A 106943-nucleotide genomic window follows, 5' to 3' on the forward strand; every position below is an offset into this window, starting at 1 on the left:
CCTCACGATTATTCTATCTATATTATACTATATTCACCTGAATAATCGGATTAATAGCTACAAAAAAAGGCTATTGATAAGACTTTCTCAACAGCCTGAGGATATCTAATCCTTTTTTCTGTTTTTGTAATACGGCATCTGTTAAGTCTAATAGCTTACGATCAACTTCTTGGACTATTTTATAAATTTTCGTTCGTCCTCTTCTGTTAAATCCCCGGCGCTCTTCTAAACTCAATCCAAACTGAACAGCATCTTCCATGAATTCTTTAACAAGTTGCTTATATTTCCTTAACTCATCAACAGTTCGCGTTTCCGAAAGGACTTTCCCCTGATCATCAATTTTACTCATTAATTGCGAAAGTCGTTCATACGTTTTTCCGTCGCGGTGTTTCCCCATTACTTCTTGAAACGACACCTTCGCCTCGTGAGTTACTTGAAGATTGTTGATTGTGTGTTCAAGACGATTTTGTATTGCACCGAGTGTTGAACGCTGACCTCATCATAAATCTACTTTTATTATCGGTTTCATCTGAGAATTTCTTTACTGTTATTGCTTTTCTTCTTTTTTCCAACCTCTCTGGACAATCCCTTCACCAAACCGTTCTCGCAATTGGTTAATTGTCTCATTAATTTCTTCCTTTTTTATTTCCTCTGCGTAAGTAAATAAGTCGAGCTGCTTATATGCATATTTTTTTTCAAGCAAATCATAGGTACTTACCCCTAATAGACGGATGGCATTGCCATTCCAAGCTTTCTCCACAAGTGCTTTTGCCTCAGTGAATAGCTCTTCTTCAGATTGGATAGGGTTTAGGAGTTTATGGCTTCTTGTAATCATTTTCCAATCGTAATAGCGAATTGTAATTTGTACTCCTCTTGCAAACATGTCTTTCTTTCGTAATCTTAGATGAACACGCCTTGCAAGATCTTCTAAAGTCGCTCTAATTATTTGGTCGTTTTTGGTATCTTTACGTAGTGTAGTTGAATGGCCAATTGATTTGTATTCAGAATAAGCATGAGGGTTAACAGGCCTGTTATCATTTCCATTTGCTCTTTCTTTTAACTCTAATCCACGCTCACCGAACTTTTTCAAAAGGAGTTTTCCATCCGCAGCAGCTAAATCTCCTATAGTGAAAATGTCCATATTTCTCCACTTACCAACTGTTCTTTTCCCGATACCGTGCATTTCTTCTATTGGTAGTGGCCATAATTTCTGCTCTATTTCACGCTTTCGTAGTATAGTGATCCCATTTGGTTTTTTCATGTCACTTGCCATCTTAGCTAGAAATTTATTTGGGGCAATTCCAATACTACAAGGGAGGTTTAGTTCACGTAACACACGCTTCTGAATGTTTTCAGCTAGTTTTACGGGATCTTCTTCATGTAAATAAGACGTTAAATCAAGATACCCTTCATCTATGGATACTTGCTGGACAAGAGGAGTATAGGTAAAAAGAAGTTCAAAAAGAGCTTTCGAAGCGGCACGATACCGATCCCCATTAGGTCTAAGGATGATTAGATTCGGGCATAGTTTCTTTGCTTGCCAAATAGGCATCGTTGTTTTTACCCCTTTAGCTCTTGCTTCATAACTGCTTGTTACAATAATCCCTCGACGTTCTTCCGGATTTCCTGCAATCGCAACCGGTTTCCCTACTAAAGAGCGGTCATGAGCTATTTCGACCGAAGCAAAAAAACTATTCATATCTAAATGAAATATCAAACGTGCACGATTCATCCTACAGACCTCCTTACTCTTATTATACGAAAATGCGTTCGTTTTTCCAAAGAAGTCAGTTGCAGTACAAACCGTAGTACGTTAAGGTGTTAACAAAGAAACTTTTTAAATGTAATAATTAAGAAAAGAGCAATCCATTTTAAGATTGCTCTTTTCTTAATTATTTTTATTTTATTGATACTTCTTTAACAACTGCCACTACTGCTTCTGAAAGCTTAACAAGTTCAGAAATCGGCATGCGTTCATTTTTTGTATGAATTTCCTCATAGCCTACCGCTAAATTTACAGTTGGTACACCATGTCCAGCAAAAATGTTCGCATCACTGCCTCCCCCACTTTGAAGTAGCTCTGGGGTACGGCCAATTTGTGACATTGCCTTCTTTGCTACCTCTACAACTTCATCACCATCACCTAACTTAAATCCTGGATACATAATTTCAACTTCTACCTCAGCTGATGTCCCCATCTCTTTAGCTGTAGATTCAAAGGCCTCTTTCATCTTTGCTACTTGTGCTTCCATTTTCTCAGCAATTAAAGATCGCGCTTCCGCCAAAATCGCTACGTGATCACACACAATATTCGTTTGTGTCCCACCTTCAAAACGTCCAATGTTTGCAGTCGTCTCTTCATCAATACGTCCAAGAGGCATTTTAGAAATTGCTTTTGCAGCGACAGTGATGGCGGAAATACCCTTCTCCGGAGCCACACCTGCATGAGCAGTTTTACCGAGAACCGTTGCCTTCACCTTTGCTTGAGTTGGAGCAGCAACAATAATATTTCCAACAGGTCCATCACTATCTAAAGCAAATCCAAATTTCGCTTTTAACAGATCTGGATCGAGAACTTTGGCTCCGTTCAAGCCCGATTCTTCGCCAACTGTAATAATAAATTGGATCGTACCATGCTCTAACCTTCCCTCTTTTAAAACACGAACAGCCTCAAGCATAGCTGCAATACCAGCTTTATCATCCGCACCTAAAATTGTTGTTCCATCTGTCACGACATAGCCGTCTTGAATCGAGGGTTTGACTCCTTTTCCAGGGACAACAGTATCCATATGTGAAGTGAAGTAAATCGTATCTACCCCTTCTTTTGTTCCTTCAAGAGTACAGATTAAATTTCCCGCTGCATGCTCTGTTTTACTAGCTGCATCATCTTCTACTACAGTCATGCCTAAGTCTTCAAATTTCTTTTTAAGTATAGGGGCTATGATGTCCTCATGCTTTGTCTCAGAGTCAATTTGCACAAGTTCCAGAAACTCATCTACTAAACGTTGTTCATTTACCATATGTATGTTCCTCCAAATTCATTCTATGTATGAGCGTTTGTCAATTGTAGGCTCAATCCACCTACTTGCTCGCTTATAATCATCGTTAAAAAGGCTGCACCTATTTACGACCTAAATTAAATGTTACCGTTCTCGATCATAAAGCGCAAGTTCCTAGCAAAAACAACTAACTTACTTACTTTTCTCACAAAATTCATATAACACGCCATGAGTTGATTTCGGATGCAGGAAGGCCACTTTTGCTCCGCCGGCACCGTCAATCGGTACATCATGGATCATGTTAATACCATTATTCTTAATTTCTTCTATTCGTCCACTAATATCAGTCACACCAAGAGCAACATGATGAATGCCCTCTCCACGTTTTTCGATAAATTTGGCAATTGGACTATCTGAAGATAAAGGTTCAAGTAATTCAATTTTCGATTGACCAATAGCTAAAAAAGCAACTTTTACATTTTGAGACGCAACTTCTTCTATCCCAAGTAATGGTAATTGTAAATGATCCTGATAAAATGGCAGTACTACCTCAATTGAACGAACAGCGATTCCAATATGATCAATTTTCTCTGGCCTACTTACTGTCAATCGTATCAGCTCCTCACATTCTTTAAAATTTATTCTTTATACAACTCTAGATTCCTTCTTTTATCTGGTATTTCTAGATTCCACTTGTCCAAAATCGTATAAGAAGATAAAATAGAAAAAGGTATTGAAGAGGAGGGTTTCACATGCCACGTAAATTTCAAAAAGCTATTATCTATTTAATGATTGTAACAATGGTTCTTGGTACCCTTTTAATGGGTGTATCTTTTTTCTAAACAAACTACAAAGCAAGCTCATTATATGTGAAAGGAAAACACCTGGTATCTTCTACCAGGTGTTTTCCTTTATGGCTCCAAACTTTTTCGCTATTTCTATAAACGGATCTTCTGTATCCGTTATATAGATTGTTGTTCCAATCGGGATCTCTTCAAATAGCTCTTCGACAATGGTGTTAGGTAACCGAATACACCCTGCCGTCACAGAATAACCAATGGAGCCAGGACGATTCGTTCCATGAATACCGAACGTTCTTCCGTCTGTATCATTTGCATTAAAACCAATCCACCTTGAACCAAGAGGGTTGGTTGGATCACCACCTGGTATATCTTTCTTTCGATAATAAGGGTCTTTTGCCTTCACAATAATTGTAAATGTTCCAAGAGGCGTTTCATCACCCGATTTACCAGTTGCCACTTTATACACCTCTTTGATTTCACCCTCATTAACATAGGCAAGTTCGTTCTTTTTAACATTTACAATAAGAAATGGGTCTCCAACCATTGGGTTATCTCCAATTGGCCAAATAGGGGAAGCAATTAAGATAACTAACATTGAAAGAAGTGAGAGTTTCATTAGAATCCTCCCTTTACTTTAAGCAAAGGATGCTTAAACAATCATCTTTTTGATTAGTTTCTCTCTACAGTTTCTTTTTATCCGCTTGATTCCATAATCGATCCTTTATATGCAAGTATTCCTCAAGCTCATGCAAGATATAAACAAGTGAAGACCTAACTTCAAATTCCTCTCTCGTCTTCGGAAGTGGCATCTCTTCAAATCCAGCTCTCATCGAACGGATCCTTTCCAAGAAATAAGGAACTCTATTTGCAGGGCTCACGGAATTACTAAGCTCCTCCATAAAATCAGCTACCGTCTCACTTTGAGAAACTGTTTTATGAATTTGCGATACATATGGCATTAATCGTTCTAAGATTTCGAATTGCTTCTCACGCATCTTAAAGTAATAATAGTATTGATCATCATACCGCAGAATGTGATTATGAATATTTTTCAATGCAAGATTCTTTGCTTGTTGTAATAGATCCACCGTCTCTGGAATTTCCTTTCCATCCCATTCACTTTCCCCATATCGTAAATAAACTGATAATTCATGAAGAATGGTCTTGAAGTGCTCTTCTATTTCTTTATGATACATTCTTAACGCTTGATCACTATTTGGCATATAAAGGTTCATTAACAAGGCAATTCCCACTCCAATAATAATAATCAACAGTTCATTAAATATAAGAGCTAAAGACATATTACCAACTGTGTAAAGATGTAGAATAATGACCGAGCTAGTAGCAATTCCTTCATTCATTTTCAACTTTACAACAATTGGAATGAATAGAATCATGATTAAGGCTAGTGTCCATGGTTGATAGCCAATTACCTCAAACAACACTCCGCTGATCATCATTCCGATAATGCATGAAACAACACGAGCCCAAGAAACCTTAAGCGAATCTCTCCTCGTTACAGAAATGCATAGAATCGTTATAATGGCAGCTGATCCATAAAAATCCAAATTAAGTCCCTGAGCAATTGCTACAGCAAGTCCAGCTCCTACTGCTGTTTTTAATGTCCGATAGCCAATTCTAAATGACATGAGCTCCCTCTCTTATGTAAAACTTATTTTACGTAATCTTACCATATTTTTGTACAAATATAAGTTGTCCTTCTTAAAAAGAAAGAAGGAGCTATCCGAAAAGGTCTGATTTTGACCATTTAGGATAGCCCCCAAGCAATAAGCGAAGTTGCTACATTTTTTAAAAGCTATGGGCGGAGTGATTCTCTTCTCTCATAGCTATTGCGAACGAAGCCATTGCCACCTCTCTTACCTGGTTTGTGACAAACTCCTTCGCCTATAAAACTTTCTCCAAAAACTCTCTAGCTCGATCAGACCGCGGAGCATTGAAAAATTCACTTGGAGGAGCATCTTCCATTAAAATGCCTTGATCTAAGAAAAGAACACGGTCAGCTACTTCCTTAGCAAAACCCATCTCATGAGTAACAATCGCCATTGTCATACCAGACGTCGCTAAATCTTTCATTACTTCTAGTACTTCTTTAACCATTTCTGGATCCAAAGCAGATGTTGGTTCATCAAACAACATAACTTCCGGCTCCATTGCCAATGCACGTGCGATAGCTACCCTTTGTTTTTGCCCACCTGAGAGGCGACTTGGGTATTCATCACGCTTATTTAATAACCCTACTTTGTTAAGTAACGTTTCTGCTCTTTCAGTTGCTTCCTGCTTAGATAGACCTTTTACAGTCATCGGAGCATATGTTAAGTTACCTAAGACGGTCATATGTGGAAACAAATGAAAATGTTGAAATACCATACCAATCTGTTGTCTAACACGCAAGACATTGGTTTTTGGATTCGTTAATTCCTCACCACCAACGTAAATCTTACCTGATGTGGGATGCTCAAGTAAATTCATACATCTAAGAAACGTTGACTTTCCTGAACCAGAAGGTCCAATTATTGCGACAACATCTCCCTTTTTAATATCTGTAGTGATACCTTTTAAAACTTCGACTTTTCCAAAGGATTTATACAAATCGTTTACTTTAATCACTGCGCTGCAATCTCCTTTCAATAAGTCGACCTATGATGGTCAATACCATAACAAGTAAATAGTAAATCAAACCAACAAATAGCAGTGCCTCAAAATATCGATAAATTTGTGCGTTTAATACTTGAGCACGGCGCATGAGATCCATAACACCAATGATTGACACAATTGCTGACTCTTTTGTTAAGTTAATAAATTCATTGAAAAGCGCAGGCAATATATTACGGAAAGCTTGAGGTAAAATAATTCTTAACATCGTAGGACGATAAGGAATACCTAGTGCTTCAGCAGCTTCCTTTTGGCCCTTGTCTACTGCTTGAATACCTGCACGAATAATTTCAGAAACATAGGCTGCTGAGTTTAATCCAAAAGCTAGTACTCCAGCTACATACGCTGAAATATCCATCCCGAATTGCGGGATTCCAAAATAAATAATTGATAATTGTAAAATCAATGGTGTTCCACGGAATACTGACGTGTAAGCATCTGCAAACCAACGGAGCACTCGGAATCGACCAATTTTAAAAATGGACAAAATGATTCCTAACACGAGACCTAATACTAGTGCTGCTGATACAAATTGTAACGTGACCCCGATCCCTTGTAGTAAAAAAGGGATATGGGGCACGATTTGGCTAAAATCCAAATTCATGCCCAATTATCCTTCCTATTAACATTCTTGTAATAACACAACACATCCCGCGGCAAAGTTTGCGCGCGGGTGTGATTTCATAGACTTTTATTGTTACTGTGCTAAATGACCTTCAGCAACAGTATCCTCCATTAGGACAGCATCGATACGTCCAGCTTGTAACTCTTGCATAATTTCAGGAATACGATTTAATTTCACTACTTCAAATCCATATTCTTCAGCTAGTTCATCTGCTTCTTCCTCTTGAATTGAACCCAATTGAACTCCGACTTTTAATCCCTCTAAATCTTCAAGGGACGAAAGATTAGCACTTTCTTTTGAAACGATAAGGTTTGTTGCCTCATAATAGACATCAGAAAAATCCACATTTTCTTTACGTTCTTCTGTAGGTGTCATACCAGCTAGAACAAAATCAACTCGCCCTGATTCCATTGCAGGAATTAACGCATTAAAATCCATATCTTCAATTTGTAAACCATAGCCTAATTCTTCAGTGATGTACTTGGCTATATCAATATCAAAACCGATAATTTCTCCTGTCGCAAGGTCAACAGATTCGTATGGAGGATAATCAGCTGATGTTCCCATGACTAATGTAGTTTCTGCATCTGTCGGCTCAGTTTCTTCTGTAGCTGCATCCGTTTCTTCAACTTCACCAGCAAACCATTTTAATACTAGTTCATCCATCTCTTCACTTTCAATTAACTCATTTAACGTTTGATTGAACGGTTCAACAAGCTCACTGCCTTTTGGAAAAGCAATAGCAGACCCTAACTCTCCTTCAGTTGGAATCTCAAAGCTCACTAATTGATCCGCATCATCGCCGCCACAACCAACTAGTAATCCAACAGACAAAATGGCTGACACTCCTAACATCCACCAACTTTTTTTCATAGTAAAATAACCCCCTGTATCTTTTATTAATATAATATTTATTCTCGTAAATGCATATTAACACATACTTAAGTACTTGAAAATAACTTTTTTCCCAAAATCACCAACAGTGTTATTGCCAGAAAATTCATTTGTTTTAAATTATTTAAGGCAAATTACTTACCTATATAATTTGCTTTTCCTCAATATTTTATCGATTGTTCGTTCCAACCTAAAGAGCGACCAGCTTCCTGGTCGCTCTTAGTAAAAGTTTTCATGTTATTCAATAAGTTTATTCTGAAGCTTCAGCATCATCTTCTGCAGGCTCATCAATTGTTGCTGGATCATCCACTGGTGTATTCTCATCCACTGGCTCTCCACAAGCTGCTAACACACTAATAGAAAGTGCCCCTGCTAATACCGTATAAAGTAGTTTCTTGCTCATCGCAAATTCCTCCTTTGTCGTTGAGTTGGAATTATGATGCGCTTCCAACTGTTCCCATCATACTAAACTACCCCTGCCGTTAGAAGTACATTACCTTTTTTTACAAATTTTCACAAACTTATTTGATATTCTCCCAATCTATGTTCTTATTTTTTTAGAATTTCAGAGTCTTTACATAAATCTAAATTACCTATGTCTTCCTCTTCGAAATTCAGTATACTTACAATAAGAAAAACGCATAAGAAAGAGCGCGATTGAAATGCCTTATCGACTTGCTCCTATGAATACGGAATAGCATTCGAAATAGATGAGGAGCAAAGGACGTCTTTATTGAATGAATTAAAAAAATTTGCTAAAGAAGTGAAATAATTTAGATTTTCTATCATAGTTTATTGTTGTAAAAAAACCGAATGCTACAGAGGTAACATTTCGGTTTTTTTACTTTCTATTTGGGCAGGCAAGATAATTTCCATTTTCGTCCCTTTTCCTTCTTCACTATAAATATTTAACACTCCATTATGATGCTCAATGATCTTGTAACAAACCATCAAACCTAATCCTGTTCCCTTTTCCTTTGTCGAATAAAATGGCTCACCTAAACGCTCGATTCGTTCTTTAGGTATTCCACATCCATTATCTTCGACCTGTATGCATATTTGATTATCAGGGTGATTTAGTATACGGATTGTAATTGTCCCATTATCGGCAACTGCTTCTATAGAATTTCTAATTAAATTAATAAACACTTGCTTTAACTGTTTTTCCAACCCAATAATAAATGGAACTTGTTCATATTCAAGCTCTAAAGTGACATTATTCATATTCGATTGTGTTTTTGTTAAAGTTAAAATTTGATTGACAAGGTTTAAAATATCCAATTTTTCAAAGTGATTGTCAAAATTAGGCTTAGCTAAAGTAAGGTACTCATAAATGATTGCTTCTACTCGCTCTAACTCTTCCATAACCAAATTTATATAAAACGAGTTGTATTGCTTTTCTTTTTGAAACAGTTGCAAGAAACCTTTCACCGTTGTTAATGGGTTCCTTATTTCATGGGCGACTCCCGCAGCAAGTTGTGCAACAACTGATAATTTATCCGATTTTCTAATAATATCATCGACTTTTTTTCTTTCTGAAATATCCTTTAATATCGTTCGAAACGCAGGCTTCCCGCGAAATCTAATGACCGTTGTCGTTGCTTCTACTTCAATAGTCTTTCCTTGTTCCAGCTGAAAACAATAAATTGTATTGGCAACTGATATTTTCCCTAGAAGTAATAGGCGACTGTCCTCTCTCGCTCTTGCTCGATCGTGCTTAGATAAAAGGTTATTAAATTTTAAACCAATTAATTTCTGAGGATGAATAAAGTTAAAGAGCTTCTCCCCTGCTGGATTCACATAAATAAGTTTCACTCCATCATGTACCATAATCGTTTCCGGTGTATTTTCCACCAAGCTTCGATAGTTCTCTTCTTTTATCCGAAGTTCTTTTTCCATTTTTTTACGTTCTGTAATATTAATAAAATACATCGTTACTTGTTCATCCGAACGATACGCTCTTACATCAAACCATTGTTCTTGTTTTTCATGAAAATATTCAACTTGTGTGTATTCCTCACCAACAAGCAATTGATAAAATTTCTTTACTAACGTTTCTTTCTTGTCTTGTTTAATACTTGCCCAAAAATCACTTTTTTGTAATTCTTTCCACCCCATGTCTAGCATTCGTTCAGCTTCTTCGTTAACGTAGAGAAATTGTCCATCAAGTCTAATCGTAATAATGGCATCTTTTATTCCATCGAGAATTTTCTTCGGTAAACGAACTTCATCACGATTTCGCAGGCTTGTTTTGAGCAACGAACTTTCCCTTTCTTTTCCAATTACCATTAATCGATCTAGTTGCAAATGGAAACAGACATCACCTTCTATAGAAACATCTGTAACTGTAAATACTGTCGTTTGAAGGTATCCTTTTCCATGTATTATTAACTTTTCAATTTGAAAGTTCTTTCGTCCCTTTTTCAACAATGGTTCTTTTATATTTTGTCGCTCTAGATTGTCTTCATAAATAAAAAAAGACTCTATAGTTAATAACTGAATTTCCTCTTTTGTATAACCAAACTGCTCGCAAAATGCTGTATTAACGAACAGAAATTCTCCTCTCTCGTTCACAATGGCTTGTCCTTGCAGCGACGCCTCTAAACACGAAGAAACAATTGAACCATTCATATTCCATTCTCCTAACTTAGGCAAACTATTCCTCTCGATAAGATTCGCCGTTATCCCTATAAATCCTGTTTTTTTCCACAGTTTTCTTGCTTCATTTGAATGAGAAATACAACTAATATATTAGATTGTTAAAGAAAAAAATCAACTAAAGGTTACTCATAACGAAAGAAGGCAGGTACTTCCCTGCCCTCTACAAAACGTTATCGTTCTATTAAAGAACATCAAGGTTAACAAGTAACGCGAGGAGAATTTGTAACAATAATTGAATGTTCACACCAATTTGCGTATCTGTTGTTGTGACATCAACATTTCTTGAGTTTTCAATTACTGTTTTCTGGAACGTAATTTGCTTTGTTTTTGTACTTTGTAACAACTCTTGTGTGATTTGTTCAGCTTGTTCACTGCTAGCTATAGAGATACTAATAACTAACGCAATTGCTGCTTGCAATGAAGCTTGTAATGAAACTGCAGCTTTCGTATCTGTTGAACTCACATTTACATCACAAGAATCTTTAATGATAATATACTCCTCAGACTGTTGGAATGTTTTATCTACTTGACCAGCACTTTGTTTAACATCGGAATCATCCATTGGATGACAAGCTTCCGAGTCAAGTGCAGACCACCTTGGTGTGTCTTCTTTTTTTGATGAATAGTATACATCTTGATTCATTTTCAATTCCTCCTTTCCTTTTCTAATTTACACTATGTCTTTATCTTGATTTTGCTTGGTCATTTGCCTTGGTTTATCTGTCTAATTTCAAATTTTCTTAAAGATAAGGGTGGCTATTATAATTTTTTTCATAACAGCCACCCTTTTTATACTTAATTGTTCCCAGTAGTCTCTGGCTATGCTGCCCCTCTAAAGAACATCTAAATTTACAAGTAACGCGAGGAGAATTTGTAACAACAATTGAATGTTAACCCCTATTTGCGTATCTGTAGTTGTTACATTTACATTTTTGGAGTTTTCAACGACTGTTTTCTGGAATGTCATTTGTTTTGTCTTAGTGCTTTGAATTAATTCTTGAGTGATGCTCTCTGCATCCTCACTACTTGCTACAGATATGCTGACAATTAAAGCGATTGCTGCTTGAAGTGAAGCTTGTAACGAAACAGCTGCTTTCGTATCTGTTGAACTGACTGTAATATCACAAGAATTACTAATCAGAATATACTCCTCGGATTGTTGAAAAGTCTTTTCTACTTGACCAGCAACTTGGCTTACATCTTGACTCATACTTACTTCCTCCTTCCCTTCTCTAATTTACACTATTGCCTTCTAACAAAATTTGCTTGGTTATTTGTCTCAATAAAAGCGCCTATTTTTGTTGGGTGAAATAATTAAGAAGGAGAGTCTAAAATCATATCGACTTAAACCCTCCTTTTCTCTTTAATGCTTATTAAAAAAAGTTTTAACTTTCGATAAGTCATTGTTGGTTTTTATCATCTTTTTCAACGACTCTTCAATGACTGGATTCGGTTGAGTTTTTTCCTCTACGTTTTGTGGCGTAGTATTATCCTCAAAGTCCTCTTCACTTACACTTTTGTATTGATTCTCAAGAAACTTCTCTACTTCTGATTGAATTTCCCCAACAACTTTCTTTACTTTCTCTTTTTCCTCATCTGATAAATCAGATACTGGTTTCACATTATGCTTGCTCAGAACTTTTTTCACCATTATATCCATAAGCTCTTGCTGATAATTGCTCATTATGATGCTCCTCTCTTTCTTTCGTTTATAGCCGAATGGCATTATTAGAATATGATACAAGCGGATACAACGTGTTAGACTGTAGCGGAGTTCATTTAGAATTGATCACAGTACTGATGGGATTTAAATTTTAAAAAAGGTGTTATCCAAAAAGTATAACCTTTTGAACAACACCTCATTTTTATTTCTTCTATTTTATTTCTTCTATTTATTTCTTGTTATCTTGTTCAATATCTAACTCTTCTTTTAGATCTTCTTTTATCTCTTCTTTCATCCCATCTAACATTTCTTCTTTCATTTCTTCGATAACTTCATCTTTTATTTCCTCGTACATCTCTTCCTTCATTTCTTCCATAACCTCTTCTTTCATTTCCTCATACATTTCTTCACGAATTTCTTCTTTTATTTCTTTTCTGTTTTTCTTACGACGCTTTCTGCCTTCCAGTTTATAATCTCTTCCTAGCATGATTAGTACCGAGATGATCATTATTGTCATAATGATAGCAAAAGGAAGTGCTGCAATAATTGATGCTGTTTGCAATGCGCTTAGGCCACCCCCACCACTGATTAAGAGTACGGCAGCTGTCCCTGCAATTAAGACTCCCCAAAGCATTTTGGAAAATAGACTAGGATTTAAACTCCCATGAGAGGTCATGGCTCCCAAAACATACGAAGCCGAATCAGCAGATGTTATAAAAAATATAAGAATAAGAATTACTGCGATGAAGCTTGTGATTGTGCTTAAAGGCAATTCACCAAGTGTAGCAAAAAGTGCTAATTCCACATTATTCATTACAAGTTCCCCAATCGGAGCGGCACCAGCAATTTCTAAACTTAATGCCGTTCCACCGAAAGCCGTAAACCAAATAATGGCTAAAATAGATGGTACAACTAGTACACCTGCCATGAATTCACGGATTGTACGGCCACGGGAAATTCGAGCGATAAAAATCCCCATAAATGGAGCCCAAGCAATATGCCACGCCCAAAAGAAGATTGTATTCGTTCCAAGCCACGCACTTTCAATAAAAGGGGTCATTGTTAAACTCATTGAGGCAACATTTGTAATGTAACCACCTAATGTTGTCACAAAGCTCTCTGCAATAAATAACGTTGGCCCGACTATGATGACAAAAAGCAATAGGATAGCCGCAACAGCTAAGTTAATATTACTTAACCTTTTAATCCCTTTATCTACTCCTTTGGCCGCAGAAAACATAAAAAGAAACGTAACAATAGCAATAATTATAACTTGAGTTGCCACCGTATTTGGCACAGGAGAAATATAGGAAAGCCCCCCCGTGATTTGCAGGGCACTTAAACCAAATGTTGTAGCAACACCTGTACAAGTTGCAATGACAGCTAATATATCAATCGACTTTCCTAACCACCCATGAACTCTTTCACCAATAATTGGATAAAAGGCAGAACTAATTAATGCAGGACGATCTTTTCGAAACTGAACATATGCTAATGTTAATCCAACAATAGAAAAGATTGCCCACGGATGCAGGGCCCAGTGAAAAACTGCATATCTTAGTCCAGCAACTGCAGCCTCTGGAGTTTCAGGTGTAAATCCACTAGGTGTATCAAAGTAGTAAAGAACTGGTTCTGCTACCCCCCAAAAGACAAACCCTACACCAATCCCCGCGGCAAAAAGCATTCCTATCCACGAGTACCATGAATACTGCGGCTTCTCACCTGGTTTTCCTAACCGCATACTCCCAAGTGGACTGATGGCTAAAACAATAACAAATAAAACAAAAAAGGCAGTGACTAACATATAGAACCAACCAAAATTATCTAGCATCCAACTGAGACCTTGGCCCGCCGCTCGGTCGAGTGAACTTGGTGATAACGCTCCCCACAGAACAAATAATCCGACTAATATAGCTGATATGATAAGAACAATACCTACTCTTTTCGTTTCATTAACTTGATCCATAGTAACCTCCTATACAAAAACTCCAAAATTTCAAGTATATAGCTAACAAAATATATTACCCAAATTACATAACACGTTAAACCTGTTTTTTAATTACTCTTTGTTATATTCACATATACTATTCTTTATGTTTTTAAAGCAATAACCAATAATTGTAAATCCAATTTGCCGGTTAGAATGTTTTTCTATAGATATACTAAAAAAATATTACATTTAACTTATACAAGGTTTATGCTTCCTTAACGTGTTTACTTTTACTTGCTATAGCAAGAATCGTCATAGTAGAGGGGTCGTTGCTAATGGATAAAGAAAAAAGATCGGAGATTATATTCTGGAGTATTGCCTTTCCTGGATTTGGTCAATTCCTTAACCAAAAATATGCAAAAGGATTTTTATTTGTCATATTAGAGTTTATCGTTAACGTTCAAGCAAGATTAAATTTAGCAATCATCCCCAGTTTTCACGGATTAGGAGAAGCTGCTAATGCCTCTGTTAATTATCAATGGATTATGTTCTATCCTTGTTTATATTTATTTTCAATGTATGATGCATACCGCGATGCTGGTGGGGTACATATACGTTATGCCTTTATCCCGTTTGTAGTTTCTGCTTATGCCGGAACAATTGGTGTTGTCTTCTCCTCTACAATGGAAATTTTCGGAAAGATCGCTGGCGTTATTTGGCTCCCTATCCTCTTTCATTTAGGTGGATATGTTATTGGGTTAATCATAAGGGCAATCGTATTAAAAACTGTTAGAGTTAACCCCCAAACATAAACTCTAATTATTTTCTTACGGTCTAATTAGTTGCTATAATAATAATAAAGGAGGGGAATTAGTTGGAGCACATGACTGAAAAAGCAACGTTCGCTGGCGGCTGTTTTTGGTGTATGGTAAAACCTTTTGATCAGTATGAAGGAATAGAATCAGTTATTTCAGGTTATACGGGAGGTTATACTGAACACCCTACATACGAGGAAGTTTGCTCTGAAACTACGGGGCACTTTGAAGCAGTCCAAATTGTATATGATCCGACTGTTTTCACATATGAGAAGTTATTGGAAATTTTTTGGCTGCAGATTGACCCAACTGATCCTGGAGGACAGTTTTTTGACCGCGGAGATTCTTATCGAACAGCGATTTTTTACCACTCAGACGAACAAAGAAAACTTGCGGAAGAATCAAAGAAGTTATTAGAAAAAAGTCGAAAATTCCCCACTTCAATTGCAACACAAATATTACCAGCAAAATCGTTTTATCCTGCTGAGGAATATCACCAAGATTACTACAAGAAAAACCCACTTCACTATGCAAGATATCGTAAAGGATCGGGTAGGGAATCATTTATTAATTTACATTGGGGGCAAAATGATGAGTAAAGAAACAAAAGAACAATTAAAAAAACGCCTAACACCGATGCAATATGCTGTCACGCAAGAGAATGGGACAGAGCCGCCTTTCCGAAATGAATTTTACAATCACGAAGAAGACGGTATATATGTCGATATTGTATCAGGTAAACCTCTATTTTGTTCTTTAGATAAATATGATGCTGGGTGTGGTTGGCCTAGCTTTACCAAACCAATCGTTGATGAAGAAATAATTGAAAAAGAAGATTATAGTCATGGGATGATTCGAACAGAAGTCCGTAGTAAAGAAGCAGATTCACATCTCGGACATGTCTTTAATGATGGTCCAGGTCCAAATGGACTACGCTACTGCATAAATTCAGCAGCATTACGTTTTATTCCAAAATCTAAATTAGAAAAAGAAGGATACGGCTTGTATCAAAACTTATTTAAATAAATAACGAGAGAGGTTGTCTCATAGGATCTGTCCCAACCATAAGGTAAGTATATCTTTTCATTTGAGTACACATATCTTGTCTGACCTAGTGGGCTGAAACTTGATATTAACACAACCTCTCTTACTTATTTACTACAAACCTCCCTAAATTCATATTCCTAAAAATGATCCTCTTAAATTATTTACACTATTTCGTCGTACGTATATCGGACTACATATTTGTCTGTTCGCAATTTCTTTATTTCTACAAGTGGGCCGATTTCATAGCCATTCATCCAATTGTCTTCAATTTTTGCTTTCACACAACCAGCTTGAAATTTAGATCGGAATACTTGTTTATAGTAAATCCATCTTGGAATCTTGGACATTCTTACTCATACCTTTCTCAACTTTTCTATATAGTACAAAATATTAAAGAACTATACAATTTGTTCGAACTGTAAGTTTTTATTATCTTTAACATTTTTTAGGTGAATGCTCCTTAATATTATCTCCATTAATGAACCCAACTATTACTGAATCCCTTAGCATAGCATTCTGACCTATCATTAGGTAAAATAAAAAAAGGAATTCTCAGGAAGAGGAGTTGAGTCATTTGAGCAGAAGATCTTTAGAAGGCAACATAACAGAAACAAGCATTAAAAGCGAAGAGTTGCAGGAGGAAATATCATTACTCATTTATACTCCACCTAACTTTACACCATTACAAACATATGATGTACTAATATGTCAAGATGGCAACGACTATTTTCAGCTTGGGCGACTCCCAAGACAAATTGAACATTTAATAAACGAAGGTGAAATAAGGGAAACGATTATTGTTGGGATTCCTTATCCATCAGTAAGCGAACGGAGAAAACGCTACCATCCGAATGGAGAAAAAGTTGAATCTTATATACGTTTTTTAGCAAATGAGGTGATACCATTCCTTGATAAAACGTATCCTACTCATCAACTTGCCTCATCTCGAACGTTAGCTGGAGATTCTCTTGCTGCAACAGTATCTCTTTTAACATCTTTAAAATACCCTAGCCTATTCGGTCAAGTAATGATGCACTCTCCGTATGTTAACGAGTTAGTTATGCATAACGTATCTACTTATAACAAGATAGAGAACATTGCGATTTATCATGTGATTGGATTGAAAGAGACAGCTGTAAAAACAACGGATGGACAAACGCTAGATTTCCTAACTCCAAATCGGCAGTTACAAGCTATGTTAAGAGAGAAGCCATTTGCCTATACTTATGAAGAATTTGATGGGGATCATACATGGACATATTGGCAAAAAGATTTACCAAGAGGGTTAACCACGTTATTATCATAACAAACGATCACAGAAGGAGGATGTAATTATGAATTATGGAATTGCTTTGTTTCCATCTAAAGAGCTTCAAGATCATGCTAACTCTTATCGCATGCGCTATGACAGTCATTATTCACTAATCCCGCCACATATCACTTTAAAAGAAACATTTGAGGTGCAGGAAGAAGAGCTTTCTTTAATCGTCTCTACTTTAAGAGAAATTGCCAATAATGCAGAACCTGCTTTTATTGATATATATAAAGTAGATACCTTTTACCCGCAGTCGAATACAATCTTCTTTAAGATTCGTGAACATGAATCGTTATCATCCTTGTATAAAGCTTTACATGAGAATCCCTTTTCTTCAAATGAGAAATATGGATTCATCCCTCACGTAACTATCGGGCAAGACCTCTCAAGTCAGGAGCACTCCGATATTGTTGGGCAATTAAAAATGAAAAAAATTGAACATCAGGAAACGATTAATCGAATGCAGTTGCTTTATCAATTAGAAAATGGTTCATGGACCGTATATGAAACATTCCATCTTGGAAAGGAAGTATAAATTAATAATGGAAGTCGTTAAAGTTACAACAAAAGATCAGCTAGAAGATGCATATAACATTCGCACAGAGGTGTTTGTAGACGAACAAAAAGTACCAATAGAAGAAGAAATTGACCAACATGAAGAAGAAGCAATTCACTTTGTTGTATATAGTGATTCTAACAAACCAATTGGTGCCGGTCGGCTTAGGTTTGTTGATGGCTACGGTAAAGTTGAACGAATATGTATCGCCAAAGATGCTCGTGGTACTGGAGCAGGACGGGAACTAATGAAAAAGATTGAGGAAACCGCTCAATTAAATGGGATTGGCAAAGCAAAGCTAAATGCACAAATTCAAGCACAAGAATTCTACTGTAAACTAGGCTATGAGACGATTTCAGGAGAATTCCTAGACGCTGGTATCCCTCATGTGACCATGACTAAATCATTAAGTTAACGAAAAAAAGAAGCGACTGAAAATGGTGATCATCCCAATTTCAGTCGCTTCTTTTACAGTTGTAATGGTTAATTTCTTATTCTTTATGATGTACAGGTTCTATTTCTGTCTCAGTTTGACTCAAGTGAGCTTGGACCGCTGCCACCTTCCTAGCCATGGTTGACTCCTTATCACGACGGTCATCAATTCGGATATTCGTTGCTACTCTCTGTAAACCATGTTTAAATGGTACTTCGTGTATCGCTTGAATGACATCAAATAAAACAGGAAGTTCTCCTTCAATTAACGTACTCATCGGTGTTAGTTGGTACGTTATTTTGCCTTCGTATGAATGTAATAACTCCTGTATTTCCGCAACGTACTTGCTTACACTTGGAGTTTCTGTTCCAATTGGAATTACGGTTACATCAACAATTGCCATATGCCTTTCCTCCTTCTTTCGTTTTGGACGTATAACAGTTAATCTCTCAGGAAATTCTTGTGCTGCAAGCTTACGATATGATTCAATCGAAGCTATCATATGTGAACGCTCTGGCTCCATTGTTGTCACATGAACTTGCAGCCAATACGAAGTCGAAAGAACTACCTTTTTTATCATTCCAAATCCTTTTATATCCATTACTCTTTGTACGATAGGAACTAACAAGAGACTACTATAGGATGCAATCTCGATCGCCCAAAATACTTTGCCAGTCATTCCTGCTAGAAGCATTGAAAGGAGTAAAACACTTAAAAAATAAATGACAACAACATTTGTTGAGCAATAACGATTTGTGATGCTAGCCCTTCCTATTTGGAATATTCGAGCCCTTCGAATTACACCCTTATCACTAAATACTTTATGTTCGGCCCCATGATATTTTCTAAGCTGCCTTGGAAATAGAAAATGAGTACCAAACATGTAATAAAACAAAAAATAATACGGTAGTCCTTCCCAAATTGTAGGGTACCAAATGGCTAGTAGTTTTGGAACAAAAACCAAACCTATATAAAAAAGTGTTAATGCTTTAAACCATAAAGGCATAGCCCAAACAATTTGCTTCATTATAACGACCATTGTAGCTGTATTTACTGGTTTAAGCCAACTTTTTAACTGTCCATTCTCATGATACGCGCATGCGACATGTTGTTTCCCTATATAGAAAACACCATTTTGATAGGAGAGCCCTCTGATCTTCACGCACATACCTTCCTTCTGTATGTTACTCTTCCTTTTGACTAATTCTCAAACCCCAATGAGGAACATTGGCTGCTCCTGTGAAGGTTGGTGATGACAATAATGCATCTGTCTTTTCAAGCGGCGCATGCTCTGTCCACGTATGAAGAAAGGTTAAGACTACATCTTCACTTTCTATTTCCTCTCCTGTAACATTTACTCGTAAACGGCCTACATTCCCATAACTTTCATGTTCTACTAATTTATTTGAAAAAGGAAAAATAATCCCGTTCTCTACGACGGTTCCTTCCGACTGTTCAATAGTTCGATCAGCATACAACAGTTCAAGCAATGCTTTTTCTACCTCAATATCAGTACGTGGTGTCATCGTCTCTCTCTCCATAATGACAATTCCAATATAATCTTCTCCGTATAAACCTTCAGCAGGCATAACAGTCCAATCCCAATTCGCTGCTATTTCTACCCCTTGCTCTGTCTTTGTTGTCTCCAATTCCAATTCAATAACATCTTGCAATTCTTCATTCGTGATGGCTTCAGATCCTTGGAGAAACTGATATCCTCCAAACAGCATGACAACCGCTAAAATAGCTGGCAAAATTAATACTGGTTTATTTCCACGAAACATAAACTCTTTCTTCCTTCCTATGTGTAAACAAATCAATTAAAGGTACTACTCATTATACTAAACGATCCATCTGCTTGAGTAAATGGATATGCAGATAAAAAAGGGTAACTCAAAGGTTCCTTTTATCCTTGAGTTAACCCCTAGTTTTAATTCGATTTATACCTAAATGCTGCATGATTTGTCGGTCCAATTCCGCCACCAATATTTAATGAATTGGAGATTGCAGCAGTGATAAAGGCTTTTGCTGTCTCTGTTGCTTCTTTTATTTGTGCTCCCTTTGCTAATTCTGCAGCAATGGCTGCAGCAAATGTACAACCGGTACCGTGAGTATGTTTCGTATCAATGCGTTGTACTTTAAGCTCATGAATACATCTTCCATCAAATAATAAATCAACAGCAGGTCCATCAGTTAAATGGCCTCCTTTTAATACCACAAAGCTAGGTCCAAGCTTATGAAGATCAATTGCTGCCTGCTTCATTTCTTCAAGTGACCTCATTTCTGCTCTTCCTAGCAATTTAGCTGCCTCTGGTAAATTCGGAGTAATAACCGTTGCAATCGGTAGTAATTTACTTGTAAGTGCCTTAACTGCTTCTTCCTGCAGAAGAGAAGCCCCTCCTTTTGCGATCATTACTGGATCTACTACAATATTTTTCACGTCATACTCTTTCAACTTATTAGCAACAAGGGTAATAATGTCCGCAGAGAATAACATTCCCGTCTTAACTGCATCTGTACCAATATCAGATAATACGGCCTCCAGCTGTGCTTCAATTGCTTCTAGCGACTGAGGAAACACACCATGAACTCCAAGTGTATTTTGAGCTGTTAAAGCTGTAATTACACTCATACCGAATGTGTGCAATTCTTGAAATGTTTTAATATCTGCTTGGATTCCAGCCCCACCACCACTATCTGACCCTGCTATCGTTAACGTTTTTGCTAAAGTCATAGAAAGACCTCCTTTCTAAATCTATTTGTCCTATTCAACTAATACGTAAATCGTTCAGGCTTACAAGAGGCAAGCGGTGTATATGCTTCCTTTTCATCTAATAAGTCTGCAACCGCTACAGCTGTAATTGGGCTTAATAATATTCCATTTCGATAGTGTCCTGTTGCAAAGACAACATGTGGTGCTGCCTCAAGTTTCCCTATAAGTGGAAACCCATCCTGAGTCGCAGGACGTAATCCTGCCCATGTATGGAAAGGTGTCATTTCACCTAAGAAAGGAAAAACGTGCTTATTCCAATTTGTTAGCCTCTGTATGCCTTTTTCTGTAACATCCGTTTTGAAACCTGCTATATCTTCAGAAGCTCCGTTAACTAACGTTCCATTTCCCTTTGGAACAAGATAGCCCTGACTTGTATAAACAATATGCTTCACATGATTTACAGGTACATCATACGCGCAAATTTGCCCGCGAATTGGATAGACTGGAATACGAACTCCAAACACTTCTTCTAACTCACTAGACCAAGCACCTGAACATACAATTAAACGGTCTCCTGTAAATTGACGGCCATCTATTGCTCGCAATGTAACCGATCGCTCCCAATCAACAACTGTCACTTGTTCAAGTTGGTCTACTACATTTACACCGTTCAGGCGGCAGGCAGCTTCAAGTGCCTTTACATAGTCAGGTGCAAACACGTGACTTTCTTCTGGATAATACATTGCCGCTTTTATATCTTTTGAAAGTGTCGGTTCCATCTCCCATAGTCGACTTCCAGATATCAATTCAGTTTCTGCTCCCCATTCACGTTGCCAAGACTGCCTTGTTTCAAGTGCGAGAACATCCGCATCATGATAAACCGCATGAAGACTTCCGCTCTCCGAATATTCAAAGTCCATTTTTGAAACATTCTTTACATCGCTTTGCCATTGTTTATACACCCTTAAACTATCTAAACATAATCTAAAAAAGTCGTCTGGATCTTCACCAATTTCTGAATAAGGAGCAAGCATCCCGGCTGCAGCACCAGATGCTTGTCCTCCACAATTCGTTTTTTCTAATACTGTTACATCATAGTTACGTCTGCTAAGCTCAAATGCAGTTGCAAGACCTATGACGCCCCCTCCAAGAACCATTACTTTCTCTTGCACATGTCTCCCCCCTGCTCTTACTACTTTGAAACGAATGCTTGAAATCCACTACTTGCTGTAGCATACTTTTTCTTCGGGATTCTCCCTGCTTCGTAGGAAAGTCTCCCTGCTTCAATTGCGTATTTCATCGCTCGAGCCATCTTAACTGGGTCCTTAGCCTTTGCTACAGGGGTATTCATTAATACACCATCTGCACCTAATTCCATTGCTTGTGCAACATCCATCGCAGAACCAAGACCTGCGTCGACAATAATAGGAACATTTGCTTGTTCAATAATGAGCTCTAAATTATATGGATTTAGTATGCCTAATCCCGTTCCAATCGGAGCACCTCCTGGCATGACTGCTGCAGCCCCAGCTTCCTCTAATCGTTTACAAAGAACTGGATCATCAGAAGTATATGGTAAAACGACAAATCCCTCTTTTGCCAGGACTTCTGTTGCTTTTAGTGTTTCAATCGGATCAGGAAGCAACGTTTTCTCGTCTACACTGATTTCTACCTTAATCCAATCACTCAAGCCTGAAGCCTTTGCCAATCTTGCAATTCGAATTGCCTCTTCTGCTGTTTTCGCGCCCGAAGTGTTGGGCAAATAGGTAAAAGACATACCTTCTAAATGTTGTAAAATAGCATCCTCATTCGGAGCTCCTAGATTGACTCGTCTAATAGCAAAGGTCAACACCTCAGCTTCGGATGCCTTGATTGCTTCATTTTGGACAAATGGATTTGGATACCTACCCGTCCCAAGGAAGAAACGCGAAGATAATTCTTTACCTGCAATCGTTAATTTTTTTTGTTTCATCTCAGCCACCTCCAACGAATTGAACAAGTTCAATTCTCATGCCTTCTTTTAGTTCAGTCCCTGACCAATTGGTACGTTCAATAATATTTCCATCTACCTCAGTTACAACAAGATGTGGTTCGAGTTCAAAATGTGACACCACTTCTTCAAGGCTAGAAACGTCTACGTGATGTTCTTCCCCATTTATAATTAAACGCATCTACTATTCACCCTTTTTCCGCTAATATTTTTGTAAATTGCTGACAAACACCTTTTACATCTTTTGCACCAACAATTTCAGATATCATACAAATTCTAGTTGCACCTGCATCTAATACCTGATCTACATTGTGCAGCTTAATTCCGCCGATCGCCACAAACGGAATATTGATCTCTGCAATAACTTGCTTAATATACTCAGTTGTAACAGGATCGACGACATCTACTTTACTATTGGTATGAAAAATCGGCCCAACCCCAATGTAATCAGCTCCACCCGCTTCAGCCTCGCGAGCTTCCTCAATTTTGTGAGTGGAAAGTCCGATTATTTTATCTTGTCCCATAATCTTCCTTGCTTCAGCAAGAGGCAAATCATCTTGGCCAATGTGTATGCCATCTGCATCAACTGCAAGAGCAACATCAATGTGGTCATTTACAATAAACAACACATCATGCTTTCTTGTTAATTCACGTAGTGACTTTGCTTTGTTTAGCACATCTCTTTTGCTACTCGTTTTATCTCGTAACTGGATAATATCAACACCACCCAAAATTGCTTCTTCCATTACTTCTACAAGGTCTCTGCCTTGATGAAATTCTTCACCTGTAATCGCGTATAACTTAAACTCTCTCATGAGTAACCCACCTTTTTATACATAAAATCGAAAAAAAGCCGCATCCGAACATACGGAATACGGCTCAGATGACTTCCCTACGCTGGCGTGATCCAGATCAGGTATGAGGGTAAAAGGATAACCTTTTTCTCAGTCCACTTATGTGGACACCCCTAGTCTATAATACATACTAGTTATACAGTTATTATGACATACTGACTAAAAAAAGCAAGAGGCCAAGTTAACATCTTATTCTTCTATAAGAGGAATAGACGTCCCTTCAGACAAGTCCATAACCATCTCGAAGCGATCTCCAAATAGCAAGAAAGATCCTTCAGGTGAAACATGAATAGGAACATGCCTTTCTAATACAGTCAGCTTTTCTTCAGCATCTCTTTGAATATCATAAGCAACCAACTCAAAACCATCAGTGTAACTAAAGAAATCACTGCTATATTGTGGTCTTAAGTAGTAAAAAATTCCATGTACATCATCATAAGAGTAATAAGGGATCCACCATTGTTCCGAATATGTGTTAAGAATGGGCATGTCAATATGCCTAAAAGCATTTTGCTCATCATAAAATGTGTATGTGGAATACAGGTCATATACAGATTCCACTGTTACAGAGAGCGAGAGACCATCCGGGAAACTCATATATGCAATTACAGCATCCTGCCATTTTTTCACCTCCCCACTATTTACATTGACTTCATATAGAGGTGCTTGAAAATTAGGTTCGAGTTCTTCCCATTTTAAATACCCGACATCAGTAGCCGAAATCCATTGTACATAGGACTGTTCCAAATCGATACTTCTCACTTTCGTTTCAGCTACATCAACTACATACGTTTCAAATTCCCAATCTGGTAAAAAAGCAATCAAAATAAACGTATCAAGTTTATATGGATTCCAGTATGCAGTATATTCTTCGCCGTAATCTTTGATCGTCTGCCTTATCTCACCATTCCGGTCAATAATAACTAAGTGAGCCTCATTATCTACCGTTATATGCGAAATAGCAAATAAAGAGTAATCGGCATTAGCACGGACCTCTGTAATCCACCCGCCCACCTCAACAAAACTTGATGAATGTCCTGTAGAAAGGTGATGTTTATAAAGACTTGAACGCTCTTCTTGTTCTTGCAAATACAAAAGCGTATCATCGTCAAACCAACCTATAATTTCCGTTACAACATGTTCGTTTTGTATAGGTGTAATATCAGCCCCTGTAAAGAAAGAGGTTGATACATCTCGCTTAATTGGTTGATATTCGAAACTTCTTGGTAAGGGTTGACTCTCTAACGGAGCTTGGGTACAGGCTGAAACCATAAAAAGAATCCCAATAATATATACAATTCGCTTCATCTTTCCCCTCCCTCTCATTTAAGCACTTTCGTCTATAGTATTAGACGAAAATAACCCCTTAGACGTTTCAATTTTTTCACACAAAAAAGAAAGATACCTCACACCTTCCGGCCCACTAAATTACTACATTATAGCAGAAAGAGAGATATTTGTACTATGTTTTAGTAAAATAAAAATAGGCACTTATAAAGGTGATTTTACCTTTTAAGTGCCTTCTATACATAAGTCAATGAATCTTACATTTCACCATCTATAAACCTCGAACCAGCAATTCCAGGATTCGTCATTTCCTTTGGATCAAGAATTTCATTCAATTCCTCTTCCGACAAAATTCCTCTTTCAAGACAAATTTCCCGAACTGGCCGATTTGATTGAATTGCTTCTTTCGCCACCCTAGAAGCTACCTCATAACCAACATGAGGATTAATCGCTGTTACAATTCCAACACTTCTTTCAACCATCTGACGGCAATGTTCTACATTAGCAGTCATTCCCTCAATTGCATATTTCCTAAAGACACTTATTCCATTTTGCAAAATTGAAAAGGACTGCAATAAATTAAACACCAAGACGGGCTCCATAACATTTAGCTCTAATTGACCAGCCTCAGAAGCCAAACTTATCGTATGATCATTTCCAATGACTTGAAATGAAATTTGATTTACAACTTCGCACATAACAGGATTTACTTTCCCAGGCATAATGGAAGAACCCGGTTGTCTTGGTGGAAGATTAATTTCGTTAATCCCTGTACGTGGTCCAGAACTCATTAAGCGTAAGTCATTGGCCATCTTCGATAAATTAATAGCCATAATTTTTAGAGCACTTGATACTTCTGTATAAGCATCTGTATTTTGAGTTGCATCTACTAAATCCTCTGCAGTTTCAAATGGGTAACCTGTAATATCTGCTAAGTAATCTGCTATTTTTTTAATATACTCGGGTTTTGCATTTAGCCCTGTACCAACTGCTGTTGCCCCCATATTCACTTCATATAAATGCCCAACAGATCTCTCAATTCGACCTAGATCCCGACTGAGCACACGCTGATAAGCGCCAAATTCTTGTCCAAGTCTAATTGGTACCGCATCTTGCAAATGCGTGCGACCCATTTTTAAAACATCATCAAACTCTTTTTCTTTAAGCTTTAATGCTTGAATCAATTCATCTAGTTCTTTTCTCAACCCATCAGCTAATCGGAGAGCAGCAATATGAATCGCTGTTGGAAAGGCATCATTTGTTGATTGTGCCATATTCACATGAGTGTTAGGACTAACTCGCATATATTCGCCTTTTTTGCCACCGAGTATTTCAATTGCTCGGTTAGCAATAACTTCATTTGCATTCATATTAAATGAAGTTCCTGCTCCTCCTTGAATTGAATCAACAATAAACTGATCTAGAAATTTACCATTTATGATTTCATCCGCCGCTGTAATAATTGCGTCTGCAATATTTACTGTAAGAACTCCAACATCACGGTTTGCCATCGCAGCCGCCTTTTTTACATACCCAAACGCACGAACTAACTCAGGGTGTGGCGGGTAGCCTGTAATGGGGAAATTCTCCCTTGCACGCATTGTTTGAATTCCATAATAAGCTTCCTTCGGTACTTGCTTCTCTCCGATTAGGTCGCGTTCCGTCCGATATTCTGACATTCACATCTGTCTCCTTTTTCGATGTTTACTTCAAATAACTAATACGATTGTCCTTTTTTATCCTATGTAATCAGCCTTTGAATGTGAACGCTTCAACAGATACCTCCTTCTTAAAGTATTCTTTGGGAGTTAATTGCAATACATTTCACTAACTACAATTACTCCCTATCTAATAAGGTTCGTTGCTTATTTCAGTAACCTAATTTCATTTCGCAAGATAAGAAGTCCTTGCTGAAACGTTTCTGTATCAATCATCTTCCATTCATACAGCTCTCGTAATTCATCTTCCATTAAAGCAAGATCTATAGAGCGATCACGTGTATAGACGATGGATCCATGTTTTTTTAGCAACTGTCTTACATCATACATCGTTTTCAAAACATTCACCTCAAAAACCATTATAACAGCTTTAGAACCGCTACGAAAAGAAGCCACACAAGCGGTGTAAATGAGATAAACGAATGACGCCAAAATACTTGACGTATTTGCGTTTGAACAAATACACCTAACCCTAATGCAGCAGTAAACAAAAATGAAGCTGCAATAGTAAAAAACGTTCTAAATTCAAGTAAGCCCCATTCCATTCCCATTAAGAAGAATAGCAATGCTAAAACTAAAATTAAAACTTTATCTTCTGGGTGAAAAAAACCAAGTGTAGGATGAAAACGACTAAAACAAGCCACAATAAACAAAAGAGATAAAATCGATAATAGGATTTCAATAAATCGTACACCAATCCATCCTGATATCAATATTCCAGTTATCATACCAATGTAACATAAAAACAAGAAAAATAAAGAAAATAATAAGAGCTGAATTGGTCTTATCGGATCACGAGGTGCAGTTAATAGACCTCCTATTGTCAGCCCGATTGTAAAAACAAAAATCATAATAACGATTATAAACCACATGCAAAACACCATCCTTTTTGAAAGCCACTGGAAAGGTATGTTTAAACCTACTCAGTACCTCGAATTAAGTAATGTCCCTTTTGGGAGCAGTTCCTAATTGACAATTTTCGTACAGCTAGTTACTACATTATTTTGAAATTCATTCTTATGCTATGATATGTATACAAAACAAAAATAAGAAGGACAAGATAAAACTTGTTCAAGTAGAAATTGAAATGAGGAGTGGAAGATGGACCAGAAAGTAAAAGATATCATTGATCGAGCACTCTTCGGAACCCCGGAGATTAAACCAGAAGAGAGAAATTTGTTTTTATCGACCATTGTAGAAAGAGTTCATATAGCCTTAACAAAAAAGCAAGTTATTCACAAAGGAATGTATCCGGAAGTCATTCAATTAATGAAAGAAAAAAGGAATCTGCACTTGTTTTTAAATGGGAAATTAAGTTACAGCAACTACTCAAATTATATTCAGGAAGCGAGCAAGGCAGGTATTCGTTTTACAATTGTAACACCGCAAAAGGAAACACCTTTTGGTCTCGTATTAGCAGATGAATCAACAGCAATTGATAGCAACGATATTTTTGTAAAAGATGATTTATATGAGTTAGATATGAATGAGTCGATCAATCTTTAAATTAACTAAAAACGATAAGATGACTACAATTTTTTTGAGGGGTGTCTCAAAGGTCTTTTCTGACCCTTTTGAGACACCCCTCTTTTGTGGTCTTATATTATCTATCCGGATCATTTGGGTGGACTACGGTAGGGCGCTGTTTTTTTAACGGCATAGCTGTGCGGAATAATACATCTTTTAACGCAGAGCCATTAAATGGTAAAAAAGGCCACATATAAGGGGTACCTAATGACCTTAAGTGGACAAGCATTAATAACCAAACCGTAATTCCTACAACAAATCCTGCCACTCCAAAGAGCGCACATGCAATTAATAAGCCAACCCTAATTAATCGATTTGCCAAACTCATTTCATAACTTGGCGTGGCAAACGTACCTACAGCTGCTACCGCTAAATAGAGTACAACTTCAGGAGAAAAGACACCTACATTAATAGCAACTTCCCCAATTAAAAGCGCAGCGACCAAACCTAGTGCTGTGGCTAAAGCATTTGGGGTATGTATGGCGGCCATCCTCAGCATTTCGATCCCTATCTCAGCAATTAGAAACTGAGCATACAAAGGAACGGTACCTTCTTCCTGCTCTCCAATAAAGTTTAATGCAGCAGGAGCAAGCCCATCATTTGTAGCAAGTAAATACCAAAGAGGCAATAAAAATAATGAAGCCCAGACAGCGGCATAACGAACTACTCTTAAACTAGTCCCGACAATTGGCTTTTGGCGATATTCTTCTGCGTGCTGCATATGATGCCAAAAGGTCGTTGGAGCAATCATTACACTTGGAGAGCCATCTACCATAATTATGACATGCCCTTCAAACAAGTGACTGGATGCAACATCAGGTCGTTCCGTGTAACGAACCATTGGATATGGGTTATAATGATGCCCAAATATAAATTCCTCTATCGTTTTATCCCCCATAGACAGCCCATCTGTATCAATTTTCTCTAAAGATTCTTTTATGCTTTGCACATATTCTTGGTCAGCAATATCAGCAATGTACGTAATAGCTAGATCTGATTTAGATCGACGTCCAACTGAAACATATTCAACTCTCATCGTTTTGTCGCGAATTCGTCTTCGTATTAATGCAGCATTCATAACAAGCGTTTCGACGAATCCGTCTTTTGAGCCACGAATGACTTTTTCTGTATCGGGCTCTTCTGGACCTCTAACAGGGTACTCCCTCGTATCAATCAGAATGACCTTGTCTATCCCTTCCACTACGAGTGCAGCAGGACCTGCTAGAATTTGATCAACCACTTCATCTAAATCATCTGTCGCCTCTATTTCTGCATAAGGAATATGATGTTTAATTAATCGGTCTAATGGTCTTTCAGCTAAATCGGAGTCTCTAATTCGAATTAGCTCACGTTGAATTTGAGTAATGGCCTGATCTTTGCCAAAACCATCTACAAGAAAGAGCGACATTTCTCTCTCTCCATGTTCTAATTCAAGATACACTAAATCAAAACTCGCATCGACCGCTAACTCCTTTTTTAAAAACTCAACATTGTCGTTGTAAATAATTGTGACAGGATTTTTCACTTTATTTGTACTCACGTGTCATCACCTCCCATTCCCTTAACATTATTTGCTTCTATATCTATTTCCATTCATGACACATGCATAAGAACGAATGCATTCACATATAGATGAGACAAACTGTTTGTCCAATGGAGGCAGAACGATGAATAAATGGAAATTTGCAATAGTCATGCTAATCACATCTTTTTGTGTAGGACTTTTTCTTGTTTTTACAATTAAACCTGAGCCATTAAACGATGCTCTAATATTTTTCCCACTTGATCCGACAGCCACATTTGATGAAGCAACATCACACATTGATTTTCTAGCGATAGAAGATGAGGATGAGTACATTTTAGATTGGAGTGTCACTTCGGTATTAAATCAATCAGCATATTTAAGGCAAGACGTTTCTCTTTTGTTTGAGGATGGTTATTTAAAAGATACGTTATCATCATGGCGTGAGAACACGGACACTATTGAGATGGAAAAAGATGTGAAGTCAGATGACAGCGGTCATTATCGTGTAGTTACATTTCATCATGCTGAGCTACACTACCCAAATGATGAAATTAAAAGTGCCCAAAAACTAAGTTTTGATCAACTTTATGTGATTGACTCACCTTTAAGTCCATTACATGCTTTTAGAACTCCACAAACCGAAGAAGAAAAAGAAAGCAAACGAATATTGGATTATATCTTGCAACAACAACAAGACTATGATTGGGATGCATTATTTGAATATTACAACCTTCCAAAAGATCGATATTTACGGATTCCTCTTACTGACTTAGTTCTTTACGAAAATGAGCCTATCCCAGGATTAACAAAAGAAAAAACCGCGCAATTTCTCGGCGGCCTTTGGGAAGGGTTATATAAAAACTATGTGCTTGGCATTACGAAAAAAGATGGGTCAACGGTTAGCCCAATCGGAAGTACAGTTCCCGTAATTCTCGTTCCTGATACAGCTGATCATTTCTTCGTTCTTTTTCGAACCGCAGATGGCGAACCCGTTCAACTTTTACAAACAATTAATAACTAATCAGCCTTTTTCAGTACTCAGCTTAAGATGGTGCCACACTCAACCTGTCTAGCAAATCGAGGTAAGTATCGTCTGGGTAGATCTCCACTGCTCGATTAAGTGCAGCACGTGCTTCCTCGATCTCGCCTAGTTCTATATAAATAAGGGACAAATTGTAATGGGCTTCATGAAACTCTTCTCTTTTTTCTATCGTAACTAAAAGAAGATCTTTCGCAACTTCATAATTTTCAAACATCGCTTCTACATAAGCTAGTAAAAAGTACGCTTCAGGCATCTCTGCCCCTTCTTCCACAGCTCTTTTTAAAAATGGATACGCAGAATCTATATCCTCTTTTTGCAAATATTCTTGACCAATTTGCAACTCCAAAATAGGAGAGCGAACTTTTTCTTCATTATTCATTCCAAACCAAAACAGTCCAACTAAAGAAAGGGACGCGACAACGAAAAAGAGGATCTGTCTAAATGACTTTTTATGTTTTGGTAAATGGACAATAGCAGAAGCAAGAAACCCTCCAACCAAACCTCCAATATGAGCACCGTTATCTACCATTGGAACAGCAAAACCAAAAACTAAATTAATCGCTAAAATTGTTAATAGGCTTTTCCCCATCGTTCGAAAAAATAATTTTCTATAAATAGTTCCAAAATAAAGAAGCGCACCAAAACATCCAAATATAGCACCTGAAGCTCCAGCTGCTACTTGTTCGTTAAAAGCAAAACTTGCAATAGAGCCCGTTAAACCTGCTATAAAATAAATAAAAAGAAAACGCCCCGTTCCATACATCCTCTCAACTGCACTACCAAGATAAAATAGAGCTAACGAGTTCATAAATAGGTGGAGGAAACCTATATGTAAAAACATAGCAGAAAATAAGCGCCACCATTCCCCTTCCAATATGAGTGGATTGTACTTTGCTCCGTATTCAATTAAGGTCAAAACAGAGGTACTGCTTCCCTCTTGTTCTAACAAATAAAACATAAACGCAATGCTCCCTAAAAGGGCAATCGTTGCAAGAGGCCTCCCTTGAAAAAACAAAGACTTTTCTTTTTTTTCCCGCTCCTTTGTTGCTTGTCGGATTTGTTGTTGAAGATGCAGGATTGTTATCTCAACATCTTCAACTGTTTCTAAATGAGGAGCATCTGGCAGTTCTGTCTGATCAGTGTTTATTTTATCAATAATCGAAGAATAAACAGTCGTTCGCTTCTTTTCACTCTCAAAATAAGGTTTTTTTACATCTTCCCAATCATCAACAGGTGGATATAAACTTATATAGATGTTTTCCCCTATCATTTTACGCAGTCGTAAATGACGTCTAATTCGCTCAAACTGCTTTACGGAGTTAGTCACATCCCTTCTTAGCCAACTTGCAAAATCTATATCCACCCTCACGATTCGAAGAATACGCTTTGGTTTTGAATCTTCATCTTCTAACCAGAATTCCTTCGAACTTTTATCAAGAACTCTAAATCCTTTTTCAAAAATATAAAAATGGACTAATCTCCAGAAAAAATAGTCTTGTTGTAAACGATCCATAAGTTCCTCCTTTCACCATTATTCTTATTAAACAGTATAGCAACAATTTCCTTTAATAGAAGAGAACAAGCGAAAAAACAGATAAAGGGTCTGTCCTTAGATACGAAATCTTAAAAGACAGACCCTTATATCATCTTAAAAATTTTCTTGTGGCCGGTTTGATTGAAAAACCGAACCGAGTACTTTATCGCGGATAAACGGAATTTGCATAGCAAACATAACGGCTACCTTTCGAAGCATTCGACGACTCAAAAAGGCATTGATCACACGATAACGATACTTATAAGCAAAATACATTGAAAAAACTAACGATAGAATTGAAATGAGACGTTGAAACATAATCATCCCTCCTCTACCTTAATGTGGCTGTGAAACGAATCTTTTATCCACGTTTAAATAAAAAGTATCCATTAAAGCTCTATACAATATCATAAACTGGCTTCATGGCTTCTTTTAAAACAGAAGCAGAATGATGTAATTGCTTTTGTTCCTCTTCACTTAAATTTAGTTCTAACACTTCGCGAATTCCTTGACGATTAACGATAGCTGGAACACCAATATAAACGTCATCAAGACCATACTGTCCTCGGAGAAGAGTCGAGATTGTTAAGACGGAATTTTCATTTCTTAAGATTGCCTTAGTAAGGCGAACAAGCCCCATCGCTATCCCATAGTACGTTGCGCCTTTTCTGTCGATAATATGATAAGCAGCATCACGAACATTAGTAAAAATCGTATCAAGTTCATTCATGTTGACATGATTATCCTCGTCCACATACGTTAAAATAGGCTTACCACCAATATCAGCATGACTCCATACTGGTAGCTCGGTATCTCCATGCTCTCCCATGATATAGGCATGTACATTTCTTGAGTCTACATCAAAATATTGGCCTAGCAAAAAGCGAAAACGAGCTGTATCTAAAATTGTTCCAGAACCAATGACCTTTTCCATTGGCAAGCCAGAAAATTTCCACGTAGCATAAGAGAGGATATCTACAGGATTAGTGGCAACAAGAAAAATACCATTAAATCCGCTATCCATGACAGATCCAACAATGGTTTTAAAGATCTTTGCATTCTTTTCTATAAGATCAAGTCTTGTTTCTCCAGGACCTTGATTAGCTCCTGCAGTAATAACAACGAGGTCAGCTTCTGAACAATCTTGGTATGTCCCCGCCCAAATTCTCATTGGTGAACCAAACGGCATCCCATGATTTAAATCCATTGCATCGCCTTCAGCCTTCTCTTTATTTAAGTCTACCAAGACCATTTCATCTACAACGCCTTGATTAAGTAGTGCATAAGCATAACTAGAACCAACAAAACCCGTTCCAATAATAACTACTCTCGTTCCTTTTCCTTTTGCCTTCATCCAAACAGCACCTTTCTAGAGAATACACTTCCTTACTTAAACCACAAAACATCTTTTAAAAGCCTACCCTCCAATATATTTACTATACAGAGTTTTTGCTCTTGAGATGTCTTCCGTTCCTTGTACTAGCACTCGTCCATCTGGAAACAAAACAAGCCTTTCACCCTCTTGAAGCTGAACCCGAAGTAAAAAAGGAGTTTTTTTAACTTCTGCAACCGGTTCAAGTTTTTTTGCCCATACTTCTAAATTGATTGGCTCATTACGCTGAATTTGAACTGTTTCTCTCCCGCATAGTGTTGTAACATGATCCTCTTCTTCAAATAATGAGGGATACTCTTTTTTTTGACAGGTAGGGCATTCCTTTTTTGAGTTCTCCATTTTTAAGTCAAATTGGTGATTTTTCCATAGATCAAAGCTTCGCAGTGTTCCTCTAAGTGCCTGTTCATCGTTGACTAAATACTTTAGTACTTCCACTACTTGATAGGAAGCTACGATATCCACAACTGGACTAATAACTCCTATGGTGTCGCAAGTTTGTCCCGTTCCTTCTCCAGGATTGATAAAACAACGCAGACAAGGCGTTTTTCCAGGGATGAATAGAGCTGACATTCCTCTAGCACTAACTGCTCCGCCATAGGCAAATGGCAACCCTAATTTAAAACACATATCATTTAAAAGAAACCTAGTTCGAAAGTTGTCAGTTCCATCTAAGACAAGGTCAATACCTTCTAACAATTGTGGTAAATTTTCAGCTGTCACATCAGTAACGATTCCCTCAATCTTCACACTAGAATTAATTGCTTTTAATTTATTCTCAGCAGCAACTGCCTTTGGCAAACTCTCATTTACATCTGTTTCATCAAATAGCATTTGCCTTTGTAAATTACTCATTTCAACATAATCTCGATCGACTAGTCTTACTAGACCTACACCTGCTCGAACAAGGTGATTGGCTAAAACGGTACCTAAAGCACCGACACCCACAATTAATACAGACTTGTTCGTGAGTTCTTTCTGACCAACCTCCCCAATTGGTGAAAACCGCATTTGCCTTGAGTAGCGTTCCAACGAATTACGTTCCATCTTTCTCCTCCTTATAACAACAACCAACCTGAAAGTAAGCCTATGGCTGCTCCAAAACCGGTACAACCTAAATTAACAAAATCATTATTCATCCATTTTTTACCTTTTATACGTACAGTCTTCATATTACAATGATTTTCCCGTTCCGTTTCAATTGAGCAAACAGAACAACGGTAAACAACTTGCCAAACCCCACCTAACACTGTATCTAATAAATTACCGAGGAAACCAGCTAAAGTCAAAACAAATAATAAGATAAGACTATCATAAGATGGACCCCACCAAAAAATAATTGAGAAGATAACAATCAAGAAACTCCCACTAAAGGCGGCGGCTGAGCCGAGTAATGTGATTGCTCCAGATGTTCCATGACTAACACGTTTTCTCTTAAAAAGATGGAACGGTTTTTTTTTGCTGTGAGAACCGAGTTCCGATGCCCATGTATCGGAAGTGGCAGCGGCAAGACTTGCGACGAATCCGAATATGAAAATTTGTGAAGGATAAACAAAATAAATAAGTGCAAGTATGGCAGAAACTCCTCCATTTGCAAGTACTTGAATGGCATCTCTTCGCTGCCCTTTTTGAACAATGTCAAGCTCTTTTTCATTAGGATGAAAAGAACCAATCAATATAGAACTACAAAAAAATACACCTAATAAAAGTAACCCGTACATCCCCAACCCCAGAGAAATTGAGCCACCAACAATGACAGCAGCAATTGCTCCACCAAAAGTTAATTTATTTTTCTGATAAGCAAAGAACGCAATCAAACTAACCGCCATAAAGAGGAGAAGGATCATAATAGAAATCCATCAGGACTAATAATATGATCGATCAGACAATCATGGGGCTCGATTGGGACAAATGGAATCACTTGACATGGGAAAGCTAACGCTATCGTCTGCGCTTTGATTTGAGGCAGGAACCGATCATAGAATCCTCCTCCAAATCCTAGTCTAGAACCATTTTTATCAAAAGCAAGTCCGGGAACAATAACTAACTCTATTTTCTTTGGATCAATAGATGGACAACTCTCAACATTCGGTTCTTTCAAATTATATGGACCTTCTTCTAATTGATTAAAACTAGTGATTTCAAAAAATGACATCCTTTTATGTTTGAAATCTGCACGAGGAACAACGGCTTTTTTTCCTTGCTTCCATGCAGCTTCTATTAAACAATATGTATCTACTTCTTTGCCACGAGAAATGGTAAGTGCAATAACTCCTGCTCCTTTCCAAATATCGGAAGAAACAAGATGTTCTGCTATTTCTTCGGACCAATTCTTCCGCTTTTCAGCGGAAATTGAATCTAGTTTTCTGCTCACTTCATTTCTAATGTCCTTTTTTGTAGACATAGCTTTCACTCACTCTCACTCAATTTATGAATGCGTCATCAAAAAACTCTTATAAATAGAAAAAAGCAGCGGATAATCCAGCTGCTTACTTTGTTTCACGGTGTAACGTATGACGCTTTAATCTTGGGCTGTATTTTTTGAATTCAATACGCTCAGGATTTGTACGTTTATTTTTTGTTGTAATATAATTACGATCTCCTGTTTCAGTGCAAGCAAGAGTTACTTGTACACGCATTTGCTATCCCTCCAAACTGTGCTTACTTCATACTTGAATATGATAGCAAATCTTTTCACTTCAATCAAGTGGTTTTTCTTTACAGTATTTGTTTCGATACTTGTTTAAGGTGATCAGAACGAATTTGTTTATCATGTTTCATTAATACTTCCTCTTCTGATGTACCATTGATTTCCCAAATCCGACCGTAAGTCTCTTGCCATGGGGCTAATTGGAGGCTAGTCACCATCATGCTTTCATGACCACTTTGGCATAATGGTGAGACAGCCAAATTTCCACTTTTTTCTGACCAAATTTTCTCTCTTTTCCCAACAGCTAAATGGCTTTCTTTCCCCTGGAAGAAATTCGTAGCTAAAAGAGTTAAAATTGGACTTCCGTAATGCATAATCGTTTGTCTCAAAGGAGAAATAAAAGCTACCTTTGAAGAAACCGCCCCAAATCTTTGTTGATGAACGACAAACTTAATATTAAGATTTTCTTCTGACTGATTTTTAAAGATAAATGTATAAACGAAACTACTTTCCTCTTTTTTATACTCTTGTAAAATAGTTAGTTGAATATTCCATTGTTTATGGAAAGCGACAACAATGGAAAGGTCTGACCCGCGCTCTTGTTTAGAAGACATTTCCCATTCACTACTATTTAACCAAGAACATTTTCCATCTAACCAGACAGCAAATTTCTTCAAGAAATGATGATTTTTTTTTTGAAAAGTGAACATACTAGGATGTTTGCTGTTTAATAAAATTAATTTGTTCAATGTATTCACCTGCCAGTTGTTTTGCATGTGCTCCATCTGTCGATTGAGCATATACAGTAAATGTTCCTCGTTCTTGGTCTGGAACAATAAATGTCCAACTTTCCTCTGTATGTTTAACTTTCATCCCATCAATTAGTTCTACGTTCTTTCCTTTTAACGATTCCAATAACTTTCGCATTACAATCCCTTTTTGTTGTGTTTTACACGTTACTTCTTGTTTGTAGATAGATTGTACAGGCAGGTCACTTAGAATTTCTGAAAGGGTTTGCTTATTCCCAACAATATGATCTAATAGTTGAACGATCGCATATGGACCATCATAAGACATCATTTGGACTGTTCCCTCTGATTCCATCATCGCACGAGCAGATGTCTTTGTCCTAATAAGTGTTTTATCATAACTTGCTGCTACCTCTTCAAGTGCACTTCCCCCATATAACGGAACAGCTAGCTCTTGACGTAACCCTTTTTCAAGTTGCATATAGATAAACAGCATTAATTGTTCTTCTTCTAAGACCAAATGTCCTTGTTCTGTCATTAAACTAATGAACTCTCCACTTTCACCAACCATTACTCCAAAATCGGCGTTATACTCAAGTAAAGTTTCTCTCATCGTCTCTTCATCTACTTGATCAGACAGACTATGAATCGAGCATCCTAGTTGTTCAAGTATTGTTTTGAATAATGGAAGGTTACTTGATGATTCTTCATGAAGAACCACTTTAATACTTCTTGCTTTTATTGCTTCAACATTAATATGTTCCATCAAATTAGCTATGTAATTTCCTTCCAATTGATGGTTTGTTTCAAATTGACCAACATATTCAAATGCTACCCTACGGTAAGATTGAAATGTTATCACTTGTTCCAACTCACGTTGTTCAGAAGAACTTATTGGCAATCCATCTTCGTTATAGAATTCAATGATTAACTGCTTTTCATGATTTTCATCTAACAACCTAATATATATACCGCCTTTAGCATCACTCTGTTCAACACTAAATCTTAAAACTGGCAACATTGTATGTCCGAGTTCGACAACATCCACACCCGATGCTTGTAAACTCTGAATAAGCGATAATTTCATAACCTGTGAAAAAGAATTACTATCGCTAGCCACGAATACTCGTGCACCTTGATTGAGCAAGCTGCCATAAGCAGCACCAAATTTCGAGGCTTCCTCTGGAGTCATTTCACTATTTGCCACACCGGTAGCACGGTGTCCTTTTAATAACGATTTTGCTCCAACTTCATTCCATACAAAGGACTGTGGAACAGTTGTGGCTTCCTCCACTCTTTTATATGGCCAAACTTTTACCTCTGGTTGAATTCTAGCCTCTTCTCCAATGACCGTATTATGACCAATGACAGCATCTTCAAATATTGATGCTTTGGTGCCAACGGTCACACCTTGACATAAAGTAGCCCCTCTTAGTTCACTATCATCACCGATATATGCGCCATCCCAAAGAACAGAACGTTTAATTGAAGCCTTATTCGATACAGTTGATCCTGAGCCAATAACTGCGTGTTCTCCTAAGTGAGCCCCAGACCGAATAACTGAATTTGAACCTATTGAAACAGGCCCTTCAATTTTGACTCCTTCTTCAATAATGACATTTTCCCCAACCCATACACTCGGTTGAATCTCAGTTCCTTGAATTAGAGCATCAAGATCACCACTTAATATATCGCTCTGAGCTTGGCGATATTGCTTTAGATTACCTATATCTGACCAATAACCTTCAGCAGAATATCCATACAAAGGTGATTGATCAGCTAACAACTTTGGAAAAACGTCCTTACTAAAATCTACTACTGCATCCTCTTTAATGTATGAAAAAATTTCTGGATTCATAATATAAATACCAGTATTAACGGTATCACTAAATACCTCACTCCAACTTGGCTTTTCTAGAAAACGAACAATTTTATCTTGTTCATCCGTCATAATCACACCAAATTCTAATGGGCATTCAACTTGTTTCATAAAAATAGTTACTAGACTTTCATTTTTTTCATGAAAATCAATTCCTGATTGAAGGTTAAAGTCTGTTAAAGCATCACCACTTACAACTACAAAAGGTTCATCTAGAAATTCTTCCGCTTGTTTCACACTCCCAGCTGTCCCTAAAGGAGTAGTTTCTTCAAAATAATGCAATTTCACTCCGAATTCAGACCCATCTCCAAAATAATCTTGAATAACATCTGATAAATACTGAACAGTCACAGCAATTTCAGTAATTCCGTATTTCTTTAATAGTTCAATACTATATTGCATAACTGGCTTTTGAATTAATGGAACCATTGGTTTTGGTACATTACAAGTTAATGGACGTAATCTTGTACCCTTTCCTCCTGCCATGATGACACCCTTCATTATGATAGCCTCCCTTTAATTTAAATAGTTAGTTCTAACTCTCCAAAAAGACATTTTTCTATTTCATCTTCTGTTTGCTTCGCAATGGTCTCCCAGTTAAACTGAGATTTAACATCACGTAGTCCTTGAGTAGCTAATGCTTCTCTTGAAATTGGATGATTATAAAGATAGAGAACTTGCGTAGCCAAACTTTGGACATCACCTGGAATCATTTTCAACCCATTCTCTTCATGTCGAATAATCCCTGCTAATCCACCTGTATCAGATACAATAGTTGCTTTCCCAGCAGCGAGACCTTCTAAAGCAACGATTCCAAAAGGTTCGTAATAACTTGGGAAGATCGTTGCATCACAACGAGAAAACCACTCGTTTCTCTCCTCATCACTGACAAAACCGAGGAACGTGACATGTGAATCTAATTGTCTTTCTGCAACTTGCTGTTGATAAGCTTGGAGCATTGGACCCTTTCCTGCAATAACAAAACGAATCTTCTCATTTCTTTCTTTTAACAGCGCTGCTGCATCAATAACTGTTTGATACCCTTTTTCCTTAACCATTCTACCGACTGAAAATACAGTGAACTCATTATTGTTTTCGATGGTACTTAATCCGGTATACGGGCGAAGCAGGTCGATATCTACACCATTTGGTATAACAGCAAGCTTTTCTTCTGGCATTGAAAAGATTGTTAATAATTCTTCTTTCATATAGTCACTGCAAACGATAACCCGATCTGCTTCATAAGTAAGTTCCCATTCTTTTTGATTGATTTCATACTGCAATTCACTATGAATCCCATTATTTCGCCCATGTTCCGTAGCGTGAATGGTAGCAAGTAATGGAAGTTGAAGAGATCTTTTAATAGCAGTTGCCGTTACGCCAACTAGCCAATCATGAGCATGAATAATATCAAATTGTGTTTTTCTTGCTAGCTTTTCGATATAGCGAGTCATTTCAATATTTAAACTCCCAACCCAATCAAAGAAGTTAGCAGCTTCTGGCTGCAATCCTTTAATACGGTGAACATGTACACCTTGGTTAATCTCATAATCTGGATAACCAGCTACATGTGAAGTAACAACATGAACCTCATGTCCCTCTTTTACCATTGCCCTTGAAAGGTCAAATACATGTCGAGATAATCCGCCAACCATCATCGGTGGAAATTCCCAACTAAGCATTAAGATGGAGCGTTTTTGCTCTTGATCAGCCTCTTCTTTCGTTTGAATGTAAGCATCATGAGGGGAGAAAAAGATCTGTTCATCAATTTCCCTTAAAAATGGATAACACTGTTCCATTCTCAGTATCCATTCATCCTGCACCGATCCACTCAGTAATTTCTCCTTTGTTACATCAAATCGACTAAGGTGTGTTGCAAATCGTTCATGAGCATATTGAACAGCACTTTGCCCATCCATAATAAATGCCCAATCACTGCTTACTGCCAACATCCATTCGCGAACCATTTGTTTTAAATAACGTTTTTCTAAGTCCGTTGGATTTGAGAAGAGTGCAACAACGGTTGCTAAATCTGTCTCCATTCGGTGGTGATGACGGTAGAGGTATTGGTTTTTTTCATTTATCCAGACATCACCGTAACCTTCACGCCCCCAAGTCGAGAAAGAGATATGAGAAGTGTCAAAATCTTGATAGTGTCTGTCAATATATGATTCAGGAGTCACAAAATGGATTCGATTTTGCCCTTTCTTGATTACTTGTCCAATCCACTCAGGTCCTTCAAACCACCAATGCCCAAAAAGTTCTGCATCAAAAGGGGTAACCATTAAATATGGAGGATAACACTGGTCTCCGTGCTCATTTATCTCATTTTCAATGGCATATAGGAAGTGATCTGCGTGGGCTTGTATTTTCCCTTCAGCCCATTTACGAACGTATATTGCTTTTTCTTCACCTTCACCTGTTATTCTCTTGTGCTTAATTCCAGTATCTATTCTTATTCCGTCTTCATGAACGTATGGTTTTATATAATCCCACTCTCGTTCATAGGCTATATCTCGATAAAATTCGCGATAATCAACATCCCCCGGGTAACCTAGAGTTGAACTCCACACTTTGCTTGACAAAGTTGTGTGCCTTGGAAACAAGATTAACCCATGTGGTGAATAAACTGGGGCTCCACTACCTTTAGATGGTACTGGTTCTGCGTTTAATACTGCATGTTCATCAACAAAAGTATAGGTAATGCCTTCTTCGACTAAAATGCGATCAATACCTGGTGCAATAGCACACTCTGGCAACCAAAAACCACGAGGTTTCTTCCCAAAATGCTGTTCAAAACAACGAATGGCCTCAACAACTTGAGAACGAATGGCTGACTTAGTTTTTACATAAGGTAAAAATGCATGAGTTGCTGCACATGTTATACACGTAATAACTCTTTTTTCGAATAATTCTCGAAAAGCATAAAGTATGTTTTTGTTATAACCAATAAATGTATTTTTAATTTTCTGATAACGATTGATATAAAATGATACGAGATCTTTCTCCTCTTTTGTTTCTGCTAATTTCTTTTCTTTCCCCAATAGTTCCTCGGTCTTAATGATGTAATCTAAATATCGTTCCTGAATCGTTGGATCGGCCAACATTTCTAATACCGGTGGTGAAAAAGAAATTGTTAGTACATCTTTTGATTCTGTTTCATTTAACTCCCATAGTAATGGTATGTATGATTCTGTAATCGCTTCAAATAACCAACGTTCTTCAAGCCGTCCCTCTTCCTTGTGACGAACATAGGGAAGGTGAGCATGTAGAACTAAAGAATAATACCCTTCTTTCAACAAAATCCCTCCTATTTTACTGTTTCATAATACGAATAAGTACTGAAATGCTCGAGCCATTGAGGTTCATTTTGGTTGCCAGTTTTCCATTGATTCACTGCTTCAACATGTAAACCTTGTGTTGCTTTTTCAGTCCGAGGTGTATCAATTGCATTCGACCTTAACAAAGATAAAAATGAACCTTGTCTTGTTTGAATGCCTAAATCGATAATGAAGGTACGGTTCGGTTCTAAATCGCTTATCATCCAATTATTCGTCATCTCAGGGATGTGAATATCAAAAAAACGATGAGCATTATGCCCATTAAAATCAACCATTGTACAATCATAGACTCTTATTTTCTTAGTTAACTCATGCCATTGAAGGCGTGTTTGGTGTTCAATTGTTTGTCTTAATGATGAGCTAATTTCCCAAAAGGAATATATAGAAGTTGGACTTTGCGGAAGCAAAGTGATTTCATCTCGTTCATAACTCGAGGGCACAATTGGAGTAAAATTCATTTCGTCATTCTCCTTATTCTCTTCTAGTTGTTGGCGGTGCTTTTGATACCGGTATTGAACTTTTCCAACTGTAGTATCTAATTCAATTGCAATTTTTCGAAAGGAATATCCCTTTTCTCTTAAAGCAAGTATTTCCTCAATCAACACTTTCACCTCCAGATAAATCTTTTTTTAAGAACAAATAGTTATCTTATGTAAGTAAATTACAAAGTATGACTATTTTTTTGTTATGTTAATCATACAATTCAATTTTTCAGCAAACAAGAAGCCCATTTTGTCTCTTTTTGTCAGGTCAAGGCTAGTTAGGCATTTGATTCACAAAAAAAATTATTCGCCTTTTTTCGCCATCTATTTTTGTCAGATCTTTGTGTCGTTTTTTAGCGAAAATACTAAAAAGTCTGTAAATGTAAGCGTGTTCTTTGTTGAATGTCGAATTAAGTAAAAAATTCTTTGGGATTTGACTTCAGCTTATTTCTTGCTAAACTGATACTATTCATATTTGAAAAAATGAAAGTGAGTTGTTTTTAGTGGAAATTTCTATAATTGTCTTGTAATCTTTTGCTGTTCTCCTTTTTATTTTATCCTTCTTCTGTAAAGACCGAATAAAACCAGTGATTGAAAAGAAAGGATTTAGAGGCAATGATATATATTAAAGTAACATAGACTTCTAGATGAGGCTGTTGGTACGAGATATTATCTTACATAATAAATATGAATAAAATAAAAAGATGTGTTTCAAAAGGCTTAATTTCACCTTTGAAACACATCTTTTTTATTCATCTGGCTGTTCTAGAATCGGACGTTCTGCTCTTTCAGGTCCATTCCTCACATCTTTCATTTCAAAAAAGGCGTCTAAAGCTTTGCTGGCAATTTCTTGAGCCATGCCTTGCCTACCACCATTTCTTTCTAACTTCACATTCGGTACGACAACTGCAAATGCAACCTCAGGGTTGTTAAAAGGAGCGTAGCCAACAAGGGTCTGAGTATTCCCATCAACAAACCGACGGTTATCTCCTGTACCAACAGTTACTCGCACCTGAGCCGTACCTGTTTTTCCAGCTGGCTGATAAGATTTATTCGCAAAACGACTACTAGCAGTACCTCTCGTCATTACTCCACGCAATCCTTGTTGAACACGAGAGATATATTGCTCATTCATATCAATCCGATTTAACACTTGTGGTTCAAACTTTTGAACAACAGCACCCAGCTCCTCTGTATTCGAGACAGGTTCACGAATTTCCGTGACTAACCTAGGTTGCATCCTAAGTCCATCATTAGCTATGGTAGAAATATATTGCGCAAGCTGAAGTGTTGTATACGTATCATACTGCCCAATCATCAGATCTAGTAAGTTTCCATAGATCGTTGATCCACCCGCTAAACCTGTTGAACTTGATGGCAAATCTATCCCGGTCTCAGACCCTAAACCGAACTGGCTAAAATTGTACCTAATTTCATTGTAAGCCTCTGCTACCGAATTGTTTGTCCAATTACAATTATTAGGGTAATTACAATTAGCCATCAGCATCGCCATTTCAAACATATAAACATTCGATGAGACTTCAAGAGCTCGTATATCATTCACCCAGCCATAATTCCGTACCGATTTCTTCTCAGGAGTTGACGGCAACCTAATTGGTCGATCATTAAAGCTTTTACCAGGCTGAGCAACTCCAGCTTCAAACCCAGTCAAGACAGAAGCAGCTTTAACTGATGAGCCCATTTCAAATGCTTTGGTCACAGTCCCTATATGGTCAGCATTCGTATCTCTCGATTGATCAGCTGGATCGTTGAAACCTGCCATTGCCAAAATATCACCAGTACGAGGATCCATCAATACAGCATAAGCCGAACGATCTAGAATAAAGGAATTACCAGCCTTTTTCATTTCTTCAGAAATAATTCCCTCTAATCTTTGCTGCAATTCCATATCAACACTTAGTACTAAATCATTTCCGCGTTGACCAAGTCGTTCATTGATTGTGTGGTCTACTGACCCACCACTTGAATGCGTAATTCTTTCTACAACAGCTTTTTGCCCTCGTAACACATCTTCATATTGCAATTCAAGAAAACTTGTCCCTACGATATCCGACCGTTCATAACCCCTTGCCAAATAGTAATCGACTTTTTCTCTTGGAATCGTTCCAGTTGATCCAAAGACACTGCGTAATGATTCTCCAAAAACATAATTTCTACGAGAGTCTCTTAATATATCAACTCCTGGTAATCGATATAAATTTTCACTTAATTTATGAGCTTCATCTTCTGTAATTCCACGTTTTATTCGTTGTGGAGAATTAGCAAAGCCACGTGACATTTCACGATAAATAGCAAGGACTCGCAACTCTGCTTCTGATAAAGCTTCAGTTTTATCGCTTGTAATACGTTCAACCTCTAATTGGTATTCTTCAGATACACTTTCCAATTCATTCCGTTCTTCTCGACTAACTAGGTCAAATCGTTCCTCTTGAGTCATTTGCATTAAAATATAATCTTGTTTATCACGCTCTGTAATTCGATCTGTCTCAATATCAATTAATTGTTCTAATTCTCGGGCAATACCAAGCATAGTATCTGCACTTGTTGACCTAGACGGATTCGTATACGTTACCGATAACTCAAGCTCATTATCAACAACTACATTGCCAAACCGATCATACATCAACCCTCTAGGTGCATCAATTCTTGCTGTCGTATTACTTGTTCCCTCAAGTTCTTTTACAAACTCTTGTCCTTCTACAATCTGAACAACCCCCAAACGCAGGATTAAAACAGAAAATAATACGAACACAGCAAAGAAAAGGACATTTAACCGAGTTGGAACATGATGTTTCTTTTTGCGTTTTGATGCTCTTTCCACCTTAAATGTTTCCTCCTAAAAATTTCTATCTACATTAGAATAGGCACCTTTAATAAGGTGCCTACTTTGATTGCAAAAGTCGTAACCCGCGTATGCCGTTGCTTCAGTTGTTTCATGAACCTACACTCGTAGGTGGGTGTTCGCAGAATCACATTCAACGTCCAGAACAAGGCTGGCTTGTTGGCAGTGTTTCAATATAGAACTCCCTTTAAAAAATCAAGGTTCGAAACAAGGAGAAGCTGACTAACACGGCAGGCAACGTTTAATATTGCTTTCATTATAGCATACCCATTCTTTTTGTCAAAAGGGAAAGGAAACCAACTACATGCTCGTTCCACTTCCACCTGAAGGGTCACCATCTCCTCCTTTTTGTCTAGCAAAGCTATAGCTTTCTCCTCCTTTATTTTCTTTGAAATGAACATGCCTAACAAAAAAGTAAATAACCGCATGTCCAGCACCAAGTATAAGCAATAGAATTGGAATACCTCTTTCCTCTGAGAAAAGTGTTACAGTAGCTAAAAAAGCCAGTACTGATACTATACGACCTGAGTTTACAAATAACTCTCGCACAACAATATACTCTACTCTCATCTCAGCAGCCTTCCAACCTCTTCCAATTACATCGAAAGTGAGAGAGACATAAGGGACAAGTAACATTGGATATGCTATCGAGACAACAACGCCATACGTTATAAGCTTCGCAAACGTTAACTCGCCTAGTACAATAATAAAGATTGCACCATATAGGATTAAACCACCGATTAGTATTAATTTTTTTCTAAACGTTGGTTTTATTACTCGAGTTATGACATAATATGCAACAAATTGAGTTGCAGAAGCCACTAACCCATACGTACCAATTGCTAACTCGCTCCCTGTTGCGATATACACCCAAACAACAATGACAAAAACGAAAGTCCCTTCTCGTAAGCCTTGGAAAAAATGAGCCCTCGTAATTTGCCGCCAGTTCGGATTTTTTTTGCGCTCTTTTAAGATTCTTTTAAAGCAAAACTGTCCTTCAGCCGAACGACGTTTTAACATAAAACTTATAAGAACAGCTGCTACAAAAAGAGAGAGAGAAATTGTGAAAATAATCGTATAGCCTGTAAATTGTTCCATTCTTGTAATAATAAACCCTGATAAGATTGGTCCAATCATCCCAGCAAAAGACGTTAATAAACCTAAGAAGCCATTGAAGAAATCTCTTGTCTCTGGTTCGGTTATTTCAAACGTTAATACATTAAAAGCAAGCCAATAAAAGCCAAAACCTGTTCCGATTAACACTCCAAGAAGAATTAAATATTCATTTGCATTTCCCCCCAAAAATAATACAGTTGAGAAAAAAATAGCAAGTGCAATTACACCTGCTCTTAATACAATGACCCTGTCAATTTTCTTAGCTACTTTCCCAGCTAATATAAATGCAATCGGCTGCATGACAACAGATCCCAAGTTATATAGAGCAATATCTACAAATTCACCTGATTGTTTCCACAAATAAACATTGACGAAAGTATTAGACAAAGCAATACTTAGCGCATACAACCCACCTATTATGAGTAATAGCTTTAAGTCCCTTGTCACTTCTATATCACCAATTACTTTCTTTACCAATACCTTATTCACCGACTCCACCACCCTCACAAGTAGTGTGTCACTTGAAAAAACGGTTATACAAAAAAGACCCTAAGGTTTTTCCTTAGGACCTTTTGTATTCCTTATTTAGCTTCGTTATAACGTTTTGCAACTTCATCCCAGTTAACAACATTCCAGAATGCGTTAATGTAGTCAGGACGACGGTTTTGGTAGTTTAAGTAATATGCATGCTCCCAAACATCAAGACCTAAAATTGGAGTCTTTCCTTCCATTAATGGAGTGTCTTGGTTTGGCGTGCTTGTTACAGCCAACTTACCACCATCAACGACTAGCCAAGCCCAACCAGAACCAAAACGGTTAGCACCTGCGTTTGCAAATTCCTCTTTGAATGCATCAAAGCTGCCAAATGTTGAAGTAATCGCATCAGCAAGCTCACCTGATGGGTTGCCACCGCCATTTGGACTAAGAATTTCCCAGAACAAAGTGTGGTTAGCATGTCCACCACCGTTATTACGTACAGCACCACGAATATTCTCTGGTACTGCATCAAGGTTTGCAACTAACTCTTCAATGCTTTTGCTAGCAAGATCATCATGACCTTCAAGTGCTGCATTTAATTTTGTAATGTAAGTGTTGTGGTGCTTCCCATGATGAATATTCATTGTCGCCTCATCAATATGAGGTTCTAATGCGTTTGCTGCATAAGGTAATTGTGGTAATTCGTATGCCATGTTAAATTCCTCCTCTAATGTGAATCTGATTATTGGCGGAGTATGTACTCCAAAAATATGGACTTTTGCAACATTTTTGTTTCATAAGTCTTCCAATTCATACATTACCAAAATTTGAACATTCTTGCAACGATTATGCTCAGTAATTTTAAATAATGTAACCACAATTACTCTACCCTTACTCTAGACGATTTAAACTCAATTTCGTCATAACAAGAATCTCCACACATAAAGATGTACAAACCCTTTTTCATCAAATGGAGGAACAGTATGAATTGGTGGCAAGCAATAATTATAGGTTTCATTCAAGGAATATCCGAATTTTTGCCGATCTCTAGTACAGCACTAATGCTAATAGCACAAAGACTTCTCGATGTGCCTATCGGAAAAAAATTTAAATTGTCATTTGAAACATTTCTACACATCGCATCTGTCTTTGCTGTTATTGTTTATTTTCGCCATGACTTATGTAAGATCCTGCAAGATTTTATAACCTATATTAGAACGAAAAACAATAAAGCACAAACAAACTATAGATTCGTACTTTTATTGATTATATCAACAATTGTTACTATTATAGTCGGGAAAATGATCGAGTCTATTCTCGGAAACCAAATAACTAATTCAGCAACAATCGGAGCTTCACTCATTATTACAGGATTATCGCTAATATTAATAGAACATGGATTAAATGGAGGGACAAGAATACAATCAACGTTAAACTGGAAGGATGGAATTATTATCGGCATAGGGCAAGCTCTCTCATTAATCCCAGGAATATCAAGAACAGGGAGTACATTATTCACTGCTCTTTGTTTAGGATTATCTAAAGGTACTGCACTTCGCTACTCATTTCTTCTATCTATTCCCGTCTTCATCGGTATGACCGTATTAAAATTACCAGATTTAATAAAAAGCCAAACAGAGATCACTTTCTTTTCCTTAAGCATTGCCTTTATATCATCATTTATTTTTGCATTGATAGGGATTAAGTGGTTTATTTCAATGTTACAAAACACTAAATTAACATATTTTGCTTTTTACTGTATTGGACTTGGAATTTTCACATGGAGGCTTATTTAACAAAAAAGGACCTCTAAGTAAGAGATCCTTGAATATGTAGTATAAATGGCGGAGGAAGAGGGATTCGAACCCCCGCGCGGTTTAACCCGCCTGTCGGTTTTCAAGACCGATCCCTTCAGCCGGACTTGGGTATTCCTCCGCACTTGATGTAAGAAAATAGAGATTAGAGATAACTTACTTCATTCTTCTATTTCCAACTTCTATAATGGTGGACCCTGTAGGACTCGAACCTACGACCGATCGGTTATGAGCCGACTGCTCTGACCAACTGAGCTAAGGGTCCTCTATGGGGCGACTGATGGGAATCGAACCCACGAATGTCGGAACCACAATCCGATGCGTTAACCACTTCGCCACAATCGCCGTAAAACATTTAATTAAAGTAGCGGCGGAGGGAGTCGAACCCACGACCTCACGGGTATGAACCGTACGCTCTAGCCAGCTGAGCTACGCCGCCATATATGGCTCCACAGGTAGGACTCGAACCTACGACCGATCGGTTAACAGCCGATTGCTCTACCACTGAGCTACTGTGGAAAATCAATTAAGAGACAAGAATTATCTTAACATGCTCTTTAAATTACGTCAACATTTTTTTAACAATAAATTAGGACAAATTTATAACAATAATTCCTGCTATAACTTACCATACTTCCAACAATTAAACAAGCCTACTTTTAGAGAAAAATCAAGGCACCCGTCATACTTAAGGGGCACCTTGATTACTGTAGATTTAGTGGTCTTCTCCGATTACTGCTTCAGCAATATTAACAGAGTGATCGCCGATCCGTTCTAAATTACTAACAATATCAACAAAAACAATTCCAGCTGAACCAGAACATTTGCCGTCATTCACCCGTTGAATATGCTGCTTTCTAAGCTTTCTTTCCATTTTGTCTATTTTTTCTTCTTTCTCCAAAACAGAACGTGCTAAATCACCATCTAATAATTCTAAAGACTGAATAGCTTCTTTTAAAGTCGAGAGTGTTAATTCAGACATTTCACGTAAATCTTCAAGTGCTTTCTCTGATATATGAACTTTGTTTACTTTTTGATAATCTTTCAATTCAACTATATTTTCAATATGATCTCCAATACGTTCGATATCACGTACTGTATCCATCAGCATCGAATGCATCTTCGAATCATGTGCAGATAATGACCGAGAGGAAATTTGAATTAAATAATCTGTAATTTTCCTATCAAGATTATTAATGGCTTCTTCAAACTGGATAGACATCTCAGCATGTCGCTTCTGACCATTCTCAAGATATTGACTCACTTCATAAAGTCCTCTTTCTGAGAATTCAGCCATACGTAACACTTCCTGTTTCGCTTGTCCAAGTGCAATAGCAGGTGAACTTCCAATAAAACGAGGATCTAGATGTTTTGCCTTATATTCAATGCTATATTCTTCACCCGGTACTAATTTCGTTACAATAATTGCTAAAATTGCTACAAACGGAAGTTGTATCATTGTATTGGAAACATTAAAAATACCATGTGCAAAAGCAATTGTCATCGGTCGGTTTAAACCTAATTCAACTGCAAGAAAACTGATAAATTGGAAAAAGAATGGATAAATGATCAATACTATGATCGTTCCAATTAAGTTAAATATAACATGAGTCAATGCAGCTCTTTTAGCTGCAACAGATGCACCAATTGCTGCTAATATTGCTGTTATTGTCGTTCCAATATTATCACCGAATAGAACAGGTAAAGCGGCATCTAAGCCCATTGCTCCTTGCTCATACAATTGCTGCAACAATCCAATTGACGCACTTGAGCTTTGAACAGCAACCGTAAAAATAGTTCCTATTAGCACACCCAGTAATGGATTTTCACTCATACTTACTGTAAGTTCAGCAAACGCTTCAAGTTCACGTAGCGGCTTTAACCCTGTACCCATCAATTCTAATCCATAAAATAAAGCTCCGAATCCAAATACAACTTGCCCATAATTGTTTACTTTTTTTGCTTTAATAAAGAAAATTAATGCTGCCCCAATTGCAATGATTGGTAAAGCATAGGCGGATATTTTTATCCCTATAATAAAGGCCGTTACAGTAGTCCCGATATTGGCTCCCATAATAACCCCAATCGCCTGCTTTAGAGTCATAAAACCTGCATTAACAAGACCGATGGTTAAGACTGTTGTCCCCGTACTTGTTTGAAGAAGTACCGTCACAAATAATCCTGCAAATACTCCCATAACAGGATTTGTCGTAAACTTATCTAGGACATCTCGCAATCCATCACCAGCAACCTTTTGTAACCCATCCCCCATGTATTTAATACCAAAAAGGAAAATACCAAGTCCACCAAAAAACATGAACAAGAGCGTTTGTAAATCCACAAATCCTCATCCCTTCATCTCATAAGTCAAATCCAATTTTCGACAAACATCAACATGGACACCCTGTCTATTATTAAGCATTCATCAAGGGTTTGTAAACAATAAATTATTAAAAGTCATCTTTATTTCAATCTATTCATGATTTTCTTAAAAAGCCCTCTATATTTGAAATACAATGATAGCATTTTCAACGGCAATTCGTTAAAATAACTGAGTATGAAAGAGGTGAACTGATGAGTTACTGGGAATGGTTTTTTAAAAGCTTATACAATAGAAAAGTGATTGCATATTCTCGCTTTCGACCAATAACGACAACAATTGGATTTGTCTTAATGATTATTTTTATTGCGAGTATCCCTTATTTTATCTCTTTAAATATTACTATCGTTTCAAGCGTACAACAGCTTGATCGTATTTTAGAAAATGATTTACCTGACTTTCATCTAGTTGAAGGTACATTAGTATTGGAAAAAGAAGAGGTCTACATTACCGATGAAGTGAGTGAAGGCTTTTTCCTAATTGATCCTGCTAATACATTAACAGAAGGAAAATTGTTGGAGCTAAAAGAGGGGATTGCATTACAAGAAAAGGAATTTCTTTTTATCTCGAATGGGCAAATTCAATCGATCTCCTATTCACTCCTCGGCTTACAGGAGCTTTCTAAAGAAGATCTCTCACATCGCATTAGTCAACTTTTAAATTTCCTGCCGATCTTATTAACGATCGTAACGAGCTTACTATTTGTAGGACTTGCGGGTCTAGGCTTTTTAAGTATTACGATTCTAGCTTTTCTAGCTCTTTTTATTAAGGGAAAAAGAAAGTTAGAATATCGCCATATGTGGATTATCACTGCACACGCACTCACACTGCCGGTAATCTTACTATATTGGATAGATATTCTTATCTTCCCTATACCGTTTACTGCGTTTGCATTATCCACATTTCTTATTGTTCTTGCAGCGATTAGGTCAATCCCTATTCCTAAAAGTCATAAGTACAGCACTCCTAGCTAAATGGCGAGAACTTACAACTACTAAAATAAGGGGATCCCAAAAGGTTCGTTTTTGACCTTTTGGGATCCCCTTTATTATAAGATACCTTTTTTAAGAATAATTGATACTCCTCACTCACCTTGCTTTTCTTCATCCTCTAATAATTTAATTAATATTCTTGTACCATCTACCGACATGACAATGATATCCTGATTTGCTTCAATCCAACTTCCACCACTTGTTGCACTATATTGCTCTCCTTCAATCTCGACCGTACCAGTTGGGCGAAATGAACTGATTGTTCTTCCCCTTTTTCCAACAAGCTGATGGTACTGCTCATTAATTGAATTATAGCCTAACTCATTAGTTAGTTTATCTTTCAACGTCATTTTTGCCCATAAATTCCGTGATGGGAAGACCTTCAAAAATAAGGCCGAACTAAATCCTCCAATGATAAACCCCATTGAAACTAATACACCGTATATGAAAGATGGGGCTGGGACTGCTAAGCCAATAATCATTAATACAACTCCTAATAATGCTACAGTTCCATCAGTAATCACTTTTCCATCTATTACGATTAATGCTAGGCCTACTATATATAAAATTACAACCCATAAGCCTACATCTCCTGTAATGTGGTAAGAGAAATACATAGCCATTATTGCAATTCCTAGGATAGCAAATAGTCCTTTTACTCTTACTAGCAACTCTCCAATTAAAAATAATGTTCCTAAAAATACAACGACAAACCCTATACTAGGTGAATCTAACCATTCCATTCCCCTGCCTCCTTTCTATGTCATTTACGTTTTTGACATGGTATTCGTTTCACTTAATTTAGAAATAAAAAAGAGAGAGGTTCCCTCTCTCTCATTATGAACTAAATAAACCACGAAGGGAATCAATTAGTCGATTAATCAAATCAAGAAAATTCTTAATAAACCCTTGTGTATCTTCTCGATTTAAAAATTCCCCCAAATTATCTCGGACCCTTGAAATTTGATCTTGCACTTGATTCCAGTCAATGTTAAGGTCTTTCATTCTCATAAAGAGGGAAACCAATCCGTTCAATTCTTCATCAGTTAACGTAATACCAAGTTCAGCAGCAACGCGACGGATTAGCTCTCTTAGGTCCTCTTCTGTTTCAACAGGATTATTGGCAATTTCTTCTTTAATTCGATTCATCAGTTCTGTCGCTTCTTCCATTCCGATCGAATCACTTAATTCACCAGTACGAATCAATTCTTCATTTGCAATTTGCTTTTGCTCTTCTGGAATTTCAATCTCCGTAGCAATTTCATACGCTTTAATTAACCCTGTTAAAGCTGCTGTTCCAGAAACAGGTATAGGAGCTGTAATGTAAATATCAGCGTCCTCTACACCAGCTGTAATTAAAGCATTTGCATACATTTCATCCGAAACCCAGTTAATATTATTCGATTCAACTGCCAATCCTGCCCCTTCTTCACCAAGGGTGATTTTTGAAGAGGATAAAGCGTTTGTTCCAATTCTTGATGCACTAATGTAATTACCTAAATACTGATGCTCTTCCTCATTTGTCACATAAATAATCGTATCTTCTTGCGTTGCCCCCATCTCATCCAGTAGGGCTTGTTTTTGTGTTTCAGATAAATCCTCGCCAAGAGTAATAATTACATCTCCCGGTATAGCATCAGCTAAAACAAACGCTGGTAACACAAGTGCAAAAACTAGCGTAAGAGCTACATATTTTCGCCAAATCAATTTCATTTTCATTTTCATCTTCTCCTTTTGTGACCACCACGATTTTTATCGCTAAGTCGGATCTCGTGAATTAGACGAGAGCCCTACTAAATAAGAAACACGTTTCCCACTATAATAAAAAGGTACCTTAGTACCATTTTTCTTCTAGATACGTGAAAGATCCGTGACAAGACATTCCTTTCCCACAGGGAAACACTTCCAACTAAACAACAAGATAACAACATTAAAAGTGACAAAAAACAATGCCGTAAACATCATTTGTTCAACATTACTTATCCAAAAACCAAAGCAGAGCGGCCCAAGAGCAACTCCTAAAAAACGTAGCATTGAGTAAAAAGAAAATACTGTCCCTCTTTCCTTTTCTGACACAATGGAGGCCAGAGCGGCATTTGCTGCTGGAAGTACAATACCGAATCCAATTGCATAAATAGCCATTGAAATAACAAACCAATGTAATAAAGGTTGTATAATCATCATAACAGAGCCGAGTGTCATAATTAATCCCCCGTAAATAAAGGCACGTTTGTAGTTATTCTCATTCCCTCTTAATATTCGCGCTGTTACATAAGAGAGAATAGTTAACATCAGTAGTGGAAAAGCAAGTAAAAATCCATTTAAAAAGGATGAAAAATCAGCACTGATTTCGAGTAAATACGAAAAGTAAAACAAATAACCAAATAAAAGGAACATCCCTATCAATCCAAATGTAAAAATCGGGGTCAGCCATCTCCAATGATTAAGAAATAGCCCTTTTAATCTCTGCCATTTTCTGATGTTCTTTTCCTTCGCTTTTAAAGGCGCTTTCTTTAAACGGATGAAAGTAACAATCCCAACAAAAGCAAAAAGAGATATTGCTAAATAGAATACAAAACTAAAGTACCAAGAAAAAGCTAAAATAACTCCCCCCACAATCGGGCTAATCACCTTACCTGCCCCATTAAATACTTCAACCGTTCCTAAGGCACGAACTCTTTGTTCTCCTTCAAAAAGATCTGTGATAAATGCCATTGCTAAAGGGGTCAAACTACCTGCTCCAATTCCTTGCAAAACCCGTCCAAACATCATCAGTTCAAAAGCTCCAGTTGCATTTCCCATCATTCCAGCGAAAGCACTAATCACACAACCAATTACAATAAGCGGGAGGGTAATAAGGGCAATTCTTTTTCTTCCATAACGATCAGATAAAATACCCCCAAGTGGAACAAGAAGGGCCGCAGGAATTGAAAAGCTCGTTAAAAGCCAGCCACCTTCGACTGTTGTTAACCCCATATCTATTTGCATCACGGGGAGTAAAGGGATAAACATAGAATTACCAATAGCCATTATAAAAGGGAGAAGTCCTATAAAAAAAAGAATATACGACGGCCGAACATCCTCCATTGTATTCACTCCTTTCAAACATATTCGTTTTGAAAAATCTTCCTCTAAATTGTCATAAACAGTCTTAAACTACATATACTTTTAAATGAAATGGAAATTAAAGGAGGACAAGCTCAATGAAACGCATTGGAACTTTTTTCATCATCCTCGTTATTTTATACAGCACTTATTATGATCTAACTATTGGAACTTTACCCAATGGACTTTCACATACTGCTACTCCTTCGCAAATAGAAGAATTTGATGAAACGGAAATTCAAGAAACTATGGCCGAAGAGTTTGAACCATTTAAAGAAATGATCGTTGAACCTGGTCATACTGTCTTATCAATTGTAGAGCACCTTCATGAAGGTCCTCTTTCAGCAACCATCCAAGAAATTGTTCATGATTTTGAAACGTTAAATGGTGGTATAAAACCAGAGGAAATCCAAATAGGAAAAAAATACCTATTCCCTATTTATAACTAAATGAACAACAATATTAATTATTCAGATAAGATCGTCTTCACTTTATCCTTGCCAAACAATTACGGTCATTGATAAAATGAAGGCGATTGTCTTATATGAGACTAGGTGAAGAGTAACTCTTCGAAATAAAGGAGCGATTGGTCAATGACCGAAATAATACATCGTACAAAAACGCGCCCCGTGAAGGTAGGCAATTTGACTATCGGAGGCAATAATGAAGTTATCGTCCAAAGTATGACAACGACAAAAACACATGACGTAAAAGCAACAGTTGCTGAAATCAAGCGACTTGAAGAAGCAGGATGTCAAATTGTTCGTGTAGCTTGTCCTGATATGCGAGCAGCAGAAGCTATTGCGGATATAAAAGCACAAATTAACATACCTCTTGTTGTTGATATTCACTTTGATTATAAACTTGCCCTAAAAGCAATTGAGGGTGGAGCCGATAAAATTCGAATTAATCCAGGTAATATTGGAAAACGCCACAAAGTGGAAGCCGTTGTAAAAGCTGCAAAAGAAAAAGGCATTCCTATCCGTATTGGAGTAAATGCTGGTTCCCTTGAAAAGCGTATCCTTGATAAATATGGATATCCAACAGCAGATGGCATGGTAGAAAGTGCCCTTCATCACATTCAAATCCTTGAGGAACTTGATTTTCATGACATCATTGTGTCCATGAAAGCATCGGATGTCAACTTAGCGATTGAGGCATATGAAAAGGCAGCTAAAGCATTTGATTATCCGCTTCATTTGGGAATTACAGAGTCTGGTACATTATTTGCTGGGACAATTAAAAGTGCTGCTGGTTTAGGGGCTATACTGAATATGGGAATTGGTAATACTGTACGTATTTCGTTAAGTGCAGATCCTGTTGAAGAAGTAAAAGTAGCTCGCGAACTGTTAAAATCTTTTGGCCTTGCAGCTAATGCAGCAACACTTATTTCATGTCCAACTTGCGGTCGAATTGAAATTGATTTAATAAGCATTGCTAATGAGGTTGAAGAGTATATTGCAAGCATTAAAGCACCAATAAAAATTGCTGTTCTTGGCTGTGCTGTTAATGGTCCAGGTGAAGCACGTGAAGCTGATATCGGGATAGCTGGTGCGCGTGGCGAAGGGCTCCTTTTCATGAAAGGTGAAATTGTTAGAAAAGTGCCTGAAGAAACTATGGTTGAAGAGTTAAAAATTGAAATTGATAAAATTGCTGAGGAACACTTTAAAAAGCAACGTGAATTAGAAAAAGCATAAGCGACTAAGCTTATGCTTTTTCTCTATTTGTTCCCCGTTCTCCCATTATCTAACTATGTTAGAAAAATGGGGAGAAAAAGACTGTCATGAGAATCGAAACGGCACCAATACCAATCGCCCAGTTACCAAGCGTAGTGGAGCCATAACGACGCGAAACAAAACCTATTACAATACCAGCTGCCCCAAGCAATACTGGCAAGAAGAATAAAGACAAAATGGAAAGTACAATCGCAAATGTTCCGACACCACGACCTGCAGTAGCGTCATCTACGTTTGCTTCAGCTGTTTCATCCCTTTCTGCCATTCCATTCACAGTTGCATATTCTGCAGCCGTTTCCTCTTGGAAATTTGTAACGAATGGTTCATCTTTTTCTTCTTCTCTTAATGAAAGGTCACGGGAGTCCTCTCTCCCGTTTTCATAACGTCCTCCTTCAACATGGTTATTAACCAATGTTAAAGAACGATCGTCTTCATCAACTAACCTTATTGGTTCATCATTCGGATTTTCTCGGTCTGTCATACGAATCCCTCACTTTCTTTTTTTCGGGGAACAGTCATAGTATGACGCAGACAAAAAGAATTATCGGTGTAAATCTTTTCATGCAGAGGAAACTCACTAGACCAACAGCTTAGTTTCGTGTAAGGTAAAGAATACAAGGATTTTTGATGAGGTGACGAAAATGATAAAGAAAAGAATGGGATTGGATATAGACGGTACTGTCACTGATCCAAATACATTTATCCCTTATTTAAACAAACATTTCAAGAAATCGTTAACGTTAGATGATTTAACCGAATATGACCTTACATCCGTTCTTGATATATCAGAGAAACAATTTTGGGATTGGATGGGTGAACATGAAGCTCTCATATATAAAGAGGCAGAATTAGCTGCACATGCAGAATTAACACTACATGAATGGACAAAACATCATGATCTTATTTATATAACAGCAAGAAGATCTCACTTAGCTGAAATCACACAACATTGGTTTCTGACAAAATCTGTTCCTTATGATCACATTGAATTAGTGGGAAAGCATGATAAGCTTGATGCTGTTAGAGAGCATCAATTAGATATCTTTTTTGAAGACAAACACGATAATGCGGTCGCAATTGCGGAGGAATTCAAAATACCTGTGATTTTAATGGATACACCGTATAACCGACTACCTTCTCCTAAAAATGTCATTAGAGCAAATAACTGGGTAGAAGCAAAAGAATGGGTCGACAATTGGTTAAAGGAAACAACGTAACAAATGGGGTGTCTCAAAAGGTCTGTTTTTGACCTTTTGAGACACCCCCGAAACAATGAGTGAAGTCGCTACATCTTTAAAAGCCTTGAGAGGAGTGGGTTTACACACTCACGACGCGTAGCGAACGGAGCCATTGCCACCTAGTTCCGGACAGCTCCTACTCGTTACTCTTTGGGACGGAAGGTATGACAACATGTTTCTTTTATGGTATTAGCAGCATCCTGGTGTTCAGCTTTCTCATAAGGCTCTTCTCCTGCTTCCATTGAATAGTCACGATTTGCATGTGAGTCTATTTCAACAAGAATCGATTCAGCTTGGCACTTATTGCCTTCTCCCCAAAAAGAACAGTTTGCAACATTACATTTCACAATTGGCTTTGCCATAGTATCATCCCCTCCTACCATTTAGGATTGAACAAGACCTACAATTCATGTATTTCAAAAAATGGCACTCAATTTATTTAATAGTGTCTTCCAAAAAGAAAAAGTGCAAATTCGCCCCTAAACAAACAACTATTTGCTTGAACTTGGACTACTTTTGCACCATGAGTTACTGTATACAATTTTCACATTTACCATAAATTTCGAACTTATGTCCCGTAACTTGAAAATCTGGGAATTGTTGATTAATTGTATCCATAGGACAACTCTCAATATGTTTTGTTTTTCCACATTCTAAACAGATTAAATGATGATGATGATTGGTAGTTGAACAACTAAATCGGAAACGCTTCTCCCCTTCAAGCTCCGTCTCTTCTAATATATTAAGTTCTGCGAATAAAGATAAATTTCGGTAAATCGTATCAAAGCTCATCCCAGGATAATTACTTTGTAGACGTTCTAGTACATCCTTGGCAGATAAATACCTTTTTTGATCTGCGAAAAAATGTAACATTTCTTCTCTTTTCCCAGTATGTTTGTATCCTTTATCTTTTAAGAGCGCCATTGCCTCTTCTACGTTCAAGATAAGCCCTCCAGTCATTTATCGTTTAATACTTTTTAGTAATAAAACAACAAGTAATACAATTATGCTAGTTAATACAATCATTCCACCTGTTGCAATATTAAATTGGTAAGAAAAATATAAGCCTAATAATATTGAAACTTGTGCAAAAATAATACTGAATAAAATTAGTTGCTTGAAACTTTTGGAAATTTGAACACTTGCCGCAACAGGAATAACTACAAGAGCTCCAACGAGTAATATCCCTACCACTTTCATTGACATTGAAATAACCAAAGCAATTAATAGCGCAAAGATAAAATTGATGAATTTCATTGAAATACCTGAAACCTGCGCATACTCTTGATCAAATGAGCTCAATATAAATTCCTTATAAAATAAGAAAATGATGAATAAAACAAAAATAGCAGTAAATATAATAAATTGTACATCACTAACCGTTACACTTACAATACTTCCAAATAAATAAGTATACCACTCATTATATCCTGTCCGAGCAAGACTTATAAAAATCGCACTCATCCCAATCCCTGTCGACAAAATAATGGGGACAGCCAATTCTTGAAAATGACGATACATATCTCTTAATCGTTCAGTAATTAATGCACCAATAAGTGCAAAGACCACTCCCATATACATTGGATTAATGTTTTGAAAGAGAGGCCCTATTGTACCTAAAAAAACCCCTGCAGAAATACCCGTTAGAGTAATATGAGAAATTGACTCCGTTACGACTGATATTCTGCGTACAAGTAAAAAAGCCCCGACAATTGGAGCGATAATGCCAATAACTACCCCAGCCACAACTCCTCTTTCAATAAACGTAAGATTTGATAAGAATTCCATTGATTTAGAGCCCCTATTCTTATTTTTTTAGCTCGTTTTTTTTACGGTAATTCCTCGAACTATACTTAGACCAGATTCTACCGCAATGACAATAAGTAATATTAAAACTGAAATCATAACAATCATTCCACCAGGCGCCAAATCTAAATAAAAAGAAGATACTAAACCTGTAACTACTGCTATTTCTCCAAAGAAAATTGAATATATAAACATCTGCTTAAACCCTTTTGCCAACCTCATAGCTGCTGCTACAGGTAAAGTCATTAGTGCAGAAACAAGAAGAATACCAACTATTCTCATAGAAGCTGCAATGACAAGGGCAACCATGACGATGAATATAAAATTAACCAATTTACGATTAATCCCTGAGACTTTCGCTTGCTCTTCATCAAACGACAAGAAAAATAGCTCTTTATAAAAAAGAATTAAAACAACTAATACGACGACTGTAATGATACAAATAGTCCACAAATCAGAGCGACTAACGGCTATTACACTTCCAAATAAATAATTAAATAAATCATTATTAAATCCATCAGCCATTGAAATGAATACAACCCCAAGCCCAATTCCACCAGATAAAATAATAGGAATAGCAATCTCTTTGTAAAATTTATAAGCACTTCGAAGTTGTTCAATTAGTATCGAACCACCAACAGAAAAAACCAATCCCAAATATAAAGGATTGAGTCCTTGAAAGAAGACTACATGTTTAGCAAGAAGTAAGCTAGCCGCAATTCCTGATAATGTAATATGAGACAAAGCATCTGCAATTAAAGCGAGTCGACGTACAACTAAAAAAACACCTAATAATGGGGCAAGCAGTCCAATAAGCAATCCAGAGTAAAAAGCATTTTGCAAAAACTCATAACGAAAAAAAGCTTCTAACATCTTTTAATGCCCCCCATGATTATGGGTAACTAAATGAACATCATGACCATAAAATGACGATAAATCTTGGTTTCCCTCGAAATCTGCTGTATTTCCGTGGAAATGAAGTGTCTTATTTAGACAAGCTACATCAGTAACATGATCTGTCATTACACCTATATCGTGAGTCACAAGGATAAGGGTAATCTTTTTTTCCTTATTCAGTTGATCAAGCATATCGTAGAACTGTCTAACGCTAGCTGAATCCACTCCCACTGTTGGTTCATCAAGGATGAGTAATTCGGGCTCGCTTACAAGCGCACGCGCAATAAAAACTCGTTGTTGCTGTCCACCAGATAACTCGCCAATATTTTTATGCATATATTTTGTCATTCCAACTTGTTCAATTACATCGCGAACGAGCTGCTTATGTTTACGGTTTAAAAAACGCAATAAGCCAACTTTTCCGTATAAGCCCATAGAAACAACTTCAAACACTGTAGCAGGAAAACCTGAATTAAAACTATTCGCTTTTTGCGACACAAATCCAATTCGTTCCCACTTCTTAAATTTCGAAACACGTTCGCCAAACAATTTAATTTCTCCAGATTGAAGGGGGATTAGCCCTAAAATCAATTTAATTAACGTTGATTTCCCTGAACCATTTGGTCCAACTAACCCAAGAAACGAACCTTTTTTTATTTGTAGAGATACATTTTCCAATACATTTTGATTACCATAATGAAAGGAGATATTCTTTATCTGTATAGCATCATTTGTTTCAGGTATATTCACCAGTACTCTCCCCTTTTATAAGAACAATTACGATTTGTTACCTGTCCTTACCTATTATAAAGGTTATTTTCAATCTGTCTACCTTTAGGCGCTAGTAACAAATTTTGTTATAATCAACATACTTACCAACGAAAAAGAGGTGGAAAGCATGATAGAAAAACAAGTAGCCATTATCGACATGGGGTCTAACTCGATTCGCTTAGTGATTAATAAAATTGACAGCAATGGATACTATATTGAATTGCATAACTTTAAGACTGTTGCAAGACTAAGTGCTCATATTAAAGATGATGGAAATTTATCTGAAGTCGGTATAAAAACAATTTTAGACACACTAAAACGTTTTAAAGATGTCATTCTTTTTCATCAAGTTCGTCAAATCACAGTTATCGCCACAGCAGCTATGCGTAAAGCAAAAAATCGCGACAAAATTGTAAAGCTAGTGAAAGATACGATAGGATTTGAAATTCGCATTCTCTCGGAATATGAAGAAGCGTTTTACGGCTATTTAGCAGTTGTTAATTCAACAAATATAGAAAATGGCTTTACTGTGGATATCGGTGGTGGCAGTACGGAAATAACTTTATTTGAAAATCGTGAATTAAAGCATTATCATAGCTTTCCTTTTGGAGCAATCACGTTATACCAACAATTTTTTAATGATGACCAAGATGAACCTGAAACAATCGCTCTACTTACTGAGTATCTTAAAAAGCAGTTACATACTCTTCCTTGGTTTAAGGAAAAGAAAGATTACCCTGTTATCGGTATTGGAGGTAGTGCTAGAAATCTTGCTCTCATTCACCAACGTAAAGATAGTTATCCATTAGCAGGTCTTCATCAATATGAAATTCCAAAGCAGGAGTTACTTGATATTAATAAAACGTTGCAGCATTTAACTGTTGAAGAACGTCTTGAATTAGAAGGTTTATCGAAAGATCGAGTTGATATTATCGTTCCAGCTTCTACGGTGATTACTCAGATTGTAAACCATGTGAACGCGAACACATTCGTTATGAGTCGAAAGGGCCTTCGTGACGGTGTGTTTTATGAGGAACTATTAAAATCAATGGAGACAACCCGATTTCCAAATGTAGTTGAAGAAAGTTTATATCAACTTACAAATAGTTATGAATTGAACGTTGACCATGTAAATCATATATCACTGCTTGCTAACCAGCTATACTCAAAGACTAGTGAATATTGTCCTGTGGAACACAACCCAAGTAATGCGGTCACTTTATTGAACCATAGTGCCAGGTTACTTTATATTGGAGAATATATAAATAATGAAGCTAGTAGTCAAAATACCTTTTATCTTTTAACAAATATGACCATTGAAGGATTGTCGCATAAAGATCGTTTGGCCATTGCATTGATCTCTTCTTACAAATCAAAATCACAAATGCAACAATACGCAAAGAGCTTTAACAAACTTATTAATAAACAAGAACTTAAATACTATGAATTTTTAGGTTCTATTTTAAAATTAGCTTACTCATTAGATCGAACACGAAGAAAAGTGATTACAGCTATTGGACAAGTAGACCAAAATGAAGACGAGCTTTCCATTATTCTATACCACCAAGCTGATGCTTTTTTTGAAGACGCACAAGCAACGAAACATAAAAAACATTTAGAGCGTGTTATTAAATACACAATTGAATTTAGATACATGCCTGCAGAAGTTCTGAAATTATAATCTTAACATAGAATTTACAATCAGCTGTTAAAATGAAATGTAGAATTTAACAGAGAGGTTGAGTCCCATGCAAAAGGATAAGTTAATTCAAAAACACATTGACCTTAATAACCCAACCTTTTACAACAACCGTGAGTTAAGCTGGCTCGCTTTTAATGAGCGAGTTTTAGAAGAGGCCATTGATGAACGTAATCCTCTTCTTGAAAGGCTGAAATTCTTAGCGATTTTCAGTTCCAATTTAGATGAATTTTTTATGGTTCGTGTTGCTGGATTAAAAGACCAAGTAAAGGCTGGTTTTAACCGTCCCGAAAACAAAGCTGGACTAACTCCAAAACAACAATTAAAGCATATTTCTGACAAAAATCATTTACTTGTTCAATTACAAGATACGGTTTATACAGATACAATCATTCCTTTGCTCTTCCATGAAGGGTTTCAGTTTGTTTCAATTCAAGATTGCGATGAGGAACAACTCACTTATTTAGAAGAACGTTTTCAAAATTATATTTTTCCTGTTTTAACTCCGATGGCGATAGATGCCTACCGACCATTCCCTATGCTATTAAATAAAAGCTTAAATTTAGCTGTTATTTTACGGCGACTTGGAAGCGACGAGAATGAAAAAGACCAGTTAGCTATCGTCCAAGTCCCTTCCGTGTTAACAAGATTCATTAAATTACCTAAGTCGAAAGAACAAAAAGATCAATTTATTTTACTTGAAGAAGTTATCAGTCACTTTATAAGTGCGTTATTTAATGGGTTTACCGTTAAGTCTGTCTCTCCTTTTCGCATTACAAGGAATGCTGATATGACGATTCATGAAGAAGCATCTCGCGACCTGTTAAGTGAAATTGAGAAGGAACTTAAAAAGCGTAAATGGGGGGCTGCTGTTCGATTAGAAATGCAAGAAGGGCAAATGAATCAGAACGTTCTCAACTTATTATTAGATGTCCTTGAACTACATCAAGATGATGTCTATTCATATAAAGGACCTCTAGATTTAAGCTTTTTATTTAAACTGTACGGACAACTTGCAAAAGAAAACGAACATTTAGCCAATGAAACTTTAATCCCTCAGCCACCAGAAGATTTAATTGGGGAAGATGATATATTTCAAGCGATTTTAAAACGTGACATCATCTTACATCACCCATACGAATCCTTCCAGCCTGTGATAGACTTTGTTACACGTGCAGCTAAGGACCCTTCAGTACTTGCAATTAAGCAAACATTATACCGTGTTAGCGGTGATTCTCCGATCATTCACGCATTAGCGCTTGCGGCAGAGAATGGGAAGCAAGTCACTGTACTTGTCGAATTAAAAGCTCGTTTTGATGAAGAGAACAATATTCAATGGGCAAAAAAGTTGGAGAAGTCAGGAGTTCATGTCATTTACGGGATAACTTCTTTAAAGACTCATAGTAAAATTACTTTGGTTGTTCGACACCAAGACGATCACATCCAACGTTTTGTTCATTTAGGTACAGGTAATTATAATGATTCTACAGCTATGCTATATACGGATCTTGGTTTTTTTACTTCACGTGAAAAATATGGAGAGGATGCAACGAATTTCTTTAATTATTTAAGTGGTTATAGCGAAAAACCCAAATGGCATTATCTGTCAACGTCCCCATTTGAAATTAGAGAAGAATTTCTTTATTTGATAGATGAAGAAATGAAAAATCATAGAAAATATGGAAACGGTAAGATTATTGCAAAAATGAACTCGCTATCAGATAAACCAATTATTTTAAAGCTGTATGAAGCATCTCAAGCAGGAGTTCAAATTGACTTAATTGTTAGAGGTATATGTTGTTTACGACCAGGAATTAAAGACGTTAGTGAGAATATACGAGTATTTAGTATTGTTGACCGTTTTTTAGAGCATAGTCGGATTTTTTATTTTAATAGTAATGGATTTGAGAAAATATTTTTATCTTCCGCCGATTGGATGACTAGAAATATGGAAAAAAGAATAGAAATATTATTTCCAATTGTTAGTTCAGGAAATAAAGAGCGTGTGAAAGAAATATTAACCATCACACTTCAAGATAATACAAAAGCACGTCAACAAAACGCAGACGGGAGCTACAAATATATTAAGCGCCCAACACATGAGCAACCAATCCAAAGTCAGCTTACATTCCACGAACTTGCTTCACGCTTTACAGCTATCGATGAATAAGATTAGATAAAGACAAAAGAACCGGCACAATATGCCGATTCTTTTGTCTATTATTATGATGCTGACTCAAATGTCGGGAACAAAGGTGGCAATGGCTCCATTCGCTACCTCCGTGAGTGTGTAAACCACTCCTCTCATGGCTTTTTAAAAATGTAGCGACTCCGCTCATTGCTTCGGGGGTGTCTCAAAAGGTCAAAAGCAGACCTTTTAGGACATCCCCTTTTATGCTCTTTGCACTTTTTTAGCACGCCATTTTCTTGTAATAACTCCTTGTTTTGGCGAGAAGAAAAAAGCTAAACCAAATAATACGGAAGCAACTAAAACAATAGAAGCACCAGATGCTACATCATAAATTACTGAATAATACATCCCTCCTATTGCAGCTATCACACCAAACAAAGCCGATAAACCAAGCATAACCGGCAAGCGGTCAGTTAATAAATAGGCTGTAGCTCCTGGTGTGATAAGCATAGCAACAACTAAAACTATTCCAACAGTCTTGAGTGACGCTACTGTTACAAGTGATAATAGGAGCATCAACAAGTAATGAACGAGTTGAACAGGTACTCCCGTTGCTTTAGCCATTACGGGATCAAATGTACTTAACAACAGTGGTCGATAAAAAATAATAATCATTAATAACACAAAAGCGCCAATCCCAACAGTGACCATAAGATCTGATCTAGAGACCGCAAGTACATTCCCAAAGAGTATATGCCATAGGTCAACACCTGTTCCACGTAGTCCAGTAATTAACACAATCCCTAGTGCAAAAGCGGCGGTAAACATAATCCCAATAGCAGAATCATCTTTTATTCGACTATTTTGAGATACATATCCAATTGCAAGAGCAGTTAGTACACCTGTAATCGTAGCTCCAATAAAGAAGCTTACTCCAATCATATAAGCAATGACAACTCCAGGTAAAACAGCATGCGATATGGCATCCCCCATAAGAGCCATCCCACGTAAAATAATAAAACACCCGATCACACCACAAATGATACCAACTAAAATTGCAGCAATTAAAGCCTGTTGCAAGTAAGAATACCGCATAACTTGGTCAATGAACATTGTAATGTTACTCATTATTCACTCACCACCATTATATTTTCATCGTTTCCAAACAAGGTAATGCTCCCCTTATAGGTTTTGGATAGAATATCTGGTTTATAGACGTTTTTCACTTCACCATATTCAACCAGCTCTTTATTAATTAATAATAGTTCATCAAAATATTGTTCAACTTTACTTAAATCATGATGTACAACAAAAACCGTTTTCCCTTCATTTTTAATTTCTCTAAGTAGATTAATAATAATTTCTTCCGAAGTTACATCAATTCCAACGAAAGGTTCATCTAAAAAGAATAAATCAGCATGTTGAGCAAGTGCACGCGCAATGAAAACTCTCTGTTGCTGTCCTCCAGATAGTTCGCCAATTTGACGCTTTCGGTATTCTAGCATTCCCACTTTTTCAAGTGACTCAATCACAATTTCTAGATCTTTTTTTCCTGCTTTTTTATACCACGGAATATGCGTAAACCGCCCCATCATGACTACATCTTCCACTAAAACAGGGAAATCCCAATCAATTTGATTGCGCTGAGGAACATATGATATTTGCTTTCTAACATCATTTACTTTCTCTCCTAAGACCCTTACTTTCCCCTGTGCTTTTTCTAAACCTAAGATAGCTTTTATTAACGTCGATTTACCTGCACCATTTGGACCGACAATCCCAATTAGTCTTCCTTTTTCTGCTTGAAAGCTAATATCTTTAACTGCTTGATTATTTTCATAAAAAACAGATAGTGATTCAACTTCTATAACTTTTTTCACCAGCTTTTCCTCCAATCAAGATAATTTTCATTGTTGCCATTGTGCAACTTTTTCGAGAAAAAACTCCCTTGTTCGTTTATGGACAATTGAACTTCTAAAACGAAGAAGATCGTTAAGCCCATTTAAAATAATTATCACAACATCTTATGGGTAATTTTTAAAAAGGTGCAAAATTAGGACAGGGCAGAAAAGTTTCCCTAAGTAAACTTTCACTTGTAATAAGTATAATCGTTATTTACAAAGTTGTAAATGTGTAACCTCATTTCTATCTCTATAAACACTTCATGCGCCTATAGAGGTAGCAAATTCATTCATAACAAAAAAACCTGACCTATTAATATAGGTGTCAGGCTTTTTCTCAGTTACCTAATGGTAAGGCAACAATTACATTTGTACCAATACTATACGTACTATCTACTTTAAAACTGCCACCATGATCCTCAATGATCTTCTTGCATAACGGGATTCCTATCCCTGTCCCTCTTTCTTTTGTTGTAAAAAAGGGCTTCCCTAATTGATTTAAAACAGATTTAGGCATCCCTTTGCCATTATCCTTCACTTCAATGATATAATTTTCCTCTTGTACACTCGTTTCAATAGTGAGAACTCGATTGGAATTTGACTCCCCAAAAGCTTCTACAGAGTTTCGTAATAGATTAAGCATAACTTGTTTCACCATTGATTCATTCACATATATTTGCTTTTTGGTTTCTGCTAAGTCTAGTTTAAATTCTACATCATGGAGAAGACATTCCGCTTTCATAATCTCGATCAAGGAATTCATGATCTGAACAGGAGATTGCCACCTACGCTCCATCTTTTTTCGCGAGACAGAAAGAAAATCTTCAAGAATGCCATTCATTCGGTTCATTTCTGACATAATCGTATCATAGTACTTTTGATGATCATTGGTTAATTGCGCCAATTGCAAAAAACCTTTAATAACTGATAAAGGATTACGTAATTCATGCGCGACTCCCGCAGCAATGTGCGATACAGCCTCCATCTGGTGATGAAAAGTAAGTAAATTTTCAAACTGTCTTTGAAGAGATCGATCTTCATAAACAAGATAGACCATTCCATCATCCTCAAATGGAATCACTCTAAGACGGTATAATATTTCATCTTCTTCAAAATCATCTACTTGTTTACTCTTCGTGACCAATGCTTTTTGAACAAGCTCTAAGCTAAATAAAATAAAAGGATTATCTATACTTAAATGCTCCAAAGTACAAACACGTAATTGTGCTTCACTTATGTTTGTTACATCTAAAAAAGCTTGATTCCACTTTAATATATGTAAATTTTGATCTACTTTTAAGTAAGGAATACCTAATTCTTCAATGAGAAAATGTTGTTCGATCATTTTTTCCTCCGTAAGTGTCGATGAATGAGCTGATGAGAGTTGACTTGTTACCGAAGAATTCATTGACATTGAGTTATTCCTATTTGGGGCTATTTGTTCGTCTAGGTGCTTATTTTCCATAAGGCCCCACCCCCCTCTTCTTGTAGCAATTTATGACATGATTATACATGAGTTAGAAATCTATTGGTTCCTTTCAATCCTTTATTCGATAAGTCTACCAAAATTTCCTTTTTTTCTGCACATTTTCTTCAAGTAACTCATACACTGCCATTAGTTTACTTGATCAAAGGGGTGCTTTTATGAATGCAATCATGCAACAACTTGTTAACAATAAGGTTAATTCATTAACAGCTAATGAATTATTAAACTTAGCTAATCAGTACAACATTGCCCTTACTAGGCAGCAAGCAGAAAAAGTCATTTCCATTTTAAGATTAGAGCAAATTGATGTTGCCAATCAAGCTCAAGTCCAAAGAATAATTCATCGTCTACAAACAGAAGTAGACCCTTATGTCTCTTCAGTTGTGCAACAATTGCTTCAGCAATTTAGTCAATACCTTTAATTCAAACATAAAAATAGTCATTATTTTACCTTTACGTGTTACACATAAAATGAAACATCCCAAAAAGCAGAGGTCATTCTGAGGGTACTAAAAAAAGACAATTTTCCCTTTTTACGTGCCCTCTGAAATCCCTTCTGCTTTTTTGGTTATTACAATACGATTTTTGATCTTACGTCCTCATCAAATTCTCCTGAACGGATCATTTCAATCTCGTGTTTATAAGGTGCTTTTTTGTTCTTTTTATCTTCGCCAACGAATGGCGTTTCAAGAATCTTTGGTACTTCACTTAATTGAGGATGATGGACAATGTAATGTAATGCTTTAAAACCAATATGACCGAACCCTATATTTTCGTGGCGGTCTTTTGCTGCACCTCGCTCATTTTTACTATCATTAATATGAAGAACTTTTAAACGATCAAGTCCTATAATACGGTCGAAAGAATCAAGTACGCCATCAAAATCAGACACAATGTCATAGCCTGCATCATGTGTATGGCATGTATCAAAACAAACAGACAAACGTTCATTATGTGTAACACCATCAATGATGGATGCAAGCTCTTCAAACGTTCGACCGCATTCCGATCCTTTTCCAGCCATCGTCTCTAATGCAATTTGTACATCACGCTTTTCTTCAAACACTTCGTTTAGCCCTTCAATAATCTTTTGAATGCCAGCTTCAGCTCCAGCCCCAACATGCGCCCCAGGATGCAAAACGATTTGCTTCGAACCAAGAGCTTCTGTGCGTTCAATTTCAGAACGCAAAAAGCGTACTCCTAGTTCAAATGTTTCGGGCTTTGTAGTGTTTGCAATATTAATAATATAGGGGGCATGAACAACAATATCCGTCATCCCATTTTCTTTCATATGAGATAATCCTGCCTCAATATTTAATTCTTCAATAGCTTTGCGCCTTGTATTTTGTGGTGCCCCTGTATAAATCATAAATGTGTTTGATCCGTAAGAGGCTGCTTCTTCACTTGCCCCAAGTAACATCTTTTTTCCACTCATTGAAACATGAGAACCAAGTTTAACCTTCATAATTTCTTCTCTCCTACACTTACTTTTTCTTTTTCATTCTTCTTTGTCTTTGTTCTACTTTTGCTTGCTTAAAGCGTGCTTTTTTCTTATAACCAGGCTTTACGCTTTTAGGTCTCGCTACTGCTTTCCCACCTGTACGTTTTTGCTCTTTCGGTTTAATTACAGTTGTTTCGGTTGAACGAGCTGTCTTTTTCTTTCCAGGTACGCCAAGTGGCGGGCGGTCAAGTTGTGTCCAATTGCCTTGTTTAAAATCATAATAGGTAAATGTAATGCCACGTTTTAAAAGCTTCTCAATTGCCTGCTGATCATGATCTTCATAAATCGTAAATGCAATTCCATCTAATCCAGCTCGAGCTGTTCTTCCAACGCGATGAACATAAAAATCTAGATCCTTCGGGATATTATAATTAATAATATGAGTGACACCTTTCACATCAATTCCACGTGCAGCCAAATCTGTAGCTACAAGATACTGTACTTTTACATCTTTAACTTGCTTCATTACTTGCTTACGTTGTCTAGGTTGCAAACCGCCATGAAGACGTTCGACATTTAAACCGGCTGCTAACATTGCATCAGCTACTTCATCAGCTTGCTCCTTTGTATTTGTAAATACAATTGCTAAATATGGGTTAATAGATTTCGCAATATCTACAACAAATGTAATCTTCTCACGATGTCTAAGCGGTATTATTCGGTGTTCGATTTTCGACGCAGTTACATGCTTAGGCTCCACTTGAACATGACGTGGTTCTGTCATATATTTTTTCAAGAATGGTTGAAGCTTTTCTGGAATTGTTGCGGAAAACACCATCATTTGCAACTTTTCTGCCATTCTTGAAGCAACTTTATCTACATCTGCAATAAAACCCATGTCAAGCATTTGATCCGCTTCATCTACTACAAGCATGGTTGCTGTATATACTTGAAGAGCCTGATCATCGATTAAATCTCCTATCCGTCCAGCCGTTCCTACAACAACATGCGGTTGTACTTTCAAACTCTCTATTGCGCGTGAACGATCCGTTCCTCCAACTAATAGCTTTGCCTGAATTTGCTCATCTTCTGGACAAAAATCAAGAAGTTTCTTCAATTCATCAAATAACTGACCAGCAAGTTCTCGAGTTGGTGCCGTAATAACAGCTTGTACTTCATTAATCGCTGGGTTAATCTTATCTAAAATTGGTAACAGAAATGAAAGAGTTTTCCCTGTTCCAGTTTGAGATTGACCGATAACATCTCTTCCGTTTCTAATTGCAGGTATTAGACGTTCTTGAATTTCTGTCGGCAATGTGAATCCTTGGTCACTTAACGCCTCAATTAAAAAGGGCTTCAGTTCAAATCGCTTAAAATTTTCTGATTTCATTTACATTTCAACTTCCTTCCGATGCCATTTGTGCAATACTTCATTTTATCATACTTTGTTAGATCTTACTATTTTAGTTAATCTTTAAGCTCGCTTTTTCACTTGTTAATACGTGCATCATTCTCACCGCACAACAATCACTTGCATATAGTTGTTATAAGAGTTTATGTATCCTTATTTCTACTTTCCCCAAATTTAGAAGACGGTACACTTATAAAATCTGTTGATACTAGGAAAGGAGACTTAATCATGCAACCATTTTTCGGTCCCCCGTTTGGATCAATGCCTATGCAAGCCCCAATGCAAGGAATGTCGCATACAGCTAATATGTTCTCTCATGGCATACCTACTCAAGCTGCAAATGCTTTTGGCGGAGCAGGTAGTCACGTATTTAGAGGAGGAGGGGGGTTTCTTTCTAGAATACTCGGAGGATTAGGTGGAGCTCAAGGAGCAGCTGGAAATCCTATGATGGGTGGATTTTTATCAGCTGGTGGTGGGGGAATGAATTTCTCTACATTGCTAACTAATGCTCAGAAAGTTTTAGGATTAACTCATCAGGTTGTTCCGATGATTCAACAGTACGGTCCTCTCATTCGAAACGCACCAACTATCTGGAAAATTATGATGAGCAATAATTCAGAAGAAGGAAACCCTATTGATGACAGTTCCGTAAATGCATCAGAAGATGAAGAGAGTACGAAGATTAACATTGAAGAGCCGGATGATTCATCTGCTTTGTCTAGCACCTCTTTTGACCACTCTCAAACAAACGAAACCGACTCATCATTACACCTTACTAGATCTACTGCTTATAAACCAGAAAGTATTAAGGGAATTCCTGGTCCAAAATTGTATATTTAACCAAAGTAAAGAGAGACTAACGATATAACTAATGATTTATGTCATTTTTTTATTGACAAGAATCGCACAATGATAGTAAAATTTACTTTTATATTTTTTTGTGTTACACTAAGGTTATTACTCGATTGGAGGAATGCCCATGTTTAAAGTTGGTGACCACGTTGTCTATCCTTATCACGGAGCAGGAACAATTCAAGATATTGAAGAAAAGGATGTATTAGGAGAAACTCACTCTTATTTTATTCTTAACTTTCCGCTCGTTGATGTGAAGCTTATGCTTCCAGAAAGCAAGATAAACGATTCTGGTTTGCGAAAAGTGATAGACCAATCAGAGTTAGATTCACTTGTAGATGCCCTGCAGAACGGACCTGAGATCCCGCCTTCTACAAGTCATTTTTCTCGTGAAACCGAAAATCTCTTAAAGAGCGGAAGTATTATTGACGCTGCTCATCTTATTTCATCTCTTTCAAGAAAGCAAACAGAAAGGGCAAACGGCCTCCACATTCAAGACCGTAATCATTTACAAAAAGCTCGGCAAATGATTGCTAGTGAACTTGTACTAGTCAATGATATGACTGAAGAGCAAGCTTATGAATTCATTGACGATGCACTTATTGAGTTAAAAGAAGCGTAAGCATTGTCACTTGAGAGAAACTACATTATACTATATAGCAGGAAAACTAAGGCTGTCTCCTATGTTTTGTCTCACTTTTTGTGAGGCAAAATACCTCTGAGACAGCCTGATCTTGTTTTGTTTCATTTTTACTTAGCTACTACTCATCACAGATGAGTCTTATTATAGGAGGCCTTTCATGAATGTAAAGAAAATTTCTCCAAGAGGATATTGTTATGGCGTAGTTGATGCGATGGTTCTTGCAAGACAAGCAGCCGCAAATTTAGACTTACCAAGACCCATTTATATTTTAGGGATGATCGTTCATAACAAACATGTTACAGATGCATTTGAAGAAGATGGGATTATTTCATTAGACGGACCAAATCGTGTAGAAATATTAAAGCAAGTCGATAAAGGAACTGTTATCTTTACCGCACATGGTGTATCACCTGAAGTTCGTAAGCTTGCAAAACAAAAAGGACTAACAGTTGTTGATGCGACATGTCCTGATGTAACTCGTACTCACGATTTAATACGTGATCAAGTAGCAGAAGGTTATGAAATTATCTATGTTGGTAAAAAAGGACATCCTGAACCTGAAGGAGCGATTGGTGTCGCACCCAATTCGGTACACCTTGTAGAATCCATTGAAGACGTCCAGAGTTTAGAGATTTCAACGGACAAAATTATTATCACAAATCAAACGACGATGAGTCAGTGGGATGTTAGTGACATTATGAAAAAGGCGATGGAAGCCTATCCAAGCGCCGAAGTCCATAATGAAATTTGTTTAGCTACACAAGTACGACAAGAAGCTGTTGCAAAGCAAGCAAAAGATTGTGATCTTGTGATTGTTGTTGGAGATCCTAAAAGCAATAATTCAAATCGATTAGCTCAAGTATCTGAACAAATTGCAGGAACAAAGGCTTATCGTATTGGCGATATAACTGAGCTTCAACAAGAATGGTTTCAAGGAGTCCAAACAGTCGGTGTTACCTCAGGTGCTTCGACACCAACACCAATAACAAAAGAAGTGATTGCCTTTTTAGAGCAATATGATCCAAAAGAAGGTGCTGGTTGGAACCCTGAACGGAAGGTGTCTCTACAAAAAATATTACCGAAAGTCAAGGCAAAAAGCTAAACAAGACGAAAGGGGGGCGTCTTAAAAGGTCAAAAATAGACCTTTTGAGACACCCCCCTCTTTTAATTCATCTCCTTTTAAAGAGAAGTTTAAAGAAATTGAAATGGATCCGTATTTGGTTCAGAGATAATCACTTTAGTGTTATACTTTGATTTTTCAAGGAAATCATCAAAATAATTCTTCACACCGCTTTTCATGATCTTCTCGACATTATGTCCTGGATCAACAATATGTAAGCCATCCATCATCGCATCATGGGCAACATGATAATATACATCACCAGTTACAAAAACGTCAGCACCTTTAAAAATAGCTTCTTTCATATATTTGTTTCCATCACCACCAAGAACAGCAACTTTTTGTACACTTGCTGTTAAATCACCGACTACTCTGACCCCTTTCACACCAAAAGCTTTTTTCACATGTTCAGCAAATTCAGCTAATGTCATTTTGGATTCAAGCAAACCTATTCGTCCAAGGCCTAATGTCTCTCCTTTATTCTCTAAAGGATAAATATCATATGCTGGTTCTTCATATGGATGGGCTTTTATAATTGCTCTAACAACTTTATTTTGAAGATGTGCAGGTATAATGGATTCCACTTTTACTTCGTCAACAACTTCAACCCTTCCTTTTTCACCAATAAAAGGATTAGTTCCTTCTTCGGGTTGAAACATTCCTTGGCCTTTGCTGTTGAATGTACAATGGCTGTAGTTTCCTATATGCCCAGCACCAGCGTTCCCCATTGCTTCTCGTACTTGCAGAGCATGAGTCTCAGGGACAAATACAACAACTTTTTTTAATGCTGTAGTAATGGTAGGAGAAAGCACTTCTGTATTTGTCAAACCAATCGCTTCAGCCATCATATCATTTACTCCGCCCTTAGCAACATCTAAATTTGTATGCGCTGCATAAATAGCTATGTCATGTTTAATAGCTTTTGCTACAATTCTTCCGTGCGGGGTATCTAAGTCTACTTTTTTTAATGGTCTAAATAACAAAGGATGATGAGCAATAATGAGATCGACCTCTTTGTCAATTGCTTCATCTATAATATCCTCTAAAACATCTAAAGCAATCATCACTTTTTTTATCTCTTTGTTTAAAGTACCGACCATTAACCCATTTTTATCACCTTCAACAGCTAACGACTTAGGAGACCATGATTCAAAGTGCTGAATGAGAGCTTGACCATTAATATATTTTGTCATTTACGTAAAACCTCCTCAACCATGTTAATTTGATTAAGTAAATTCTTTCTTTTTTCCTCAACTTGTTCATTTGCATTGGCTTTTTCAAACTGAGCTAATATTCTCTTCCAATTATCAACTTCATACTGCCACTTTTTCTTGAAGGCATGATTTACTTCTTGCATTAAAAATGGACCAAGCAAAAATTTCTGTTCTTTTTGCTCTTCATATAATGATTCATCATTTCCTCGCTTCGCAACTAGAACTTCATAGATCTTTTCGTCTTCTTCAAGAATTTCTTCTGAAACTAGGACCCATTCATTATGCAAAAGCCATTTCCTGATAATATCAGCTGATACATTAGGCTGCAAGATCAAAGTTTCTACTCCTTCTAGTTTATCCTTTCCCTCATTTAGAATGGTAGTGATAAGTCCTCCACCCATTCCGGCTATCGTAATCGTATTAACTTCGCCACAATTAATAACCTCAAGACCATTCCCTTTTCTCACATCAATTCTTTCTGTTAAACCTGATTTTTCTACTTGTTTTCTAGCTGATTGGTATGGCCCTTCATTTACTTCACCAGCAATAGCTGTAAGTTCTATGTCCTTAATACATAAATAACATGGCAAGTAAGCATGATCTGAGCCAATATCTGCTACCTTTGCTCCCTTTGGTACATACTTTGCCACTCGTACTAGCCTTTCAGACAACTGCTTTTCATTCATTTGTATCACCTATATGCATCATTTTAATTTTACTTTATCTATGTACTTTACCCAATTTAATCCATTTCTAATATATAGAGAAAAGACGAGAGTTACAATAGTACTCTCGTCTTCAAATTATTCGGATTCTGCTAACAAATATTGAGCAATTGCATCAGCTTCCACATCATTTAAGTTTGTGATAGCTGGCATGCTTCCATAACCACCTGTAATGATATCAGCAATTTCTTCCACTGAATATTTTCCGTCAAGCGCATTAATTGCTGGACCTGATGCCCCGCCCAGGTCTCCTCCATGACAACCAATACATGATTGTTGAGCAAGTTCTTGACCAGCTGTAACAGGATCTTCAAATTCTGTTACTTCTTCAGCCTCTTCTGTATCATCAGCGTTCATTTGCGCGCGCTGATCAAGTCCAACAAATGAAAGTGCTACCATAAGCAAAATACCAACAATAGCAGTGATTGCAAATGGTAATAGTGGTCTTCCTTTCATTATCATATCCTCCTTTAAATAGTATCGGATCACACATATCGTCAAACAACTATGTAGACGCTTTTAAAGATTCCCTTCTCATTCTACTTGATATTGTCCATAAAGAAAAGGGATCTTTTCAGTTTTGCTTTTTTTGTCACTCTTTTATCTTAACAAGAACAAGAATGATAACAAAAAGCCTGCAGCTCCTGCAATTGTAAAGATTCGTAACGAATAACGCCAACCTATTAGAAGCCAAACAAGACAATGAAAAATTGAGAGATATATAATAGTTGTATTTCCACCTGTGCCCATTACTATTTCTACAGTTAACAAATAAAAAATAAGCGCTGTAATCATGTAGTAATAAGAAGAAACGATTGAATTTGTTGTTTTACTAGCAACCAATAGGATGGCAGCTGTAAATGGAACAACAATTGCTATTTGCATTGCTATTGAAAAATCGGTAAAATAAATGACAAGAATTGTTAATAAGAACAGAAGATGTACCATTAAGAGAGTTAATAGTATATACCTTTTAAAAAACATAGATTGCTTCTTATTATTTTCTTTTAACTCATGATCACCTTCTGTATACAGAGTAAGCAAGAAATCGCAATACTGCTCAGGAAGTAACTTTGTTGATTTCCAATGCTGAATTTCGTTAATTATGATTCTTTTTCTATTCTCGTCCATCTTTATTCTTATCCCCCTGCTAGCCAATGCAATGATCGAATCAGAGGCAAGCCAAAAGGCCTGATTCAATTATCAATATAGCCACGAGCAACCGACTATATGTTCTTAAAGACAGAATCAGACCCATTATGAAGACTTTTATTTTTTATTTCTTATGTCATACGATTTCTTAACCTTACTCTAGAAAATCCTTTAGTCGCTTACTACGACTAGGGTGACGAAGCTTTCTTAGTGCCTTCGCTTCAATTTGACGAATACGTTCGCGAGTTACACCAAATACTTTACCCACTTCTTCTAAAGTACGAGTACGACCATCATCTAATCCAAAACGTAAACGAAGAACATTTTCTTCTCGATCGGTTAACGTGTCTAGAACGTCTTCTAGCTGCTCTTTTAGTAATTCATATGCAGCCGCATCAGATGGAGCCAATGCTTCTTGGTCTTCGATAAAATCACCAAGATGTGAGTCATCTTCTTCCCCAATTGGTGTTTCCAAAGACACAGGCTCTTGAGCAATTTTTAAGATTTCACGAACTTTATCCGGAGTTAACTCCATCTCTTGAGCAACTTCTTCAGGTGTTGGCTCACGCCCAAAATCTTGAAGGAGTTGGCGCTGTACTCGAATTAGTTTGTTAATTGTTTCTACCATATGAACAGGAATACGGATCGTTCGTGCTTGGTCCGCTATCGCACGAGTAATAGCTTGCCTAATCCACCATGTCGCATACGTACTAAATTTATATCCTTTTTCATAATCAAACTTTTCAACAGCTTTGATTAACCCCATATTACCTTCTTGGATTAAATCAAGAAACAGCATCCCACGACCAACATAACGTTTGGCAATAGAGACAACTAGACGTAAGTTCGCTTCCGCTAATCTCCTTTTTGCTTCTTCATCACCTTGTTCAATTCGTTTGGCAAGCTCAATTTCTTCTTCAGCCGAAAGAAGGGGAACACGACCAATTTCCTTTAAATACATTCTTACAGGATCATTTATTTTAATACCAGGTGGTACACTTAAATCATTAAGGTCAAACTCTTCTTCATCTTTTACAGCTTGCTGGAGATTTGGAACCACATCGTCCGTCTCATTTAGGATTTCGACTCCTTGTTCACCAAGATATTCAAAAAATTCATCCATTTGGTCGGAATCTTGATCAAAAGCTGCTAATTTCTCTGTAATTTCAGCATAAGTAAGTACTCCGCGCTTTTTACCTATCTCCACTAATTGTTCTTTCACTTGATCGATAGACAATTCACCTTCCGCTAGTGGGCGTAGTGGTTTATCTGCCATTCGATCCCCTCCTTCCATTGTTCACAACCAAAGCTTCTTGCCAATTCATGCTAGTGAAGCTCCTGTTTCATACGATTAATCTCCATAAGAAGTCTTGCTGCTTCTAATGGGTCTTTCTCTCGTTTCATTTCTAATTCTTTTTGTTGTATTTGTATCCGTTTTGGATAAGTTTCAATCAATTTCATATAATCGAGCAGTTCTTGCTCTTGAAAGTCATCATTTAACGACATCATTGCAAGCTCTGTTGCAATCCTAATTAACTTTTCATCTTGCAACCCTTGAATAAATTGACTTGGATTAGCCTCATGTCCTTCACCAAAGTATGCAAATAGATGAGCCGCTATTGCTTGATGTTCATCAATATTAAAACTCCCACCGATGCGTTCTTGAACAAGTTCTGTCACTTCAACATCTCTCATCATATGAGCAAGTAAAAATCTCTCAGCATTTTGATGGGCTGGTAATAACTTTTTTGCTTCTAAGGATTTCCTAGATTGTATAGGTCGATCCTTTGATTGATAATCACTTTTATCTTGCTTCCGTTTTTCCCGATAAATTTGAAACTGTTCGTGCTTTAACGCTTCTAAAGAAAGCGAAAATTCTTCAGCGATCTGTCTGAGATAGTGATCTCGCTCAACCGCTCGGGGCAAAGTACTAATTTCAGTTAAAACATCCTCAATATAGCTCATTCTTTCTGCTTCATTTTGCATATTCTTACCTTTACGCAAATACCGCATTTTAAATGACATTAAAGTCAAACTTTCCCCTATTACATTCGATTTGAAACTTTCAGCACCGTATGTACGAATATAGTCATCGGGGTCCAGCCCTTCTGGCATTTGAGCAACTTTCACAGTACAACCAACTTGTTCTAGTATCCCTGCCGACCTGAAGGCTGCGCTCGTTCCTGCTTTATCTGAGTCATAACAGATGGTAACATTCTCAGCATTTCGCCTAATCACTTTAGCTTGCTCTTCTGTTAAAGCAGTACCGAGTGTAGCTATTGTATTAGAAAGTCCTGCCCCCCAAGCTGCAATCACGTCCACATATCCTTCAAATAAGACAACTGAGCCAAGCTTCCTAATTGAAGGTCTTGCAAGGTGAAGTCCATAAAGTGTATTTCCTTTATGAAAGATTGGTGAATCAGAACTATTCAAATACTTTGGCTTTTCATCTGAGATTGATCTCCCACCAAAAGCGATAACATGGCCTTGCCCATCCCAAATTGGAAACATAAGTCTGTTTCTGAAACGGTCATAATAACCGTCTTTTGACTCCCTTTCACCCAATAAACTTGCTTGAACCATCGTTTCTAGCGAAAAATTACGTTTCGTTAAGATTGTGACAAGTGCATCCCAGCGATCTGGAGCGAAACCAATTTGGAAATGCTCAATTTGTTCTTTTGTAAAACCACGTTTTTTCACATAAATTCGACCTTCAGATCCTTGTTCGGTTAACGTAAGGACGTGATAATAGAGTTTTGCGGCTAACTCATGAGCTGAGCGCATTAATACTTGTGGTCCCGCTACGGGTGACTGAGCGGTCGCATCAGGCAAATCAATGTTTGCACGCTCTCCAAGTTTTCTGACAGATTCAATAAAAGTAAGTCCTTCTAGTTCCATCAAAAATGAAAAAACATTCCCACCAGCACCGCAGCCAAAACAATGGTAAAGTTGTTTATCCGGTGATACAGAAAAAGAAGGGGACTTTTCACCGTGAAAGGGACATAATCCAATATACTGCCGACCTTGTTTTTTTAGTTGCACATAATCACTAATTACTTCGACAATATCCGATGAGCGTCTAATCTGCTCAACCTTTTCATCCGGTATCCTGTTGCTCATTGTCATCACCATTAATCATACCAATTTCTCTTACAATTCGAGTTTTTTTGCTATGTTCCTTCTTTTTCTGTAACAATTTTTGTGAGTTGTTCAATAAACATTTGACGATCTTCTTGTCGAAAGGGTTTTGGACCTTTTGTTTTTCCACCCATTCTCCTTTGTTTTTGCGAAATATAGCGTGCATCCAACATTTGCAAAATGGTATCTTCTTGATAAACAAAACCACGGGGAGATAGTGTTATTACCCCTTTAGCTAACATAATCGAGGCAAGAGCATGGTCTTGTGTTACACATATATCACCTTTTTTAGCATTGTTCATTAAAAACAAATCCGCCGCCTCTTTATCATTATCTACAGTCACCACTTTAGCTGTAGACGGTAGAGTTAATGTATGTGCATAAGATGACACAAACACCATTGGCATGTTTACGAACTCACAAATTTCTACTATTTCTGCTTTTACTGGACAAGCGTCCGCGTCGACATAAATGGTTTGTAATGAAGGATTCATAATAGTTGAATTCAACATTCCCTTCAAAAATCCTGCTATCTTTTTAAAGAATTTCGTAGATATTTGTCGAATGAAACATCTGTATCGTGTTTCGTTTTTTTTATCCTTACTATCATTACCAAAAAACAAAGAAAAAGTCTTGACTTTTAAAATTTATTTGTTCTTTTTTAAAATATAACCAAAATTTTCTTCACTATTAGAATCACAATTCTTTATTATACGCAACTTTAACTCCTTTGACTAGCCCCAAAAATAAAAAGCATCTTGCTTCTATACGCAAGATACTTCCTATTATTATTTTTTTAAAAACATACTTGAGATTAAATTGGCTGTTTCTTCAACTGCTTTATTTGAAACATCAATAACGGGACATCCAATCCGTTGCATAATTTTTTCTGAATACGCCAATTCTTCTTTGATTCGATCAAGGTTGGCGTAGTTAGCCTGGGCTTTTAACCCAAGTGCTTTTAATCGTTCCGCCCTAATATCATTTAATTTTTCTGGACTAATTTTTAACCCCACACATTTTTTCGGTGTAATATGAAATAACTCTTTAGGGGGTTCTACTTCGGGAACAAGCGGCACGTTCGCTACCTTCAATCGTTTATGCGCTAAATATTGAGAAAGTGGTGTTTTTGATGTACGCGAAACTCCAATTAACACGATATCAGCACGAATGATTCCCCTTGGGTCACGACCATCATCGTATTTAACAGCAAATTCGATTGCCTCGACTTTACGAAAATAATCCTCATCTAATCGATAAATTAAACCCGGTTCATAACGCGGAGCCTTCTTCGTCAATGTTCCTATTTTCTCTAACATTGGCCCAATAATATCTACCGTATCGACACCCGTTTCCTGTGCAAGTGTCAATAGGTGTTCTTTTATTTCTGGAACAACAAGTGTAAACGCAATTAGTGCATTAGATTTACGTGCTAAGATAATTACTTCTTCAATTGTTTCTTTATCTTCAACATATGGAATTCGTCTCACTTCAAGTCCAGCACTGCTAAATTGACTAGCAGCAGCCTTTACAACCAATTCCGCCGTTTCCCCTACTGAATCTGAAACGACATAGACAACCGGTCGCTGTCTAATTTCTTCCATGAATGCCCCTCCTTACCGCTTATATTACCTCATCATTAGCTAAATCAACTAGTAATGCTGTTATATTCGTTTTCGTTATTCGACCTACTACTTCAAAACGGGAGCCATACTCTACTTCCACAACAATAGGAAGTCCATCAATTTGCTTTTCAATTAATTTATTAGCCACTTCAATAATTAAATCATCTTGTTTGCATACTGTAATATTAGGCATTCTCGTCATAATAATACTTACAGGGATAGACTCTAGCGCTTGCTTTCCAAGACTTGCCCGAAGTAAGTCTTTCCTTGAGAGAACACCTACTAAGGTTATATGCTTATCCACGACAAATAATGTTCCAACATCCTCTAAAAACATCGTGCATATCGCATCATACACCGATGCTGACTCTTGAACCACAACGGGCCTAGACTGGTATTCATTTACCGTAATGTTCTTGACTTTCTCTGCTAACATTTGGTTTCCAGATTTCCCTGTGTAGAAATACCCAACACGTGGTCTAGCGTCTAAATAGCCTGCCATTGTTAATATAGCCAAATCGGGACGAAGCGTAGCTCTTGTTAGAGAGAGACGTTCTGCAATTTGTTCCCCGGTAATTGGGCCACTTTCCTTAACAATCTCAATAATCATTTCTTGCCTACTTGTTAGTTCGATTGGTTTTCACCGTCCTTAGCACTAAAAGTGCCATACTAATATATAATTATTATATACGAGTGATAGCCAATATGGAAAGAGCAAGCTTATATGACCTCCTATTTATCAATATAGGAAGACACCTACATTTTAAGCGAATACTATTGACTGGAATTGGGCATAAGAACGAATAACTTTAGACAGTTCACTCATCTGCTGCAGTCGATTTTGTCGAATATTTTGATCCTCTGCCATAACCATGATGTGATCAAAATATTGATTAATTACTGGCTCAGAGCTTGCAAGCTCATTATATGCAAGCTTGGCATCTCCTTTTTCCAACGCCTTTTCCACATTTACTTTCAACTCTTGATAATGTCTGAATAACATTTTTTCTTCTTCTTTTTCAAACAATGTTGGATCAATTTCAATAGAATCCTCAGCCTTCTTCGCGATATTTGTTACTCGACTTAGCGCCTCAACGACCTTTTTAAACGCTAAATCCTGACGCTTTTCAGTAATAACCTTTGCTTTTTTCATTACAGTCGGAATATGACCTATTTCGTCATTTAATACAGCATCAATAATATCATATTGTATTTCATTTTCTTGAAGAAGTGCCCTAACCCTTAATTTAAAGAATTCAACAAGTTCTGTTTGAATCTCTTCATAGTCACGCTTAAGCAGTTTTCTGCCTTCCGCAACATCTAAACTTACTTTTATCAATTGTTCAAGAGTCACTTCTAAATTATGATCATGAAGCATTTGAACAATCCCTGCCGCTTGACGTCTAAGCGCATACGGATCTTGTGAACCTGTTGGAATAAGTCCAATGGCAAAACAAGTTACAATCGTATCTAGCTTTTCTGCTATGCTGACAACCGTCGCTTCAAGTGATGAAGGACTTGAATCTCCAGCAGACCTCGGCTTGTAATGCTCATTAATACCTTTAGCCACCTCTTTTGATTCCCCAGCTAATTCAGCATAAACTTCCCCCATTCTACCTTGTAGCTCAGGGAATTCGTTTACCATTTGCGTTACAAGGTCAAACTTACTAATCTCTGCAATTCGATTCGCAGTTTGCGCTTTTGCTGAATCAACATTTAGTAATACATTTAAGTCGGTTACTAGTTTTTTAACACGTCGAACCTTATCCCCAACGGAACCTAGTTCCTCATGATAAACAATTTGCTCCAGACGTTGCAAGGCATCATCTATATTTAATTTTTGATCTTCATTATAGAAAAACGCCGCATCAGAAAGCCTTGCACGAAGGACTTTTTCGTTTCCTTTCGCTACATTCTCAAGATGTTGATGATCCCCATTCCTTACTGTAATAAAATACGGCAATAAGTCGCCTTTTTCATTTTCTACAGGGAAGTAACGTTGATGTTCTTTCATTGACGTAATTAACACTTCTTTTGGCAATTTAAGAAAATCTTCATCAAAACCTCCAGAAAGTGCAGTTGGATATTCAACCAGATGAGTCACTTCCTCTAAAAGCTCTTCATCGATCGGTATAATCCAACCGTTCCCTTCTGTCATAGATTCGATTTGATTTCGTACCGCTCTTTTTCGTTCTAACTGATCAGCAATAACATATTCACCTAATAACGCTACCCCATACTCACTTGGATCACTTAATTTAATTGGCTTACCAAGGAACCGGTGTCCATATGTTGTAGCACCTGTCTCAATGCCTGTGATAGAAAATGGAATAACCTCTTCTCCATACATAGCAACAAGCCACCTAATTGGACGAGCAAAACGAAGATCATTGCTTCCCCAGCGCATATTTTTTGAAAAATGTAAAGAAACAATAAGTTCTCTCAAAGCAGGAAGAAGTTCCACTGTTTTTTTCCCAGCAATGTATTTGTTAGCGAATATATACTCTACACCTTTTACCTCTTTAAAAAAGAGCTCGTCAGTCGTTACTCCTTGACCACGAGCAAACCCTTGGGCTGCCTTAGACCAGTTACCTTCATCATCATAAGCTATTTTCTTAGCTGGACCCTTTGCTTCTTCGCTAATATCAGGCTGACTCTCACCAAGCCCCTCAATGAAGATCGCAAGGCGCCTAGGCGTAGCAAACGTCCGGATGGAATCAAATACTAACCGTTCTTCTTTTAGCCATGATTCAACTTTTTCTTTTAACTGTTCAATTGAACTCGTGACAAATCTTGCAGGTAATTCTTCTAAACCAATTTCTAGTAAGAAGTCTCGTTTACTCATTATCTTTTCCCTCCTCTTTTTTTAACATTGGGAATCCTAAGCGCTCACGTTCGTCATAGTATAATTTTGCTGCTGCACGCGCTAAGTTTCTTACGCGCCCAATGTATCCTGTTCGTTCCGTAACAGAAATGGCTCCTCTTGCATCGAGCAAGTTAAACGTATGTGAGCACTTTAAAATGTAATCATATGCTGGGAAGACAAGTGATTCATCTAATGCTCTTTTAGCTTCCTGCTCATATGTTCCAAAAAGGGAGAAAAGCATTTGAGTATCTGAAATTTCAAATGTGTACTTTGAATGCTCATATTCCGGTTGCTTAAAAATATCTCCATACGTAAACCCTTCCACCCACTCAAGGTCGAATACATTTTCCTTATCTTGGATATAAGATGCTAGCCTCTCAAGTCCATACGTTATTTCTGCTGAAACAGGACTTGCCTCAAGTCCTCCAACTTGTTGAAAGTATGTAAATTGTGTAATTTCCATTCCATCAAGCCATACTTCCCATCCTAACCCTGCACAACCAAGGGTCGGGTTTTCCCAGTTATCTTCAACGAAACGTATATCATGTTCTAAAGGGTTGATACCAAGTGCCTCTAGACTTTTTAAATAAAGTTCTTGAATATTAATAGGAGACGGCTTCATAATTACTTGAAATTGATGATGTTGATAAAGTCGGTTTGGATTCTCCCCATATCTTCCATCCGCAGGCCGGCGAGATGGCTCAACGTATGCTACATTCCAAGGCTCAGGACCAATTGTTCTAAGAAGTGTAAAGGGACTCATTGTTCCTGCCCCTTTCTCTGTATCATACGCTTGCATGATCATACAATTTTGCTTTGACCAATATTCTTGTAGCGTCAAAATCATATTTTGTACATTCACTATAATTTCCTCCTTAAATTTTCATGGTGACATTCGAGTGATTAGGCATAAGAAAAAGCTCCCATCCCTATGTCGTAATGACATAGGGACGAGAGCTCTTCCCGCGGTTCCACCCTAATTATTAAAGTCAAAGCAGACTTTAATCACTTTCATCGAATGTGCTCCGAAATGCCTTCCTTATCATCTAGATCCCTAGCTCGCACCGTCCTAGGTTCGCTTTCTCAAGAGAGGATAAGTACTACTTTCCATCAATGCACCATATGTTATTACTAGCATCATATAAAACTTCAGCAAAAGTGTCAACATTCGAGCTATAAATCACCCATCCGTTCCATTTGCTCAAGAAAACGTTTGGATTTTAACCTTAATCCCGAATACTCATCATAATAAGCTGCTAACACTTCTTTTAGTTCTTGCTTTGTTTCTTTTTTTAACGATATTTGTCCAAGACGATGCAAATCGATATAAAAAAATAATCTTAGTAATCTTGCTGAATGAGCAGATAATTTAAACCCTTTATTATCTCGATGCAAACATCTATGACACAAAAACCCAGCATGTCGAATGGAAAAGGCAACTGGTAATTCGGTAGAAGAACAGCTTACACATTGGTCTAGCTCTGGTTTTATCCCTGCAACAGCAAGCATTTTCACCTCGTAAATTCTAAGCAACACATCAGAGTCAATACCTTCATTTAAATAATAGAGCGTTTGATATAACAATTCAAAGAGATAAGGATTTCTACTTCTCTCCTCTGTCAGTTTATCTGTCAGTTCAACTATGTAAGTGGCGTAAGAGGCCCGAAATAAATCACTTCGAACCTCTCTAAAAGAATCTACTATATCTGCTTGGTTGAGCGTACCAAGACCATGACTTTGCTGGTAAACAAATGTGCCATGAATAAACAATTGTGAAGCAGCCGATAATCGATTTTTAGGCTTTTTTGCCCCACGAGACATAACACCAATTTTCCCTAACTCTCTAGAAAAAATTGTTAAAATTTTATTTGATTCGCCATAATCTGTTGTCCGAATCACAATACCTTCAACTTTGTGAATCATACTTGTCACCACACGTCCTTTGTGAGGTGTCAACATACATTAATGTGTTGGAGCGTCGGATGTTTCGATATCCTCCATGTCTTCTTTTCTGAATTGATCGTCTGAATCCCGCTCTAATTCTTTCAACAATAAATACGTGTCCACATTACCTGTCATTGAAAAGACTTTCCATGAAAAATCGAGCATTTCAGAATCCACCTTCCTATAAAAGACTTAGACTTACGCTCTATACTTGTATGATGACCTACTTTCCTAGAATCATGATAAGGAAATATTGTTAATTTAATCTGCTTGACATTTACTACTTCCATTTTTTGTTGGTCTACTATTATGATAATGAATTACGAACCAAAAAACAATGGATATACGCCTAACGGATTCAGTTTTGGAGCAGTTACTATCATGCAAATGAGTAACACAATTAGCGAATTGTTTTGCAACCCAGCTATCTCCAATGTATGAATTCAAGCACACTTAGTTAAGATTAATTTAGTTATAAAATTGAATGATGAAGCACAAAACAAATTAGAATGTTTTGCTGTAAGTCATTCATCCTGTCGATGAAAAACTTTCTTAATCTGTTCGGTCTCAATAGGTCCTTCATCTTCGATGAAGGACCTTTCTTGATTAAATTAGATGTACTTCTCGTTAATTAAACATCGAAGCGAACATAAAAAAAGCTCAATTCATAAGTGAAATTGAACTCCTTCTAACATATTTGCGATGGCTCCGCTCGCCGTGCGCCCGTTAGGAGAAACCCGCTCCTAACAGGCTTAAAACATTACGGCGGGTTTGCTCTGGCTCCTCGATTTTGTCAAAGGCAATTGCTCTTGATTCTTGTTCCGTGCGAACATGGTTGCGATGGCTCCACTCGCCGTGCGCCCGTTAGGAAAAACCCGCTCCTAACAGGCTTAAAACATTACGGCGGCTCCGCTCATCGCTTCGAGTTTATTAAAAAAGGGAATAACGCCCTTTTTTAATAAACTCTAGTACTCATCTTCTCTAAATCCGAAATCTCTGAGATGGGCGGGTTTGTTGCGCCAGTCTTTTTGGACTTTCACCCAGATTTCGAGAAAGACTTTTGAGCCGAGTAATGATTCAATGTCGCCTCTTGCTCGTTTTCCTACTTCTTTAAGCATTGATCCTTGTTTTCCGATGATGATTCCTTTTTGAGAAGAGCGTTCAACAATAATGGTTGCTCCAATATAAACAGTATCACTGTTTTCACGTTTTTTCATTTGTTCAATATTTACCGCAATGGAATGAGGAATTTCTTCTCTAGTCAAATGAAGAACTTTCTCACGAATCAATTCTCCTACAACAAAACGCTCTGGATGGTCTGTTACTTGATCACTCGGGTAATATTGTGGACCTTCATCTAGATATTCTGTAATTTGCTCCATTAATGTAGGCACGTTATTTCCTTGCAATGCAGAAATAGGAATGACTTCTTTAAAGTCATATTTTGTTCGATACGTATCAATAACCCCAAGCAAATCATCCGGCGCAATCTTGTCAATTTTATTTATAACAAGAAAGACAGGAGTTGACGTATCTTTTAAACGCTCAATAATAAACTCCTCTCCTGAGCCAAATGCTTCTGTAGCATCAACTACATATAAAACCAAATCTACTTCCCTTAACGTGTTTTGCGCAACTTTCATCATAAAATCGCCGAGCTTATGCTTAGGTTTATGTATACCTGGTGTATCAATAAAAACAATTTGAGACTGATTGCTTGTATAAACACCTTGTATTTTATTTCGTGTTGTTTGTGGTTTATCTGACATAATTGCGATTTTTTGTCCAATTACATGATTTAATAACGTTGATTTCCCCACGTTCGGTCGACCAATAATAGAAACAAATCCTGATTTAAAACCTTTTTCGTTATTCATCCATATCCTCCGCTGTAAATGCTCCAGGTAGCAACTCTCCTACCGTCATTTCTGAAATATCACCTTTTAAATTCGTTAATACGACAAGTGTGTCACGCGAACACAATTCAACCATCACTTGACGACAAGCTCCGCATGGAGAGACAGGCCTGTCCGTTCCTGCTACGACAGCTACCATCTTAACATTTTTATTCCCTTCCGAATACGCCTTAAACAAAGCCGTTCGCTCAGCACAATTCGTAAGTCCATAGGAGGCATTTTCAATATTGGCACCTTTATAAACTGCACCATCCTCCATTAATAGAGCTGCTCCAACAGGGAAGTTAGAATAAGGCACATACGCTTGTTCCCTTGCTCGCTTAGCTTCAACGATTAATTGCTCTTTATTCATTATCTTCATCCTTTCTTCTCGAGCGCACATGAACGACCATATCCCGTTCATTGTACTCCGTTTCCACATCATTTACTATGGCTTCTGGGTCAGGCGGTACAACAACTCCACCAGAAATAATGAACTTTAACCCTTGTTCTACTGTCATATTTAAAACAATTACCTCATCTCTCGGAACGAGCACAAGCCAACCAGAAGTGGGATTTGGTGTCGTAGGCAGGAAAACATTGATACAAGCCTTTGATGTGACCCGCTGTACTTCTCCTCTAGATTCCCCTGTTTGAAACCCGACCGTATAGAGGCCTTTTCTTGGATACTCAACAAGAACAACATTTTTAAAAGAAGAACGTTCTTGCGCAAACGCATGAATGACTTGTTCTACCGAAGTATATATGGAGTTTGCTATCGGAATTTTACGAAAAGAACGATCGATAGTACCAAATATTTTCATTCCTCTCCCTTGAATACGCATGGCTCCAACCCATGTTATAAGGAGGATGGTTAATACAAAACCAATACCTAGCAATCGTTCTGAGAAAGGAGTGTATACCCCAAGAAAATAGATACGGCCCTCTTCTGTTGTAATAATATTCAATGCTTTTAACACATCTGTAATAAAGGACCCGAGAAATGCATCTACCAAGCCAAACAGTAATTGAATTACGTAAATTGTTGCTATTGCAGGCAATAAAAAGATTATGCCTGCAATAATATTTTTTTGAAATCTCTTCCACATAGTAGAGGGTACTCCTCTCAACCAGTTCTAGAACAATTTAAGTATAGCCGGGATAAAAAGGATACACCCAATTGCTACTGCAAATAAACAATAGATGAAGACAGCAGCGGCCGCTATATCCTTTGCCCGTTTTGCTAATGGATGATATTCTTCCGTTACAAGATCAACTGTACGTTCGATGGCTGTATTCATTATTTCTAGAGCAAACATGCTAGCTATTACCAAAAGCAATACTACCCAATGCCCAACTGGAAATCGCAATAAAAATGCAGCAAATATAGTTACAATTGCTACTAACAAGTGAATCTGCATGTTTTGTTCATGTTTAAGAACATATTTAAACCCCTGTGAAGCATAAAAAAATGACCTGAGTAATCTTCTAAATCCTCTTTTGTTCCTATCGTGTAAGCCCATAAGCAGTTAAAATGTCCTCTTGCCTTGAGAACATTTCCTTCTCATCGGCATCTGTCATATGGTCATAGCCAAGTAAGTGGAGCATACCATGAACAGTTAAGAAGCCTAGTTCCCGCTCAAACGAGTGGCCGTATTCCTCCGCTTGCCTTTTAATGTGAACAAAGGAAATAATAATATCGCCGAGGATATTAGGCATATCTTCTGCATAAACAACCTCAGGTTCATCTTCATCTTGTTCATTTAATGCAAAAGAAATAACATCTGTTGGTTGGTCTTTATCTCGGTATTCTCTATTAATTTCTTGAATACGTTTTTCATCTACTATTGTCACCGAGACTTCAATTTCACCTTTTATTCCTTCCACTTCTGCCGTTTTCAAAATTACAGCCTCAATCAGTTCATGCTGATCTTTTGTAATACTGTTCGTCTCGTCATTAAAATCAACAGTTATGTTCATCCTTTTTCTCCCTTTCCTTTTACATCTTCCGGGTATTCGATGCGTTGATGAAACGTTCCTTTTAACGTTTCAAGGATCGAAACAGCTATTTGATCAAGTTCTTTTAACGTTAAATTAGATTCATCAAATTGACCATCTTCTAATTTATCTTGAATTATTTTTCGAACGAGCGCTTCAATTTTATCTGGTGTTGGCTTTTGTATCGTTCGCACCGCAGCTTCTACACTATCTGCAATTCCAACAATAGCTGAGACTTTTGTTTGTGCCTTTGGACCTGGATAGCGAAATTGCGACTCTGGAATCGGTTGGTCAGCATCCTTGTTTGCTTTATGATAAAAATACTTTAGCAGAGTCGTACCATGATGTTGCTCAGCAATATCAATGATCTCTTTAGGCATCTTATACTCACGCAATAGATCTGCTCCATCATAAGGATGTGCGATAATAATAGTTCTACTTAATTGCGGAGAAATCTTATCATGTGGATTTTCCATTCTCATTTGATTTTCAATGAAAAAGTGTGGTCGCTTTGTTTTTCCTAAGTCGTGATAGTAAGAACCAACTCGAGCTAGTAACCCATTTTCACCAATCGATTCACAGGCTGCTTCAGCTAAGTTCCCGACAACTACACTATGATGGTAAGTTCCCGGTGCTTCAACTAATATTTTGCGCAATAAAGGATGGTTAGGGCTTGAAAGTTCAATTAATCTAGATGTCGATAAAATTCCAAAGCCTGCCTCAAAAAATGGTAATAAGCCGATTGTTAAAACAGCAGCTACAAAACCAGATAAAAAAGCAAACCCAACATGCATTCCAATTTCAAACCAACCACTCTGGACACTTTTCATAAATAATAGAGCAATAACAGCCACGATATTAATAGCTGAAACAAATAATCCCGCTCTTAAAATTCTAGAAATCCGATTAGACTTATCTAAAAAATAAGCACCTGCAAATGAACTAAATAACATATAAAAACCATAAGTAAAGTTGAACGTTCCTACAGTTTCATTATTAAACATAATACTTCCAATAACGGCAAACATTATACCTGAATATATCGCAAGACGAGTATGAATGAGCAACGTAATAAGCATTGCTCCAAGCGTCACAGGTACAACAAATCCAATTCCTTGAATTTCTAACCCTTCTAACAGGCTAGTTATTTTCATTAAAGATACAGTTACAATAAATATTAACGTGTACATTAATAGATGGCTGTTATTTTTCTGTACGGACGTTTGTGCTTCATTTACATAATACGCTAACATACCCGTAATAAGCAAAACGAGCAAAGCTAATCCAATATATGGAAAAATATTGAAAGACCCATCTAATAGTCCTACAATACGAAGTTGTTCATAAATGTCGTGATCAATCATTTCTCCTTCTTTTACAAGAAGTTGTCCTTCCCTAATTAGAACGGGCTCAACACTCTCCGCTGCCTCTTGCCTTATTTGTTCAGTTGCAGTAGCATCATATATGTAATTCGGAATGATAGCAAATTGGGCTACTTCAATCATTGCATCTAGAAGCCTGTTACTTACAGTTGAAACTGCTATTTGGTTGCTCACTTCCTGTTTTGCATCAGCTAATTCTCGGATCGATATTCTCTCACTCATTACTTCGTGTACAGCATTTGTTGTCGTCTCTTTTGCAATTTGCAACTGTGATTCTCCTGCATCTAAAAGTGCGATGAGAGTTTGATCCGTAATTCCATTGCTCCTCCTTAACGAAAGAACTTCTTTCATATATTCAATTTGCAACTCAATAAGCTCTTCTTCCCCTAAAGGCTCTTCTTCTAAATCCCGGCCGGGCACAAGTTCTTCTTCCATATTTTTTGCTTTATTAACAACATCAAAAATATCGTCTACTTTCTTCACCTGATGTTGAGCATACTCTCGTTTCAAATCATAAACAGGCCCTATCTCATCAACAGCCGTACTTCGCCGTTCCTCTGTAGCTGTTCTATGCTCGATTGTTATAGGTGAACGGATATCTTTGTCTGCTATTTGAGAAAGACGAATATCTAATGTTTCCGGAATAACATTTCCTAACAGTAATATATAAAGAATAAATCCAATCGAACAAAAAAGGATTGCGCGTATGTATTGATGTTCTCGAAGTCTTTTCCACCACTTTTGTTGATCAATGGTTGACCTTCTCTTCAAGCAAATCACCTCATTTCTTCCTTCTATACCTTTTCATTTCAAAAGGGAAGACCCTCTTTCATTAAGAGGGTCTTCCTATTAACGCCTCCTAAGGCAAGGCTTTCTTTTACACATAATCCTATGTTCTTTCGATGAATTCTCTTTCATCAGCATCTTGTTTTTCATAGGCCTGTAAAATTTGTTGCACTAATGTGTGGCGAACAACATCAGACTGTTGCAAATAAATAAATGCTATGTCTTTTACTTTGTCCAAAATTTCAATTGCAACTTTCAAGCCGGATTTTTTGCCACGTGGCAAATCAATCTGCGTTAAATCTCCATTGATCACCATCTTCGAACCAAATCCAAGTCTGGTGATGAACATTTTCATTTGTTCTCTAGTTGTATTTTGGGCTTCATCTAGAATGACAAAAGCGTCATCTAGCGTACGTCCACGCATATAAGCTAAAGGCGCTACTTCAATCGTACCTCTTTCCATCAACCTTGCCGTTTGTTCCATGCCCAAAACATCATGAAGAGCATCATAAAGAGGACGTAAGTATGGATCTACTTTTTCCTTTAAATCTCCAGGCAAAAAGCCCAAACTTTCTCCCGCTTCTACAGCTGGACGCGTTAAAACAATTCGTTTTACATGACCTTCTTTTAAAGCCGTAACTGCCATGACAACAGCTAGATACGTTTTACCCGTACCAGCGGGACCAATTCCAAAAACCATGTCCTTCTTCTTTAAGGCAGCGACGTAATGGCGTTGACCAAGAGTCTTCGCAATAATTGGTTTTCCTTTAACGTTCATTGCAACTTTTTCATCATAAAGCTCAAGAAGCTCATCTAGACGATTATTTTCAGCTAATTGAGCAGCATATACGACATCTCTCTCAGAAATAGATATCCCTTTTCGGATTAATTGTATTAAAGTAGCAATGATTTTGCGAACAATTTCTATCTTCTCTGCATCTCCAGTAACGAGTACTTCCTCACCACGAGTAACAAGCGTCACATCAAGATGTTCTTCTATTCGCTTCAGATGTCTGTCATGAGGGCCAATAAGTGCCTGTGTCTCATTGGCATTCTTGACTTCTAACTGTATTGTTTTCGTTTCTGACAATAGACTCAATCTCCTTGAATAATCGGTTGCTCCGATGTAATATCTTCTATTACTTGGTAATGTATCCGTAAGTTTACTTTACCACTCTCAACAGTTTCGTGCAAAACTTTTTCTCCAATTATTTCCGCATCCTTTGGTAAATCCTTCGATAAATCAGCACGGGCACGTTCCCTCGCTGCCCGGATCGCCTCTTCCTTTGTATACGTACGCTCAAATTGATCGGTTTCAAGAAAATCAGAACGTTTATAAGTTAACGGTAGTGACCAATTAATAAATCTGAAAGGTCTTTCGTGAATCGACTCTGTAAATTCTTCAAATTCAACTTTCCCATAGCCCCAGATTGGGATATCAAGCCCATAAATCGAGAGGTAATGTTTTGACTTTTTCTCCCCAGTTAACGTTGTAAATAGGGTATCTAACGGGATAGTTACGTCGGACTTGTACCAAATTTCACCAAATACAACTGCCTGAGCTGGAACCAACTCTTTTTCTTCATCTTCAGCATCTTTTTTTCCTATATACCCAGAAACAAGGAGATCTCCTTTTCTAACAAAATCATTAGGCTTGACCATAGCCTGACCATGTTCAACAAAGATTTTACGTATGATTGCTTTCTTCGTTGCCACTAAATGTCTAGGACTGTAGCGGTCCGCTTCTTCAGGAAGTTGTTGTTCAACTACTTCAAACTCAAAGGTCGTCCCTTTTTGTCTAACACCAACCCATGTGGCCCCTTGAACTAACTCAGTGACATCTCTTTGAATAAGTTCAACACTGGGAAGAGAAAACTGAAATGCTCCACGTTTTATCCCCATTTCAGTTACTACCTGTCTTAATTCATGCTCTACTTGCGGTGAAGCTCCCTTAATTTCAACTCCCCAAACCATATTTGAAAGTACGAACATAATAGCCAAGAACCCTACAAGACCAGCAACAAACCCTGAGCGCGCCATAATTCGCCTTATCAAAAAAGGAAATCCACTCCGTTGAATAAATGACACTTTACAATTGGTCATTCGTAAGAGAGGACGAATCCTCTTTGCATCCTCTACATCCATATAGCAAACAATTCGATTGTCGCCAATTTTTTTGATTTGCCATATCGAGATGTCTTCCTCAATACAACGGTTAAGAAACCTTTCTGGATAATCACCATCTATCCTTACCCGTACATAGCCATGTAAATGGTTAGTCCAATTATTCTTCATTGTTGTTTTTCCCCCTTTAAAACATACGTATACGTAGCTACTTGCTATGTACGTGACTCATCTATATAAAGAACTTGATCAATGCGCCCTTCAAGTAGCAATTCTTCTGGTAAAATCGTTTTAATGACAAAGTTATCACCCTTTATGAGTAATTGCCCCTGCTTAAGTAACAACCGGAGCTCTTGATTGGAGAATCTTAATACACCGCGATGATTTTCAATGTATATATGCAATTGGCCAATCATAGTGATTCGTGGCAGGTCCATCATGACATCTGCAGGTAATTGCAGTTGTTTTGTCATCCAGTTCTTCATTTGCTGTCTCATTTTTTTCATATGTGAACCCCCTCTCCTCTAATCTTTATGATCAATAATGAGTTGATATCACAATGAATCCATGCCAAAACAAAAAAAAGAAGCAGTGCCTAGTTGGCACTACTTCATATAGCGTCTTCTCGAAAATGTATTATGAGGCTGACGTGCTCTCGGACGACCAAGCACCTCCGACCACACAACTGCTTTCATAGCTTCTTTATTCGATAGACGATTTAACCCGAGATCCAAACCGTCACTATGATGAGTTACTTCTGTCTCACTTCTTACTTCACGGTCTCTTTGAGAAGCTTTTTCTCTTTTTTGACGTAATTCATCGTACCGATTTTGAATCTCTTGCTGCAATTGCTCTCTTTCAGAAGGGACAGTTACTTGGACTTGTTCCACTTTAGGTTCTTGTCGATTTCGACCTCGTTCAGGCTCCATTTCTTCTTGCTTAAATATCTCACGCCAATCAACTTTTTCTTCTTGCGGTTGTTGCGGTGGTCTCTGTCTCTGCCCTGCTCCACGGTTATCTTGATGCTGCTGTCCAGCACCCGTCATTCGACCTAGCATACTAATGAGACCACCGACTATAACAGCTACAAAGATAAAATTTTGAGCAATAAACTCAAGTAAACTTTCTAAAGGCACATTCATCTCCTCCTTTCATTTTTTAGGGGAGGATTCATGATTATTCACCCTTTTGATTAGTTGAATCACCATCAGTAGCTTTGCTAATTGAATCACGCATATCTGTATCTGCCATTACATTCTGATAGTTCATATAATCCATAACACCCATATTTCCTTGACGTAACGCCTCAGAAAGTGCCATTGGTACTTCAGCTTCAGCTTCAACAACCTTCGCACGCATTTCTTCAACTTTTGCTTTCATCTCTTGTTCTTTCGCTACTGCCATTGCACGACGTTCTTCTGCTTTCGCTTGAGCAATTTTCTTATCAGCCTCAGCTTGATCAGTCTGTAATTCAGCACCAATATTTTTGCCGATATCAATATCTGCAATATCAATAGACAGGATCTCAAACGCTGTCCCTGCATCTAACCCTTTTGAAAGAACCGTTTGTGAAATCATATCTGGATTTTCTAATACTCTTTTATGATTTTCAGCTGAACCGATTGTTGAAACAATCCCTTCACCAACACGCGCAATAACCGTATCTTCCCCAGCACCCCCAACAAGTCGGTCGATGTTAGCACGTACCGTAATACGCGCCTTAGCTTTTACTTCAATTCCATCCATCGCTACACCAGCAATAAATGGTGTTTCAATTACTTTAGGGTTAACACTCATTTGCACAGCTTCAAGCACATCACGTCCAGCTAAATCAATTGCTGCTGCACGTTCAAAACTCAATTCAATATTCGCTCTTTGCGCTGCAATTAGTGCGTTAACAACTCGGTCAACATTACCTCCTGCAAGGTAATGCCCCTCTAATTTTGAAGTACTTAAATCAAGCCCTGCTTTTACTGCTTTAATTAACGGGTTTACAACACGAGCAGGAATAACTCGACGTAACCTCATTCCAACCAATTCAAAAATACCAATACGAACTCCTGCCGCTAAGGCTGAAATCCACAGCATAACTGGTACAAAAGTAAATAATACCGCAAGCAAAATAAGCAATATTGCTAAACCAATTAACAATGTAATACTACCAGGATCTAATGCCATTTTCTTATTCCTCCCTTAATTTGTTTTCTCTCACTTCACGAACAACAATTCGTGAACCAGCTGTATACACAACTTCAATTTTACTACCCTGTCCAATATATCCTCCCTCAGATACAACGTCAAGACGCTCTTTATCAAAAACGGCTGAGCCTGAAGGTCGAAGCGGGGTCAAAGTTGTACCAGTTTGACCAATCAATTCTTCTCTTGTTTTATTCGTGATATAACCTTTTTCAGTACTAGTTGAATCCGTATGAATGATTTTTTTCATCGGACCTCGATTACCAAAATATTTAAATATAAAAACCGTAGCGACAGCTGTAATCACAAGGGCTATAGCAATATATATAAGCATTGAAGCCGTTGAGAATGACGCCAGTAGCATACCACCAATAACAGAGGCAATCCCTAGTAATCCAAAGATCCCAAAACCAGGTATAAAAATCTCAACCATAATAAGTAAGAAACCAATCACAAATAAAATCATCGATTCCCAACCAGCGAAGCCCGCGAACATATGCCCAAAGAAAAAGAGCAATAAAGCGGAGATTCCCATTATCCCCGGAACTCCAAAACCAGGAGAATATAGTTCAAGAACCAGCCCCAAGCTACCAATTGATAATAATATGGGTATGACAACCGGATGAGTAACAAAACGAGCAATCTGCTCAGAAAAGCTTACTTCCATATCACGTTCTTCGACATTCCCTAATTCTAAATAGTCAAGAAGCTCCGCTCGATTAGACGCAATTGCTTCCGCATATCCTACTTGCAATGCCTGTTGAGCTGTAAGGGTTAAAAGTTCCCCTTTAGGCGCGCCTAATTCAGGCAGATCAATACGCTGATCAGCCATCGCAAGAGCATACTGCGGATCTCGATCATTCAACTCAGCAGCACTGCGCATCTCCGATAACCAATATGATTGTGTCTTATCATCAGCCGCATTTCCAGCACCATCAATTACAGCTGCTGAACCCATAGTTGCACCTGGTGCCATAATAATTTGGTCTGTATTGAGTGCGATATATGCCCCTGCTGAAATCGCCTTGTTTTTTACAAACGTAATAATGGGGATATCACTTTCTTGAATTAAAAGCGCAATGTTTCCAGCAGCATCAACGGCTCCACCTGGTGTATCCATCTCTAATATAATATGAGTAGCACCATCTTCTTTTGCCGTAGCAATAGACCTTGACATAAAAGCTTCTAGACCACGTTCAACTGTTTGCTCAACTGGAATATAATAAACTAAAGATTCATAATCAGAGTCTTCATCACTATAAACTAGCGATTGAATTGGCATGAGCAAACAAGCTAAAAGAAGAAATGTGATTGAACAAAATAGACGTAAACGCCTTCTTTCCATATGTACCCTCCCTTCTATCGTCGCTCTAATCCTTCTACGAATACAACTTAAAAATGGTTTCAACTTTTTTCAACCATTTTTATATAATATTCGCTTTCAATTCACTTACCATTCTATCATGAAAACAAATTCCAGCTCTAGTAAAAGCAAAAAAACGTCTCACCTCTAACAAGAGATGAGACGTTTGTGTCATTATGATAAATGTTGTTGCACAAGACGATTCACAAGACCACCATCAGCTTTTCCTTTAACCTTAGGCATGATTGCTCCCATGACCTTACCCATGTCTCCTTTGGTTGACACCCCTACTTCTGTTATTGTTTCTTGAACAATTTGAGAGACCTCTTCTTCAGAAAGCTGTTCTGGCATATAGTCTTCAAGTACAGTGATTTCATCACGTAGCTTGGAAGCTAAATCTTCACGGTTTGCTTTTTCAAACTCATGGAGGGAATCCTTGCGTTGTTTCAGTTCGCGATTAAGCACCGTAAGGCTATCATCGTCCGTCAACTCACGTCCGAGCTTATACTTCTCGTTTTGCAACGATGACTTTACCATACGGATGACAGAGAGTCTATCCTTTTCCTTGTTCTTCATCGCATTCTTCATGTCTTGATTTAACCGTTCAAGAAGATTCAATGAAAGCACCCTCTCACTTCAATTAGAACTTACGTTTTCTTGCTGCTTCAGATTTCTTCTTACGCTTAACACTAGGCTTTTCATAGTGCTTACGCTTTTTAACCTCAGCCAACGTTCCTTCTTTAGAGAGTGATCTCTTGAAGCGACGAAGTGCAGCATCAATCGATTCGTTTTTGCGAACACGAGTTTCTGCCATTTTATTTCCCTCCCTCCGAAACAACCAACTCAGGACGTACATTCTATTTGAGTGCACGTCTCTTAGCATTATAATACAATCATAGTAATAGGTCAACCGAAAATCAACAAGTTCCACTCTATCATTTTGCTTTTAACCCATTTAACATTAAATCGATATAAATTTTAGATACAGCTTTTTCGTTTAGCTCTCCTTTTGGATTAAACCAGTGATAACTCCAATTAACTGCTCCAAGGATGGCTAAAGTTATAATATTGCTATGCAAATCTTTACGGAATTCACCAGTTTCAATTCCCTTGTCAATAACACGTTTTATATTTTCTTTAAACTCATCACTTTTCTTAAATATATCTTCTAGATGGACTTCATTGAGATGCTGCATCTCACGAAAGAACACTCTTGCACTTTGTCCATGCCCTTCAATATGTTTCATAAGCATATAGACCATTTCAAAGAGCTTTTGCTCTTGAGTGGTAACTTGATTTACTATTTCCTCTTGGCTTATTAACAAATCGTCTATATAACGAAGGTGTATTTCCATTAAAAGTTCTTCTTTACTTTTAAAATAATAGTAAAACGTTCCTTTCGTTACTCCTAGTGCTTCTACAATATCTTGGATGGACGTTTCAGTAAAACCGTTTTGTCCAAACAAGTCAATGCTCTTTTCAATTATTTTCTCCTTCATGTTGTTAACGCCTCACAATCTTCTAAAAAAAATCATTGGAAATAGTATATCATAAAAGGATTAGAGCATTATTTGGCGTTAGAGAAAACTTTGTAAAAATATCCATGGACTTATGATTCACGTTCTAGTAAAATTGCAATCCCTTGGCCACCGCCAATACATGCAGTAATAAGCCCAAATTGCTGCTTTCTTCTAGCAAGTTCATAGATTGTTTTTGTCATTAAAACAGCCCCCGTGGCTCCAAGCGGATGGCCATGAGCAATTGCCCCGCCATTAACATTTAATTTATTAACATCAAATTGAAGTTCACGATCAACCGCTAATGTTTGCGCAGCAAAAGCTTCATTACATTCAATTAAATCTATTTGATTTAATGTCATACGAATTCTTGCTAGCAAAGACTTCACAGCTGATACTGGACCAATCCCCATTACTTTCGGGTCTACACCACTGATAGAGGATCCACGAATAACTGCTATAATAGAAAGACCACGTTTTTCTGCCACTTCTCGTGACATAACAACAAGTGCACAAGCCCCATCATTAATGCCTGAGCTATTGCCCGCACTAACTGTGCCACCGTGTAAGAATGCTGGAGGTAACTTAGATAAACCTGCTTTTGTCGTTTGTGGACGCGGATGCTCATCTTCAGTAAATATGAATGGTGCCCCTTTTCGAACAGGTATAGTGATTGGTACAATTTGTTCATCAAAGTAACCTTGCCTCATCGCATTAGCCATTTTTTGTTGGCTATTATAAGCGAATTCATCCTGTTCTTCCCGTGTAATTGAATATTTTTCTGCTAGAGTCTCAGCCGTTATTCCCATAGGAGGGTCACCTATGTCCTTTGGTGACAGTTGTTGTGGTCTAAACTTGGGAAGGACGTGATCGTAGCCCTTTGTAGGACGATCCATTAAGTAAGGAGCTCGACTTAAACTCTCTGTACCTCCCGCAATAAAAATATCGCCAACTCCTGCTTGGATGGCTTGTGCAGCAAGGATAACCGCGTTAATGCTTGATCCACATTGTCGATCTATAGTTATTCCCGTTGTAGAAAAAGGGAAGCCCGCTTGCAAAGATGTTAGTCTAGCGATGTTTCCTCCACCACTTGAAACATTTCCAAGTATAATATCATCGACCTCTCTGGGATCAATGTTCGCTCTTTTTAATACCTCTTGTAATACAATTGCCCCGAATTCATGTGCTTGTAATGGTGCTAATGCTCCTCCTTGTCTAGCAATAGCCGAACGAACAGCACTGACAATCACAGCATCACGTTTGCCCATTTATTTCCCTCCCTATAATCGTTCTATACAATTGCAATAAATGTTCATATGTAAATGTATCTTGAAATCCCTTTTTATATGATTCTCTTATTCAATATACATACTGATTAAAAAGCACCTCTATTTTTTGTTATTCAATTAACTTTTCCATCAAACACTCTCTTTTTAATAATTTCTGTCATGCTCGTTCACTTTTGTCCATAGATTGGATAGAGAGGTGATCGGAGTGATTAAAGAATTATTTTCGTTGTTGGCTGTATTTATTGCTTTATTCTTATTTGGGATGGTTGTGATGAGAGCAGGACTATTTCAAATCGGACAAGCGAAATTTAAAAAAGTATTACACCGATTAACGGATTCAGCATGGAAAGGGTTAGTCGTTGGTGCAATTGCCACAGCGATCCTTCAAAGTAGTTCAGCTATCATCATCATGACTGTTGGCCTCGTGGCTACAGGACTTCTTGCTTTCCGTCACTCAATCGGTATCATTTTAGGAGCGAATATCGGGACGACTATGACAACAGAATTACTTGCTCTTGATTTGTCCATGTTAATCGTACCTCTCTTGGTAATTGGACTAGTCACTTTAGTAATTCCTAACCAAAAAACATACTCCTTAGGATGTTTATCTTTTGGACTTGCATGCATTTTTATTGCCATGGATGGATTAGAGACATTAGCTTATCCGCTATCATCGATCCCCTCGATTCATTCATTTTTTGATTTAACAAATGAACATCAACTAGTTGGCATTGGAATCGGAACGGTTCTGACCGCTATCATTCAGTCAAGTACAGCGACCACAGCTATTGCAATGGGGTTTATGACAGATAATGTATTAAACCTTCCAGCAGGTATAGCTATTATGTTAGGAGCGAATATCGGGACGTGTGTTACAGCATACTTAGCTAGCATTGGTTCAGGGCGCAGTGCAAAGCTTGTTGCTTACGCAAATATTTGGCTAAATGTGTTTGGTGTTCTTTTTTTCTTTCCCCTTATAGGATGGTTAAGCACATTAGCAAGCAGCCTTACTCCGATACCAATGATGCAGCTTGCCCATGCTAGCCTTATCTTTAATGTGATTTGCTCAATCATTTTGTTACCTTTTGTAACGTATTTTTCAAAGTTTGTAGAGTGGTTACACGCAGATAAGGTAAATGCTTGAAGAAAAAGGTATCTGCTAACAGTATTGAGGGGACAAAAAAAGTCGGTCAAGTGCAATGTGTAGAGCCGTTGCCTTGGTGTTAGAAGTGCTCTCACACCTATTATAAAAACCTTCTATGAGTTGATTTCTCATAGAAGGCGCGCAACGGTGCGGAACCTTTGCTACTTAATCAAGGAACTGAAATAGGTTGTTATTTACCCTTTTTCAATGGCTTCACTATTGTCAGCCAGTACCTTTTTGTCATTTAGTTTTGATAAGATTGTGTACTGTAAGACATATCTTGACTAGATTGTCCTTGACCTTGTTGGTTTTGCATTTGTTGTAACTTTTGCAGCTCTTGTTGCTGTTGCTGTTGGCTTTGAGTTTGCTGTTGTAGTTGTTGTTGGGATTGATTGATTTGCTGAGCCATTTGATTCAATACATTAATGGATTGAATAGATTGACTTACATTCCCTAACATTTGTGTTGCTTGTTGGATAGATTGCTGGAGGTCTTGGAATGTTTTCTGTTGTTGTTGTTGCGCTTGATTGCTAATTTGTTGTAGTTGTTGTAATAATTGATTTGTTTGTTGTTGGTCTTGTCCTGAAATCATCATTGAGTTAGCTTGCTGCTGAGTTGATTGAAGCTGGCTAAGTGTAGACTGCATCGTTTCTAACTGTCCTTTAAGCGGATCTAACTCTACTCCAATTTCCTCCTCAGCTTCCTCCGTTACATGTTCAATGATATCTTTTGCGTCTTTTTCCATTGCAAACTCCTCCTTAAATGATTCATAATTATAATTTGTCGCTTCTGTTCGACCAACATAGACTGGTGCTGGCGCCGGTTCAGGTTTTGCTCTAAAAAAATATGCAAGTGCACCTACTATGGCAACAAGCACAAAAACAATGAAGAATAACATTCCATCGATGGTAATGCACCTCCGCTTTTCTTGCCCGGTGCCCCAAACCTTTTGTTCAGGACAAAAATATTATGATCTAGATCCCCTTTGAATATTTAGAAAGTGGCATTCCAAAATTAGGAGTTAGCATAAAGACGTGTTATGAACAGTTCAATTATAAAAATTCAGAACAAAACTATTCTTTTTTTTCATTAGGTACAGGAAAAGTCTTGAATATTTCTCCATTTCTTATCCCCTCAACAAGGGATAATAACCAATTGTAATAAGGTTTAGATTTCTCTAGAAGGTTATAAATATCTTCTGCTTCTTGTTTACATGAATCTGAAACATCGGTAGAATCTAGGATTTTTAACAGAACTTTTTGTGACTGATCAATGGCTACTAAGTTTAAGTTCACTTCTCTTTCCCATTTTTTCGTGAAAAATTTATTAAAAAATTGGAAGAAATCCTTTTCTGCAATATAAGTATGCTTTCGATTTCCTCGTTGAAACGTTTTTTTTACGATATCATACTCTTGCAACTTCTTTACTCCCGTACTCATACTTGGTTTACTCATACCTAGTTCTTCACGCATAGCATCAAGTGTCATGTTATCCTCAAAGTACATTGTTCCGTAAAGAATTCCTACACTTCTAGTTACTCCATATAAATCCATTGTTTCAGCTAGAGAATCAATCACTAAATCCTTTGCTTTATTTATAGTAGCAATAGCTTCTTCATCCTTTTGACTCACATTCCCACCTCCTTCAAATTAAGTGTGTTAATTTTATTTTTTATTTATTTAATGTTACTTAAATATTGAGATATGTCAAAAAGAAATCCTAGTATAATTTCTTTGGAATAGGCAAATCAATGATTACACCAAGGCTTCTCTAACAATTGATTTTTATTAAAAAAATTTCCTTTTGACAGTTTTTCATGAGGATGTTAAATTTAAGATATTCAAAACGTTAAATTTTTTCTTAATTAATTTAACGAACTTAACGAATTGGAGGCGATATACGTGACAATCAAACGTATGTATATTGATGGCCAATGGATTGAATCTCATACTGGTAATACTCGAGACATTATTAATCCATTTAATCAGGAAGTTATTGCAACTGTGACAGAAGGTGATAAAAAAGATTCGCAATTAGCTATCCAAGCTGCCCGAACAGCTTTTGATAAAGGAGAATGGTCAACAACACCAGCAAACGAGCGAGGGGAAATTGTTCAAAAAATTGCAGAGCTCATTCGTCGAGATAAAGAAGAATTAGCTAGGCTAGAATCATTAGATACAGGGAAAACAATCGTCGAAAGCTATGCAGATATGGATGACATTGCAAATGTATTCCAATATTTCGCTGGACTTGCTGATAAAAATGGTGGAGAGGTGATTCAATCTCCAATCCCTGATTCAGAAAGCCGTGTAGTACGTGAGCCAATTGGTGTTTGTGGCCAAATTAGTCCATGGAATTACCCACTACTACAAGCGTCATGGAAATTAGCTCCTGCACTTGTAGCTGGAAATACTCTAATTGCAAAACCAAGTGAAATTACACCACTTACTACAATTAAAGTGTTCGAATTAATGGAGGAAGCTGGTATTCCAAAAGGTGTTGCAAACCTTGTACTCGGACCAGGTAACACTGTAGGTGCTGAGTTATCTACTAGTCTAGATGTAGATTTAATTTCTTTCACAGGCGGGATTGAAACAGGAAAGAAAATTATGCAAGCTGCTAGTGGGAATGTGAAGAAGATCGCCCTTGAATTAGGTGGAAAGAATCCAAATATCGTCTTTTCTGATGCTGATTTTGATACAGCTGTTGACCAGGCATTAAATGCTGTCTTTTTCCATGCAGGTCAAGTATGTTCTGCTGGGTCCCGCTTATTAGTAGAAGAAAGCATTCACGATCGTTTGGTAGAAGCTGTTATCGTCCAAGCGAAGAAGATTAAATTAGGAAATGGGTTTGTAGAAAGTACTCAAAGTGGACCACTCATTTCAGCCCAACACCGCGATAAAGTAGAAAATTATGTAAAAATTGGTAAACAAGAAGGAGCAGAACTAGTTCTTGGTGGAAAACGTCCGGATGATCCTGAGTTACAAGACGGCTTTTTCTATGAACCTACTATTTTCGTGAACTGTACGTCTGACATGAGAATTGTACAAGAAGAGGTATTCGGACCGGTCTTGACAATTGAAAAGTTCTCGACTACTGAAGAAGTCATTGAAAAAGCGAATGACACAATTTACGGCTTAGCAGGTGCTGTATGGTCAACTGACATTGAAAAAGCAGAAACAGTAGCATCAAAATTACGTATGGGGACAGTTTGGATTAACGATTTCCACCCATACTTTGCACAAGCTCCTTGGGGTGGATTCAAGCAATCAGGCTTTGGTCGTGAGTTAGGCCACATGGGACTAGAGGAATATACAGAAGTAAAACACATCTTCCGCAACAAAAAACCACAACCAGCCGGATGGTTTGTGTAAACCAAAAAGGTCGGTTTTTGACCTTTTTGGTTTACACAGGGGGTGCGCGGAGCCGCTGCTTTGGTTTGAGTCTGAAGGAGTGCTCTTCTCCTTCAGACGTGCAGCGTGCGGAGCCACCCCCACTTTCCTAAGGTCCGGGTTTGACCTTTTAGCTTACACAGGGGTGCGCGGAGCCGCTGCTTTGGTTTGAGTCTGAAGGAGTGCTCTTCTCCTTCAGACGTGCAGCGTGCGGAGCCA

At 37.4% G+C, this 106943-nt stretch carries 110 protein-coding genes, 5 tRNA genes, 1 other RNA gene, 1 pseudogene and 1 riboswitch; of the genes and pseudogenes, 22 read left to right on the forward strand and 95 right to left on the reverse strand.

All coding sequences use genetic code 11. From position 1 onward, the window contains the following. Positions 1-70: 70 nt before the first annotated feature. The 4 genes from SAY88_RS11950 to mce all read right to left on the reverse strand — a co-directional run bounded on the left by SAY88_RS11950 (position 71) and on the right by mce (position 3608). Positions 71-472, reverse strand: a complete 402-nt coding sequence (locus SAY88_RS11950) for a YaaR family protein (protein ID WP_332632164.1) — start codon at positions 470-472, stop codon at positions 71-73. Between the two features lie 75 nt (positions 473-547). Next, on the reverse strand, positions 548-1732 hold the full coding sequence (locus SAY88_RS11955; RefSeq protein ID WP_332632075.1) for a DNA polymerase IV: 1185 nt from the start codon (positions 1730-1732) through the stop codon (positions 548-550). A gap of 166 nt (positions 1733-1898) precedes the next feature. Continuing rightward, positions 1899-3020 carry a M20/M25/M40 family metallo-hydrolase gene (locus SAY88_RS11960; protein WP_332632076.1) on the reverse strand — a complete coding sequence of 374 codons (1122 nt, stop codon included), beginning with the start codon at positions 3018-3020 and terminating at the stop codon, positions 1899-1901. Between the two features lie 171 nt (positions 3021-3191). Next, on the reverse strand, positions 3192-3608 hold the full coding sequence (gene mce, locus SAY88_RS11965) for a methylmalonyl-CoA epimerase (RefSeq protein WP_332632077.1): 417 nt from the start codon (positions 3606-3608) through the stop codon (positions 3192-3194). A gap of 143 nt (positions 3609-3751) precedes the next feature. Between mce and prli42 the strand changes: the two genes are divergently transcribed. Then, on the forward strand, positions 3752-3841 hold the full coding sequence (gene prli42 / locus SAY88_RS11970; protein ID WP_250096056.1) for a stressosome-associated protein Prli42: 90 nt from the start codon (positions 3752-3754) through the stop codon (positions 3839-3841). Between the two features lie 52 nt (positions 3842-3893). On the opposite strand, the gene SAY88_RS11975 is transcribed toward prli42, so the two are convergent. The 11 genes from SAY88_RS11975 to SAY88_RS12025 form a co-directional block, all read right to left on the reverse strand. Then, positions 3894-4418, reverse strand: a complete 525-nt coding sequence (locus SAY88_RS11975; RefSeq protein WP_332632078.1) for a L,D-transpeptidase — start codon at positions 4416-4418, stop codon at positions 3894-3896. A gap of 64 nt (positions 4419-4482) precedes the next feature. Continuing rightward, on the reverse strand, positions 4483-5451 hold the full coding sequence (locus SAY88_RS11980) for an aromatic acid exporter family protein (RefSeq protein WP_332632079.1): 969 nt from the start codon (positions 5449-5451) through the stop codon (positions 4483-4485). 256 nt (positions 5452-5707) lie between these two features. Beyond that, positions 5708-6430 (reverse strand): amino acid ABC transporter ATP-binding protein, encoded by a 723-nt coding sequence (locus SAY88_RS11985; RefSeq protein WP_332632080.1) that lies wholly within the window; start codon positions 6428-6430, stop codon positions 5708-5710. Then, positions 6423-7079, reverse strand: coding sequence for an amino acid ABC transporter permease (locus SAY88_RS11990; protein ID WP_034624909.1), 657 nt, complete (start codon positions 7077-7079; stop codon positions 6423-6425). Before SAY88_RS11990 ends, SAY88_RS11985 begins: the two co-directional genes overlap by 8 nt. A gap of 93 nt (positions 7080-7172) precedes the next feature. Beyond that, positions 7173-7973, reverse strand: a complete 801-nt coding sequence (locus SAY88_RS25995; protein WP_431308866.1) for a transporter substrate-binding domain-containing protein — start codon at positions 7971-7973, stop codon at positions 7173-7175. 271 nt (positions 7974-8244) lie between these two features. Beyond that, positions 8245-8397, reverse strand: a complete 153-nt coding sequence (locus SAY88_RS12000; RefSeq protein ID WP_332632081.1) for a hypothetical protein — start codon at positions 8395-8397, stop codon at positions 8245-8247. 413 nt (positions 8398-8810) lie between these two features. Further along, the gene (locus SAY88_RS12005; protein WP_332632082.1) at positions 8811-10625 is read right to left on the reverse strand and encodes a PAS domain S-box protein; all 1815 of its coding nucleotides are present in this window, start codon (positions 10623-10625) and stop codon (positions 8811-8813) included. Between the two features lie 211 nt (positions 10626-10836). Further along, positions 10837-11298 carry a spore coat protein gene (locus SAY88_RS12010; protein ID WP_332632083.1) on the reverse strand — a complete coding sequence of 154 codons (462 nt, stop codon included), beginning with the start codon at positions 11296-11298 and terminating at the stop codon, positions 10837-10839. A gap of 189 nt (positions 11299-11487) precedes the next feature. Next, positions 11488-11865 (reverse strand): spore coat protein, encoded by a 378-nt coding sequence (locus SAY88_RS12015; RefSeq protein WP_332632084.1) that lies wholly within the window; start codon positions 11863-11865, stop codon positions 11488-11490. Between the two features lie 153 nt (positions 11866-12018). Next, complete coding sequence (locus SAY88_RS12020; protein WP_332632085.1) at positions 12019-12339, reverse strand: hypothetical protein; 321 nt, start codon at positions 12337-12339, stop codon at positions 12019-12021. Positions 12340-12547: 208 nt separating this feature from the next. After that, positions 12548-14284 (reverse strand): BCCT family transporter, encoded by a 1737-nt coding sequence (locus SAY88_RS12025; RefSeq protein ID WP_332632086.1) that lies wholly within the window; start codon positions 14282-14284, stop codon positions 12548-12550. 299 nt (positions 14285-14583) lie between these two features. Here SAY88_RS12025 and SAY88_RS12030 point away from each other — a divergent pair, with 299 nt between their 5' ends. From SAY88_RS12030 to msrB, 3 genes are all read left to right on the forward strand, one after another. Further along, positions 14584-15060 (forward strand): hypothetical protein, encoded by a 477-nt coding sequence (locus SAY88_RS12030; protein ID WP_332632087.1) that lies wholly within the window; start codon positions 14584-14586, stop codon positions 15058-15060. A 71-nt stretch (positions 15061-15131) separates the two neighbouring features. Next, positions 15132-15662: a peptide-methionine (S)-S-oxide reductase MsrA gene (gene msrA / locus SAY88_RS12035; protein ID WP_332632165.1), complete on the forward strand. Its 531-nt coding sequence runs from the start codon at positions 15132-15134 to the stop codon at positions 15660-15662. Next, entirely contained in the window at positions 15652-16089 is a 438-nt protein-coding gene (msrB, locus tag SAY88_RS12040) for a peptide-methionine (R)-S-oxide reductase MsrB (protein ID WP_431308867.1), read from the forward strand. Before msrA ends, msrB begins: the two co-directional genes overlap by 11 nt. Before the next feature lie 182 nt (positions 16090-16271). On the opposite strand, the gene SAY88_RS12045 is transcribed toward msrB, so the two are convergent. Continuing rightward, on the reverse strand, positions 16272-16457 hold the full coding sequence (locus SAY88_RS12045; protein WP_250096072.1) for a hypothetical protein: 186 nt from the start codon (positions 16455-16457) through the stop codon (positions 16272-16274). Between the two features lie 227 nt (positions 16458-16684). Here SAY88_RS12045 and SAY88_RS12050 point away from each other — a divergent pair, with 227 nt between their 5' ends. Genes SAY88_RS12050 through SAY88_RS12060 form a run of 3 tightly spaced genes read left to right on the forward strand, consistent with a single transcriptional unit; the run spans position 16685 to position 18396 of the window. Continuing rightward, positions 16685-17416 (forward strand): alpha/beta hydrolase, encoded by a 732-nt coding sequence (locus SAY88_RS12050; protein ID WP_332632088.1) that lies wholly within the window; start codon positions 16685-16687, stop codon positions 17414-17416. 28 nt (positions 17417-17444) lie between these two features. After that, a complete protein-coding gene (locus SAY88_RS12055; RefSeq protein ID WP_332632089.1) occupies positions 17445-17960 on the forward strand; it encodes a YjcG family protein in 516 nt (171 codons plus the stop codon). A gap of 7 nt (positions 17961-17967) precedes the next feature. Next, the gene (locus SAY88_RS12060) at positions 17968-18396 is read left to right on the forward strand and encodes a GNAT family N-acetyltransferase (protein WP_332632090.1); all 429 of its coding nucleotides are present in this window, start codon (positions 17968-17970) and stop codon (positions 18394-18396) included. Positions 18397-18472: 76 nt separating this feature from the next. Here the strand turns inward: SAY88_RS12060 and SAY88_RS12065 are convergent, their stop codons facing one another. From SAY88_RS12065 to SAY88_RS12120, 12 genes and pseudogenes are all read right to left on the reverse strand, one after another. Then, complete coding sequence (locus SAY88_RS12065) at positions 18473-18817, reverse strand: MTH1187 family thiamine-binding protein (protein ID WP_332632167.1); 345 nt, start codon at positions 18815-18817, stop codon at positions 18473-18475. 78 nt (positions 18818-18895) lie between these two features. Beyond that, positions 18896-19582: pseudogene (locus tag SAY88_RS12070) on the reverse strand (DUF1385 domain-containing protein); the annotation flags it as partial. 16 nt (positions 19583-19598) lie between these two features. Further along, on the reverse strand, positions 19599-20198 hold the full coding sequence (locus tag SAY88_RS12075; RefSeq protein ID WP_332632091.1) for a hypothetical protein: 600 nt from the start codon (positions 20196-20198) through the stop codon (positions 19599-19601). 146 nt (positions 20199-20344) lie between these two features. Then, entirely contained in the window at positions 20345-21148 is an 804-nt protein-coding gene (gene thiD / locus SAY88_RS12080) for a bifunctional hydroxymethylpyrimidine kinase/phosphomethylpyrimidine kinase (protein ID WP_332632092.1), read from the reverse strand. 38 nt (positions 21149-21186) lie between these two features. After that, positions 21187-22299: a glycine oxidase ThiO gene (thiO, locus tag SAY88_RS12085; RefSeq protein WP_332632093.1), complete on the reverse strand. Its 1113-nt coding sequence runs from the start codon at positions 22297-22299 to the stop codon at positions 21187-21189. 20 nt (positions 22300-22319) lie between these two features. Next, on the reverse strand, positions 22320-23099 hold the full coding sequence (locus tag SAY88_RS12090; protein WP_332632094.1) for a thiazole synthase: 780 nt from the start codon (positions 23097-23099) through the stop codon (positions 22320-22322). Position 23100: 1 nt separating this feature from the next. Beyond that, on the reverse strand, positions 23101-23298 hold the full coding sequence (gene thiS / locus SAY88_RS12095; protein WP_332632095.1) for a sulfur carrier protein ThiS: 198 nt from the start codon (positions 23296-23298) through the stop codon (positions 23101-23103). A 7-nt stretch (positions 23299-23305) separates the two neighbouring features. Next, on the reverse strand, positions 23306-23932 hold the full coding sequence (gene thiE / locus SAY88_RS12100) for a thiamine phosphate synthase (RefSeq protein ID WP_332632096.1): 627 nt from the start codon (positions 23930-23932) through the stop codon (positions 23306-23308). Between the two features lie 57 nt (positions 23933-23989). Next, positions 23990-24096, reverse strand: a riboswitch (TPP riboswitch). Between the two features lie 64 nt (positions 24097-24160). After that, positions 24161-25279, reverse strand: a complete 1119-nt coding sequence (locus tag SAY88_RS12105; RefSeq protein WP_332632097.1) for a YqgU-like beta propeller domain-containing protein — start codon at positions 25277-25279, stop codon at positions 24161-24163. A gap of 236 nt (positions 25280-25515) precedes the next feature. Further along, the gene (gene aspA / locus SAY88_RS12110) at positions 25516-26937 is read right to left on the reverse strand and encodes an aspartate ammonia-lyase (RefSeq protein WP_332632098.1); all 1422 of its coding nucleotides are present in this window, start codon (positions 26935-26937) and stop codon (positions 25516-25518) included. Positions 26938-27123: 186 nt separating this feature from the next. After that, positions 27124-27306, reverse strand: coding sequence for a YqgQ family protein (locus SAY88_RS12115; protein ID WP_332632168.1), 183 nt, complete (start codon positions 27304-27306; stop codon positions 27124-27126). A gap of 29 nt (positions 27307-27335) precedes the next feature. Continuing rightward, positions 27336-27848, reverse strand: a complete 513-nt coding sequence (locus SAY88_RS12120) for a hypothetical protein (RefSeq protein WP_332632099.1) — start codon at positions 27846-27848, stop codon at positions 27336-27338. 229 nt (positions 27849-28077) lie between these two features. Between SAY88_RS12120 and SAY88_RS12125 the strand changes: the two genes are divergently transcribed. Next, a complete protein-coding gene (locus SAY88_RS12125; protein WP_332632100.1) occupies positions 28078-28482 on the forward strand; it encodes a YueI family protein in 405 nt (134 codons plus the stop codon). Positions 28483-28579: 97 nt separating this feature from the next. Here the strand turns inward: SAY88_RS12125 and SAY88_RS12130 are convergent, their stop codons facing one another. Further along, positions 28580-30043, reverse strand: coding sequence for a spore germination protein (locus SAY88_RS12130; protein WP_332632101.1), 1464 nt, complete (start codon positions 30041-30043; stop codon positions 28580-28582). Between the two features lie 127 nt (positions 30044-30170). Here SAY88_RS12130 and SAY88_RS12135 point away from each other — a divergent pair, with 127 nt between their 5' ends. Then, positions 30171-31049: a hypothetical protein gene (locus tag SAY88_RS12135; protein WP_332632102.1), complete on the forward strand. Its 879-nt coding sequence runs from the start codon at positions 30171-30173 to the stop codon at positions 31047-31049. 22 nt (positions 31050-31071) lie between these two features. Here SAY88_RS12135 and SAY88_RS12140 read toward each other — a convergent pair whose 3' ends face one another. From SAY88_RS12140 to SAY88_RS12210, 15 genes are all read right to left on the reverse strand, one after another. Then, a complete protein-coding gene (locus tag SAY88_RS12140; RefSeq protein ID WP_332632103.1) occupies positions 31072-32583 on the reverse strand; it encodes a rhomboid family intramembrane serine protease in 1512 nt (503 codons plus the stop codon). A gap of 135 nt (positions 32584-32718) precedes the next feature. Then, on the reverse strand, positions 32719-32922 hold the full coding sequence (locus SAY88_RS12145; protein ID WP_250096091.1) for a sodium:proton antiporter: 204 nt from the start codon (positions 32920-32922) through the stop codon (positions 32719-32721). 79 nt (positions 32923-33001) lie between these two features. After that, positions 33002-33958 (reverse strand): L-lactate dehydrogenase, encoded by a 957-nt coding sequence (locus SAY88_RS12150; protein WP_332632104.1) that lies wholly within the window; start codon positions 33956-33958, stop codon positions 33002-33004. Between the two features lie 63 nt (positions 33959-34021). Then, on the reverse strand, positions 34022-35041 hold the full coding sequence (locus SAY88_RS12155) for a ThiF family adenylyltransferase (RefSeq protein WP_332632105.1): 1020 nt from the start codon (positions 35039-35041) through the stop codon (positions 34022-34024). An 11-nt stretch (positions 35042-35052) separates the two neighbouring features. Beyond that, entirely contained in the window at positions 35053-35841 is a 789-nt protein-coding gene (locus SAY88_RS12160) for a DUF92 domain-containing protein (protein WP_332632106.1), read from the reverse strand. Further along, positions 35838-36398 (reverse strand): 5-formyltetrahydrofolate cyclo-ligase, encoded by a 561-nt coding sequence (locus tag SAY88_RS12165; RefSeq protein WP_332632107.1) that lies wholly within the window; start codon positions 36396-36398, stop codon positions 35838-35840. Before SAY88_RS12165 ends, SAY88_RS12160 begins: the two co-directional genes overlap by 4 nt. Positions 36399-36483: 85 nt before the next feature. Further along, on the reverse strand, positions 36484-36633 hold the full coding sequence (gene rpmG / locus SAY88_RS12170) for a 50S ribosomal protein L33 (RefSeq protein WP_034624960.1): 150 nt from the start codon (positions 36631-36633) through the stop codon (positions 36484-36486). Between the two features lie 79 nt (positions 36634-36712). Continuing rightward, the gene (locus SAY88_RS12175) at positions 36713-37393 is read right to left on the reverse strand and encodes a hypothetical protein (protein ID WP_332632108.1); all 681 of its coding nucleotides are present in this window, start codon (positions 37391-37393) and stop codon (positions 36713-36715) included. Then, positions 37356-39773, reverse strand: a complete 2418-nt coding sequence (locus tag SAY88_RS12180) for a sugar phosphate nucleotidyltransferase (RefSeq protein WP_332632109.1) — start codon at positions 39771-39773, stop codon at positions 37356-37358. Before SAY88_RS12180 ends, SAY88_RS12175 begins: the two co-directional genes overlap by 38 nt. A gap of 20 nt (positions 39774-39793) precedes the next feature. After that, positions 39794-42571, reverse strand: coding sequence for a 1,4-alpha-glucan branching protein domain-containing protein (locus tag SAY88_RS12185; protein WP_332632110.1), 2778 nt, complete (start codon positions 42569-42571; stop codon positions 39794-39796). Between the two features lie 11 nt (positions 42572-42582). Beyond that, complete coding sequence (locus tag SAY88_RS12190; RefSeq protein WP_332632111.1) at positions 42583-43218, reverse strand: DUF4912 domain-containing protein; 636 nt, start codon at positions 43216-43218, stop codon at positions 42583-42585. A gap of 625 nt (positions 43219-43843) precedes the next feature. Beyond that, positions 43844-45937, reverse strand: a complete 2094-nt coding sequence (locus SAY88_RS12195) for a peptidoglycan D,D-transpeptidase FtsI family protein (protein WP_332632112.1) — start codon at positions 45935-45937, stop codon at positions 43844-43846. A 79-nt stretch (positions 45938-46016) separates the two neighbouring features. Continuing rightward, a non-coding RNA gene (gene ssrS / locus SAY88_RS12200) (6S RNA) lies at positions 46017-46198 on the reverse strand. Positions 46199-46258: 60 nt separating this feature from the next. After that, on the reverse strand, positions 46259-47563 hold the full coding sequence (locus SAY88_RS12205; RefSeq protein WP_332632113.1) for an MFS transporter: 1305 nt from the start codon (positions 47561-47563) through the stop codon (positions 46259-46261). A gap of 92 nt (positions 47564-47655) precedes the next feature. Continuing rightward, positions 47656-48264 (reverse strand): superoxide dismutase, encoded by a 609-nt coding sequence (locus tag SAY88_RS12210; protein ID WP_332632114.1) that lies wholly within the window; start codon positions 48262-48264, stop codon positions 47656-47658. Between the two features lie 270 nt (positions 48265-48534). Here SAY88_RS12210 and SAY88_RS12215 point away from each other — a divergent pair, with 270 nt between their 5' ends. Further along, entirely contained in the window at positions 48535-49347 is an 813-nt protein-coding gene (locus SAY88_RS12215; protein ID WP_332632115.1) for an undecaprenyl-diphosphate phosphatase, read from the forward strand. Between the two features lie 46 nt (positions 49348-49393). On the opposite strand, the gene SAY88_RS12220 is transcribed toward SAY88_RS12215, so the two are convergent. The 6 genes from SAY88_RS12220 to SAY88_RS12245 all read right to left on the reverse strand — a co-directional run bounded on the left by SAY88_RS12220 (position 49394) and on the right by SAY88_RS12245 (position 51706). Continuing rightward, a tRNA-Ser gene (locus tag SAY88_RS12220) sits at positions 49394-49486 on the reverse strand. A gap of 67 nt (positions 49487-49553) precedes the next feature. Further along, positions 49554-49630 (reverse strand) — tRNA-Ile (locus SAY88_RS12225). A gap of 4 nt (positions 49631-49634) precedes the next feature. Continuing rightward, a tRNA-His gene (locus tag SAY88_RS12230) sits at positions 49635-49710 on the reverse strand. 20 nt (positions 49711-49730) lie between these two features. Then, positions 49731-49804 (reverse strand) — tRNA-Met (locus SAY88_RS12235). Positions 49805-49809: 5 nt separating this feature from the next. Continuing rightward, positions 49810-49884 (reverse strand) — tRNA-Asn (locus tag SAY88_RS12240). A 196-nt stretch (positions 49885-50080) separates the two neighbouring features. Next, entirely contained in the window at positions 50081-51706 is a 1626-nt protein-coding gene (locus SAY88_RS12245; protein WP_332632116.1) for a Na/Pi cotransporter family protein, read from the reverse strand. A 233-nt stretch (positions 51707-51939) separates the two neighbouring features. Between SAY88_RS12245 and SAY88_RS12250 the strand changes: the two genes are divergently transcribed. Continuing rightward, a complete protein-coding gene (locus SAY88_RS12250; RefSeq protein ID WP_332632117.1) occupies positions 51940-52719 on the forward strand; it encodes a DUF1189 domain-containing protein in 780 nt (259 codons plus the stop codon). Between the two features lie 110 nt (positions 52720-52829). On the opposite strand, the gene SAY88_RS12255 is transcribed toward SAY88_RS12250, so the two are convergent. The 3 genes from SAY88_RS12255 to SAY88_RS12265 all read right to left on the reverse strand — a co-directional run bounded on the left by SAY88_RS12255 (position 52830) and on the right by SAY88_RS12265 (position 55824). Then, positions 52830-53480, reverse strand: coding sequence for an NfeD family protein (locus SAY88_RS12255; RefSeq protein WP_332632118.1), 651 nt, complete (start codon positions 53478-53480; stop codon positions 52830-52832). 94 nt (positions 53481-53574) lie between these two features. Then, positions 53575-54450, reverse strand: a complete 876-nt coding sequence (locus SAY88_RS12260) for a DUF1002 domain-containing protein (RefSeq protein ID WP_332632169.1) — start codon at positions 54448-54450, stop codon at positions 53575-53577. Positions 54451-54588: 138 nt separating this feature from the next. Further along, positions 54589-55824, reverse strand: coding sequence for an MFS transporter (locus tag SAY88_RS12265; protein WP_332632119.1), 1236 nt, complete (start codon positions 55822-55824; stop codon positions 54589-54591). A 116-nt stretch (positions 55825-55940) separates the two neighbouring features. On the opposite strand from SAY88_RS12265, the gene SAY88_RS12270 reads away from it, so the two are divergent. Beyond that, positions 55941-56291, forward strand: a complete 351-nt coding sequence (locus SAY88_RS12270; protein ID WP_332632120.1) for a hypothetical protein — start codon at positions 55941-55943, stop codon at positions 56289-56291. A 153-nt stretch (positions 56292-56444) separates the two neighbouring features. Then, on the forward strand, positions 56445-57539 hold the full coding sequence (gene ispG, locus SAY88_RS12275) for a flavodoxin-dependent (E)-4-hydroxy-3-methylbut-2-enyl-diphosphate synthase (protein ID WP_332632170.1): 1095 nt from the start codon (positions 56445-56447) through the stop codon (positions 57537-57539). 58 nt (positions 57540-57597) lie between these two features. Here ispG and SAY88_RS12280 read toward each other — a convergent pair whose 3' ends face one another. Continuing rightward, entirely contained in the window at positions 57598-58059 is a 462-nt protein-coding gene (locus SAY88_RS12280; RefSeq protein ID WP_332632121.1) for a DUF4190 domain-containing protein, read from the reverse strand. A 160-nt stretch (positions 58060-58219) separates the two neighbouring features. Here SAY88_RS12280 and SAY88_RS12285 point away from each other — a divergent pair, with 160 nt between their 5' ends. Further along, the gene (locus SAY88_RS12285; RefSeq protein WP_332632122.1) at positions 58220-58795 is read left to right on the forward strand and encodes a hypothetical protein; all 576 of its coding nucleotides are present in this window, start codon (positions 58220-58222) and stop codon (positions 58793-58795) included. A 164-nt stretch (positions 58796-58959) separates the two neighbouring features. Here the strand turns inward: SAY88_RS12285 and SAY88_RS12290 are convergent, their stop codons facing one another. The 5 genes from SAY88_RS12290 to SAY88_RS12310 form a co-directional block, all read right to left on the reverse strand. Further along, complete coding sequence (locus SAY88_RS12290) at positions 58960-59178, reverse strand: DUF1540 domain-containing protein (protein ID WP_332632123.1); 219 nt, start codon at positions 59176-59178, stop codon at positions 58960-58962. 166 nt (positions 59179-59344) lie between these two features. Continuing rightward, entirely contained in the window at positions 59345-59758 is a 414-nt protein-coding gene (locus SAY88_RS12295; protein ID WP_332632124.1) for a Fur family transcriptional regulator, read from the reverse strand. 18 nt (positions 59759-59776) lie between these two features. After that, complete coding sequence (locus SAY88_RS12300) at positions 59777-60604, reverse strand: metal ABC transporter permease (protein ID WP_332632125.1); 828 nt, start codon at positions 60602-60604, stop codon at positions 59777-59779. A gap of 27 nt (positions 60605-60631) precedes the next feature. Continuing rightward, entirely contained in the window at positions 60632-61495 is an 864-nt protein-coding gene (locus SAY88_RS12305) for a metal ABC transporter permease (RefSeq protein WP_332632126.1), read from the reverse strand. A gap of 3 nt (positions 61496-61498) precedes the next feature. Then, entirely contained in the window at positions 61499-62269 is a 771-nt protein-coding gene (locus SAY88_RS12310; protein ID WP_332632127.1) for a metal ABC transporter ATP-binding protein, read from the reverse strand. 148 nt (positions 62270-62417) lie between these two features. Between SAY88_RS12310 and ppx the strand changes: the two genes are divergently transcribed. Both ppx and SAY88_RS12320 read left to right on the forward strand, forming a co-directional pair. Continuing rightward, the gene (gene ppx / locus SAY88_RS12315) at positions 62418-63971 is read left to right on the forward strand and encodes an exopolyphosphatase (RefSeq protein ID WP_332632128.1); all 1554 of its coding nucleotides are present in this window, start codon (positions 62418-62420) and stop codon (positions 63969-63971) included. 67 nt (positions 63972-64038) lie between these two features. Then, positions 64039-66159 carry an RNA degradosome polyphosphate kinase gene (locus SAY88_RS12320; RefSeq protein WP_332632129.1) on the forward strand — a complete coding sequence of 707 codons (2121 nt, stop codon included), beginning with the start codon at positions 64039-64041 and terminating at the stop codon, positions 66157-66159. A gap of 222 nt (positions 66160-66381) precedes the next feature. Here SAY88_RS12320 and SAY88_RS12325 read toward each other — a convergent pair whose 3' ends face one another. From SAY88_RS12325 to SAY88_RS12335, 3 genes are all read right to left on the reverse strand, one after another. Then, on the reverse strand, positions 66382-67248 hold the full coding sequence (locus tag SAY88_RS12325) for a metal ABC transporter permease (RefSeq protein ID WP_332632130.1): 867 nt from the start codon (positions 67246-67248) through the stop codon (positions 66382-66384). Next, entirely contained in the window at positions 67248-68000 is a 753-nt protein-coding gene (locus SAY88_RS12330; RefSeq protein ID WP_332632131.1) for a metal ABC transporter ATP-binding protein, read from the reverse strand. Before SAY88_RS12330 ends, SAY88_RS12325 begins: the two co-directional genes overlap by 1 nt. A 358-nt stretch (positions 68001-68358) precedes the next feature. After that, a complete protein-coding gene (locus tag SAY88_RS12335) occupies positions 68359-69486 on the reverse strand; it encodes a two-component system sensor histidine kinase NtrB (protein ID WP_332632132.1) in 1128 nt (375 codons plus the stop codon). 179 nt (positions 69487-69665) lie between these two features. Here SAY88_RS12335 and SAY88_RS12340 point away from each other — a divergent pair, with 179 nt between their 5' ends. Beyond that, positions 69666-69929, forward strand: coding sequence for a DUF2624 family protein (locus tag SAY88_RS12340; protein WP_332632133.1), 264 nt, complete (start codon positions 69666-69668; stop codon positions 69927-69929). Between the two features lie 149 nt (positions 69930-70078). Here SAY88_RS12340 and SAY88_RS12345 read toward each other — a convergent pair whose 3' ends face one another. Together SAY88_RS12345 and SAY88_RS12350 are read right to left on the reverse strand one after the other, a co-directional pair. Then, positions 70079-70972 (reverse strand): deoxyribonuclease IV, encoded by an 894-nt coding sequence (locus SAY88_RS12345; protein ID WP_332632134.1) that lies wholly within the window; start codon positions 70970-70972, stop codon positions 70079-70081. A 19-nt stretch (positions 70973-70991) separates the two neighbouring features. Further along, positions 70992-72338 (reverse strand): DEAD/DEAH box helicase, encoded by a 1347-nt coding sequence (locus tag SAY88_RS12350; RefSeq protein WP_332632135.1) that lies wholly within the window; start codon positions 72336-72338, stop codon positions 70992-70994. A gap of 249 nt (positions 72339-72587) precedes the next feature. Between SAY88_RS12350 and vrrA the strand changes: the two genes are divergently transcribed. The 3 genes from vrrA to SAY88_RS12365 all read left to right on the forward strand — a co-directional run bounded on the left by vrrA (position 72588) and on the right by SAY88_RS12365 (position 74956). Then, the gene (vrrA, locus tag SAY88_RS12355; protein WP_332632136.1) at positions 72588-73199 is read left to right on the forward strand and encodes a VrrA/YqfQ family protein; all 612 of its coding nucleotides are present in this window, start codon (positions 72588-72590) and stop codon (positions 73197-73199) included. 139 nt (positions 73200-73338) lie between these two features. Further along, on the forward strand, positions 73339-73833 hold the full coding sequence (locus tag SAY88_RS12360) for a CarD family transcriptional regulator (protein WP_250096127.1): 495 nt from the start codon (positions 73339-73341) through the stop codon (positions 73831-73833). Positions 73834-74011: 178 nt separating this feature from the next. Further along, positions 74012-74956, forward strand: a complete 945-nt coding sequence (locus SAY88_RS12365; protein WP_332632137.1) for a 4-hydroxy-3-methylbut-2-enyl diphosphate reductase — start codon at positions 74012-74014, stop codon at positions 74954-74956. Positions 74957-75045: 89 nt separating this feature from the next. On the opposite strand, the gene SAY88_RS12370 is transcribed toward SAY88_RS12365, so the two are convergent. The 29 genes from SAY88_RS12370 to SAY88_RS12510 all read right to left on the reverse strand — a co-directional run bounded on the left by SAY88_RS12370 (position 75046) and on the right by SAY88_RS12510 (position 102167). Next, entirely contained in the window at positions 75046-76167 is a 1122-nt protein-coding gene (locus SAY88_RS12370) for a Nif3-like dinuclear metal center hexameric protein (protein WP_332632138.1), read from the reverse strand. Next, positions 76164-76874 (reverse strand): tRNA (adenine(22)-N(1))-methyltransferase, encoded by a 711-nt coding sequence (locus tag SAY88_RS12375; RefSeq protein ID WP_332632139.1) that lies wholly within the window; start codon positions 76872-76874, stop codon positions 76164-76166. Before SAY88_RS12375 ends, SAY88_RS12370 begins: the two co-directional genes overlap by 4 nt. A 117-nt stretch (positions 76875-76991) precedes the next feature. Beyond that, a complete protein-coding gene (locus tag SAY88_RS12380; RefSeq protein WP_332632140.1) occupies positions 76992-77369 on the reverse strand; it encodes a c-type cytochrome in 378 nt (125 codons plus the stop codon). Positions 77370-77513: 144 nt separating this feature from the next. After that, positions 77514-78044 (reverse strand): hypothetical protein, encoded by a 531-nt coding sequence (locus tag SAY88_RS12385; protein ID WP_332632141.1) that lies wholly within the window; start codon positions 78042-78044, stop codon positions 77514-77516. 175 nt (positions 78045-78219) lie between these two features. After that, the gene (gene rpoD / locus SAY88_RS12390) at positions 78220-79341 is read right to left on the reverse strand and encodes an RNA polymerase sigma factor RpoD (protein ID WP_250096133.1); all 1122 of its coding nucleotides are present in this window, start codon (positions 79339-79341) and stop codon (positions 78220-78222) included. A 50-nt stretch (positions 79342-79391) separates the two neighbouring features. After that, positions 79392-81185 (reverse strand): DNA primase, encoded by a 1794-nt coding sequence (dnaG, locus tag SAY88_RS12395; RefSeq protein ID WP_332632142.1) that lies wholly within the window; start codon positions 81183-81185, stop codon positions 79392-79394. 50 nt (positions 81186-81235) lie between these two features. Then, the gene (locus tag SAY88_RS12400; RefSeq protein WP_332632143.1) at positions 81236-81715 is read right to left on the reverse strand and encodes a YaiI/YqxD family protein; all 480 of its coding nucleotides are present in this window, start codon (positions 81713-81715) and stop codon (positions 81236-81238) included. A 276-nt stretch (positions 81716-81991) separates the two neighbouring features. Beyond that, the gene (locus SAY88_RS12405; protein WP_250096136.1) at positions 81992-82807 is read right to left on the reverse strand and encodes a pyruvate, water dikinase regulatory protein; all 816 of its coding nucleotides are present in this window, start codon (positions 82805-82807) and stop codon (positions 81992-81994) included. A gap of 19 nt (positions 82808-82826) precedes the next feature. Beyond that, on the reverse strand, positions 82827-83462 hold the full coding sequence (gene ccpN, locus SAY88_RS12410; protein WP_488803297.1) for a transcriptional regulator CcpN: 636 nt from the start codon (positions 83460-83462) through the stop codon (positions 82827-82829). A 129-nt stretch (positions 83463-83591) separates the two neighbouring features. Continuing rightward, positions 83592-85673, reverse strand: coding sequence for a glycine--tRNA ligase subunit beta (glyS, locus tag SAY88_RS12415; protein WP_332632145.1), 2082 nt, complete (start codon positions 85671-85673; stop codon positions 83592-83594). After that, entirely contained in the window at positions 85666-86556 is an 891-nt protein-coding gene (glyQ, locus tag SAY88_RS12420; RefSeq protein WP_250096138.1) for a glycine--tRNA ligase subunit alpha, read from the reverse strand. The genes glyS and glyQ overlap by 8 nt, the downstream gene beginning before the upstream one ends. Before the next feature lie 311 nt (positions 86557-86867). Next, positions 86868-87617 carry a DNA repair protein RecO gene (gene recO / locus SAY88_RS12425; protein ID WP_332632146.1) on the reverse strand — a complete coding sequence of 250 codons (750 nt, stop codon included), beginning with the start codon at positions 87615-87617 and terminating at the stop codon, positions 86868-86870. Between the two features lie 39 nt (positions 87618-87656). Then, the gene (locus SAY88_RS12430; protein WP_250096140.1) at positions 87657-87803 is read right to left on the reverse strand and encodes a YqzL family protein; all 147 of its coding nucleotides are present in this window, start codon (positions 87801-87803) and stop codon (positions 87657-87659) included. Between the two features lie 800 nt (positions 87804-88603). Then, positions 88604-89515 (reverse strand): GTPase Era, encoded by a 912-nt coding sequence (gene era / locus SAY88_RS12435; RefSeq protein ID WP_332632147.1) that lies wholly within the window; start codon positions 89513-89515, stop codon positions 88604-88606. Next, positions 89508-89906 carry a cytidine deaminase gene (locus tag SAY88_RS12440; protein WP_332632148.1) on the reverse strand — a complete coding sequence of 133 codons (399 nt, stop codon included), beginning with the start codon at positions 89904-89906 and terminating at the stop codon, positions 89508-89510. Before SAY88_RS12440 ends, era begins: the two co-directional genes overlap by 8 nt. Then, complete coding sequence (locus SAY88_RS12445) at positions 89899-90642, reverse strand: DUF502 domain-containing protein (RefSeq protein ID WP_332632149.1); 744 nt, start codon at positions 90640-90642, stop codon at positions 89899-89901. The genes SAY88_RS12440 and SAY88_RS12445 overlap by 8 nt, the downstream gene beginning before the upstream one ends. Positions 90643-90669: 27 nt before the next feature. Continuing rightward, a complete protein-coding gene (locus SAY88_RS12450; protein ID WP_332632150.1) occupies positions 90670-91056 on the reverse strand; it encodes a diacylglycerol kinase family protein in 387 nt (128 codons plus the stop codon). Then, the gene (ybeY, locus tag SAY88_RS12455) at positions 91040-91513 is read right to left on the reverse strand and encodes an rRNA maturation RNase YbeY (protein ID WP_332632151.1); all 474 of its coding nucleotides are present in this window, start codon (positions 91511-91513) and stop codon (positions 91040-91042) included. The genes SAY88_RS12450 and ybeY overlap by 17 nt, the downstream gene beginning before the upstream one ends. After that, the gene (locus tag SAY88_RS12460) at positions 91510-93684 is read right to left on the reverse strand and encodes an HD family phosphohydrolase (RefSeq protein ID WP_332632152.1); all 2175 of its coding nucleotides are present in this window, start codon (positions 93682-93684) and stop codon (positions 91510-91512) included. The genes ybeY and SAY88_RS12460 overlap by 4 nt, the downstream gene beginning before the upstream one ends. 118 nt (positions 93685-93802) lie before the next feature. Continuing rightward, positions 93803-94789 carry a PhoH family protein gene (locus SAY88_RS12465; RefSeq protein WP_332632153.1) on the reverse strand — a complete coding sequence of 329 codons (987 nt, stop codon included), beginning with the start codon at positions 94787-94789 and terminating at the stop codon, positions 93803-93805. A gap of 5 nt (positions 94790-94794) precedes the next feature. Further along, positions 94795-95994, reverse strand: a complete 1200-nt coding sequence (yqfD, locus tag SAY88_RS12470) for a sporulation protein YqfD (RefSeq protein WP_332632154.1) — start codon at positions 95992-95994, stop codon at positions 94795-94797. 44 nt (positions 95995-96038) lie between these two features. Beyond that, the gene (gene yqfC / locus SAY88_RS12475) at positions 96039-96329 is read right to left on the reverse strand and encodes a sporulation protein YqfC (protein WP_332632155.1); all 291 of its coding nucleotides are present in this window, start codon (positions 96327-96329) and stop codon (positions 96039-96041) included. Positions 96330-96428: 99 nt separating this feature from the next. Next, positions 96429-96959 (reverse strand): hypothetical protein, encoded by a 531-nt coding sequence (locus tag SAY88_RS12480; protein WP_332632156.1) that lies wholly within the window; start codon positions 96957-96959, stop codon positions 96429-96431. A gap of 40 nt (positions 96960-96999) precedes the next feature. Continuing rightward, positions 97000-98001, reverse strand: a complete 1002-nt coding sequence (gene floA, locus SAY88_RS12485) for a flotillin-like protein FloA (protein ID WP_332632157.1) — start codon at positions 97999-98001, stop codon at positions 97000-97002. A gap of 4 nt (positions 98002-98005) precedes the next feature. Next, entirely contained in the window at positions 98006-99364 is a 1359-nt protein-coding gene (locus tag SAY88_RS12490) for an NfeD family protein (RefSeq protein WP_332632158.1), read from the reverse strand. A 192-nt stretch (positions 99365-99556) separates the two neighbouring features. Next, a complete protein-coding gene (locus tag SAY88_RS12495) occupies positions 99557-100000 on the reverse strand; it encodes a GatB/YqeY domain-containing protein (protein WP_332632159.1) in 444 nt (147 codons plus the stop codon). A gap of 22 nt (positions 100001-100022) precedes the next feature. Further along, complete coding sequence (gene rpsU / locus SAY88_RS12500) at positions 100023-100196, reverse strand: 30S ribosomal protein S21 (RefSeq protein ID WP_003323311.1); 174 nt, start codon at positions 100194-100196, stop codon at positions 100023-100025. 121 nt (positions 100197-100317) lie between these two features. Then, complete coding sequence (locus SAY88_RS12505) at positions 100318-100881, reverse strand: TetR/AcrR family transcriptional regulator (protein ID WP_332632160.1); 564 nt, start codon at positions 100879-100881, stop codon at positions 100318-100320. A gap of 110 nt (positions 100882-100991) precedes the next feature. Beyond that, a complete protein-coding gene (locus SAY88_RS12510) occupies positions 100992-102167 on the reverse strand; it encodes a thiolase family protein (RefSeq protein ID WP_332632161.1) in 1176 nt (391 codons plus the stop codon). Between the two features lie 226 nt (positions 102168-102393). Between SAY88_RS12510 and SAY88_RS12515 the strand changes: the two genes are divergently transcribed. Beyond that, entirely contained in the window at positions 102394-103332 is a 939-nt protein-coding gene (locus tag SAY88_RS12515) for a Na/Pi symporter (protein WP_250096156.1), read from the forward strand. 244 nt (positions 103333-103576) lie between these two features. Here SAY88_RS12515 and SAY88_RS12520 read toward each other — a convergent pair whose 3' ends face one another. Beyond that, a complete protein-coding gene (locus tag SAY88_RS12520; protein WP_332632162.1) occupies positions 103577-104077 on the reverse strand; it encodes a hypothetical protein in 501 nt (166 codons plus the stop codon). 328 nt (positions 104078-104405) lie between these two features. Continuing rightward, on the reverse strand, positions 104406-104963 hold the full coding sequence (gene cudC, locus SAY88_RS12525) for a choline uptake/conversion transcriptional regulator CudC (protein ID WP_332632163.1): 558 nt from the start codon (positions 104961-104963) through the stop codon (positions 104406-104408). Positions 104964-105248: 285 nt separating this feature from the next. Here cudC and betB point away from each other — a divergent pair, with 285 nt between their 5' ends. Beyond that, entirely contained in the window at positions 105249-106706 is a 1458-nt protein-coding gene (betB, locus tag SAY88_RS12530) for a betaine-aldehyde dehydrogenase (RefSeq protein WP_332632171.1), read from the forward strand. Positions 106707-106943: the final 237 nt, after the last annotated feature.

Source organism: Halalkalibacter flavus (assembly GCF_036663575.1).
Classification (GTDB): domain Bacteria; phylum Bacillota; class Bacilli; order Bacillales; family Bacillaceae_D; genus Halalkalibacter; species Halalkalibacter flavus.

Coding starts and splice junctions, on each gene's coding strand:
- SAY88_RS11955 (WP_332632075.1), bottom strand. CDS start 1,732: ATGAATCGTGCACGTTTGATATTTCATTTAGATATGAATAGTTTTTTT.
- SAY88_RS11960 (WP_332632076.1), bottom strand. CDS start 3,020: ATGGTAAATGAACAACGTTTAGTAGATGAGTTTCTGGAACTTGTGCAA.
- prli42 (WP_250096056.1), top strand. CDS start 3,752: ATGCCACGTAAATTTCAAAAAGCTATTATCTATTTAATGATTGTAACA.
- SAY88_RS11975 (WP_332632078.1), bottom strand. CDS start 4,418: ATGAAACTCTCACTTCTTTCAATGTTAGTTATCTTAATTGCTTCCCCT.
- SAY88_RS11980 (WP_332632079.1), bottom strand. CDS start 5,451: ATGTCATTTAGAATTGGCTATCGGACATTAAAAACAGCAGTAGGAGCT.
- SAY88_RS11990 (WP_034624909.1), bottom strand. CDS start 7,079: ATGAATTTGGATTTTAGCCAAATCGTGCCCCATATCCCTTTTTTACTA.
- SAY88_RS25995 (WP_431308866.1), bottom strand. CDS start 7,973: ATGAAAAAAAGTTGGTGGATGTTAGGAGTGTCAGCCATTTTGTCTGTT.
- SAY88_RS12000 (WP_332632081.1), bottom strand. CDS start 8,397: ATGAGCAAGAAACTACTTTATACGGTATTAGCAGGGGCACTTTCTATT.
- SAY88_RS12005 (WP_332632082.1), bottom strand. CDS start 10,625: ATGAATGGTTCAATTGTTTCTTCGTGTTTAGAGGCGTCGCTGCAAGGA.
- SAY88_RS12010 (WP_332632083.1), bottom strand. CDS start 11,298: ATGAATCAAGATGTATACTATTCATCAAAAAAAGAAGACACACCAAGG.
- SAY88_RS12015 (WP_332632084.1), bottom strand. CDS start 11,865: ATGAGTCAAGATGTAAGCCAAGTTGCTGGTCAAGTAGAAAAGACTTTT.
- SAY88_RS12020 (WP_332632085.1), bottom strand. CDS start 12,339: ATGAGCAATTATCAGCAAGAGCTTATGGATATAATGGTGAAAAAAGTT.
- SAY88_RS12025 (WP_332632086.1), bottom strand. CDS start 14,284: ATGGATCAAGTTAATGAAACGAAAAGAGTAGGTATTGTTCTTATCATA.
- SAY88_RS12030 (WP_332632087.1), top strand. CDS start 14,584: ATGGATAAAGAAAAAAGATCGGAGATTATATTCTGGAGTATTGCCTTT.
- msrA (WP_332632165.1), top strand. CDS start 15,132: ATGACTGAAAAAGCAACGTTCGCTGGCGGCTGTTTTTGGTGTATGGTA.
- msrB (WP_431308867.1), top strand. CDS start 15,652: ATGATGAGTAAAGAAACAAAAGAACAATTAAAAAAACGCCTAACACCG.
- SAY88_RS12045 (WP_250096072.1), bottom strand. CDS start 16,457: ATGTCCAAGATTCCAAGATGGATTTACTATAAACAAGTATTCCGATCT.
- SAY88_RS12055 (WP_332632089.1), top strand. CDS start 17,445: ATGAATTATGGAATTGCTTTGTTTCCATCTAAAGAGCTTCAAGATCAT.
- SAY88_RS12060 (WP_332632090.1), top strand. CDS start 17,968: ATGGAAGTCGTTAAAGTTACAACAAAAGATCAGCTAGAAGATGCATAT.
- SAY88_RS12065 (WP_332632167.1), bottom strand. CDS start 18,817: ATGGCAATTGTTGATGTAACCGTAATTCCAATTGGAACAGAAACTCCA.
- SAY88_RS12075 (WP_332632091.1), bottom strand. CDS start 20,198: ATGTTTCGTGGAAATAAACCAGTATTAATTTTGCCAGCTATTTTAGCG.
- thiD (WP_332632092.1), bottom strand. CDS start 21,148: ATGACTTTAGCAAAAACGTTAACGATAGCAGGGTCAGATAGTGGTGGT.
- SAY88_RS12090 (WP_332632094.1), bottom strand. CDS start 23,099: ATGAAACAAAAAAAATTAACGATTGCAGGTAAAGAATTATCTTCGCGT.
- thiS (WP_332632095.1), bottom strand. CDS start 23,298: ATGCGTTTAATTATAAATGGGGAAGAACATCACGTAGACGTTTCTAGC.
- thiE (WP_332632096.1), bottom strand. CDS start 23,932: ATGAGAGAGTTTAAGTTATACGCGATTACAGGTGAAGAATTTCATCAA.
- SAY88_RS12105 (WP_332632097.1), bottom strand. CDS start 25,279: ATGAAGCGAATTGTATATATTATTGGGATTCTTTTTATGGTTTCAGCC.
- aspA (WP_332632098.1), bottom strand. CDS start 26,937: ATGTCAGAATATCGGACGGAACGCGACCTAATCGGAGAGAAGCAAGTA.
- SAY88_RS12115 (WP_332632168.1), bottom strand. CDS start 27,306: ATGTATGATGTAAGACAGTTGCTAAAAAAACATGGATCCATCGTCTAT.
- SAY88_RS12120 (WP_332632099.1), bottom strand. CDS start 27,848: ATGTGGTTTATAATCGTTATTATGATTTTTGTTTTTACAATCGGGCTG.
- SAY88_RS12125 (WP_332632100.1), top strand. CDS start 28,078: ATGGACCAGAAAGTAAAAGATATCATTGATCGAGCACTCTTCGGAACC.
- SAY88_RS12135 (WP_332632102.1), top strand. CDS start 30,171: ATGAATAAATGGAAATTTGCAATAGTCATGCTAATCACATCTTTTTGT.
- SAY88_RS12140 (WP_332632103.1), bottom strand. CDS start 32,583: ATGGATCGTTTACAACAAGACTATTTTTTCTGGAGATTAGTCCATTTT.
- SAY88_RS12145 (WP_250096091.1), bottom strand. CDS start 32,922: ATGTTTCAACGTCTCATTTCAATTCTATCGTTAGTTTTTTCAATGTAT.
- SAY88_RS12150 (WP_332632104.1), bottom strand. CDS start 33,958: ATGAAGGCAAAAGGAAAAGGAACGAGAGTAGTTATTATTGGAACGGGT.
- SAY88_RS12155 (WP_332632105.1), bottom strand. CDS start 35,041: ATGGAACGTAATTCGTTGGAACGCTACTCAAGGCAAATGCGGTTTTCA.
- SAY88_RS12160 (WP_332632106.1), bottom strand. CDS start 35,841: ATGATCCTTCTCCTCTTTATGGCGGTTAGTTTGATTGCGTTCTTTGCT.
- SAY88_RS12165 (WP_332632107.1), bottom strand. CDS start 36,398: ATGTCTACAAAAAAGGACATTAGAAATGAAGTGAGCAGAAAACTAGAT.
- rpmG (WP_034624960.1), bottom strand. CDS start 36,633: ATGCGTGTACAAGTAACTCTTGCTTGCACTGAAACAGGAGATCGTAAT.
- SAY88_RS12180 (WP_332632109.1), bottom strand. CDS start 39,773: ATGAAGGGTGTCATCATGGCAGGAGGAAAGGGTACAAGATTACGTCCA.
- SAY88_RS12210 (WP_332632114.1), bottom strand. CDS start 48,264: ATGGCATACGAATTACCACAATTACCTTATGCAGCAAACGCATTAGAA.
- SAY88_RS12215 (WP_332632115.1), top strand. CDS start 48,535: ATGAATTGGTGGCAAGCAATAATTATAGGTTTCATTCAAGGAATATCC.
- SAY88_RS12250 (WP_332632117.1), top strand. CDS start 51,940: ATGAGTTACTGGGAATGGTTTTTTAAAAGCTTATACAATAGAAAAGTG.
- SAY88_RS12255 (WP_332632118.1), bottom strand. CDS start 53,480: ATGGAATGGTTAGATTCACCTAGTATAGGGTTTGTCGTTGTATTTTTA.
- SAY88_RS12260 (WP_332632169.1), bottom strand. CDS start 54,450: ATGAAATTGATTTGGCGAAAATATGTAGCTCTTACGCTAGTTTTTGCA.
- SAY88_RS12265 (WP_332632119.1), bottom strand. CDS start 55,824: ATGGAGGATGTTCGGCCGTCGTATATTCTTTTTTTTATAGGACTTCTC.
- SAY88_RS12270 (WP_332632120.1), top strand. CDS start 55,941: ATGAAACGCATTGGAACTTTTTTCATCATCCTCGTTATTTTATACAGC.
- SAY88_RS12280 (WP_332632121.1), bottom strand. CDS start 58,059: ATGACAGACCGAGAAAATCCGAATGATGAACCAATAAGGTTAGTTGAT.
- SAY88_RS12285 (WP_332632122.1), top strand. CDS start 58,220: ATGATAAAGAAAAGAATGGGATTGGATATAGACGGTACTGTCACTGAT.
- SAY88_RS12290 (WP_332632123.1), bottom strand. CDS start 59,178: ATGGCAAAGCCAATTGTGAAATGTAATGTTGCAAACTGTTCTTTTTGG.
- SAY88_RS12300 (WP_332632125.1), bottom strand. CDS start 60,604: ATGGAATTCTTATCAAATCTTACGTTTATTGAAAGAGGAGTTGTGGCT.
- SAY88_RS12305 (WP_332632126.1), bottom strand. CDS start 61,495: ATGTTAGAAGCTTTTTTTCGTTATGAGTTTTTGCAAAATGCTTTTTAC.
- ppx (WP_332632128.1), top strand. CDS start 62,418: ATGATAGAAAAACAAGTAGCCATTATCGACATGGGGTCTAACTCGATT.
- SAY88_RS12320 (WP_332632129.1), top strand. CDS start 64,039: ATGCAAAAGGATAAGTTAATTCAAAAACACATTGACCTTAATAACCCA.
- SAY88_RS12325 (WP_332632130.1), bottom strand. CDS start 67,248: ATGAGTAACATTACAATGTTCATTGACCAAGTTATGCGGTATTCTTAC.
- SAY88_RS12335 (WP_332632132.1), bottom strand. CDS start 69,486: ATGGAAAATAAGCACCTAGACGAACAAATAGCCCCAAATAGGAATAAC.
- SAY88_RS12340 (WP_332632133.1), top strand. CDS start 69,666: ATGAATGCAATCATGCAACAACTTGTTAACAATAAGGTTAATTCATTA.
- SAY88_RS12345 (WP_332632134.1), bottom strand. CDS start 70,972: ATGAAGGTTAAACTTGGTTCTCATGTTTCAATGAGTGGAAAAAAGATG.
- SAY88_RS12350 (WP_332632135.1), bottom strand. CDS start 72,338: ATGAAATCAGAAAATTTTAAGCGATTTGAACTGAAGCCCTTTTTAATT.
- vrrA (WP_332632136.1), top strand. CDS start 72,588: ATGCAACCATTTTTCGGTCCCCCGTTTGGATCAATGCCTATGCAAGCC.
- SAY88_RS12360 (WP_250096127.1), top strand. CDS start 73,339: ATGTTTAAAGTTGGTGACCACGTTGTCTATCCTTATCACGGAGCAGGA.
- SAY88_RS12365 (WP_332632137.1), top strand. CDS start 74,012: ATGAATGTAAAGAAAATTTCTCCAAGAGGATATTGTTATGGCGTAGTT.
- SAY88_RS12370 (WP_332632138.1), bottom strand. CDS start 76,167: ATGACAAAATATATTAATGGTCAAGCTCTCATTCAGCACTTTGAATCA.
- SAY88_RS12375 (WP_332632139.1), bottom strand. CDS start 76,874: ATGAATGAAAAGCAGTTGTCTGAAAGGCTAGTACGAGTGGCAAAGTAT.
- SAY88_RS12380 (WP_332632140.1), bottom strand. CDS start 77,369: ATGAAAGGAAGACCACTATTACCATTTGCAATCACTGCTATTGTTGGT.
- SAY88_RS12385 (WP_332632141.1), bottom strand. CDS start 78,044: ATGGACGAGAATAGAAAAAGAATCATAATTAACGAAATTCAGCATTGG.
- rpoD (WP_250096133.1), bottom strand. CDS start 79,341: ATGGCAGATAAACCACTACGCCCACTAGCGGAAGGTGAATTGTCTATC.
- dnaG (WP_332632142.1), bottom strand. CDS start 81,185: ATGAGCAACAGGATACCGGATGAAAAGGTTGAGCAGATTAGACGCTCA.
- SAY88_RS12400 (WP_332632143.1), bottom strand. CDS start 81,715: ATGTTGAATTCAACTATTATGAATCCTTCATTACAAACCATTTATGTC.
- SAY88_RS12405 (WP_250096136.1), bottom strand. CDS start 82,807: ATGGAAGAAATTAGACAGCGACCGGTTGTCTATGTCGTTTCAGATTCA.
- glyS (WP_332632145.1), bottom strand. CDS start 85,673: ATGAGTAAACGAGACTTCTTACTAGAAATTGGTTTAGAAGAATTACCT.
- recO (WP_332632146.1), bottom strand. CDS start 87,617: ATGATTCACAAAGTTGAAGGTATTGTGATTCGGACAACAGATTATGGC.
- SAY88_RS12430 (WP_250096140.1), bottom strand. CDS start 87,803: ATGCTCGATTTTTCATGGAAAGTCTTTTCAATGACAGGTAATGTGGAC.
- era (WP_332632147.1), bottom strand. CDS start 89,515: ATGAATAACGAAAAAGGTTTTAAATCAGGATTTGTTTCTATTATTGGT.
- SAY88_RS12440 (WP_332632148.1), bottom strand. CDS start 89,906: ATGAATAAAGAGCAATTAATCGTTGAAGCTAAGCGAGCAAGGGAACAA.
- SAY88_RS12445 (WP_332632149.1), bottom strand. CDS start 90,642: ATGTGGAAGAGATTTCAAAAAAATATTATTGCAGGCATAATCTTTTTA.
- SAY88_RS12450 (WP_332632150.1), bottom strand. CDS start 91,056: ATGGGCTTACACGATAGGAACAAAAGAGGATTTAGAAGATTACTCAGG.
- ybeY (WP_332632151.1), bottom strand. CDS start 91,513: ATGAACATAACTGTTGATTTTAATGACGAGACGAACAGTATTACAAAA.
- yqfD (WP_332632154.1), bottom strand. CDS start 95,994: ATGAAGAATAATTGGACTAACCATTTACATGGCTATGTACGGGTAAGG.
- yqfC (WP_332632155.1), bottom strand. CDS start 96,329: ATGAAAAAAATGAGACAGCAAATGAAGAACTGGATGACAAAACAACTG.
- floA (WP_332632157.1), bottom strand. CDS start 98,001: ATGGCATTAGATCCTGGTAGTATTACATTGTTAATTGGTTTAGCAATA.
- SAY88_RS12490 (WP_332632158.1), bottom strand. CDS start 99,364: ATGGAAAGAAGGCGTTTACGTCTATTTTGTTCAATCACATTTCTTCTT.
- rpsU (WP_003323311.1), bottom strand. CDS start 100,196: ATGGCAGAAACTCGTGTTCGCAAAAACGAATCGATTGATGCTGCACTT.
- SAY88_RS12505 (WP_332632160.1), bottom strand. CDS start 100,881: ATGAAGGAGAAAATAATTGAAAAGAGCATTGACTTGTTTGGACAAAAC.
- SAY88_RS12510 (WP_332632161.1), bottom strand. CDS start 102,167: ATGGGCAAACGTGATGCTGTGATTGTCAGTGCTGTTCGTTCGGCTATT.
- SAY88_RS12520 (WP_332632162.1), bottom strand. CDS start 104,077: ATGGAAAAAGACGCAAAAGATATCATTGAACATGTAACGGAGGAAGCT.
- betB (WP_332632171.1), top strand. CDS start 105,249: ATGTATATTGATGGCCAATGGATTGAATCTCATACTGGTAATACTCGA.